We start from the raw sequence: 110,289 nt of genomic DNA on the forward strand, positions 1-110,289 counted from the left end.
CGTGCCGGGGAGTGCCTTCCAAGCGTTGGGTCCCGTGGCCCGGTCGGCCGAGTCGCTCGCCGGTTTCGTCGATCAGGTGCTGCGCGTGACCGGCGCGAGGAAAGTGGACATCGTCGGTCACAGCCAGGGCGGAATGATGCCCCGCTACTACATCAAGCACCTCGCGGGAGCTTCGAAGGTCGACAAGCTCATCGCCCTTGCCCCCTCCAATCACGGCACCACCGGCCTCGGGATCCTGGATCTCATCGGCCGGCTGCCGGGCGGTCGGCAGGTGGTCGACGTTTCGTGCCCCGCCTGCGCCGACCAGATGGCCGGATCGCCTTTTCTCAGTGAACTGAACGCCGACTTCGAGACGGTTCCCGGGGTGGCCTACACGGTGATCGTCACCAGGATGGACGAAGTGGTCACTCCGTACCGGTCCGGCTTTCTGTCGGCATCGCCCGGAACGAGCGTCGTCAACGCGACGGTGCAGGACTTCTGCCCGCTGGACATCACCGGACACCTGGGAATCTCGTACGACGTGACCGCTCACCGCATGGTGCGCAACGCGCTCGATCCCGGCAGGGCCGTGCGTCCGACCTGCCTCGGCTGAGGGCCGTCCCGGTGCCGTCCGCGCCGGCTAGGTCACCGCGTCGGGCTCCGCTGCCCGCAGATCCGCGAGGCACCGTGTCCAGAGGGCGGGGAGATCCTGGGCGCCGGGGAGCCCGCCGTTGTGGACGATGGCGAGGCGGGCGGTGGAGGCGACGCGGGTCAGCCCGACGTAGCAGTGGACCCCTGGGCCCAGCACGGGCAGCCGTGCGGCGGCGGTGACCGGGGAGCCGAAGCAGTGGAAGGGCGACGGCAGCCGGACGTGGCTGACGATCAGCGGAGTGTCCTCCCAGGTCTGCCGCAGACGGCGTCCGACCAGGCGCGACGTCGGCGGGGTCGAGTAGAGGACCTGGGCGTTGTCGCGGTAGTTGCTGTGGCTCATCCACCGGGTTTGGCGCAGGACGGCGCGCATGGCCTGGGCAGGGTCGTCGGTGGAGGTGGGGAGCCTCAGGTGGGAGAAGACGGTCCTATTGCCGGGCAGGTTCTCCTCGCCCTCGCGACGTACCGACATCGGCATGGTGGTGAGGAGGTCGCCCGGCGGAGTCGGGGCGCGGAGCGTCGCCTTCGCCTGGGCCTGTGCCCAGGCCCGGAAGGTACCCGCGACGGCGGCGAGGAAGACGTCGTTGACCGTGGAACCCCAGCGGTCGGCGAGAGCACGCAGGTCGGCTTCGGGAACGTCGGCATGGCACCAGCGTTTGCCCGTCCGGTGGCTCGGCGCGCTCAGGTCCCGCCAATTCCCCATCGGCAGCCGGGACTTCTTGGCGACGAGATGGAGCAGCCCGGCCAGGCCCGGGCTGCCGGGGCGATGGGGGTTGGGTCCGCGGACGGGCTGGTCGGCCACGAGCGCCAGGGCGTTGTGCGCGATTCCCACGCCGTCCAGCAGTCCATGGTGGGCCCTGAAGCACAGCCGGAAGAACCGGCGGTGCGCCGCGGGCAGGAGCCACAGGTCCCACATCGGCGCTTCCGGCGGGAGACACGGGTACTGCATCAGGTGTTCGGTGGCCCGGTCGATGTCGTCGGTGGCCGGGGCGGCGAACACGTGAGCGTCGGTGTCGCAGCGGAGCGACTGCCACTGGTTGCCCCGACGTGGGGCTCTCAGGTGGAGGGCCGGAAGATGGGCGGCCCTGCTGCGCACGCGGGCGCGCAGCAGGGCGAGATCCGGCGGCTCTCCCGGGAAGTCGAGGTAGAGGCCGGTGATCCGCTCCGTACGGCCGGTGTCGGCCAGGTAGGCCCGGTCGACGCTGGTGATGCGGTGCCCTGCCCGCATGCGCACAACTCTCCTTCAGGAAACCGTTCTTCGGTGGCTTCGCGCGTCCTGCGGTCAGGAGGCGGTCAGGGGGCGGTCAGTGCCAGCACGACATTGTGACCGCCGAAGCCGAAGGAGTGGCTGACCGCGGCCTTCACGATCTGGTGCCGGGCCTCTTTGGTGACGCAGTCGATGTCGAACTCGGGTGCGGGGGCGTCCAGGTTGGCGATCGGCGGCACACGCCGGTGCTCGATGGACAGCACGGTCAACGCCGCCTCGATCGCACCGGCGGCCCCCAGGGTGTGACCGAGGACGCCCTTGGGCGCGGTGACGGACGGCCGATGCGGAAGGAGCCGCGCGATCAGGCCCGCTTCGGTGACGTCGTTGAGCGGGGTGGACGTGCCGTGGGCGTTGACATGGTCGATGTCGCCCAGGGAAAGGCCCGCATCGCGCAGCGCGGCACGCAGCGCGGCCTCGGCACCGTGGGCGTCGGGGGGCGGTGCGGTGGGATGGTAGGCGTCACTGGTGTTCCCGCAGCCCGCGAGCAGGGCCCGGGGGCCGCGTCCACGAGCCCTGGCGTCGTCGGCGCGCTCCAGAACGAGCACACCGGCCCCTTCGGCCATGACGAAGCCGTCGCGGTCGGCCGCGAACGGGCGTGAGGCACCGGCCGGGTCGTCCCTGCGGGTCGAGAGGGCGCCCATGCGGTAGAAGCTGGTGGTCCCCAACCGGCTGATGGCGGCTTCGCTGCCGCCGGCGACAGCCACGTCACAGGCGCCGGCGGTGAGCATGTCGCGGGCCACCGCGATGGCGCTGGCCCCTGAGGCGCAGGCGGTGGCGGTCGCCAGGCTGGCGCCGTGGGCTCGCAGCGCGATGGAGACCTCTCCCGCCGCCATGTTGGGGATGACTTGGGGCATGCCGATCGGGGAGACCTTGTCCGGTCCGTGGCTCTCGAAGCGGGCGCACTGTTCCTCCCAGCGTTCGATTCCGCCCATTCCGGAGCCGATGACCACGGCGGTTCTCGCGCCGTCCCAGGTCGAGGGGTCGAGGCCCGCGTCCCGCACGGCCTCACGTGCGGCCAGCAGGGCCAGTTTGACGAACCTTCCCATGCGCCATGACGCGCGCCCGACGGCCCGTTCGAGTTCCGGGAAGTCCTGCACCCGGCAGGAGAAGTCGACGGGCAGTCCCGTCAGTCCGGGGTCGGACGCGGCCGTGGGAGTGCCCGCGCACACGCGTTGCCATGTCTCGTCGACTCCGTGGCCGGCCGGAGTGATCAGCCCCAGGCCGGTGATGGCGATGGAGGGGCGCTTCACGGCCCGACCTGGACGTACGTGTTCGTGAGAGCGGAAACGAGGTCGGCGATGGAGGCGTCCTTCGTGATGTCCGCATCGCCGATCTTGACACCCAGGCGGTCTTCCAGGATGAGCGCGAACTCGGCCAGGGCGAGCGAGTCCATCTCCAGATCCGTGAGCGTGGCCTCGGGCGTGATCATGTCAGCGGGAATGTTGAAAGCCATCAGGCTCTCACGGATGATGCCGTACACGTCGGACACAGTTGTTTCCTTTCCGGGGTGGACGCTTCGTGGGCGTTGAGGAGCGGCGGGGGCGACCGGCTCACCAGCGGAGCAGGACCAGCCCCCCGCTCGCTCCGCTGGCGAGGCCGAACAGCGCGACAAGGCCACCGGGGCGAAGCCGCCCCTGCTCCGAGGCCTCGGCGAGTTGGAGGGGCAGGCTGGCGGTAGTGGCGTTGCCGTAGCGGGAGAAGGTTCGGACGATCTTGTCCTCTGGGATGCCCAGAGCCCGGCAGAAGGTGTTCGTGAAAGCGGCGGACGCCTGGTGGACACAGGCCAGGTCCAGGTCGTCGATCTTGTATCCCAGGTCGTGCAGCGCCCGTTCGGCTTGGGAGGTCATACCGGCGAACGAGTCGACCAGTGCGGCGGAGTCGATCTGCGGCCGCGCGGGTTCAGCAGGGGCGAAGTAGGGGTTGGGGAGTGTCGCGGCGCGCCAGCCAGAGGAATTGGCCGTGAATTTCGAACCCATGACGCCCGGCCGAGGACTTGCCTCCAGAAGGACTGCCGCACCGATATCGCACGTGGTGAAGGCGGGCAGGCGAAGGTTTAATTCGCGACGATCTGAAATGCCCTCCACGGAGGTCCTGGTGCCGAGCTCTCCGCTGACCAGCAAGACGCGATCGTACTGCCCGTCGCGCACCAATGCGTCCGCAATATGAATGGAATTAAGCATGCCGTTACATGCATTCTTCACATCAAATACCGGGGCGGTGACGCCGAGCTTCTCGGCCACGATGTGCGAGGTGGCGGGCTCCTCCATGTCCTCGCTGACGGCGGCGAAAACAAGGAGGTCGACCTCGTCGGCGGAGATCTCCCCTTGATCCAGCGCGCGGAGCCCGGCCGCCGCGGCCAGGTCCGAGGGGAGCGTGTCGGCGGAGGCCATGGGGCGCTGTTCAAATCCATACATCCGCTCCAGCAGGCCCGGCATGATGGTCAGATTTGAATTGCTTGCCCGCAGAAGGTCTTCAATGTGAGCACCCGATTGCCGTGCACTTGGAATATGAACGGCGACCTGGCTGATGCGACTAAATCTTGCCAACGCTGATCTCCCCGCGAAACGACTTCGAATGAAGCCACATTAGCGACTTCCTCGCGCTATTTCTTTAGAGTGATGTCGCGTGTTGTGGATGTCCCTCGCCGAAAGGCCGAAACCCACGGAGGTGCCTATGACGGCACGACCTGAACAGCCCGCTCTCGCCCCCTCCGAACCGCATGCCCCGCCGGCGACCGCGGCCGGCGGCGAGACCCGCGAGCGCGCCGCGAGCCGGCTGTTGGAGGCATCGAGGCGGCACACGCTCGATCCCGACCGGGAAGTGGACTGGGACGCACCGTGGGAACAGGACGGGTGGTTCCTCCCCGCCCCGCTGGTCTCCCTCTACGGGACGCCGCTGTGGGAAGACATGACCCCCGAACAGCGCGTGGAACTCTCACGCCATGAGGCGGGCTGTCACGCCTGGACCCTGCTGCGTGGCGAGAGCATGCTGATCCAGCTCCTGGCGCAGCATGTCGCCCACAGCGACGACCCCGCCTCTCTGCACGTGCGATACGCGCTGACGGAGATGGAGGACGAATGCCGGCACTCACGGATGTTCGCCCGTCTCATCGGCAAGCTGGGCACCTCGGTCTACCCCCGGGGGTGGCTGGACCGTTACCGGACAGCCCTGTGGGGCGTGTCGATCGGTCCCATCCGGGTGTTCACCGCCGCGCTCATCATCGAGGAGGTCCTCGACCGGTTCCAGCGCGAGACGATGACGGAGGACTCGGTGCAGCCGGTGGTGCGAGCCGTGAGCCGCGTGCACGTGATCGAGGAAGCCAGGCACGTGAGCTACGCGCGCGCGGAACTGCGGCGGCAGATGGCCACCTGTTCCCCCTTGAAGCGGTACGCCACCCAGATCGTCTGCGCGGGCGGCGCCATGCTCGTGGCTCGCCGCCTCGTGCCACGCGAGGTCTACGCCGAAGTGGGCCTGGACCCCCGCGAGGCCGCCCGGCAGGCACGGGCGAGTGTCCATCGCCGGACCACACTCGTGTGGTCCGCACAGCGACTCACCGACTTCTTTCACGAGATCGGCGTCATCGGGCCGTGGGGGAGGTGGGGCTGGCGACGCGCGCGCTTCCTGTGAACGACCGGCTTGTCGGCGTGCGGTTCCGCGTGCGGTTCCGCGTGCGCGGCGGCTCCGTCGGTGGCGGCACGAGCCAGGGTGCCGTTGCCCGGGACGCCACCCGCGCGTTGAGAGGACATGACCCTTCTGCCCCAGGCCGCGGCGCCGGGTGTGGCCGAGACGGCCGCCGAACTGGCCGCCCGGGCCGCCGAGCTCTACGACCTCACCGCTGTCCCCGAGAGCTGGAGCGCGGCAGCGGTCGAGGACGCGATCGACGCCGTCGAGACGGTCCTCATCGCGCTCCAGAGCTCCCACCGGCACGCCGGACCCCACGTCATGTGGATGGGTTTCAGCCTCACCGACCTCCGGTCCGCTCTCGGCCTCCCGCCTCGCGTCAAGGTCCTTCTGCCGGGGACCGGGTTCACGAAGGGGCCGTCGAAGGCGGGGTCGGACATCCTCGGCGCGGGTGACCCGGCGGGGGGCGCTGTGTCATCGTGAGGGCCCGGATTGGTCTCGACCAGTTGAGGGAGGCCGCACGATGCGCGGGACCGCCGCGTCGCCCGACACCCCCTGCGCCGGGTCCCGGCGCGGAGCCCTGCCCGTGCACCGCCTGGAGGTCCGCCTCCCCGACGACGTCCCGTTCGCCGTCGGCAGCTTCGACTCCATCGGCCCGATGTCCCGGGCCGCCTTCCCGCACCGGCACACCTTCTACGAGTTCGTCCACGTCACCCGGGGCACCGGCACCCATGTCGTCGACCTCGCCCGCTGGGAGCTGCGCCCGCCGCATCTGGGCCTGATCCTGCCGGGCCAGGTGCACCACTGGGAGAACGCCCGCGACCTCGACGGCACCGTCGTCCTGTTCACCCCCGAGTTCCTGCTCGACCACCCCGGCGACCGGGAGCTCCTCCGCCGCCTCGGCGACCACCCCTGGCTCCGCCTCGACCCGGCCGAACACGCCCGCACCGCGCGCCTGATGGCCGAACTCGCCGAGGAGTACGGGCAGGGGGACGCGGGCTTCGCCACCGTGCTCCGGTCGCTGCTGCACGTCCTGCTCGTCCGCACGGCACGCCTCGGCGACCGTACGGCGGGGCGGCGCGGGCGGCCGCCGGGCGGGCGGCACGCGGCCGTCGCCGAGGAGTTCGCCCGGCTCGCCGCCCGTACCGGAGCGGACGGCGCCCGGTCCGTACGGGAGTGCGCGGAGCTGATCGGGGTCACCCCCGGCTATCTCACCGAGGCCGTCCGGGCCGCGCTCGGCCGCACCCCGGCCGGCCTGCTGCGGGAGGCCCGCACCCAGGAGGCCCAACGCCTGCTCGCCCGTACCGACTTGTCCGTCCGGCAGGTCGCCGCCAGGACGGGCTTCGGCGACCCGGCGTACTTCTGCCGCTTCTTCCGCCGGGAGACCGGGATGAGCCCGGGGGACTTCCGAAAGCACCACGACCGCCGGGTTCCGTCCATCGAAGCGGGCCCCGGGGCGCCCTAGGTTTCTGGTCGATCGTTCGGCTCGGCCCCCCACACGAGGAGCAGGCATGGACAGCGAGACCAGCCCGACCAGCCAGACCAGTACCGGGCACGTCACCCGCAAGGCCGTGCTGCGCGCGGCGATAGCGGCCGGAATGGCCGTCCCCACGGTGCTCATGGGCGTCCCCGCGCTCGCCCGCACCCTCACCGACGGGCCCGTGGAGCCCGCGCTCACGCCGGAGTGCGACGACGGCGACCACCCCACCGTGGAGCAGATCGAGGGCCCGTACTTCAAGCCCAACTCGCCTTTGCGGTCGAGCCTGTTGGAGTCCGGGACCACCGGGGTGCGGCTCACCGTGAGCGGTTACGTCTTCGGGCGCGCCTGCCTGCCCATCGCGGGGGCGCTGCTCGACTTCTGGCAGGCCGACACCAATGGCGCGTACGACAACACGGGCTTCCGCTTCCGGGGCCACCAGTTCACGGGCACGGACGGCTCCTTCAAGCTGACCACGATCGTGCCGGGGCTCTACCCGGGCCGCACCCGGCACCTGCACGTCAAGGTGCAGGCCCCGGGGCGGCCGATCCTGACCACGCAGCTGTACTTCCCGGGGGAGCCGCGCAACAACACCGACTCGATCTTCGACGCGCGGCTGCTGATGACGGTGCGGGACGCGGGCGGGGCCAAGGAGGCGGCGTTCGACTTCGTCCTCGACGTGCCGCAGACCCCGGGGCCGACACCCACCCCGACGCCGACCCCCACCGCGACCTCGACGCCCGGGGGCACCTGGGCGGTGGGGACCGCGTACCGGGTGGGGGACGCGGTCACCTACGCCGGGCGGGGCTATGTGTGCCTCCAGGCGCACACGGCCCAGCCCGGCTGGGAGCCGCCGGTGGTGCCGGCGCTGTGGCGGGCGGTGTGAGCGACTGACCCGGTTCAGCCCGCGTTCGGGGCGATCCGGCCCGTGACCTCGCCGAGCGCGATGCGGGTGCCGTCCTGGCCGGGCGCCCAGGCGGTCAGCGTGACCTCGTCGCCGTCCTCAAGGAACGTCCGCTTGCCGTCGGCCAGTTCGAGGGCGTCGCGGCCGTTCCAGGTGAGTTCGAGCAGCGAGCCGCGCTGGCCGACCTCGGGGCCGGAGACCGTACCGGAGCCGTAGAGGTCGCCGGTGCGCAGGGAGGCGCCGTTCACCGTCATGTGGGCCAGCTGCTGGGCGGCGGTCCAGTACATGGTGGAGAACGGCGGCTCCGCGACGACCTCGCCGTTGATCGTCACGGTGATCCGCAGGTCGAAGCCGCCGGGCTCCTCCTCGGCGGCGTCGTCCAGGTACGGCAGCAGGCCGAAGTCGCGGGCGGGCGGCGCGACCCGGGCGGCGTCCAGGGCCTCCAGGGGGGTCACCCAGGCGGAGACGGAGGTCTGGAAGGACTTGCCGAGGAAGGGGCCCAGCGGCACGTACTCCCAGGCCTGGATGTCCCGGGCCGACCAGTCGTTGAGCAGGGTCAGGCCGAAGACGTGCTCGCGGAAGTCGCCGAGGGCGACCGGGCGGCCCATCGCGGACGGGGTGCCGACGAGGAAGCCGACCTCCGCCTCGATGTCCAGCTTCACGGAGGGCCCGAAGACCGGCGCCGGGTCGGCGGGCGTCTTGCGCTGCCCGGCCGGACGGATCACGTCCGTACCGGAGACCACGACGGTGCCGGAGCGCCCGTGGTAGCCGATCGGGAGGTGCTTCCAGTTCGGGGTGAGCGGCTCGCCGTCGGGGCGGAAGATGTGGCCGACGTTGGTGGCGTGATGCTCGCTCGCGTAGAAGTCGACGTAGTCGGCGACCTCGTACGGCAGGTGCAGGGTGACCGCGTCCAGCGGGTGAAGCAGCGGCTCGACGACCGGGCGGTGCGCGGGCACGGTCAGCCAGCCGGTGAGCGCGCGGCGCACGTCGCGCCAGGCGGTGCGGCCGGCGGCGAGCAGCGGGTTCAGGCTCGGCTGCGCGAGCAGCGCGGCGTACGGCGAGCCGAGCGCGTGCGCAGCGGCCCCCGCGTCGAGCACGTGCCCGCCGATCCTGACTCCGAGGCGGCGCCGGTCGGGCTCGTCGGCGGTGGTGAAGACGCCGTACGGAAGGTTGTGCGGGCCGAAGGGGTCGCCCTCGGCCAGATCGAGCGGGCTCTGCTCGGGCATCGGTGCTTGCCTCGCTTTCCAGGTGTGTGGGGGACACGTTACGGGGCGGGCGCCGAGGCGCGGATGACATGTGTCACACGGAAAGTGAGGCCTCCGTGGGCAACTGTCCTGGTTCGGGTGGTTTGCCGGTGCTGTGGTTTCCCTGTGCGGAGATGAACGCGTTCAGACCCCCTGTTCCCGGGGCTGTTTCCAGCCATACGATCACCAGGATGTCGCCCCGCGTGAGTTCCCCGCGGGCGTGGCCCCCACCACTCGTTTCACTGACGTCCGACCAGTAGGAATAAGGTCCATCTTGAAGATCCGTCGCATTCTCGCGACCGCCGTGGCCGCCGCCGTGACCACCCCGGTCGTATTCCTCTCCGCCGCCCCCGCCTTCGCGGACACCAAGCCCGCCACGGGCGCCGAGCAGCGGGACAAGCAGCCCACGCTCGCCGAGCTCCGCCTCGCGGTCACCAAGGCGCAGGCCGTGTACGAGGCGGCCGTCGTCGCCGACTCGGACGCCCAGCGCGCCATGGACGAGTTCGTCAAGCCGAGCAACCCGCTGGCCATCGCCGCCGCCGACGCGAAGAAGGCCTCCACCGAGGCCGCCGCGGCCAAGACCGCCGCCGACGAGGCGCTGACGAAGGCGAAGGACGCGCTCGCCGCGCTGCCCGCCGAGGCGCCCCAGGCGGACAAGGACGCGGCCCAGAAGGCCGTGGACGACGCCCAGAAGCTGGCCGACGAGGCGAAGGCCACGGCCACGGCCAAGGCCGAGGCCTACACCGCCGCGGACGAGGCCTACGACGACGCCGCCGTCGAGCTCGCCCGCGAGATCAACAAGGCCCAGAAGGCCAAGGCCGCCGCGCTGAAGGCGCTGAACGCGGCCAAGGAGGAGCTGGAGGCGGCCGAGGCGGAGGAGCCGGGCGAGGACGACTGCGCGGTCGCCAAGAACCTCGCCACTACCCTCACGGGCCCGACGAAGATCAAGGCCGGCACCAGTGCCGTCTTCACTCTGCGGGTGACCAACAAGAACAAGCCCGGCGGCCTCACCTTCGACCAGGTGGGCGGCTTCGTCTCGGCGTTCTCCATGGAGTACCCCGTGAATGACGACTTCCGCACGGAGTGGTCCTCCGCCGAGAGTCCGAAGTGGCAGCTGCTCAACGACCCTGTGGAGTCGGGCTTCTACAGCCACTCCGCGGTCAAGCCGGGTGGCTCCTACGACTTCAAGCTGAAGGTGACCGTCGACGCCAAGGCCAAGGCCGGCGACGCGGCGATCGCGGGCCCCGTCGGCTACGAGAACGAGGGCGGTGCCTGCGGCATCAGCGACCAGGCGGCCATCGCCGAGTTCGCGGTCGTCAAGGCCGCCAAGCCCGCCCCCGGCAAGGACTCCGACAAGGGCGGCTCCACCGGTGGCAACGGCAACACCACCGAGCAGGGCGGCTCGTCGAAGACGCCGGTGACCAACGGCTCCGGCTCGACCGGCGGCACCCTCGCCAAGACCGGTTCGAGCAACTCGACCCTGCCGATCGCCCTCACGGGCGGCGCGGCGGTCGTGCTCGGTGCGGGCGCGATGGTGCTTGTGCGTCGCCGTAAGGCCGGCGCCGACGCGTAAGCGTCGTATGCCCCGGTCCCGCGAACTCCGTTTCGTGGGGCCGGGGCCCCTTTTTTCTTTTTGAAAGGCGTTTTATGAAGTTCCGTCGCATTCTCACCGCCGCCGTCGTCGTCGCGGGCCTGACCGCGCCCGTCGCGGTCCTCTCCGCCGCGCCCGCCGCCTTCGCGGACGTACGGCAGGAGGCGAAGCCGACGATCGAGGAGCTGCGGGCCGCGGTCACCAAGGCGCAGGCGGTGTACGACGCGGCCGTCCTGAGCAACGACGAGAACCAGAAGCGGATCGTCACTACCATCATGACGCTGGGCAACGGCGGTACCCACCCCCTCTCCGTGGCCGCCGACGAGGCCGACAAGGCCGCCGCCGTCGCGGCCACCGCCAAGTCCGAGGCGGACGCCAGGCTGGAGAAGGTGCTGGCCGACCAGGACGCGGCGCAGGAGCTGGTGGACGAGGCGCGGAAGGCCGTCGACGAGGCCGCCGCCGCGAAGACCGCCGCCGACGAGAAGGCCAAGAAGGCGAACAACGAGATGGTGGACGCGCAGGTGGCCCTCGCGAAGGAGGCGTCCGCGTCCCGTGCGGTCGTGGACGACGCCCGCGAGGCCCTCGACGCCGCCAAGAAGGCACTCGCCGACGCTCAGAAGGAGGCGAGCGAGAAGCCCGCCGAGCCGGAGGCGCCGGAGGAGAGCGGCTCGTCGAAGACGCCCGCGCCCGACGCGACCAGCGCAGGTACGTCCGGCGGCACGGCCACCCCCACCGCCACCGCCACGGCCACCACCGCCCCCACCACCGGCTCCGCCCCCACCACCGGCACCCTCGCCGCGACCGGCTCCAGCGACGCCACGATGCCCATCGCCCTCACCGGCGGCGCGGCCGTCGTCCTCGGCGCGGGCGCGATGGTGCTCGTGCGTCGGCGTAAGGCCGGTGTCGACGCCTAGGGCGTCACGTCCACAGCTGGCCCTTCATCAGCAAGTGACCGTGGAGGAGGGCCAGTTGTGGGTGGGAGAGTTCGCCCTGGCGGACGGCCAGGTAGAAGGTGTTGATCGGGGGGACCTCCGGCTGGAGGAGCGGGACGACGTCGCCGGAGGCCATCTCCTCCGCGCAGAGGTACGTGGGGAGGATGGAGATGCCCGCCGATGAGCGCACCGCCGCCAGCGCGCCGCGCAGGTCGGGGACGACGACGGCGGGCGTGACCACGGGGACGGTGTCGAAGACCGTGCGCCAGTAGCGGCGGATGATCGGCAGCGACTCGGCGTAGCTGATGAGCGGGATGTCGGCGAGGGCCGCCGGGCCCTCGGCGGCGAGCCGGTCGCGGGGGATGCGCGCGGCCAGTTCGGCGGAGGCGAGCAGGACGAACTCCTCGTCCACCAGCGGCGTCGCGCTGATGCCGCGCGAGCGCGGGCGGATGGTGGAGAGGACGAGGTCCAGTTCCCCGGCGCCCAGGTCGGTGAGGAGCTCCTCGGCGAGGCCGAAGCGGAACCGGAACTGCATGCCCTCCGCGACGAGGTCGCTGACCGACGGGATGAGGCGGGTGGTGCTGAGCTCGACCGGGCCGCCGATGTACAGCGGGCGGTGGGCCACCTCGTTGCCCATGGAGCGCTGGACCGCCTGGCCGAGGGCGTCGACCGGGCCCTGCACCTCGCGGAGCAGACCGTCGGCGGCGGGCGTGGGCTGGGTGCCGTGCGGCAGCCGCTCGAAGAGCGGGCGGCCCATCTCCTTCTCCAGATTGCGGATCTGGTGGGTGACCGCGGGCTGTGAGATGCCGAGCCGGTGTGCCGCCTTCGTGAACGAACCCAGTCGGTAGACCGTCACGAAGGTGCGCAGCCAGTTGAGTTGTACGGACAAGGCATCCCCCGATGCTTCCCGAACTGACAGATCTGGTCACAGATCATCGTTTTCCGGGCCCCCGTGCAGCCGCGAAGGCCCGATTATGTCAGGAGTGTCGTGTCGCGCGGCCTGATGGTTCCAGCGGTGAGACGCCGGACAGCCCGACGGACCCGGTCCCGCGTGCCGCGGCGGGGGTGGAACGGCACGGAGAGCGGGTCGCGTCGGACGGCGCGCGCTCAGGCGTCGAGCGCGGCGACGGCGAGCTCGGCGACCTTGGCGGCGGAGGCCGGGTTCTGGCCGGTCACCAGGCGGGAGTCGGCGACCGCGTGCTCGGCGAAGTTCGGCGCCTTGGTGAACTTGGCGCCGCGCTCCTCCAGCTTGCTCTGGAGCAGGAACGGCACCACGCCGGTGAGGCCCACGGCCTCCTCCTCCTCGTCGGTGAACGAGGAGACCTGCTTGCCGTCGACGAGGTACGAGCCGTCGGACAGCTTCAGGTTCACCAGGCCGGCCGGGCCGTGGCAGACGGCCGCGACGACGCCGCCGCGCTCGTAGACACCGGCGGCGAGCTCGGCGAGCTCCACGGACTCCGGGAAGTCCCACATGGTGCCGTGGCCGCCGGCGAAGTAGACGACGTCGAAGTCCTCGGCGGAGAGCTCGGCCGGGGTGGGCGTGGCGGCCAGGGCCTCGGCGTTGACCTGGTCGTCGAGGAAGGCGGCGACGACGGCGTCGTCACGGTTCACGCCGTCCTGCGGGGCGGCGCCGCCCTGGACGGAGACGTACGCGATGTCGTAGCCCGCCTTGCGGAAGACCTCGGCGGGGTGGGCGACCTCGGGGACGTAGAAGCCGGTGTTGCGGCCGGTGTCACCGAGTCGGTCGTGGCTGGTCAGGGCGAAGAGGACCTTCTTGGCCATGGTGGCTCTCCAGAATGCGAGGAAACGCCGGCCGGGGGTGCCCCGGACCGCTGCTGATATCGAGGAATCTACGGACGGATAGCGGCGCCATTCAAATAATCAAGCGCATGGCCCCCATGAATTAATTTATGGGGGGCGATAAGTGGGGGCATGCTTTAATGGTCAAGAAACCCTCGGTAATGGGAAAGTGAGGCAACGATGCCTGCGCCGGTGCCCGTGAGAGAGCGAGGGCTGATCGTCCTCACCAGCGTCGAGCGGCTGCCGGGGGGACGCTCGGCCGGCTTCTGGCTGCCGGAGGCCGCCTATCCCTGGCTGGCCCTCGTCACCGCGGGCTGGGACTACGCCTTCGCCAGCACGCGCGCGGGCACGCCCCCGATGGGCGGAGTGGACCGCTCCGACCCGCCGCAGCGCATGTTCCTGGAGGACGGCCTCGTACGGGAGCGGCTCGCGTCGACGGTGACGCCCGCCCTCCTCGACCCGGCCGACTTCGGCGTCGTCTTCGTCGCCGGCGGCCACGGGGCCATCCTCGACCTCCCGGGCGACGAGCAACTCATCGCGTTCCTGGGCGAGTTCGCCGCGTCCGGCGGTGTTGTCGCGGCCGTCTGCCACGGCGTCGGCGCCCTGCTCGACGTCACCGGGCCCGACGGGCGCCCGCTCGTCGAAGGGCGCCGGGTCACCGCCTTCACGCAGGCGGAGGAGCGCGCGGTCGGCCTCGACGGCGTGGTCCCCTACTTCCTCGACGAGGCCCTGGAGCGGCGCGGCGCCCGCTACCAGGCGGGCGAGCCCTTCCGTAGCCACGTCGTCGTGGACGGACACCTGATCACCGGCCAGAACCCGGCCTCGGCCGTCACCGTCGCCGCCCGCGCGATGGAGCTCCTCCTCGGCGCGCCGCTCCCCGAGGGCTGGTCGCGCAGAGCGCCCGTCGCCCACCCCGCCTCGATGCGTCCATAAACGGCCGAATATGCCATCCCGTATACCCGTCATAAATTTCCCGATGCACGCGGACGGTTAATGTTCGAGGCGTCAGGAAAGAAATGCGGAGAAGTGGAGACGGCTGACATGGCTGACATGGCTGTTTATGTGGTGGCGCACTGGCTCGCCAAGGCCGGCGCGGACGCGCGTGTCGCGGAACTGCTGCCGGAGATCGCGGCGGCCAGCAGGGCCGAGCCCGGCTGTCTGGAGTACCGGGCGGTGCGGGCGCGGGAGAACCCGCGCGAGTTCGTCCTCTTCGAGGGGTACGCGGACGAGGCCGCGCTCGCCGCGCACCGGGAGTCCGCGCACTTCAAGGCCCTGGTGACCGGCACGGTCGTGCCGCTCCTCGAAGAGCGGCGGGTGACGCTCTACGGCGCCGTCTGAGCGGGGCTCGGACGGCGCCGTAGCGGCTCGCGACGGACTCAGACGGTGGCCAGCAGCTCCGCCATCCGCCGCCCGAGCCCGTCGGCCGACTGCGGGTTCTGCCCGGTGACGAGCCGCCCGCTCACCACGACGTGCGGGTGCCGGTCGGGCGCGCAGGTGTAGACGGCGCCGTCCTTCTCCAGGGCGTGCTGGAGGGAGAAAGGCACCACCGTGTCGAGGTGGCGGGCGGTCTCGCCCTCGTGCGAGAACGAGGTCACCGCCTGCCCGTCGAGCAGCGGCCCGCCCCCGGCGAGCCGCACGCCCACCAGGGCCGCCGGGCCGTGGCAGAGGGCGGCGACCACGCCGCCGTTCTCCTCGTACACGGCCCGGACGATCCGGTGCAGCGCCGGGTGCTCGTGGAAGTCCCACATCGTGCCGTGGCCCCCCACGAAGTACACGCCCCGGTACGCGGCCGGGTCCACGTCCTCGGGGCGCGGGGCGGTGTCGACGAGCCCGCCGCCCGCCGGGTCGGCGAGGAAGGCCGTGTGGGCGGGGTCCGCCGGGTCGTGGCCGATCATGGGCGGCCGGCCGCCGCGTACGGAGGTGAACTCCACGGTGTGCCCGGCGTCGCGCAGGATGCGCCAGGGCTCGATCGTCTCCCCGAGGTGGAAGCCGGTCCGCTGACCGCTGTCACCGAGCTCCCCGTGGCTGGTGAGGACGAAGAGGACCTTGTGGCCGGAGGGGTTCGTTTGAGTAGTGGGCATGGCGGCTCATCTCGTTTCTTCTTCCGAGGGTATGACGACAGGGGTGGCGGGGCTCAGGGCCGCCGCCAGCGGCGCCCGTCCCGGGCGAGCAGCTCGTCCGCGGCGGCCGGGCCCCAGCTGCCCGCCGCGTACGGCGCGGGCGCGTCCCGCCGCTCCACCCAGTGCCGCTCGACCGGATCGAGGATCCGCCAGGACAGTTCGACCTCCTCGGCGCGCGGGAAGAGCAGGTGGTCGCCGAGCAGGACGTCGAGCAGCAGGCGTTCGTACGCCTCCGGGCTCGACTCCTCGAAGCTGTCCCCGTACGCGAAGTCCATGGTCACGTCCCGGATCCGCATCGAGCTGCCCGGGACCTTGGAGCCGAGCCGCACCGAGACGCCCTCGTCGGGCTGCACCCGGAAGACCACCGTGTTCGGGCCGAGGCCGCGCGTCGAGGCGGCGGCGAAGGGCGAGCGCGGCACCGACTGGAAGGCCACCGCGATCTCGGTGACCCGGCGGGCCAGCCGCTTCCCGGTGCGCAGGTAGAACGGCACCCCCGCCCACCGCCGGCTCTCGACCTCAAGCCGGACCGCCGCGTAGGTGTCGGTGCGGGAGTACGGGTCGACCCCCGGCTCCTGGAGGAAGCCCGCCGCCGCCCGCCCGCCGCTCCGGCCCGCGGTGTACTGGCCCCGGACCGTGGCCCGCGCCAGGTCGCCCGGCAGCCGCACGGCCCGCAGGACCTTCGCCTTCTCGGAGGCGATGGCGTCGGCGGCGAAGGAGGCGGGCTCGTCCATCGCGGTCAGCGCCAGGAGTTGCAGGAGGTGGTTCTGGAGGACGTCGCGGGCGGCGCCGACCCCGTCGTAGTACCCCGCGCGCCCGCCGATGCCGATGTCCTCGGCCATGGTGATCTGCACGTGGTCCACGTACGAGCGGTTCCAGACCGGCTCGAACAGGGCGTTGGCGAAGCGGAACGCCAGCAGGTTCTGGACGGTCTCCTTGCCCAGGTAGTGGTCGATGCGGAAGACCTGCTCCGGCGCGAAGGCGGCGCCCAGGACGGACTCCAGCTCCCGCGCCGAGGCCAGGTCGTGCCCGAACGGCTTCTCGACCACCGCCCGCCGCCAGCCGCCGCACCGCGCCCCGCCCCGCTCCCCGGACAGGCCGTGGCGGCCCAACTGGCGTACTGCCAGGGGGAAGAAGCGGGGCGGCACGGAGAGGTAGAACGCCACGTTGCCGCCGAACTCAGCTTGCGCCGGGAGAGGTCCCCGGTCATCCCGAACAGGACGAGGGCGGACGGCCCCGCCGGTGTGGACGTCACCACTGGTGTCAGCCTCCGTCATAGGTCGGACGAGCGGGTCGGATCAGCGGGCGAGCCGCACACTGAGGACGTTGGGGTCCTTCTGCGTGAAGTAGGCGGCGCTGGTGACGACCGCGCGGCCGTCCTCGACGGCGACGGCCGTCGGGTTCGAGAGCCCGTCCGCCTCGGACAGCACCCGCGTCACGCCCCGGCCCGGGACGAGCCGCAGCACCACGTTCTCCTTGATGCCGGTCGCGAGCAGCTCGTCGCCGCGCCCGGTGAACGCGAAGTCGTCCACCGCGCCCAGGCCGGACGCGACCGTGCGCGCGGTGCCCGCGGTGCCGGTCCAGCGGACCGGCACGCGCAGCAGCGTGCCGGCGTCCAGGTTCGACACCCACACCGAACCGTCGTGCAGCTTCAGGCCGTTGGCGCCGAGGAAGCCCTGCGTGGCGGCGAGCGCGGGGGAGCGGTACCAGGCGGTGGCGGGGCCCTCGCCGTCCAGCGGGGCCCGCCAGATCGTGGCGCCCACGGAGTCGGCCACGTAGATCCAGCCGTTGTCGGCGTCCACCGCGAGCCCGTTGAGCAGCGCGGTCGCGGGCAGCGCGGCCACCCGCACCGGCGCCCGGCCCTTGGTGACCCGCCAGATGCCGGTCTCCTCCTCCGTGCCGGTGCTGAGGGCCACGTACAGGCTCCGGCCGACCTGGTCGATGCCGGCGGCGAAGGTGCGGCTGCCGAGGACGGGCGTGCGGCCATCGGCGGGGACCGGCAGCTGGGCGAGGACGCTCACCCGGCCGTCCCGGGAGACCTCCGCGACCTGGCCGGTGAGGGCGAAGGTCACGGCGGCGGAGCCGTCGGGGCGCAGGACCAGGTTCTCCGGCTGCTGCCCGCCCGCCAGGTCGAGATGGGTGACCGTACGGGCCCGGTGGTGGGCCTCGGCGGGGACGGCGGTGGCCACGACGGTGGCGGCGAGTGCGGCGGCGGTGGCGAGGCCGAGGAGACGGCGGGGGGCGTGCACGGGAAGACCTCCGAGAGGAAAGGGTGGGAATTTCAAGGGAATTGAGAGGGAGAGCGGGGGGAGTTCAGCTCCCCGCCGCCAGCCGCCCCGTCGCCGCCACCGCGCCCGCCGCGCACAGCAGCGCCGCCCCCGCCACGGCGCCGACCTCGTGGTACGAGGCGGACGCGGCGAAGGTCTGGCCCAGGGAGGCGCCGAGGAAGAGGACGGCCGTGTTGACGGAGACGGCGGCGCCCCGGGCGTGCGGCGCGAGCTGGTGCAGCAGGCCGACCAGGCCGGGGACGACGAGGCCGATGCCGGCGACGAAGACCACGCTTCCGGCGATCGGCAGCGCGGGGCCCGTCGTCGCCTGGGCGAGCAGCAGTCCGCCGAGCGCGGTCAGGAAGCCGGTGACGGCGAGGAAGCGCGGGCCGCGCGCCCCCGCGTACCGGCTGACCAGCGGCGCGACGACCAGGCCGAGCGCGCCGAGCGCCTCGACGCCGAGGAGGGCGGCGCTGGAGTAGCCGTGGGCGGCGGCGAGCTGCCGGCCGAGGACCGCGTACAGGGCGACGAAGCTGCCGAAGACCGTCGGCGCCGCGCAGAAGACGGCGACCACGGCGGGGGTGCGCAGCAGCCGGGCCATCGAGCGGAGCGCCGTGCCGATCCCGGCGGACGGGTCCGTGGTGCCCGCGCCGAGCAGGCGCCGGAAGAGCAGGGCCGCCGCCAGGTAGAGGACGGCGGCGGGCCAGAAGGCGGCGCGCCAGGCGTCCGCACCGGCCACCGCCTGCCCGAGGGCCTGCCCTGCCGGACCCGCGCCGAGCAGCCCGGTCGTGAGCAGGGACAGCGCGAGCGGGCGGCGGGCGGCAGGGGCGTGCTCGGCGACGTACGCGAGCGCGACCGGGGCGAAGGTGGCGGCGGCCAGGCCCTGGAGCGCGCGCAGGGCGAGGAACCAGCTGTACGAGGGGGCGAGCGGGACCAGCGCGGTGACGGCGGCGAGGGCGAGCGCGCCGGAGACGAGGACCGGGCGGCGCCCGTAGCGGTCGGAGAGCGGCCCGAAGAGCAGGAAGCCGAGGGCGTACGCGAGGGAGAACGCGCTGCCGGTCCAGGCGGCCGATCCGGGGCTCGTCCCGTAGTACGCGCCGACCGGGGCGGCCAGCGGGATGGCCAGGTAGAGCTGGGCGGGGATCGCGACGGCCATGACGGCGAGCAGCGCCAGTTGGGCGCCGAAGCCGCGGCGGGGCGCGGGGGCGGCGGACACGGGGGCGGGGGCGGTCGGCTGCGGTCGGAGCGCGGGCATGGAGGTCGCCTCCCTGGGGCGGACACGGGTGTTCTCGGGCAGGCCGGTGCGCGGCCCGGGACGCGAAGGGGACGCGTCCCGGGCCGCGCTGCGAGGGGGGTGCCTCAGACGGCGGCGGTGACCGCGGTGACCGCCGGGGCCGCCGGGGTCAGCGACGCGACCTCGGCGAGCTCCAGCGGGACCACCGCGAGGCGCGCGGCCTCGGCCCGGTGCTCCGGGGTCTGGTAGCCCCACTGGGCCCACCGGGAGTGGGCGCCGGTGGCGCCGACCCGGACGGCGTTGGTGAGGTTGTCGTCGATGAACGTGAAGCGGTCGAGGGGGACTCCCCAGCGGGTGCTCACGTCCTGGACGGCCTCGGCCTTGGCGCCGGTCTCGCCGAAGATCTCGGCGACGGTGTCACCGAGCCCGTGCCGGCCGAGGATGGCCCGTACGGAGTCGGCGTCCTTCGCGGTGACGACGACCACCGAGCCGCCGAAGCGGCGCAGGAGCGCGTCGATGCCGGGGTAGAGCGTGTGCAGATCGAGCCAGAAGTCGGACTCCTGGGTACGCAGCCGGTCGCGGGCGGCGGTGGCCGTCTGCGTGAACTTCCGTACGTACGAGGGGTCCAGCGCCTCGTACAGCCGGTCGAAGTCGGCCTGCGAGGCGACGGTGGCGGCCTCCGGGAGGTGCGCGACGACGAAGTGGTCGAGCAGCCGGGAGTAGTCCCGGATCCTGCGGAAGCGCTCCAGGAACTCCGGGGGTACGGCGGCGAGTTGGGTCGGTCCGGGGATCGAGGTGTCGTACGGGTGGATGCCCAGCCAGGTGACGAGCGCGCACTCCTCCAGGGCGTCGGCGATGACACCGTCGAAGTCGAGCGCGAGCACCGCGGGGTGGTTCCCGTTCCGCTCGCCCATCACGCGGCCTGGGGCTCGGCGGCCTGGGCCGCCAGCTTGTCGGCGGTCTCGAAGACCGAGCGCATGAAGGCGCCCATGTAGCCGTAGTACGAGCAGGTGATGATGTTGCCGTCGACGATGACGTCGCTGTCCACGACGTCCGCTCCGGCGTTGATGACGTCGTCGCGCAGGCCGATGTAGGCACAGGCCTTGCGGCCCTTGAGGACACCGGCGGACACCATGATCCAGGGGCCGTGGCACAGACCGGCGACGATCTTTCCGGCCTTGTCCATGCCGGCGACGAAGTCGAGGACGTTGCGGTCCTGGCGGACCCGGTCCGGGGCCTCGTGGCCGCCGGTGAGGATGACGACGTCGTACTGGTCGACCGTGAGCTCCTCGAAGGAGATGAGCGGGCGGGCCGTCTTGTCCATGGGGAGCGGGATGCCGTACTTGCCGTTCACGGCGTCGCCGTTCTTGGTGGCGACGTCGACGTTCCAGCCCTCTTCGAGCAGCCGGTAGTAGGTGAAGACGACGTCGTGGTCCTGGAAACCGGGGCCGGTGATGATGACGGCGCTACGGGACATGGCTCTGCCTCTTTCCTGTTCTGTGCGGGAATGTTTTCCGGCGCGTAATTCGGAGTACGCGCCGGTGTTCAGCTGCCCGGATTGCTGCCGGTTTCTCAGTGGTTCCTGCTGATGCAGAGGTACTGCTTGTCCGTCTGCGGCCGCCGGTTGTCGGCGCGGCTCCCGGTGAGGATCTCGACATCCCGCGCGATGACCCCGGAGATGTGGAGCGGAATGTAGAAGATGTCGTTGTCGCTCGGGCGGTAGAAGATGTCCATGCCCGTGCGCAGGTCGAAGCGGAACCGGCCGTCCGGGGTCTGCGCGCGCATCTTCGTGTTCGGGTACGCGGGCACCTTCCGCATGGGGTGCCGGGGCTCCTCCAGGGCGGTGGTCTCGTACGCGGTGCCGGCCCGGTTGTAGTCGTCGCGCAGCCGGATCAGGTCGAACTTGTTCCGGGGGACCTCGACCTCGATGAGTTCGAGGGGCTCGTCGCCGGTGTTGCGGGTGCCGTGGAAGGCGCCCGCCCCGATGCGCAGGATCGTGCCGGCCCGGACGGGGATGTCGGCCCGGCCGAGGCCGGTGGTCACGCCGGTTCCGCCGAGGCAGATCAGGTAGGTGAGCTTGCGCGGGTGGACGTGCACGGAGGTGCCGGCGCCCGGCTCGATGTGCAGCGCCCACAGGTCGAAGAAGTCGTCGACGAAGGCGCGGTACTCGTAGCCCCACGGCTTCGGAATGACGTCGTTCAGGTGCGCGTCCTCGTCGAACTGCTCGTTGAACGCGCGCGCCCCGTCCTGGAGCAGGCGGTGCAGCTTGGCGATGTCCGCCCGGCCCGGGTCGACCCGTACCGGCTGATGGGAAGGTGCCTCGGTCGCTGTGGCGACCGGGGCCTCCTGAGTGATGGTCATTATTCCCCCGTTTTCTTCGTTTGGCGATTTCCTGCCGGTTCCCCCCGGCGGCATGTACAGCCAACCAGGTGCCCGGCTCGTCGCTCAAATAAGAAAACTTGGGTGGGGCATAACCGCACTCCACCTGGAATTACCCGCTCCGCGCCGGGAAATCCGGCATTAAACATTCCGCAATGAGGGACGCCTTTCGCGCCGTCAGCCCGCGGTGCGCGGAATGGCGCGTTCCCATGTGCGGTGGAACACGACCTCGCCGCCCTCCTTGCAGACGACCTCGTTCGAGGTCAGGAAGGAGTCCGCGTCGCAGCGGATCTCGGAGCGGGTGTCGATGGTGACGTCCCAGGCGAGCTCCGGGCGGTGCAGCCGGATCGACCAGTCGGAGCGGGTGCGGGCGGTCAGGGGCCCGGACTCGGCGATCGTGTACGTCTCCAGGGCGTCCTCGGTGAACTCCAGGCCGTCGGGGTAGACGCGGGTGCCGCCGTAGCGCGGGTCGACCTCCAGGCGCCATTCGCCGCGCGCGACGTCCCGGACCACCAGCCGCTCGGGCCGTGGCTCCTCCAGGGTGGCCGGGTAGCTGACGCCAAGCGGCGCGGACTGCTCGGGCTCCTCGAAGGAGACGGCGTCCTCGGTGCGGGCCCGTACCGGCAGGGTCAGGGAGGAGCCGGCCGGGTCGAGGGTGAAGCCCGCGGCGTCGGGCTGGGGCCAGATCCAGGGCCAGTACGTGGAGGAGACGGCCAGCCGGACCCGGTGGCCGGGCGGGAAGGTGTGGCCGATGCCGTTGAGCTCGAAGCCGACGCTCTCCCACTCGCCGATCTGCGCCTCCACCGCCCGGTCGCGGCCGTAGCGGGCGGAGAGGTTGAGCACGCCCCGGGTGACCAGGGTGGAGGAGCCGTCCGGGGCGACGTCGCAGAGCCGGGCGATCACCTGGCCGGTGGGCGCGGGCGTCATGAGGTGGAGGCTGACGGAGGGGCGGCCGAGGATCTCGATGGGCTCCCCGTCGGCCGGCACGGCGAAGTCGAAGCAGGCCGAGTGGGCGTCCTCGCCGCGCTGGTCCGGCGGCAGGTCGGCGTCGTTGCCGAAGGGGAAGAAGCGGCCCGCGTCGAGCCCGGTCTGCTGGGGCGAGAGGACCGGCAGCGGTGCGCCCTGGAAGGCGTACGTGACGGGCGTGACATGCGGGGAGGGCCAGGAGGGGTCGGTGACCCAGCGGCCCGGCAGCTCCTCGTACACGGTGGCCGGCGGGTGCGACTCGCTGATCCAGGAGCGCAGCAGCGGCTCGGCCATCACGTCGTTGTCGGCGCCCTTGAGGTGGTGGTCCCACCAGCGCAGGGTCTCCTGGAGAAAGCCGATCGCGGGGCCCGGCGGCAGCCCGCGGTCCGGGTACTGGTGCGACCAGGGCCCGATGATGCCGCGCACCCGGTCCTGGGGGAGGTGCTCGACGAGCCGGAGCACGGTGTCGCGGTACGGGTCGTGCCAGCCGCCGACGGCGAGGACGGCGGCCCGCACCGCGGAGTAGTCCTCGCAGACGCTGCCGTGCCGCCAGTAGGCGTCGCGGGTCTGGTGGGCGAGCCAGGTGTGGATGAAGGGCTCCACGGCTTCGAGCCGCTTCAGCCACATCGCCTTCCACTCCTCGCCGACGTACTGCGGGTCCGGCGGGCGGGCGACGAAGGCGAGCATGGTGGCCGCCCAGGCGTGCATGTCGACGGCGAGGACGGAGCCGCCCATGTAGTGCACGTCGTTGTCGTAGCGGTCGTCGGTCGAGCAGACGGTGACGACCGCCTTCAGCGGCTCGGGGGCGAGCGCGGCGATCTGGAGCGAGTTGAAGCCGCCCCAGGAGATGCCGAACATGCCGACCTTCCCGGTGCACCAGGGCTGCTCGGCGAGCCAGTTCACGACGGCCACCCCGTCGGCGAGCTCCAGGGCGTCGTACTCGTCGCCGGGCAGCCCCTCGCTGTTGCCGTGACCGCGCACGTCGACCCGTACCGAGGCGTAGCCGTGGCCCGCGTACCAGGGGTGGCGCTGCCAGTCGCGGGGCGCGGTCCAGTCGGTCAGCCGGTACGGCAGGTACTCCAGGAGGGCCGGTACGGGCTCGTCGGTGAGCGGGCGCCACACGCGGGCGTAGAGCCGTGTCCCGTCCGGCATCGGGATGCGGATGTCCTCGTGGCGGGTCTCGTACGGGAAGTCGGTGCGGATGTGCATGACGGACCTCGGCGCAATCCTCAGTGGACGGGGTGCATGGTGCGGCGCAGCCAGGGCGCCAGGGCGATCACGGCGAGGCCGACGGCGACCGCGATGGCACCGTTCACGCCGAAGTACGCGGGCTTGGAGACGTCGTCGTAGAGCTTCACGGTCTGGGCCTGGATGCCGTTGGCGAGGGCCAGGGAGAGGAACCAGAGCGACATCGTCTGGCTGCCGAAGGCCTTGGGCGCCAGCTTGCTGGTGGCGGACATCCCGGAGGTCTCCAGGAGCACGTCGCCGAGGCCGAGCAGCAGGTACGAGCCGACGATCCACCAGGCGGCCATCTGGTACGTGTCGTCGGCGTGCCCGGAGGTCGGCAGGACCATCAGGAGGAACGAGAGGCCGCCCAGGATCACCCCGAAGGCGATCTTGTTGGAGGCGTGCGGCTGCCGGGGGCCCATCCGCGCCCAGACGGCGGCCACCACGGGCGCCAGGAGCACCTCGAAGGCGCCGAGGGCGGAGGCGTACCAGCTGGCCGGGAAGTCGAAGCCGAGGATGGTCGTGCGGGCGTTGGTGGAGGCCAGCAGGATCATCGTCGAGTACGCCTGGAAGAGGATGAAGTTGAACGCCACCGAGGCCAGGAAGAGCACGACGTACGGCTTGAGGCGGCCCCGCTCCTCGGCGGTCACCCGGGGGCTGGTGAACATCACCCAGAAGTAGACGACCGGCGCGATCACCGAGATCAGGGTGAGCAGGTCGACGAAGCGGTCCATGGTCAGCCAGCCGGCCATCGCGAGGGCGGCGGCGACGAGGGCGGTGGCCAGCGCGCCGACGATCATGATCCTGACCGCGCGGCGCAGGGCCTCCGGGGCGAGGGCGTATTCGGCGGAGTGCTTGCGCCCGGCCAGGTGACGGCGGCCCGCCACGTACTGGATCAGGCCGAAGGTCATGCCGATCGCGGCGGCGGAGAAGCCCCAGTGCCAGCCCTTGTGGTCGCCGAGCCAGCCGGTGATCAGCGGGCCCGCGAAGGCGCCGATGTTGATCGCCATGTAGTAGAGCGCGAAACCGGCGTCGCGGCGCTCGTCGTCGGTGCGGTAGAGCTTCCCGACCATGGTGGCCACATTGGGCTTCAGCAGCCCCGTACCGGCACTGATGAGCCCGAGCCCGACCCAGGTCATGGCGGGGGTGGGCACGGCCATCGCGTAGTGGCCGCAGGCGATCAGGATGCCGCCGTAGAGCACCGCGCGGTACGAGCCGAGGATCCGGTCGGCCAGCCAGCCGCCGGCCACCGAGACCAGATAGACGAGGGTGCCGTACGCGGCGGAGACCGAGGCGGCGGTGCCCGGGTCCATGCCCATGCCGCCGTGGGCGACGGTGTCGGCGAAGTAGAGGACGAGGATCGCCTGCATCCCGAGGAACGAGAAGCGCTCCCAGACCTCCAGGCCGGAGAGGGTGAGCAGCCCTCTCGGCTGCCCGAAGAACGCGTGGTCGTCCTCGGGCGGCGGCTGCTCGCCGTTCGTGTCGGTGTCGATCGCTGTTCGGGACAAAACGCCTACTCCTGGTCGTATGAGCTGATCACGAACATACCGGGGGTGACGGGAAGGCGCCCACGGTGATCGAAACGTGACCGGATACGCTGGCTTGAGCGAATCGACCGACACATCGACAATCCGAGTGGTCGGAACAGCGTCAGCAGGCGTCAGCAGACAGGAGACCCCCTCGTGACCGTCGTCGGGCCGTTCGGTCTTAGCGTGCGGGACCAGGCTCTCGAAGCCGATGTCCAGACCGGCTTGGCGGCGGTGGAGGCCGGCCTCCTCGACGCCACCAAGAGCGACGTGCCGTTCATCACGGAGGCCGCCCAGCACCTGGTGCTGGCGGGCGGCAAGCGGTTCCGGCCGCTGCTCGTGATGCTCGCCGCCCAGTTCGGCGACCCCTACGCGCCGGGTGTCGTGCCCTCGGCCGTCGTCGTCGAGCTCACCCACCTCGCCACGCTCTACCACGACGACGTCATGGACGAGGCGGACGTGCGCCGGGGCGTGCCCAGCGCGAACACCCGCTGGGGCAACTCCATCGCCGTCCTCACGGGTGACTTCCTCTTCGCCCGCGCCTCGCACACGCTCGCGGACCTCGGACCCGAGGCCGTACGCATCCAGTCCGAGGCGTTCGAACGGCTCGTCACCGGCCAGATCCTGGAGACCGCGGGCCCGCAGGACGGCCGCGACCCCGTCGACCACTACCTCGACGTGCTCTCCGGCAAGACCGGCTCGCTCGTCGCCGTCTCCTGCCGCTTCGGCGCCATGATGTCCGGCGCCGACGCCGGCGTCGTCGACATCCTCACCCAGTACGGGGAGCGGCTCGGCGTCGCCTTCCAGCTCGCCGACGACGTCCTCGACATCGCGTCCGACTCCCACGAGTCCGGCAAGACCCCCGGCACCGACCTCCGCGAGGGCATCCCGACCCTCCCCGTCCTCCGCCTCCGCGCCGCCGCGGCCGCCCACGGCCGCCCCGAGGACCTGGAGCTCGTCGCCCTCATCGACGGCGACCTCACCGACGACACCCGCCACGCCGAAGCCCTCCGCCGCCTCCGCGCCCACCCCTCCCTCGACCAGGCCCGCCACGACACGATCCGCTACGCCCAGGAGGCCCGCGCGATGCTGGCCCCACTGCCGGAGGGGTACGCGAAGTCGGCCCTTGAGGAGATGTGCGACGCGGTGGTGCATCGGGCGGGGTAGGGGTTCTCGGGGTGGGGTCATCCTGGAGAGGTACGGCAGGTTGATCCCGGGGGCTGACGTTTTCGGGGCGTCGGGTTGGTGTGATGGATCCATCGACCAAGGTGCCCACGGAGGTAGCGCAGACCATGGCAACGAACGAAAACCGTCAGCGTAAGGCGAGCCGTTACGTCGTCCCGGTCGCCGTGGCGGGGGTGGCGGCGGCCACGATCGGTCTCGTCCCCGCGCTCGCGGCGTCCGGCGACCCGGACCTGCCCCAGATCACCGCGCAGCAGCTGATCGAGAAGATCGCCGCTTCGGACACGCAGACCCTGTCCGGCACGTTCAAGATCAGCACCGACCTGGGCCTGCCGTCCTTCGCGGGCCTGCTCCCGGCCGCCCCGGCCGGCTCCTCGTCCGCCGACCCCGCCGACAGGCTGACCCAGCTCGTCTCCGGCTCGCACACCCTGCGCCTCGCGGCGGACGGGCCCGACCGGCAGAAGCTGACCCTGCTGGACGGCTCCGACGAGTACAGCCTGATCCACAACGGGAACGACGTCTGGGCGTACGACAGCAAGTCCAACGAGGTCTTCCACGAGAAGGCCGAGGGCGGCAAGGGCGCGAAGGCCGAGAAGGAGCTGCCCGGGACGCCCAAGGAGCTCGCCGACGAGGTCCTGAAGGCGGCCGGTGACACCACCTCGATCACCGTCGGCGGCACCGCGAAGGTGGCCGGCCGGGACGCGTACCAGCTGGTGATCAAGCCCAAGCAGTCCGGCTCGACCGTCGAGTCGGTCAAGATCTCGGTGGACGCCAAGACCGGCACCCCGCTGAAGTTCACGCTGGCCTCGGTCAGCGGTGGCAAGCCGGTCGTCGACGCGGGCTTCACCAAGGTCGACTTCGCCAAGCCGGACGCCTCCACCTTCGCCTTCAAGGCGCCGAAGGGCGCGAAGGTCACGGAGGGCGCGGCCGAGAAGGGCGCCCACGAGGGCGCGGACAAGCCCTTCGGTGGTCTGGCCGACCTGGGCGGCTTCGGTGGCCTCGACGGGAAGGACGGCTCGGTCAACGTCATCGGCGAGGGCTGGACCACCATCGCCAAGCTGGACTCCGGCGCCCCCGCGCCCAAGACCGACGAGGCGCCGAAGGAGGTCCAGGGCTTCCTGGACGCCCTCGGCGACAAGGTCAGCGGGAAGTTCGGCTCCGGCACCGTCTTCAAGACGAAGATCGTCAACGCCCTGATGACGGACGACGGCAAGGTCTACGTCGGCGCGGTCACGCCGCAGACCCTCGTGGACGCCGCGAACTCCGGTAAGTAAGCACTGAGTTGGGACCCCGGGTGGGTCGGGGCTGTGGTCACCGACCCACCCGGGAGTTCTTGTTGCGTGTGACTTACGGGAACGTCAGCTTGAACTGGTTGATGTAGCCCGTGTCCGCCGCGGCCTTGTCCTGGACGCGCAGCTGCCAGACACCGTTGGCGACCTCGGAGGAGGCGTTCACGGTGTACGTCTGGTTGATGTTGTCCGCGCTGCCGCCGGCCCGGTTGCTCAGGTTGTAGACCGAGCCGTCCGGGGCGATCAGGTCGACGATCAGGTCACCGATGTAGGTGTGGACGATGTTCACGCCGACCGCCAGGTTCGCCGGGGCGTTGCCCGTCACCCCGGAGACCGTCACCGAGGACGTCACCGCGGCGCCGTTGTCCGGGACCGTCACATCCGTGTCGTTGGTGAAGACCGTGCCCGTCGGCGGGGTCGTCGTACCGCTCGAAAGGTTCCACACGGCGTACGCGATGGCGTCGGAATTGCGGTCCAGCGCCGTGTCGTTGATGTTCGCGGACGTGTCGCACGACGCGTGGTAGCAGCGGTCGAACGCGAGGCCCGAGGTGCCGCCCCACTTCTGCGCCTGGGCGGCGGTCTTGATGTAGTCGGCGCCCGAGAAGAGCCCGCCGACCGGGATGCCGACGTTCTTGAACGGCGCGTGGTCCGAGCGGCCGTCGCCCTCGGTCTCGATCTCCGTCGGGATGCCGACGCCGGCGAAGTAGTTCTTGAAGGTCTGCTCGATCGTCGGGTCGTCGTCGTAGACGAAGTAGCCCGGGTTGGGCGAGCCGATCATGTCGAAGTTCAGATAGCCCGTGATCTTCGAACGCTCCGCCGCGGGCAGGTTGTTGACGTAGTACTTCGAGCCGATCATCCCGTACTCCTCGGCGCCCCACCAGCCGAAGCGGATGTGCTTCGTGGGCTGGAGCTGGGCGCGGGAGACGGCGAGCGCGGTCTCCAGGATGGCCGCGGAGCCGGAGCCGTTGTCGTTGATGCCGGGCCCGGCGGTCACCGAGTCGAGGTGCGAGCCGGACATGACGACCTGGTTCGGGTCGCCGCCCGGCCAGTCGGCTATCAGGTTGTAGCCGGTGGCGCCGTTGTACGTGAACGGCTGGAGCGTGGTGGTGTACCCGGCGGCGTCCAGCTTGGCCTTCACGAAGTCGACCGAGGCCTTGTAGCCGGTACGGCCATGGGCCCGGTTGCCGCCGTTGGCGGTGGCTATCGACTGGAGGTCGGCGAGGTGCTGCTTGACGTTGGCCACGGGTATGTCGGGCGGGGTCACGGCCTGCGTCGTGGCGGTGGCGGCCGGGGCCGCACCGGCGAGGGCGCCGAGCACGAGCGCCGAGGCTCCGACGACGGCGGAAAGTCTCGCGGAGATTTTCATGTGGGGGCTCCGGATTCCGAACTGGGGATGGGACGGAACGTACGAGCGCCTCGGGCCAGGGGAGGCACGAGGCGTTGGAGCTGTGCGGTTGCGCTGTGTGTGACGAATGTTCAGTGAGAGTTTGACATCGCGTCAAGGGCGGAATCCGGTCAGGGGTGTTCGCTGTACGGACACCTCCTGTCGGCGGTCGGGCTCAGCTCTGCCGGCGGCGGCGCAGGCGGACGCCCACGAGGCACGCGGCGCCCAGCGCGACCGCGATGCCGCCGATCCCGAGCGCCCGGGGTGGGGACTGGGCGGCGCCGGTCTGGGCTAGGGCGCCGGAGGGGGTAGGGGTAGGGGTGGGGGTGGGGATCGGAGTGGGGGTGGGGCGGGGAGTGGGCTCCTGGCTGGGGGAGTGGCTCGGCTCTCGGCTCGGCTCGCGGCTGGGGTCCTGACTCGGGCCCTTGCTGGGCTCCCGGCTCGGCTCGTGGCTCGGCTCCTTGCTGGGGCCCTCGCTCGGCTCCCCGCTCGGCTTCTCCTCAGGGTCGCTCGGGGCCACGATCTCCGACGCCTCCCAGTAGTCCTCCGGGCCGATGTTGACGTCGGTGCTCGGTCGCGGGCCGAGGAGGAACTCGGTGAGCGGCGCGTCCTTGGTGAACTTGAGCCGCATCGGATAGGTGGTCTTCCCCGGGGCCACCACCGTGCCCCCGATCGGCAGGATCGCGGTGACGTCGCGCTGTCCTCCCAGCGCCCGCAGATCGGCATCGCGCCACGTGCCGCCGACACGCATCTGCAGGCTCATGAGCGACGGGGCGAGATCCGGATCGGGATAGATAGTGCTCACCTCCATACCGAGGACGAACGTGTCCGCGTCCATCACCTCCCCCGTGGTGTTCTCCAGCACGAGGTCGAACTCCCCCCCAGTCGCCGCCCGGGACGAACTCGGCAGGGACCCCGGTCAGCACCGCCGCCAGGCCGGTCGCCGGGACGCGGGAGGCGGAGGCGGCTGAGGCGGCGGGGCGCGCCACCTCCGCCGCGTCGGCGGGTGCCACCGCCAGGAGCATCGGGGTGGCCGCGAGGGCGACGACCGGGACCGTCATGCGTATGCGCTTCAAGGGAATGCCGTTTTCTTCGGGGACGTACGGACAACGCCCCCACCCTCGTCACGAAACTGACGCCTCGGCAGCCCCTGCCCCCCTATGGGCCCATAAGTCCGCTGTATGGCCACAAGCGCACGAATCCGCACCGAAAGTCGCTATCTTTGCCCCGAATGTCCCGTTCATTCCATCCATCCATCCATCCATCCCGATCCGGAGGTCCCCATGGCTTCGCGCCTCAACCCCTACATCAGCTTCGACGGCGACGCCCGTCAGGCGATGGAGTTCTACCAGCAGGTTCTCGGTGGGGAGCTGGTCGTGCGGACCTTCGGTGAGTACGGCGGGCCCGACCCGTCGATCGCCGACAAGGTCATGCACGGCATGCTGGAGACCCCGAGCGGCTTCACGCTGATGGCCAGCGACACCCCGCCGGGGATGACGTACAACCCCGGCACCAACATCACCATCAGCCTCAGCGGCGACAACGCCGACGAACTGCGCGGGTACTGGGAGCAGTTGTCCGTCGGCGGGACTGTGAGCGTGCCGCTGGCGAAGCAGATGTGGGGCGACGAGTTCGGCGCGTGCGTGGACCGGTTCGGCATCTCCTGGATGGTCAACATCACCCAGGCGTGATGCCGAACGGCCCGTCGTCGGCGCGGGTGCGTCAGGGCTGGGACGTCACCGGGCGCATCGCGATACCCTCCGTGCCCGCCCAGTACGTGACGAACTGCCCGTCGTCCGCCGGGAACGACGCCACCGGCATCCGCAGCGCCACCGGCTTCTCCGGCTCGGCCTCGCCGCCGGGGCTGCCGAGGCCGATGGTCATGGACTTCACGTCGTACGTGTCCCTGTGGCCGCCGGTCGCGAGCAGACCCGCGTACGCCTTGCCGCCGGGGGCGAGCGTGAGTACCTCGCCCGGGTCGGTCGCCCGCTTGGCCGGGGTCGGGCCCTTCGCGTTGCCGAGCGTGACCTCGGGGGCGCCCTGGAGGTCGCACTTCCGGCCGCTGGTGTTGGTGGCGACGAGCATGATGTGGCGGACCGGCTCGCCCGGCACGTCGTAGCTCTTCGCGGAGAACGACAGGTCCCGGTGCGTGCAGAGCCCGACCTCGGAGCTCTGCGAGCCGCCACCGCCGCCGCCACTGCTGGGGCTGGCCTTCGGCGGCGCGCTCGAACGCGACGGGCTCGGCGCGGTCGTCGCACTGGTCGACTCCGAGGGACCGGCCGAGTCCGTGGGGCTGGCCGAGTCCGTGGCTGTCGCCCGGTCCGACGCCTTGCCCCCGGCGGCGGCACCGTCAGAGCCGGGCCCGCAGGCGGCGGTCGCGAGGAGCGCGGCGACGGTCACGGCGCCGAGGGCGAAGGTCCGCCGAAGGGCGGGACGTCTGGAGCTGGTGCGGACGACGGCGTTCATGGTTTCCCCCTGGTGATGCACGGTGTACGCCCTGATCGGGCAGGGTGATTGTGCATCACAGGGCGCCCCCAACTCGCAGCCGTTGCCGTTCTGTTGATGTTCTGTGGCCTAGCCCGCCGGTTGCGGCGGCTTTCGGGTGCGCGTGGTGAGCGGGTTGATGATCATGTTCTGGCCGCCGCCGTACTGCTGCTCATGGAAGGACTGGCCCTGATCGGTCCCGTACATGCGGAAGAACCAGCGGGTCGGCGCCTGGACGTCCTTGGAGAGCCGGGTGTACTCCGACTTCGCGTCGAGCCCCGCTTTCTTCGCTTCCCTCTCCACCAGCTCTTGCAGGAGCCGCATGAAATCGATGCCCTCGGGGTTCTGCGGGTAGTCCGGCTTGCCGAAGAGTTTGTTGATCTTCGCCGTGAAGGTTTCCTCGTAGTTGACGACCAGCTCGTTGTAGAGCATGCGCTGGGCGTCGCTGAAGTTGTCGCCCCTGGTGTAGTTCTCCAGGGTCACGCGGTCGCCGCCGGCCTGGGCGACCACGCCCGCGAAGTGGAGGTTCCACGTCAGGCCCCCCGGTACCTGGGGGCCGCCGGGGGCTGCGTAGTCCATCTGGTCGAACCTGCCGTTCTCGCCGATGGAATAGATGCCGAAGGCCTCGCCGATCGACGGGGCCGCGTGCTCGTTGGCGCCGAGCTCCTGGGCACCCTGCAACCCTCCGGCCGCGTGCGCCAGGCCGTAGCGCTCGCCGAGAGTTGTCGGGTCGCCCGCCTGGCCGTTCGGGCCGTAGAGCAGCCTGCCGGCGAGCTCCTTCGCCGAAAGGACCGTTCCGTCAGGTGTGGTGTGTTTCTGGGGCGCCGGTGCGAGGTGGGGATCGCCCTCGCGGCTGACCCAGCTCCCCATCCCGATGACCCCGCCCGCGACGCGGACGCACTGGTGCTCCACGAGGTTCGCGAACTGCTCGGCGCGGAAGGCGCCGCCGCGTCTGATCGCGGTCACCTTCTGAAGGGTCCTGGGCGTGCCGTCGTCGTCGACGGTGATCGTGGTGTTCCCGACCCGTATGAGCTCGATCGCGCTCCCGGCGTTCGCCAGGGCCTCGTTGGCCTCGGTGAGGCGGGCCGCGGTGGCGTAGAACTCCTTCGGCTCCTCCTCGCTCTCCATCACGGCGAGTGAGAAGTCCTGTGAGACGCGCACCTGCGTGGCGGCGGTGGCCGCGTGGGCGGTGACCACGTGGTCGATCGCGTACGGCAGCTGGCCGGCGGTGTCGTTGTCGTCCAGCACTCCGCTCAGGGCCTGCGTCTGGAAGTGCGGGCCGTCTCCGCCGCCGGTCGTGACCGGCCGCGTGGTGTAGCGCTGCACGGCCGGCATGGCCTCGGGTACGGGGCCGGCCGTCTCGCTCCCGGCGCGCTGGACGGTGTCGGGTGCGGGGCCCGCAAGGGCCCGTGCGGCGTTGGTCTCGGCTTCGCGCTCGAACCGGTCGGAGGGGTCGGAGACCCTGAGGCCGGATCCGTTGTCGGTCCCGGCGACGGGGCCCTGCCGCTGCTGGATGACGTGGGTCAGTTCGTGCGCGAGGGTGTGCCGGTCCGCGCCGCCGTCGCCGATGACGACGTGGCTGCCGGAGGTGTAGGCGCGGGCGCCGACCTCGGCCGCGGATGCCTTCGCGGCGCTGTCGGTGTGGATACGTACGTCGGAGAAGTCCGCGCCCAGTCGGGACTCCATGTCGGTACGGGTGGCCTCGTCCAGCGGCCGCCCCGGCGCGCGCAGGACGCCGTGTACGGCGGAACGCCGCACCGAGGCGGCCGCGGGGTGCCCGGCCAGCCGCAGCATCTGGACGACGGCGGCGTTGCCGGCGGTGGCCTGGAGGCCCATGAGGCCCTGCGGTTCCACGGCGCGGGTCGGTGGCTGCTTCCCGACGGGCGTACGTTCGCGGTCGGCCCGATCGGCCCGGTCGGCCTTGTCGCGCCTGACGTTCTCGGGACCGTTCAAGGGACACCGCCTCCACGGGAGTTCAATGCCTGGCACCTCAGGCTAGGGTCTGCGTCCACGACCGAGACGAAGACCGACGCGGCTTGGCCGGAACCGCCACTCGGCGCGCGCGGTCGAGGCCGACCCGGCTCCCTCAGGAGAGCAACTTGCTGACGCACATCGCGGTCAGCGCTCCGCTGCACGACGCGGCCAGCAGAGCCATGAAGATGCTCTCCTGGGGATATCCGTCGACCTGCACTCTGGTCGGCCGGGCTGGGTCGTAGACGACACCGACCTTTTGCCGGGGGCCCTGTCGTTCGGGCGGGTGGGGCTTGCCCGTAAGGGATTCGGCTTCGACTCGGGCACCCCCCGGCGGAGTGAAGGCGACGACGAGGAAGTATCGGGGATCCCCGTCGGTGTCCTTCTCCTCACGAACACCGACCACCTCGGCCTTGATCCGCTTGCCGCGGACCATGAGGCGAAAGCCGACCCACGCGCTGGCGAGGCAGGCGACGGCGACGAAGCCGCACATCAACGCGCCCAGCCCTGCGACGATGTCTATGGAGGTCACGCCCACAACGTAGCTGGCCACCTGCGCGGCTGTCGCGGGCGTCACCGGAGCGCCTGGCTGCCCCCCCCCAGCAACTCCGCACCCCCTGCGCCGTATCCTCCTCGACCTCGTCGAGGTGGCGCCGTAATCCACTCGGCGATCAGCACCGACCATGGTCTACTTCTGGCCACCGTATCGATCGACGACGAGACGCCCGAGGTCATGACCAACCACTGCTGCGAGACGATGAACCGGCAGGTGAACGTGGCCTGCGACCAGCACGCCGACCCCTTCTCCTGCCCGGACGCGCTGGTCGCGTTCAGCGCCAAGTTCCAGGAGTACGGGCTGATCATCCACGACGGCGGCACGGCGACGAGCACCATCGAGTTCTGCCCCTGGTGCGGACGGCGTCTCCCCGAGTCGCAGCGGGACCGGTGGTTCGACGAACTGGAGCGCCGCGGGATCGATCCGTGGGAGGACGAGGTCCCCGCCGAGTTCGAGGACGCCCGCTGGCTCGCCTCCACGGAGCCCGCCCAGGGCGCGTGACGGCTCACCGGGCGGGGCCCGAGTGGACATGGCGGGCCAGGCTCCACGTCGCGACCGGGAGGATCGGGGTCACGACGGTGGGCACGAGGGCGCCGGCGACCAGCGCGGCCACGTCGAGCGCCCCCGCGCGTTCGCACGTGCCCCCGGTGGTGCCGCAGCGCGTGTCGAACGAGTCCCCGGGCGCCATGCTGTCCGCGCCCGCCGCCGCCAGCCGCCCGCTCACGACCGTACGCCCGTCGTTGGACGTGAACGTGCCGGTGCACGCGGTAAGCGGCCCTCCCTTGCCGCCGCTCTCCACCTCGCAGGCCGTCGCGACGAACCGCCCCCGCTCACTGCCGATCCCCATCCCCGTCCCGACCGCGCTCCACGCCCGCGCGCACATCCACACCATGAACACCGTGACGAACGCCCCGCCCAGCACGACCAGCCCCCGGGCCGCCCATGTCCCGGCCGCCGTCAGTTCCCCGTTCGCCATGCGCCGCACGCTCCCACCCGCCCGGGCTCCCCGTCATCGCCGCTCTTCGGCAGCGAAGGCGCCCGTTCCTTGCCGGGGCTCCGACCGGTCAGGCCGCCGCCGTACCCGCACCCGTACGGGCCTGATCCTCGCGGCAGTCGGCGCACAGGCCGTCCGGGCCCGGCGTGCCCCGGAAGGGGCGCCCGCAGTCGTCGCACTCCGGGAATGGCGAGCGGGGGGACGTGATCGTCATCCACCCGCCATGGCGTGCCGGTGCGGGGGTCGGGGGCAGGGGTGGGGGCAGGAGGGTGGTGAGGCGGTGGGCGAGGAGGGCGGCCGGGTGGGCCAGGTTGGCCGGGAGTGCCGCCGTCAGCGTGCGGAGCACCGCTTCCGGGTGGGCGCCTCTGTCCAGCCAGACCGTTACGTCCGGGGCCAGGCGTGCGATGTCGCGTTCGCCGAGGAGGAGGCGGGGGTCGTGGACGCGGAGGCTTGCGAGGAGGGTGGCGGCGGGGTGGTCGCGTTCCGCGAGCGGCGGGGGCGGCGGCGGGAGCGGGTGCGGCCTGGCCGGGGGGTCCGACGGCTCCGGGGGCTCCGAGCGCGGCGGGGGCTCGGGCTTGTCCTTGGGGTTCCGAGCCCCTACGGGCTTCCCCGTCTTCCGTACGGGGTCGGGCTCAGCCCCCGGGCGGTTGTACGAGATCGTGCGCGGCACGAAGCGGCCGTCGGGGAGGCGCTCCCTGGTCCGCTTCAGGCAGCCGGCCGCCTCCAACTGCCGCAGGGCCGCCGCCACCCGCAGCTCGCTCTCCGCGTGGACGGCCGCGATGGCCTTGATCCCGACGGAGGCGCCCGGAGGGAGTGCCTGGAGGTAGGCGTGCAGGCCCTTCGCCGTCAGGGACAGCGTGCGGTGCAGGGCGACGTCGTTGCTGATGACCGTGTAGCGGGTCGTCAGGCGGACATTGACGTGTACGAGCCCGGAAGCGGGCGCGGGCGCGCTAGTCTTCTTCGTATCCATCGGGAAGGTTTCGCTTCCTCGGTGGTCAGGCCCTCGATCGGGATTCGCAGTCCCGGCCGGGGGCCGACGTATGTGTGGGGTTGTCGGCGTGAGCATATGCCAGGCAACCGGGCAGAAATCCAGCCCAGTTGGCGCAAGTCACTCGACCGAGTGACGGGCCGCCTCGGGGAGGCTGGAGGGGTTGGGAGGGTATTTCCCCCGGTTCTTTAAAGCCTTTACGTCGTGGCCCTCCGCGTCGTGGACGCCCGCGACGCGGGCCGTTACGGCAGGGCCAGTTCCGCCCAGACGGTCTTCCTGGGCGGGGGCCCCACCCGAACGCCCCAACTCCCCGCGAACGCCGCCACGAGCAGCAGCCCGCGCCCCGATTCCGCCTCGCCGGGGCTGCCGACGCGCGGGAGGCGGTCACCCCTCGTGTCCGTGACCTCGATACGGAGCGTGTGCGCGGCGGCGTACAGCCCGAGCCGGAAGTCCCGGCCCGGCACCCGCCCGTGCGTCACGGCGTTGGCCGCCAGCTCCGCCACGATCTGCGCGGCCGTCTCCGCGACGGGCTCCAGCTCCCACGAGCGCAGCTGCTCGACGGCGAGGAGGCGGGCGAGGCGGGCGCCTCGGCGGGTGGCGGAGAGCTGGATTCCGAATTGGCGTACGGACGCCAAGAGTTGGGTTGGTTCCTGATTCATGTCACCCAGGGTGGCGGGGTGTGCTTACGCTGCCCATCGAACAGGTCATTACGTACGGTCACTGTCCCGAGACTGTCCGGCGCTGTCTTGCCTGTCTCGGACGTCGCACCGGGTAGGGGCCGCCACAAGGAGGTGGGCGCGAATGAGCGTGGACGAAGCGGACGGCGTCGTCGTGAAGCAAGGCTGGGAGGTCGACCCGGACGACGAAGCGGGGAAGGCCATCCTGGCCGGGGTCGGCCGCGCGCTGAAGGCGTGGCGAGAGGCGAAGGGGCTGCGGGCTGCCGAGATGGGCGGCCTGACCGGCTACGGCGAGGACATGATTCGGAAACTGGAGCGGGGCGATCGGATCCCGCGCCCGGAGTTCCTGGACAAGTTCGACGCGGTCCTGGGGGCGAACGGGCTTGTCGCCGAGATGAAGAAGGACATCGAGGAGGTCCGCTATCCGAAACGGATCCGGAATCTCGTGAAGCTGGAGCGGCGAGCGGTCGAGTTCTGCATGTACAGCAGCTACAACATCCACGGTCTGCTTCAGACCGAGGAGTTCTCGCGGGCGATCATGCGTACCTGGCGTCCGGCGTACGGTCCGGACGAACTGGAGCGGTACGTGGCGGCGCGGGTTGCCCGCAGTTCGGTACTGAAGAAGAGTCCGGCGCCGGAGTTCAGCTTCATCCAGGAAGAGGTGTCGCTGCGGAGGCCTGTTGGCGGGAGGGGGGTACTGCGTCGGCAGCTCGAACATCTGCTTGCGGTAGGCGAGATGCCGCACGTGGAGATCCAGGTGATGCCGACCGAACGTGCCGACCATCCCGCTACCGGAGGACCCATCGCAGTCCTGAAATTCGCTGACGGCACGGCCGTCGGGCGCATGGACGGCGACTTCCACGGCCGCCCGGTCACCGACCTCAAACGGCTCAGGCTCCTGGAACTTCGCTATGGCATCATCCGGTCCAAAGCCCTCACTCCTGCGGAGTCGCGGGACTTCATCGAGCAACTGCTGGGAGAGACATGAGCGCCACTTCCGCACGGCATTGGTTCAAGAGCAGCTACAGCGACAGCAGCGATGGCAACGACTGCATCGAGGTCGCCGTCACCCCCGGCACCGTGCACATCCGCGACTCCAAGGACACCGAGGGCCCGCGCCTCGCGCTCGGTCGCGACTCCTGGGCCGGTTTCGTGGCGTACGCCTCGGGGGAGTAGCGGACCGTGGACTGGTTCAAGAGCAGCTACAGCAGCAGCAGCGAGGGTGACGACTGCGTCGAAGTCGCCCTCGACTGGCTCAAGAGCAGCCACAGCAGCAACAGCAGCGGTGAAGACTGCGTCGAAGTCGCTGCCACCCCCGGCACCGTCCACGTCCGTGACTCGAAGGACCGGGCCCGCGCCGCCCTCGGCTTCGGGCCCGGGGCCTGGACCGCGTTCCTGAGCTCCGCGTCCGAATAGCGCCAGCGTCCAGGCCGCGTGCGCGTGACTCTGGACGCATGGCAACCACCTACACCGCACAGCCCATCCCGCCCACCGCCCTCGCCGAGCTGCGCCGCAGCGACGACGCCGGGCGGGACTGTGTCCCCTACACCGTGACCGACGACGACGGCGTCGGCAGCCCCCTGCGGTGCTGCCTGCGCGGCGCGGTGGCGGGCGATCGGATCGCGCTCGTCTCGTACGCCCCGCTGCGCCGGTGGGCCGCCGGGGCGGGGGTCGACCCGGGGGCGTACAGCGAGCAGGGGCCCGTGTTCATCCACGCCGAGGAGTGCGGCGCGCCGGACGAGGACCCCAAGGCGTACCCCTTCGACCGCAGCGGCGCGCTGCGCACCCTGCGGCGGTACGACGCCCAGGGGCGGATCGCCGGCGGGCGGCTCCTGGAGATCCCCGAGGAGCCCGCCGAGGGCTTCGACCGGGGCTTCGACGACGCCTTCGCGGACCCGGACGTCGCCTTCGTGCACGTGAGGGCTGTGGAGTACGGCTGCTTCCTGTTCACCGTGCCGCGCCCCTGACGCGTCCTCCCGCATCTGTTCGGCCGGGTGGTCGGGCCCGTACGCTCGGTGGCCTTGAAGCTGGGGTTCTGAGGGGGAGTTCACGGTGCTCGGGAGCGAACTGGCACGGCTCGCGTTACTGCTGCTGACGGAGGGCGGGGACGGCGTCGGCCCGGCCAGGGTTCGGCTGCTCGTCGAGGACCGGCTGCGGACCAGCGAGCTCGGGGCCGCCGCCCTCGCCCGGTTCCGGGCGGAGCCCGGGGAGGGGAGCCTCGGGATCGTGGTGTCCGTCCTGGGCGACGAGATCGACCGGGACGGGACCTTCGCCCACTTTCTGGCGGAGGCCGTGGCCGAGGCGCGGGGTGGTCCGGCGGAGCCGGTGGGGCCGGTTCCGCCCGCGCCGCCGGTGCCGCCGGTGATGCCCGTGGTGTCGCCGACGTACCCGAAGCCGGACGGCCGGGGCCCGCTCCCCGCCGAGCTCGCCGGACGGAGGGTGTGGGTCTGGCTGCTCGGGATGCCCTCGATGGTCGCCGCCGCCGCTCTGGGAGTGCTGATCAGCAGCATCGGGCTCTTCGGCGCCGGCGCCGTGCTCGGCGTCGTCCTCACGTTCGGCGGCCCCGTCGCCTCCATCGTCCTCGCGGCCCGGACCCTGCGCCGCTACCGCGACGGATCCGTGCTCGCCGCGCTGATCGTGAGCTCCGTGCTCCTGCTGTGGATCCTGGGCGTCTTCCTCTCCCGCGTCGTCTGACGCTTCCGGGTCCAAAGGCCTTCCAAGTGGGGCTGGAGGCCCCGTAAGGGGAGGTCGAACGCGGGAACGGGGGGCCGGATGGTCGCCCTAGGCTCCTTTGATTATGCGTAGGAAAAATCTGAGGGCCGGGCTGGGCGGGCTCACCGCGATATCCCTGCTCGTGCTGCCCGTGGCCTCCGTGGGAGCGATCACGGGCACGGCGGCCGCCGCCGACCCGTCGCCGACCGCGTGCGACGGGACCGTCTCCCTCACCAACGGCGGTTTCGAGCAGCCGGCCATTCCGGACAACACGTTCCGCTTCGTGGCCGACAGCACCGTCCCTGGCTGGGAGACCAGTGAGACGGACCGCAAGATCGAACTCTGGTCGAGCGGCTACAAGGGCGTCCCGGCGGCGGAGGGGCGTCAGTTCGCCGAGCTGAACGCCAACGAGGACTCCACCCTCTACCAGGAGGTCGCGACCACCCCCGGCGAGGTACTGCGCTGGCGGCTCGACCACCGGGGCCGCACCGGCCAGGACACCATGGAGGTGCTCATCGGCGCGCCCGGCGGGAGCCTCGCCTCCCAGGGGCAGCTCACCGACGGCAAGGACGCGTGGGGCGAGCACTCGGGGACGTACAAGGTGCCCGAGGGGCAGACCACGACCCGGTTCGGATTCCGCGCGGTCTCCACCGCGAACGGCGACCCCACCACCGGCAACTTCCTCGACGGCATCAGCTTCGGCACCGGGCCGTGCCTCGTCACCACCAAGTCGGTCACGAATACGGACGACCACTCGCCCGCGCAGGTCGGTGACGTGCTCGAATACACCCTCGACGTACGCAACGGCGGCGGCGACCGGGCCGTGGACGTGGTCCTGGACGACGTGGTGCCCAAGGGAAGCGCCTACGTGCCGGGCTCGCTGAAGGTCGTCCAGGGCGCCGGCGCCGGGCAGCGTACCGACGCGGCCGGTGACGACAGCGCCGAACTGCGCGGGGACGCCGTACGGTTCCGGCTCGGCGCGGGCGCCACGGCGGAGAGCGGTGGCAGCCTCCAGCCCGAGGAGCGGGCGGTCGTGTCGTTCCGCGTGAAGGTCCTGACGGAGGCCGTCGGCGGCACCGTCGACAACACCGCCACCACCGGCTACGCCGACCCGCTCCACGAGGGGACGCTCACCGTCACCTCCAACACCACGGTGACGCCCGTCGGCCCCGCCGCCGACCTGGCGGTCACCAAGACCGCCGTGGACGAGCAGGTCGCGCCGGGCGAGACCGCCCGCTTCACCGTGACGCTGAAGAACAACGGCCCCTCGGACGCCGAGGGTGTCACGGTCACCGACACGGTCCCGGCGGGGCTCGAACTCGTCTCCGGGACGACCAGTACGGGTTCCTTCGACGCCGCCACCGGCATCTGGGCGGTGGGCAAGCTGGCCGCCGGAGCCACGGCCGAACTCACCGTCGAGACGCGGGTGAACGCGACGGGCGAGCTGACCAACCACGTGGTCGCCCGATCCGAGGACACCCCGGACCCGGATCTGTCGAACAATGAGGACGACGCGACGGTGACGTCGGTGACGGAGCCGGAGCCGACGCCGGATCCGACGGTGGATCCGACGCCGGATCCGACGGTGGACCCGACTCCGGACCCGACGGTGGACCCGACTCCGGACCCGACCGTGGATCCGACTCCGGACCCGACGGTCGACCCGACCCCGGATCCGACGGTGGACCCGACCCCGGATCCGACCGTGGATCCGACTCCGGACCCCACGGTAGACCCGACGCCGGACCCGACGGTGGATCCGACTCCGGACCCGACCGTGGACCCGACCCCGGACCCCACGGTGGATCCGACGGTCGACCCGACCGTGGACCCGACGCCGGATCCCACGACGGACCCGACCACGGACCCGACCACGGATCCGACTACCGACCCGACCACGGACCCCACCACCGACCCCACCCCGCACCCCACCACCGACCCGACCGGCTCGCCGGATCCCACCCCCACGTCGGATCCGACCCACACGCCCGGTCCCACCCACAGCCCGGCTCCCGCGCCCAGCGACGGTGGCGGCGGCGGTGGACTGGCCAGTACCGGTACGACGGCCCTCGTGGCGGGAGTCGCCGCCGTGGGCTGCATCGCGGCGGGAGTGCTGCTGCGTAGGAGCGGCCGCAGGTCACGGCGTTCGTAGCGTCGGGACGACGACGGTTCGAGGCCCGGCCCCGCTCAAGGGGCCGGGCCTCGGGCGTGCCGGCGACTCGGCGCCTCAGCCGAAGAGGACCGAGCCGAGCCCCCGCCGTACCCCCGTCGTGTCGCCCACACGGCGGACGGCGAGCAACGTGCCCGCCGTGTACGGGTCGGGGGTCGGGCCTGCGTCGTGGCGCAGGGCGAGGCGCTCGCCGTCGCCGCCGAAGACGACCTCCGTGCTGACCACGAAACTGGGGAGCCGCACCGAGTGCACCCTGCTGCCCGCCACGTCCGCGCCCCTCGCCTCGACCGGGCCGTGCAACTCGGCCAGCGGGACGCCCTGTTCGGGGGTACGGGTGGAGCCCAGGGTCTCGGCGAGTTCGCGGGCGGTGCCGCTCGGTACGTCGGGCTTGGTGGCGCTCGCGTAGTCGATGATCTCCCAGTGGTCCAGGTGCTCCGCCGCCAGCTCGGCGGCGCGGGCGAGGACCGCCGCCATGACGGAGAAGTTGCCCGCCGCGATCACCCCGACGCCCCGCGCGCGGGCCAGGGTGTCGAGTTCGGCGTAGTCCTCGGCGGTGAGGCCGCTGGAGCCGACGACGACGTGGACGCCCGCCTCAACAGCCGCCCAGACATTGGCCCGTACCGCCGAGGCGCTCGTGTAGTCGATCAGCACGTCGGCCGGTTCGGCCGCGAGCGCCTCGGCGACCGAGCCGTACACCGTGCCCTCGGAGCGGACCCCCGCCACCTCGGTCAGCGGGCGGCCCGCCGCCGAGCGGGAGACCCCGGAGACCAGCTCCAGGTCGGTGGCGTGGGCGATGCCCGCGAGGATGGGCGGGGCGGTCCAGCCGGTGATGCCGGCGAAGCAGATGCGGATCATTCGGTCACTGTAGGTCGGGAGTCCGGCCGATCGCGGTAACACGGCGTCCACGGCGGGCCGTTGATGCCCGGTGGCCCCCTCGGCCCTTGCCCGGCCCGCGCGCCCATCGGCTACGCTCGCCCGGCCCCGTCGGAAGGAACCCGTATGCAGGTCACTGCCGAGCGCGCCCGGACCGGCTCCCGCCGATGGGCGCTGCTCCCCGTCGGCGGCGCGCTCCTCGTCGGGGCCGCCGTCTACGAGCGCCTGCCCTTCGAGGTGGCGCCCCCGCGCACCTACGCCCTCTGCCACGACCAAGGCTCGCTGACCGTCATCCTCGCCGTCGTCGCCCTCGTCCTGCTCGGCGCCCTCCTGGCCTGCGCGATCGGCGTGCTCCACCTCGTCGTCGACCCGCCCGCCCGGCTGACCGCGCCCCTGGTCTACGCGGCGGTCGCGTTGATCGCGGTCGTGGGCGCCGACGGCCTGGACCACGTCGGCGCGGGCATCGCCGCCCGTACCGAGGCCCGTTACGCGCACGTCGCCGCCGACGCCTGCCAGTACCCGAACCCCGCGTACCAGGAGACCCCCGGCTGGTTCTTCTGACGGGTGCCGTCGGCCGGGCTCAGTGCACGCAGTACTCGTTCCCCTCGGGGTCGGCCATCACCGTCCAGCTCCCGCCCTGCTCCGCCATCTCCCGCAGCACCGTGGCGCCGAGGGCCGTCAGCCGGGCCACCTCCGTCTCCCGGGTGCCCGGTGCGGGGTGGAGGTCCAGGTGGAGGCGGTTCTTGACGGTCTTCGGCTCCGGGACGCGCTGGAAGAGGACGCGGCGGCCCAGGCCGGTGTCCGAGGCCGGGTCGAAGGGGTCGTCCGGGTGCCGGACGGCGGCCAGGTCCCGCCAGGCGGCGCGGCCTCGGACGGTGAGCGTGGCCTCGGCCGGGGCGGCTCCGGCGGCCAGCAGCCGGGCGATCAGCGCGCTGTGGTCCTCCTCCCGGTAGCCGAGCGCGGCGGCCCAGAAGGCGGCCTGCGCGTGCGGGTCGGCGCAGTCGACGACCAGCTTCCAGTGCACGGGAGTTGGCGGTGTCGGAGGTGGCGGTGGCGGTGGCGTTGTCATGGGGCCGTTTATACGGGAGGCGTCTGACAGTCGGCGGGAGGCCGCGACCGGCGCGCCCGCCGGGGGGCGGTCAGCCCGGCGGCGTTCCGCAGAACGCCTGCGCCAGGTTCGCGGCCGCCCACACGTCCGCTTCCGCGCTGTGCCGGAGGATCTGCTCGGCGGGCGCGGGCACGAGGCCGCCCGCCTTCCGTACCCACGCGTCGCGCGCGTTCTCGGCGGCGTGTCCGAGGGCGGGCAGGTCGACGTCGACGAGACGGCCCGCTCGCTTGAGGACGCGGCCCGCGACCATCACGAGGTCCACGTCGGCCGGTCCCGCCTGAAGGACGACCGCCTCGGGGCGGGTCGGCCGCGGCAGCAGGTTCGGGTGGGCGCCGCCGACCACGATGACGTCCGCCTGCTTGCCGGGCTCCAGGGTTCCGACGCGGTCGCCCAGGTTGAGCGCTTCGGCGCCTCCCCGGGTCGCCCACGTCAGCGCGTCCCGGACGCTGTAGGTGAGGTTCACCGGCATCTCGCCCCGCCGGTTGTAGGCGTCGTTGTCGACGCAGCGCTGGAACTGGAGCGCGAGCCGCATCTGCGCGAAGAGGTCGCCGGAGCCGGCCGTGGCGACGTCGGTGCTCAGGGAGGGCAGGAAGCCGTGCTCGATGCTCCTGCGGATCGGCGGGTGGCCCATGCCCATCTGGAGCTCGGTCTCGGGCGCGATCGACACCTTGGCGCCCGCCTCGGCCAGGGCGCGCCATTCGCCGTCGGTGAGGTTGGTGCAGTGGATGTGCAGTTGCCCGGGGCGCAGCAGGCCGCGGTGGCGCAGCTCGCGTACCCCCGTGGTGAAGACGGTGCCCCACAGGGCATGGCTGTGCGAGGCGGTGTGGAGCGCGAGGGCGTCGCCCAGGGCGACCTCCGCCTCGGTCAGCGGGAAGGGCACGGCGCCGAGCAGGCTCAGGGCCAGCGCCATCGTGACCCGGCCGGCGTCGCCCGACAGGGTCTCCTCGCGCAGGCGCCGGGCGTCGTCGAGGCGCTCGCCGTGGTCCTTGAACGTGGCGACGCCCTCGTCGTACGCGTGCATCCCGTACGCGTGGACCGCGCGGACCCCGGAGGCGGCGAGGGCGTCGACGGCGGCGCGGGCGTGGTCCGGCGAGTTGACCGCGTCGCAGTAGTCGAGCACGGTCGTCACGCCGGCGTTGACGGCCTCGATGGCGCTCACGCGGGTGGACAGCGCCAGGGTCTCGGCGTCGACTACCTTGCCGCACCGGTCGTGCAGCGTGTCGAGGAACGTGAGCAGCGACATGTCGGCCGACTCGCCGCGCAGCAGCGCCATCCACATGTGCCGGTGCGTGTCGATCATCCCGGGCATGATGACGCCGCCGCCCGCGTCCAGGACCTCGGCGTCGACGGAGGCGAACTCCTCGGCCGGGCCGACCCCCACGATCTCGTCGCCCTCGACGAGCACGGCGCCGTCGGGGATGTCGAGCGCGCCGGGCGCCATGGTCACGACGGTGCCGCCTCGAATCACGGTGCGACCTGCGGGCGTGCTGCTCATCATCGGTCTCCTCGCGTACGTCCGATTCCGCTGCCCGGTCCCCGGCGTCCCGGTCCCCGGCGTACGGGGCGGACCCTCGGCAGGCGGCGGCTCGATCACCCTGGACGGCACGGCGCGCCAGGTCGGGCTGACCAAGCCGGGGCTGATGTACCACTTCCCGACCGAGGAAGCCCTGATGCTCGCCGTCGTCGACCATGTCGCCGACCCGATGGGAGCAGGGCGGCATGCTCGACCGCCTGGGCATGCCGAGACCTGGGTACGGCGCTTCACGCCGTGGCTGACGCTGCCCGACGACCTTCCCGGGCCCGAGCGGGCCCGAGCGGGCCCGGCTCACGGCGGCCCGCCCGCTGGCCGACGGGTACTGGACCGCCGCCGCCACCGATGTCTTCACCACCCCCGCGCGGGAGCCGCGGACTCCCTGACCCGTGGGGCCGGGGGCCCTACGCGCGTTCGGCGGCCGGCTGGGGCGCGGGGGCATGGGGCGAGGCCGTCGCCTCCCGGGTCGCCTCCCGCGTCGCCGCCTCCACCGCCGCCCGGCTGCGCCGGGCCGTGCGCAGGGCGTCCCAGGTCAGGATCGTCAGCGCCAGCCACACCAGCGAGAAGCCAGCCCAGCGCTCCGGCGGCATCGCCTCGTGGAAGTAGAGGACGCCGAGCGAGAACTGGAAGACCGGGGCCAGGTACTGGAGCAGGCCCAGGGTGGAGAGCGGGACGCGGATCGCGGCGGCGCCGAAGCAGATCAGGGGGACGGCGGTCACCACGCCGGTGGAGGCGAGCAGGGCCGCGTGGCCGGTGCCGTGGGCGCCGAAGGTGAGCGTGCCCTGGGCGCCGAGCCAGACCAGATAGCCGAGCGCGGGCAGGAACAGGACGGCCGTCTCGGCGGCGAGCGACTCCACGCCGCCGAGGTTGACCTTCTTCTTCACCAGGCCGTAGATCGCGAAGGAGAAGGCGAGGGTGAGGGAGATCCACGGCAGCCGGCCGTAGCCGACGGACAGGACGACGACGGCGGCGAAGCCGACGCCGACCGCCGCCCACTGGGCGGGCCGCAGGCGTTCCTTCAGGACGAGGACGCCGAGCGCGATGGTGACGAGCGGGTTGATGAAGTAGCCGAGTGAGGCCTCGACGACCTGCCCGTTGTTCACGGACCAGATGTAGAGGCCCCAGTTCACGCTGATCACGGCCGCGGCGACGGCGATCAGGCCCAGCTTGCGCGGGCTGCGTATCAGCTCGGGCAGCCAGCTCCAGCGCCGCAGCGCCAGCAGCGCGAGGGCGACGACCACGAGCGACCAGACCATCCGGTGGGCCAGGATCTCGACCGCGCCCGAGGGCTTGAGGAGTGGCCAGAAGAGCGGGACCAGACCCCACATCCCGTAGGCGCCGATCCCGTACATGAGCCCTGCCCGGGCCTCGCTGTCGTCCTTCACCGAACCTCCCCGCCCTGCGCCGCGCTGTCCCGTCGAAGGTAGCGCCGCGCGGGGCGAGCTGTCATGCCCGTATCGCCATACGGTCCTGACGGATCTTGTGGGGCGCCCGGGAGCGTGACGACACTGTGCGCGGGGCGTCCCAATGACGCGGTAGGGCGCGCGAGTTGATCCCCCGAGCCGTACGATCTCCTTCACCGACCGGGGGATCGTGTGAGCGACCGTGGGGGAATCGTGAGGGACACAGGCGGACGAGGGTTACGCGCCGGAGCCGTGCTGGCGGCGGCGGGCGTGCTGCTCCTGGCGGGCTGCTCCTCGGGCGGCGGAGGCGGCGACGGGAAACCCTCCCGGACCGCCACCCCGGGCGCGAGCGCCTCGGCGACGCGCACCCCCGCCCCCACGCCCACCCCCACCGGACCCGACTTCACCCCCGACCCCGCGAAGGCGCCCCGCGACACCGCCGCCGCGCAGCGGCTGGCCCTCGCGACGGTCGCCGGGCCGGACGACTGGGGGCCCGAGTACGTCAAGCGGGCCCGGTTCCTCAGCGACCCCGGCGCCTGGCCGGTCCTCGACGGGGACTGCACCTGGGAGGAGCGCGCCCTGCCCCGCGACGTCCTCTACAGCGTCACCGCCTACAGCGAGATCCCGGCCGCGGGACGCAAGGGGCCGCTGCGGGTGGCCGCCACGGTCACCGTGCACCGCACCGAGTCCGACGCCGACTGGGAGATGGCCGGGACCCTGGAGGAGGCGCTGCGCTGCCCGGAGCAGCAACTGCGCCAGGGCGAGCGCATCTCCGGCCTCATCTCCCTCGCCGTCCCCTATGGCGTCAGCAACAACACGTACGCCGTCGACACCCTCCTGGAGCGCGGCTCGTACCTCAACGACGCCTTCAAGGGACCGCAGTTCTACACCTGGATGCAGAGCCGCGTCGGGCAGGCCACCGTCGCCGTCGTCGTCAAGGGCGGCCCCGGCTACACCGAGGCGGACGTCACCACCGCCCAGGCCCGGGCCAGCATCGTCATGCAGGACCGCGTCAAGAAGCAGTTGGGAGTCCAGTCGTGAGCCCCACGGCCCAGCCCGGCCCCCAGCCCGGCCCCCAGCCCGGCCCCCAGCCCGGCCCCCAGCCCGGCCCCCAGCCCGGCCCCCAGCCCGGCCCCCAGCCCGGTCCTCAGCCCGGTCCTCAGCCCGGCCCCCAGCCCGGCCCCGCCCCCCGGCCCGGCGCGCTCCAGCCGCTCCTCCCCGCCGACCCGTCCACGATCGCCGGCTACCGCCTCCTCGGGCGGCTCGGCGCCGGCGGCATGGGCGTCGTCTACCTCGGCCGCACCGACAGCGGCGAGCTCGCCGCCGTCAAGGTCACCCACGCCGACCAGGCGGACCAGCCCGACTTCCGCACCCGCTTCCGCCGCGAGGTCGAGGCCGCCCGCCGGGTCGTCAGCCCCTGGGCCGTCCCCGTCACCGGCGCCGACCCCGACGCGCCCGAGCCGTGGATGGCGACCGCCTTCGTCCCAGGACCCTCCCTCGGCGAGGCCGTCCGCGCGCACGGGCCGCTGCCCGAGCGGAGCGTACGGATCCTCGGCGGGACCGTCGCCCGCGCGCTCACCGCCGTCCACGCGGCCGGGATCGTCCACCGGGACGTCAAGCCCGGCAACGTCCTGCTCGCCATCGACGGCCCCCGGCTGATCGACTTCGGCATCGCCCGCGCCACCGGCGAGACCGGGCTGACCTCGGCCGACATGGTCGTCGGCACCCCGGGCTTCCTCGCCCCCGAGCAGGCCGAGGCCCGCGCCGAGGCCATCGGCCCGCCCGCCGACGTCTTCGCGCTCGGCTGCCTCCTCGGGTACGCGGCGACCGGCCGCCCGCCCTTCGGCGGCGGCGCCCCGGACGCCCTGCTCTACCGGACCGTCCACGACGAGCCCGACCTCGACGGCGTACCGGAAGACCTGCTCCCGCTCCTGACGGCCTGCCTCGCCAAGGACCCCGCCGACCGGCCCACCGCCGCCGAGGTCGCCGCCCGGCTCACCGAGGACGCCCCCGGCAGCGCCGCCGACTGGCTGCCCGCGCCCGTCGTCACCACCATCGCCGAACGCTCGGCGGCCATGCTCGCGCTGCCCGACATCGACCCGACCGCCCCCGGCACCGACCCGCAGCCCCCGGCCAAGCCCGGCCGCCGCGCCTTCCTGGCGCTCGGGGCGGGCGCCGCCGTGCTCGCGGCGGGCGGCGGCGCGTACGCCCTGTGGAACTCCCGCGGCGACGCCAAGCCCCCCGCGCCGCAGCGCCGCGACACCTGGGCCATCGGCGTCCTCGCCGACCTGTCAGGACCCGCCCAGGAGATCGGCCGCGCCCAGGAACGCGGCGCCCGGCTCGCCGTCGAGCGGTTCAACGCCGCCCACCAGGGCAAGCCCTTCACCCTCGAACTCAAGGTCTCCGACGACCGGGGGGACCGCACCGGGGCCCTCGCCGCCGCCCGGCGGCTCACCTCCGACCGCTCCGTGCTCGCCGTCCTCGGCCCCACCTCCGACGACACCGGCCAGGCGGCCCTCCCCGCCTTCGAGGAGGCCGGTATCCCGCTCCTCACCACCTCGGCGGGCTACCACCTGCTCACCCTGCGGGGCGACGGCCCGCCCAACACGACCGTGCTCCGCGCCATCCCGAACCACGTCGTGGCCGGCACCTACCTCGCCTGGTCGACCACGCTGCTGCCGAAGGTCCGGCGCCCCGGCGTCCTCCAGGAACGCACCGACGACCAGTACAGCTGGCAGTACACCGGCGGCGTCCGCTTCGGCTACAAGCAGGCGGGCATCACGCCGCACTTCCGGGTGATCCCGGGCCGGGTCACCGACTACCGCCCGGTCCTGGAGGAGATGATCGGCGCCGGCATGGACGCGTACGTCCACTGCGGCGTGCGCTCCACGGCCGTGCTCGCCGCCCGCGCCCTGAAGCAACTCGGCTTCACCGGGCCCCGGTTCACCGGCCAGAACGTCTTCGGGTCCCGCTTCCTGAAGGAGGCCGGGGCCGACGCCGAGGGCTGGTTCGTCTGCGCCCCGGTCGTCGACCCCGTCCGACGGGCCGTCGACCCCAAGGAGAAGGCGGAGGACCGCAAGCTCACCCAGGACTTCCTGGACGCCCACCGCAAGCGCTACGGCACCACCCCCGCCTACTACACCGGCGAGTCCTTCGACGTGGTCGACCTGGTCCTGGACCGGCTCACCAAACGTGCCGCCAAGGGCCCGCTCACCCGCAAGGGCCTGTGGGACGAGCTGCGCGCGCAGACGTACATCGGAGCCATGGGCCGATACGCGTTCGCCGGCACCGGCGAGCTCACGGGCGGCGGCACCTTCGTGTACGCGGTGCGGAACGGGGCCTACGCGTACATCGGCTCCGCGCCCGGCGCGCCCATCAAGCCCGACACGAAGAAGAAGACCTGACCGTGCAGCCGCTCAAGAGGGCCGACCCCTCCTCGATCGCCGGGTTCCGGCTGCTCGGCCGGCTCGGCGCGGGCGGCATGGGCGTGGTCTACCTCGCCCGGTCCGGGGGCGGCGCGCTCGCCGCGCTCAAGCTGATCCGGGCCGAGCACGCCGCCGACCCCGGCTTCCGCGAACGCTTCCGCCGCGAGGCGCGGGCCGCCGAGCGGATCACCGGGCGCTGGGTCGTCCGGGTCCTGGGCTCCGACCCGGAGGCCCAGGAGCCGTGGCTGGCCACCGAGTTCGTGCCCGGGCCCTCGCTCGCCGAGGCCGTCGCCCTGCACGGCGCCCTGCCCGAGCCGACCGTACGGGCCCTCGGCGCGCGGCTCGCCGACGCCCTCGACGGCATGCACACCGCCGGTCTCGTCCACCGGGACGTCAAGCCCGGCAACGTCCTGCTCGCCCTCGACGGGCCCCGGCTCATCGACTTCGGCATCGCCCGGGTCAGCGGCGCCACCGCGCTCACCGCCACCGACGCGATGATCGGCACGCCCGGCTTCCTCGCCCCCGAACAGGCCCGCGTCCAGGGCGCGGGAGAGGTCGGACCGGCCAGCGACGTCTTCTCGCTCGGCTGTGTCCTCGCGTACGCGCTGACCGGCCGCCGCCCCTTCGGTACGGGCGGGGTGGCCGCCGTCGTCTACCGCACCGTCCACGAGGAGCCCGACCTCGACGACGTACCGGACACCCTGCTCCCGCTGGTCACCGCCTGCCTCGCCAAGGACCCGGCGGCGCGGCCCACCGCCCCGGAGGTACGGGCCCGGCTCGGCGCCGCCGACGGACCCGCCCGCGACTGGCTCCCGGCCGGACTGCCCGCCCTGATCGCCCACAGCTCCGCCCGCGTCCTCGACCTGCCCGTCGCCGACCCGACCCTGCTCGTGCCGGGCGGGGAAGCGGCGGGACCCTCCCGCCGCCGCCTCCTGATCGCCGGTTCCGCCGCCGCCGTCGCCAGCGCGGGCGGGCTCACCGCCTGGCTGCTCGGCCGCGACCCCTCCGGTACGGGCTCCGGCGCGGGCTCCGGCGGAGGCGCGGCCGGCGTGCGCTCGGCGTACACGCTCGGCGTCCTGACCGACCTGAGCGGCCCCACGCAGGCTGACGGGCGCGCCCAGGAGCGCGGTCTGCGGCTCGCCGCCGAGACCTTCAACGCCCGCGCCGACCGGCCCTTCGACCTGGTCCTCAAGGTGACCGACGACGGGGGAGACCCCAAGCGGGCCGCCGCCGGGGCGCGCGCCCTGCTCAAGGACGCCTCCCTGGCCGCCGTGTTCGGCCCGACGACCACCGGGACGGCCAAGGAGGCGGCGGGTGTGCTCGTCGACGCGAAGGTGCCGGTGATGAGCGTGGTGGCGTCGGTCCCGGACGGGGAGATCCGGGGCCAGTCACCGGAACTGCGCACGTACTTCGAGGCGTTGCCCTATCCCGACCTGATGGCCGTGGCCTTCAAGCGCTATCTCCAGGAGCACGGCCTCGGCCGCACCGCCGCCATCCAGGACCGGGCGGCCGGCACGTACAGCTGGTTCGCCGTCCGGACCCTCTCGATGCAGCCGCCCGCCGGAGGCACGGTCACCGCGTACCCGGTCGAGGCGGACAGCGAGGACTTCGACTCGGCGGTCCGGGCCGCGCTCGCCGCCTCCCCGACGGGCGTGATGTACCTGGGGACCTCGCCGCGCCGGGCCGCCCTGTGCGCCCAGGCCCTGGAGCGGCGGGGGTACCGGGGCCCGATCGGCAGCGTCCAGGCCGTGCTCCGGCCGGAGTTCCTCGCCGCCGCGGGTCCGGCCGCCGAGGGCTGGTTCTTCGGGGCCGGGTTCACCGACCCCGACACGGTCCCGTCCGCGAAGGAGTTCGCCGCCGCGTACCGCAGGCGCTGGCGGCTCGCGGCCACGGATCCGGTCGACCGGTACGCGGTGGAGTCGTACGACGTCCTGCACTGGACGGCGAAGGCACTGGGGACCGCCCTCGGCCGCAACGCCCCCGTCCTGGGCGCCGGGGTGTCCAACGCGTTCCTGAAGGACGACAAGGCCTACCGGGGGGTGGCCCGGTCCTACGACTCACGGTCCGGCGACAAGGTGGCGACCGTGACCGAGGGCCTGACCCTCTGGCGGATCAGGTCGGGGAAGCCGCGCTGCCTCGGCCCGTTCGCCGAGGCGGCGAAACGCGACTGACCGCGGACCCGTAAGAGCCCGCGGTCAGCTGGTGCGACGGCCTGTCAGCCGACGACCGTCCAGGTGTCGTTGCCCGCGAGGAGCTGGCCGAGATCGCCCTTGCCCTGCTGCTCCACGGCCTTCTCCAGCTGGTCCGCCATCAGCGTGTCGTACACCGGCCGCTCCACCGACCGGAACACGCCGATGGGCGTCCGGTGCAGCGTGTCGGGGTCGGCGAGCCGGGAGAGCGCGAAGGCGGTGGTGGGGGAGGCGGAGTGGGCGTCGTGGACCAGGATCCGCCCCTCGTTCTCCGGCGTCACGGCGACGACCTGGAGGTCGCCGGTGGCCGGGTCGCGGACGACGCCCTTGTCGAGCTCGGCGCCGAAGCGGATCGGCTGCCCGTGCTCCAGGCGGATCACCGCCTCCTTGGCCTGCTCGTTGTCCTTCAGGACCTCGAAGGCGCCGTCGTTGAAGATGTTGCAGTTCTGGTAGATCTCCACCAGGGCCGTGCCGTTGTGGTCGGCGGCCTGCCGCAGCACCTCGGTGAGGTGCTTGCGGTCCGAGTCCACGGTCCGGGCCACGAAGCTGGCCTCGGCGCCGAGCGCCAGCGACACCGGGTTGAAGGGCGCGTCCAGGGAGCCCATCGGCGTCGACTTGGTGATCTTGCCGAGCTCGGAGGTGGGGCTGTACTGGCCCTTGGTCAGCCCGTAGATCCGGTTGTTGAAGAGCAGGATCTTCAGGTTGACGTTGCGCCGCAGCGCGTGGATCAGGTGGTTGCCGCCGATGGACAGCGCGTCGCCGTCACCCGTGACGACCCACACCGACAGGTCGCGGCGCGAGGTCGCGAGGCCGGTCGCGATGGCCGGGGCGCGGCCGTGGATCGAGTGCATCCCGTACGTGTTCATGTAGTACGGGAAGCGGGACGAGCAGCCGATGCCGGAGACGAAGACGATGTTCTCGCGCGCGAGGCCGAGCTCGGGCATGAAGCCCTGGACGGCGGCGAGCACGGCGTAGTCACCGCAGCCGGGGCACCAGCGGACCTCCTGGTCGGACTTGAAGTCCTTCATCGACTGGGCGGCCTCGGCCTTCGGCACCAGGTGCAGCAGCGACTCACTCATCGATGACCTCCTTGAGAGCGGCGGCGAGCTGCTCGGCCTTGAACGGCATGCCGTTGACCTGGGTGTGGCTGCGGGCGTCCACCAGGTAGCGGGCCCGTACGAGGGTGGCGAGCTGGCCCAGGTTCATCTCGGGCACCACCACCTTCTCGTACCGCTTCAGCACCTCGCCGAGGTTCTTCGGGAAGGGGTTGAGGTGCCGCAGATGGGCCTGCGCGATGGGACGGCCCGCCACCCGGAGCCGCCGCACGGCCGCGGTGATCGGGCCGTACGTGGAGCCCCAGCCGAGGACCAGGGTGCTCGCGCCGTCCGGGTCGTCGACCTCGATGTCCGGCACCGCGATGCCGTCGACCTTGGCCTGCCGGGTGCGCACCATGAACTCGTGGTTGGCGGGGTCGTAGCTGATGTTGCCGGTGCCGTCCTGCTTCTCGATGCCGCCGATGCGGTGTTCGAGACCGGGGGTGCCGGGCACGGCCCAGGGGCGGGCCAGGGTCTCCGGGTCGCGCTTGTACGGCCAGAAGACCTCGGTGCCGTCGGCCAGGGTGTGGTTCGGGCCGGTGGCGAAGGCGGTGGTCAGGTCGGGGAGTTCCTCGACCTCCGGGATGCGCCAGGGCTCGGAGCCGTTGGCCAGGTAGCCGTCGGAGAGCAGGAAGACCGGGGTGCGGTAGGTGAGCGCGATCCGGGCCGCGTCGACCGCCGCGTCGAAGCAGTCGGCGGGCGTCTTCGGGGCGACGATCGGGACCGGGGCCTCGCCGTTGCGCCCGTACATGGCCTGGAGGAGGTCGGCCTGCTCGGTCTTGGTGGGCAGGCCGGTGGACGGGCCGCCGCGCTGGATGTCGACGATGAGCAGCGGCAGTTCGAGCGAGACGGCCAGGCCGATGGTCTCGGACTTGAGCGCCACGCCGGGTCCTGAGGTGGTGGTCACGGCCAGCGAGCCGCCGAAGGCGGCGCCGAGCGCGGCGCCGATGCCGGCGATCTCGTCCTCGGCCTGGAAGGTGCGCACGCCGAAGTTCTTGTGCTTGGACAGCTCGTGGAGGATGTCCGAGGCCGGGGTGATCGGGTACGAGCCGAGGTAGAGCGGCAGGTCCGCCTGGCGGGCGGCGGCGATCAGACCGTACGAGAGGGCCAGGTTCCCCGAGATGTTGCGGTACGTGCCGGTGGGGAAGGCGCGGGTCGCGGGGGCGACCTCGTAGGAGACGGCGAAGTCCTCGGTGGTCTCGCCGAAGTTCCAGCCGGCCCGGAACGCGGCCACGTTGGCCTCGGCGATCTGCGGCTTCTTCGCGAACTTCTGGCGCAGGAAGGTCTCGGTGCCCTCGGTGGGGCGGTGGTACATCCAGGAGAGCAGCCCGAGCGCGAACATGTTCTTGGAGCGCTCGGCCTCCTTCCGGGAGAGGCCGAAGTCCTTGAGCGCCTCCACCGTCAGGGTGGTCAGCGGCACCGGGTGGACCCGGTAGGCGTCCAGCGAGCCGTCCTCCAGGGGGGAGGTCGCGTACCCCACCTTGGCCATCGCGCGCTTGGCGAACTCGTCGGTGTTGACGATGATCTCGCCGCCGCGCGGCACGTCCCCGACGTTGGCCTTCAGCGCGGCCGGATTCATCGCGACCAGGACGTTCGGAGCGTCGCCCGGGGTCAGGATGTCGTGGTCGGCGAAGTGCAGCTGGAACGAGGAGACGCCCGGCAGGGTGCCGGCGGGGGCCCGGATCTCCGCGGGGAAGTTCGGCAGCGTGGAGAGGTCGTTCCCGAAGGACGCGGTCTCCGAGGTGAAACGGTCACCCGTGAGCTGCATGCCGTCACCCGAGTCACCCGCGAAGCGGATGATCACCCGGTCGAGCCGGCGGACTTCCTTCGCGGAGCCGTGGTCGGCCGTCGTCGGGGCGCTGCGCTGCTCCCCGACCAGGGCCTCACCGGCCTCGCTACTGACCTGGCTGGTCACTGAACTGGACCTCCCTCGCGGCAGGGGTTCTCTACTCCGCAGGGGCGGAGAAGGCTCGGAGGACGACCGGCCGACCGGTCGTCCCGTGGCCCACCCTACGTCCGGGAGGGGGGCCCTCCCGGCACTTCTCGCATGGTGGACCTCTTTTTGAGACGCCCGGAGCGCCCTTTTCTCCTCAATTGTCGCGCTCCGTGATCCCTCGGGTCCACCGAGGGTCACGGTCCGTCCATTGTCCGTCACGGAGCGCGGTTCTCGCGTCCACTCCACGGACCGACCGGCGATTCCCGGCCGATCCTGCTACCCGATCTACCCGATCTACCCGATCCGCTCGCCCCTCGATATCTGACAGGGTGTCAGATCGCTAGGAATTCAGATAGGTCAGCACCGCGAGCACCCGGCGGTGATCCCCGTCACTCGGCGACAGGCCCAGCTTCATGAAGATGTTGCTGATGTGCTTCTCCACCGCGCCGTCGCTCACCACCAGCTGCCGCGCGATGGCCGAATTCGTACGCCCCTCCGCCATCAGGCCCAGCACCTCGCGCTCCCGGGGGGTCAGCGCGGCCAGCACGTCCTGCTTACGGCTCCGGCCCAGCAGCTGCGCCACCACCTCCGGGTCCAGGGCCGTGCCGCCCCGGGCCACCCGCACCACCGCGTCCACGAACTCCCGGACCTCCGCGACCCGGTCCTTCAGCAGATAGCCGACCCCGACGCTGGAACCGGCCAGCAGCTCGGTGGCGTACTGCTCCTCCACGTACTGCGACAGCACCAGCACCCCGATCCCCGGGTGCTCCTTGCGCAGCCGCACCGCGGCCCGCACGCCCTCGTCCGTGTGCGTCGGGGGCATCCGCACATCGGCCACGACCACGTCCGGCAGCGCCCCTTCGCCCGCCAGATCGGACACGGTCTTCACCAGCGCCTCGCCGTCCCCCACCCCGGCCACGACCTCGTGCCCGAGATCGGTGAGAAGACGGGTCAGCCCTTCACGGAGCAGCACCGAATCCTCGGCGATGACCACCCGCACGCGCTCCGCGCCCTTGTCCGCCACGGCCCTGCCTTTCTGCCTGAGCTGAGATCACCCCAGCATCGCAGCAGAAGGGACGCGAGAGGCGGGGCGGGGGTTCAACTCGGCCAGGGCGGGGGGCCTTGGGGTGGTCGGGGCCGGGGGCGTGTGGCGGTCGCGTCCGCCAGGCCGCCGGGCCTTCCGGTGGTCACTCGCGCCAGGGCAGCTCCGCCGTGATCGTCGTCGGGCCGCCCGTGGGGGAGTCCACCGCGAGGACGCCGTCGACCGCGTCGAGGCGCTCCGCCAGGCCCGCGAGCCCCCGGCCCTCCGCCGGCGCCGCGCCGCCCACGCCGTCGTCGCGGACCTGGAGCATCAGCCGGTCGTCCGTCCGCCAGACGTCCACCCAGGCCCGCCGGGCCCGGGCGTGCTTGGAGACGTTCTGGAGGAGTTCGGAGACGGTGAAGTACGCGATGCCCTCGATCGCCGCGGCCGGCCGGGCCGACAGCTCGACGTCCACGGTGACCGGGACGGTGCAGCGGGCGGCGACGGCGGAGAGCGCCGCGTCCAGGCCACGGTCGGTGAGGACGGCCGGGTGGATGCCCCGGGCCAGGTCGCGCAGCTCCTGGAGGGCCAGCTTCACCTCGCCGTGCGCCTCGTCGACCATCGCGGCGGCGGCCAGCGGATCGTCCGCCAGCTTCTCCTTCGCCAGGCCCAGGTCCATCGCCAGGGACACCAGCCGGGCCTGCGCGCCGTCGTGCAGGTCCCGCTCGATGCGGCGCAGATCGGCGGCGGCCGTGTCCACCATCACGCCCCGGTCCGACTCCAGCTCCGACACGCGCGAGGCCAGCCGGGACGGCGCGAGCAGCCCCGACAGCATGAGCCGGTCCACCGCGACCAGACCCCGCAGGACCCACGGCCCGACCAGCACGAAGAGCAGGCCCACCAGGCTGGTGAAGGCGATCTCGAAGCCCGAGTCCAGATAGAAGGAGTGCGTGTCGTCCCCGTACAGCTGGAGCCCCGCCTGACCCACGTACATCGGGAAGACCCACTGCCACAGCGGATACGTGAACAGGCCCCAGCCCCAGCTCCACAGCGCGACCGCCAGGGAGAAGGAGAAGACGGCCCACGGCAGGTGCAGCAGCGCGTAGAGCAGATGCCGCCAGGACGCCCCGCTCTTCAGCATCGCGCCCATCCAGGACAGCGCCCCACCGGTCCGGCCCCGCACCGGCTCCGGCGCCCCCACGTCCAGCCGCAGCAGCCCGCGCGCCCGCGCCCGCTCCACCGCGCCGAAGCCCCGGCACATCGCGAGCGTGCCGGCCAGCACCGGGATGCCCAGGAAGGTGATGAGCAGCCCGGCACCGGCGGAGAAGAAGGAGACGGCGAAGCAGAAGTAGACGACGCTCAGCGGCAGCCCGAGCAGGACGTAGCCGAGCTCACGCCAGGTGCGCCCTTCGAACGGCGCGCGGACGGCGGCGGGCAGACGGGGGGAGGCCATCGGAGGGGTCCGTTTCTCACGCGGTCGGTGGTCGCTTCCAGCCTCCCGGGAGGGAGGGGCGGGGACCATGAGGAGGGTCGGCGTCTATGGAGGGGGGTTTTCCCTACCGGGCGGACAAGGTGGGGGGCCTACCGCCCGCCCCCCGCCCCCCGATCCCGCCACGGAAGCTCCGCCGTCACCACCGTCGGGCCGCCCTCCGGCGAGTCCACGACGAAGACCCCGTCGACCGCGCCGAGCCGCTCCGCGAGCCCCGCCATGCCCGTACCGCCGCCGTCCAGGCGGGCCCCGCCCACGCCGTCGTCGCGGACCTGGATCATCAGGCGGTCCTCGGAGCGCCACAGCTCCACCGAGGCCGAACGGGCCCGGGCGTGCTTGGAGACGTTCTGGAGGAGTTCGGAGACGGTGAAGTACGCGATGCCCTCGATGGCCTCGGCCGGCCGGGCCGGCAGGTCGACGCCCACCTTCACGGGGACCGTGCAGCGCGCCGCGATGGCGGAGAGCGCCGCATCGAGGCCTCGGTCCGTCAGGACCGCCGGATGGATGCCCCGGGCCAGGTCGCGCAGTTCCTGAAGCGCCAGCTTCACCTCGCCGTGCGCCTCGTCGACCATCGCCGCCGCCCCGTCCGGGTCGTCCAGCAGCTTCTCCTTCGCCAGGCCGAGCCCCATCGCGAGCGCCACGAGCCGCGCCTGCGCGCCGTCGTGCAGATCGCGCTCGATCCGGCGCAGATCGGCGGCGGCCGTGTCCACGACGACCCCCCGGTCCGACTCCAGCTCCGCGATCCGCCGCTCCAGCTCGTCCGAGGGCGAGAGCAGCCCCCGCACCATGGCCCGGTCGACGTTCGCCAGCCCCCGCGCCAGGAACGACAGCACCGGCCACAGCAAGAACAGCGACACCACCGTCACCACGAACGTCACGATGCCCCACGGCAGCCGGACGAAGCCGTACAGCTGGCTCCGCCACGCCACCGGGTCCTTCAGCTGCGCCCACAGCCACCCGAAGAAGCCGCCCCGCCGCGGCAGCCGGCTCGGCTCCTCGACCCGCACGCCCAGCAGCTTCCGGGCCCGCGCCCGCTCCGCCCGCGCCATGCCGCGCGCCCCGGCGAGACCGAGCGCGAGCAGCGGCAGCCCGATCACGGTGACGGCGAGCCCGACACCCAGCGCGATCGTCACGACGGAGTAGGCGAAACCGGCCACCGCGCACGGCAGATCGGCGAGGAGGTGCGCCACCTCCTTCCAGGTGGACCGGCCGTACGCGAGGCGCGCGGGCGGCGGAGGGGCGTCGGTGCCGGTGGCGGTGTGGTCACTCATGGGGACAAGGCTGCCGCGCGGAGCCCCGGACACGCCATGGGGGAGGTCGGTGAAGAGGAGGGGGGATAACCCCACCGGAGCCCCCGCTCCGGCTGCTTACGGTCCCTTTAGCAGGGCCTAGACTCGCGTGCGTAAGCGAAATCTGGTGAGACACCGAGACCGAGGGGCGGACGTGCGGGAACCGACCGTTGTCGCGGCGGACTACTTTCAGACGTACTCCGTCGTCGGGCTGCTGGCCGTGGTCGGCGTGCTCTTCGTCGCCGTCGCGTTCGGCGCGGGCCGGCTGCTCCGGCCCGTCGTGCCGACGCCCGAGAAGCTGCTGACGTACGAGTGCGGCGTCGACCCGGTGGGCGAGGGCTGGGCCCACACCCAGGTCCGCTACTACGTCTACGCCTTCCTCTACGTCATCTTCGCGGTGGACTCGATCTTCCTCTTCCCCTGGGCCACGGTCTTCGCCGCCCCCGGCTACGGCGCGACGACGCTGGTCGAGATGTTCATCTTCCTCGGCTTCCTGGCCGTGGGACTGCTCTACGCGTACAAGAAGGGCGTCCTGGCATGGACGTAACACCCCTGCCGGCTCCCACGCTGGGCCCGCTCGCCCGGCTGGCCCCCGAGCCGATGAAGGTGGTCCTGAACTGGGGCCGCCGCTACAGCCTGTGGGTCTTCAACTTCGGCCTCGCCTGCTGCGCGATCGAGTTCATCGCCGCGTCGATGGCCCGCCACGACTTCATCCGGCTCGGCGTGATCCCCTTCGCGCCGGGCCCGCGCCAGGCCGACCTGATGATCGTCTCCGGCACCGTCACGGACAAGATGGCGCCCGCCGTCAAGCGCCTGTACGAGCAGATGCCGGAGCCGAAGTACGTCATCTCCTTCGGCGCCTGCTCGAACTGCGGCGGCCCGTACTGGGACTCGTACTCGGTCACCAAGGGCGTCGACCAGATCATCCCGGTCGACGTCTACGTACCGGGCTGCCCGCCGCGCCCGGAAGCCCTCCTCCAGGGGATCCTGAAGCTCCAGGAGAAGATCGCCCGCGAGAACCTCGGCGAGCGCTACGGCGCGGGCGAGCCCTCGGTCGGGCAGCTCACGAGCGGCCTGGTGCGGCCCCCGAAGCCGGGAGCCACGGCATGACGACCGCCGACCGGAACGCCTACGACACCCTCCCGGACGCGGTCACCGACCTCTTCGGCGAGGAGGCGACGGCGGAGCGGGCCTACGACCTGCTGACCGTCGACGTCCCGACCGGCTCGTGGATCGCCGCGCTGGAGATCGCCCGCGACAAGCTGGGCTGCACCTACTTCGACTGGCTCAGCGCGGTGGACGAGCCCGGCACGGGCTTCCGGATCTGCGCCCATGTCGCGTCCGTCGGCCCCGGCCACGTCCGCCGCCTCCTCCTCCGTACGACGGTCCCGCACGCGTCCCCGTCGCTCCCGTCCGCCGTCGCGGTGTACGCGGGAGCGGGCTGGCACGAGCGCGAGACGTACGAGATGTTCGGCGTGACCTTCACGGACCACCCGCACCTGGTCCACCTGCTCCTCCCGGAGAACTTCGAGGGCCACCCCCTGCGCAAGGACTTCGTCCTGGCCGCCCGCGTGGCCAAGGCCTGGCCCGGCGCCAAGGAACCGGGCGAGTCGCACGACCCCAACGCGCCCAAGCGCCGCCAGATGCTCCCCCCGGGCGTCCCCGACCCCAACGAATGGGGCCCCCTGAAGGGCCAACTCCCCCCGGCCCCCACCCGCCCCTCCCGCGCCGCCGCAGCCGACCGCCCGCCCCGCCGCACCCGCACGACCACCGAGGGCTCGGCCACCCAGCCACCCCCGGAGAGCTCACCGGACCCGTCGGCCCCGGTACGCCGTTCCCGCTCGGTCTCGGAGGGCTCAGCGAGCCAGGCAGCGGACCCGTCGGCTCCGGTACGCCGTTCCCGCTCGGCGTCGGAGGGCTCGGCGAGCCAGGCGGCGGACCCGTCGGCTCCCGTACGCCGTTCCCGCACGTCATCGGAGGGCTCGGCGAGCCAGGCAGCGGACCCGTCGGCTCCGGTCCGCCGGTCCCGCACGGCATCGGAAGGCTCGGCGAGCCAGACGCCGGACCCGTCCGCTCCGGTACGCCGTTCCCGCAGCGCGAGCGCGGGCTCGGCCAGCCAGCGCGCGGAGGCCCCGGCCGCCGCCGAGGCGGACACCGCCCCGGCCCCCGAGACACCGGCCGCGCCCCGCACCCGCAGCACGGACGCCCCGTGGCACCACGCCCGCCCGGCCTTCGACGAGACGCCCGAGGCGGACCAGGCCCCGGAGGACCAGGACCCGCCCGCCCAGGGCCCCGCCCCCGAGGGCGACCCCCACGACAACCCCGACAACCCCGACACCCCCGCCGGAGGCGATCCCGCGTGAACGACGTACTCGACGTCGCCCTCCGGCTGCTCGTCGTCTTCGCCGTCTTCCTCGTGCTGCCGCTCGTCGTCGGGCAGACCGAGCACAAGGTCATGGCGCACATGCAGGGCCGCCTCGGCCCCATGTACGCCGGCGGCTTCCACGGCTGGGCGCAGCTCGTCGCGGACGGCGTGAAGTTCGCGCAGAAGGAGGACGTCGTGCCGGCCGCCGCCGACCGGCGGATCTTCCAGCTCGCGCCGGCCGTCGCCCTCCTCCCGTACCTCCTGGTGCTCGTCGCGATCCCCATCGGACCGAGCGAGGGCGCCGTCGGCCAGGTCGTCGACGCGGGCATCTTCTTCGTGCTCGCGGTGATGGGCGTCGGCGTGCTCGGCAGCCTGATGGCGGGCTGGGCCTCGGCCAACAAGTTCTCGCTGCTCGGCGGCCTCCGCACCGCCGCCCAGCTGCTCGCGTACGAGCTGCCGATGCTGCTCGCCGCCGCGTCCGTCGCGATGGCGGCCGGCACCGTCTCGCTGCCCGGCATCCTGAACGCCTTCGAGTGGTGGTGGGTGCCCTGGCAGATCGTCGGCGCGCTCGTCTTCTTCACCGCGGGCCTCGCCGAACTCCAGCGCCCGCCGTTCGACATGCCCGTCGCCGACTCGGAGATCATCTTCGGCGCGTACACGGAGTACACCGGCCTCCGCTTCGCGCTGTTCCTGCTCGCCGAGTACGCGGGCATCGTCGTCCTGTGCGGTCTGACCACCGTCCTCTTCCTCGGCGGCTGGCACGGCCCGTGGGGCGCCGACGGCCTGGGCTGGGTCTGGACCCTGCTCAAGACCGCCGTCCTGGCCTTCGTCGTGATCTGGCTGCGCGTCTCGTACCCCCGGCTCCGCGAGGACCAGCTCCAGAAGCTGGCCTGGACCACCCTCGTACCCCTCGCTCTCGCGCAGATCGCGCTCACCGGCATCGTGAAGGTGGCGATCAGCTGATGTCCCCGATCCCCGGCTCCGGCCTCGCCAAGGGCCTCGCAGTCACCCTCCGCACGATGACCCGCAAGAGCGTCACCGCGCAGTACCCGGACGCCCAGCCCGAGCTGCCGCCCCGCACCCGCGGGGTCATCGGGCTGTTCGAGGAGAACTGCACGGTCTGCATGCTGTGCGCCCGCGAGTGCCCCGACTGGTGCATCTACATCGACTCCCACAAGGAGACGGTCCCCGCCGCCGCCCCGGGCGGCCGCGAGCGCAGCCGCAATGTCCTGGACCGCTTCGCGATCGACTTCTCCCTCTGCATGTACTGCGGTATCTGCATCGAGGTGTGCCCGTTCGACGCGCTGTTCTGGTCGCCCGAGTTCGAGTACGCGGAGACCGACATCCACGAGCTGACCCACGAGCGCGACAAGCTGCGCGAGTGGATGTGGACCGTCCCGGAGCCGCCCGCGCTCGACCCGCGCGCGGAGGAGCCGAAGGAGATCGCCGCGGCTCGCAAGGCGGCCGAGAAGGCGGCGGCACAGGCCGCGGCCGCCCAGGCCGCCGAGGGGGAGCAGCAGTGATCCTCGCCGTCCAGCACGCCCAGAACACCCATGGCTTCCTGTCGCCCACCGGCGTCGAGATCGCCTTCCTCCTCGTCGGCCTCGTCACCCTCGGCGCGGCCCTCGTCACCGTCACGACCAAGCAGCTCGTGCACGCCGCCCTGTGGCTGGTCGTGGCGCTCGGCGGCATCGCCGTCGAGTACCTGCTGCTGACCGCCGAGTTCATCGCCTGGGTCCAGGTGCTGATCTACGTCGGCTCGGTCGTCGTCCTCCTCCTCTTCGGGCTCATGCTCACCAAGGCCCCCATCGGCCGCTCCCCGGACTCCGACTCGGGCAACCGCTGGGTCGCCCTCGCCGTCGCGGTCACCGCCGCGACCGCCCTGGTCTGGGTGGTCGTCGACGCCTTCCGCACCACCTGGATCGAGCTCGACGGACCCGCGCAGGGCTCCACGGCCGTCACCGGCGAGTTCCTCTTCCGGCACTGGGTGCTGCCCTTCGAGGCGCTGTCGGTACTGCTGCTCGCCGCCCTGGTGGGCGCGATCGTCCTGTCGAAGCGCACGAGCGCCGACGAGAACGAGAACGGGACCGAGACCGAGACCGAGACCGAGACCGAGAACGAGGGGGAGCGGCACTGATGCACCTCGCCTACCCGGCCGTCCTGGCCGTCCTCCTCTTCTCCATCGGTCTGTACGGCGTGCTCGCCCGCCGCAACGCGATCCTGGTCCTGATGTCCGTCGAGCTCATGCTCAACGCCGTCAACCTCAACCTCGTCGCCTTCGACGTCTGGCTCCGGGACGCCCTGCACGCGGGGCAGGCCCTCACCCTCTTCACCATCGCCATCGCCGCCGCCGAGATCGGCATCGGTCTCGCCATCGTCCTGATGGTCTACCGCAACCGCGGCACCTCGGACGTCGACCGGCTCCGCGACACCAAGGAAACGCCGTCCGAGGACGAGCGGCCCGAAGACGAGAAGGCCGAGGCCATCGCGTGACCACCACGACCCTCGCCGTCCTGGTCCCCCTCCTCCCCTTCCTCGGCGCGGTCGCCGGCCTGTTCCTCGGCCGCGCCGCCCCCGGCTTCGTGCGCCCGCTCGCCGTGCTGCCGACGCTGGCCGCCGCCGTCCTCGCCGTCGTCGTGGCGTCCCGCCAGGGCGGCGGCAAGGCCATCGACGCCGCCACCCAGCTGACGCCCACCGGCTCGGTCCCGATCGACCTGGCCCTGCACATCGACGGCTTCGCCGCCCTCGTCGCCGTCCTGGTCGGCACCGTCGCCACCTGCGTGCAGGTCTACTCGACCGGCTACCTCCGCCACGACCCGCGCTACCCCTCGTACGCGGCACTGGTCTCCCTCTTCACCTCCGCGATGCTGCTCGTCGTCTACTCCGGCGACCTGATGGTGCTCCTGGTCGGCTGGGAGATCATGGGCATCTGCTCGTACTTCCTGGTCGGGCACTACTGGGAGACCCCGGAGGCCCGCTCGGCCTCCCTGAAGGCCTTCCTCGTCACCAAGCTGGGCGACGTCCCCTTCCTGTTCGGTCTCTTCGCCCTGGCCGCCGACGCGGGGACCTTCCGCATCACCGGCGTCCTCGGCGCGGTCGCGAGCGGCGGCCTCGACCACCCCACGCTGATCGCGCTGCTGCTCCTCGCGGGCGTGGCCGGCAAGTCCGCCCAGTTCCCGCTGCACACCTGGCTGCCCGACGCGATGGCCGGCCCCACCCCCGTCTCCGCGCTCATCCACGCGGCGACGATGGTCGCCGCCGGCATCTACTTCGTGGCCCGGCTCCTTCCCGTCTTCGCCGAGTCGGCCGCCGCGCTCGTCGTGCTCGCCGTGATGGCCGCCGTCACCATGGTCGGCTCGGCGCTCGCCGCGCTCGCCCAGGACGACATCAAGCGCGTCCTCGCCTACTCGACGATCGGCCAGCTCGGCTACATGTCCGGCGCCCTCGCCGTCGGCGACCGCGGGGCCGCCGTCTTCCACCTCCTGTCGCACGGCGCCTTCAAGGCGCTGCTCTTCCTCGCCGCGGGCGCGGTCATCCACGCCGCCGGCACCAACTCGCTCTCGGCCATGTCCCGGATGAGCGGGCTGACGAAGCGCATCCCGGACGCCTACTGGACGATGACCATCGGCCTGCTCGCGCTCGCCGCGATCCCGCCCTTCGCCGGCTTCTTCTCCAAGGAAGCCGTCCTCGTCGCCGCCGAGCACACCGCCACCGGCGAGTCGCCGATCGCCCCCGCCGGGGCCGGCTGGATCGTCCTCGTCGCCGGACTGCTCACCGCGCTGCTCACCGCCGCGTACGCGATGCGGCTGTGGCTGCTCGCCTTCCGCGGCCGAGGCACGGAGGCCCCGGACCACGGCAGGCAGCCGATCGCCATGAGCACCGTCCTGTGGGTGCTCGCCGTCCCCTCCCTCGGCTTCGGACTCACCGCCGGCTACCTCGACGACTGGTTCGACGGGCACCCGCTGACCCCGACCGTCACCACGGCCGTCCTCGGCACCGGTCTCGCCGTCGTCGGCGCGGCCGTGATGTACGCGGTCTGGTGGGCGCTCGCCGTGAAGCGCGCGGTCCCGGCCACCCAGGCTCACGTCGCCCACCCCGACGCCGAGGCCGGCCTGGTCGAGGCGGAGGCCCTGGACCTGCCGCACCCCGCGCGGGACCCGGCCGACCCCGGCCGCGCCCTGCTCGGCCCGCTGCACGGCCCGGCCGCCGACGGCTTCCACCTGGACGCCGTCTACCGGACCGTTTTCGTCCGCCCCGTGCTCGCCGCCGCCTCCCTGGTCCGCTTCCTGGACCGCGAGGTCGTCGACACCTACGTACGCGGCGCGGCCGACAGCGCCAAGGGCCTCGGCTGGCTCGCCCGCCGCGCCCAGACCGGCAACGTGCAGACCTACCTCAGCGCCCTGCTCGCCGGCTCCGTCGTCCTGGCGATCGTCGCCGTCGTCCTCGCCAACGTCGCCGGAGCGTGAGCCGTGATCGATATCAGCGAATCCGTGATGCAGTTCCTTCTCGCGTTGATCGTCGCCGGCCCGCTCGTCGGCGCCGCCGCCGCCCTCCTGCCGGCCCCGCCCGGACTGAAGGGGAAGTCGCCCGACCAGGCCGTGCTCCGCCACGGCGTCACCGTCACCGGCGTGATCCTGCTGGCCGCGATCGTCCTCGCGCTCGGCTTCGACCACGCCCACCCGTCGAAGATGCAGGCCACGACGGACGTCAGCTGGATCCACGCGCTCGGCGTGCGCATCCACCTCGGTGTCGACGGCATCTCGCTCCCCCTCCTGCTCCTGACCGCGCTGCTGACCTTCCTCTGCGCGCTGTACAGCTACTTCAAGCCGCCCACGGGCCCGTCACCCAAGGCGTTCGTCGCGCTGCTGCTCGTCCTGGAGTCCGGCACCCTCGCGACCTTCGCCGTCCTCGACCTGGTCCTGTTCTTCCTGGCCTTCGAGATGGTCCTCATCCCGATGTACTTCCTCATCGCCCGCTGGGGCGGCGAGGGGAGGCGCGCGGCCACCTGGAAGTTCATCCTCTACACCCTGCTCGGCTCCGTCGTCATGCTGCTCGGCATCCTCCTCATCGGCATCAAGGCGGGCACGTTCGACATGGTGGCACTGGCCACTGACAACGGCCGGGGCCTGACCACGTCCGTGCAGGTCATCGCCGTTCTCGCGATCGGTCTCGGGCTCGCGGTGAAGACCCCGATGTGGCCGCTGCACAGCTGGCTCCCGGACGCCCACACCGCCGCCCCGACCGTCGGCTCGGTCCTCCTCGCCGGCGTCCTGCTGAAGATGGGCACGTACGGGTTCGTCCGGATCGTGCTGCCGATCGCCCCCGACGGCATGCGGACCTTCGCCCCGTACCTGGCCGCCTTCGCCGTCGCCGGGATCATCTACGGATCGCTCGCCTGCCTCGCCCTCGTACGGCCCGGCAACAAGGGCGACCTCAAGCGCCTGATCGCCTACTCCTCCGTCGGCCACATGGGCTTCGTCCTGCTCGGCATCGCCACCATGACCCCCACCGGGGTCAACGGCGCCCTGTTCGCCAACATCGCCCACGGCCTCATCACCGGCCTGCTCTTCTTCCTGGTCGGCGCCGTCAAGGACCGCTACGGCACCGCCGACCTCGACACCCTCGCCGGGGCCACCGGCGCCGCCCTCTACGGCCGCGCCCCCCGCCTCGGCGCCCTGGTCGCCTTCGCCGCCGTCGCCTCCCTGGGCCTGCCGGGGCTCGCCGGGTTCTGGGGCGAGATGCTCGCCCTGTTCGGCGCCTTCGACCCGGCCGAGGGCCTCAGCCGGCCCGCCTTCCTCACCTTCATGGCGATCGGCGGCTTCGGCACCCTGCTCACCGCCGCCTATCTGCTCCTCGTCGTCCGCCGCGTCTGCATGGGCGGCCCCCGCCCGGCCGGCGAGGCGCCCGTCGCCGACGTCCAGGGGTACGAGGTCGCCGCCTGGAGCCCGCTCGTCGCCCTCACCGTCCTCGCCGGACTGTGGCCCGCGGTCCTCCTCGGCCTCACCGATCCGGCCGTCCAGCAGCTCCTCGCGGGAGGCACCCGATGACGTCGCTCGTCCAGTCCGTCGACTGGCTCACGATCGCGCCGCCCACCCTCACCGCGGTGGTCGCCGTCGGCGTCCTCGTCGCCGACCTCTTCGTCCCCGCCGCCCGCAAGCAGCTGCTCGGCTGGACCGCGATCGGCGGCCTGGCCGCCGCCCTCGCGCTGCTCGTCCCGCTGCGCGCCGGCGACCGCTCGACCTTCTGCCTCACCCCGGACGCGGCCGTGCGGGCGTGCAGCTACACCGCCGACGAGTTCACCCTCGTCATCCAGTTCCTGGTGCTCGGCGGCGCGCTCGTGACGGCGCTGCTCTCGCTCCCCGACACCCGGCGGAAGCTACCCGCGGGCGAGTACTGGTTCCTGCTGCTGTCCTCCGCCGCCGGTGCCGCCCTGCTGCCCGCAGCCCGGGACCTCGCGACCCTCGTCGTCGCCCTCGAAGTGGCCTCGCTGCCCGCCTTCGCGCTGGTCGGCATGCGGCGCGGCGACCGGATGTCCAGCGAGTCGGCGCTGAAGTTCTTCCTCTCCTCGGTCACCGCGACCGCCGTGACCCTGCTCGGCGTCAGCTTCGTCTACGCGGCGACCGGCACCCTCCACCTCACCGAGATCGCCGAGCGGCTCGGCGGGGTCCCGGGCCAGCTCCAGACCCTCGCCCAGGCGGGCGTGGTCCTCACCCTGGTCGGCTTCGCGTTCAAGACCGCCGCCGTGCCCTTCCACTTCTGGGTGCCCGACACCTACGTCGGCGCCCCGCTGCCGGTCGCCGCCTATCTGTCCGTGGTCGGCAAGGCCGTCGGCTTCACCGGCCTCATCCTGGTGACCGTCGTCGCCTTCCCCTCGTACGCGGACGTCTGGGGCCCCGCGCTCGCCGTCCTGGCCGCGCTCACCATGACGGTCGGCAACGTGGCCGCCCTGCGCCAGGTCTCCACGCGCGCGTGGAGCGCGGTACGGCTGCTCGCCTGGTCCTCCGTCGCCCAGGCCGGCTACCTCCTGGTGCCGATCGCCGCCGCCGCGTACTCCACCGACGACCAGGTCGGCGCGACCGTCGCGTACGCCCTGATGTACGCCGTCGTGAACCTCGGCGCCTTCGCCGTCGTCGTGCTCGTCGCCCGCAGCCACCCGAAGGTGCGGATCTCCGACTTCCGCGGCCTGTACGCGGAGCGGCCCGCCGCCGCCCTCGCGCTCGGCTTCTTCCTCCTGAATCTGGCCGGACTGCCCCCGGGTATCATCGGCCTCTTCGCCAAGGTGACCGTCTTCTCGGCCGCCGTCGACGCCGGCCTCGGCTGGCTCGCCGTGATCATGGGCGTCAACGTCGTGATCGCCCTCTACTACTACCTGCGGTGGACGGCGCTGCTCTTCCAGGCGCCGGAGGGGGCGGTCAAGCGGCTCGGGGCCCCCATCCCCGTCACCCTGGCCATCGCGCTGACCGCCGTCGCGGGCGTCGTGCTGTCGGGTTATCCGCAGGCCGCCCTCCGCTTCGCGGCGACCAGCCTCTTCTGATCCCCCCACGGAACAAACCCAAGGAGCAGTACCCCGTGCTGAACGGTTTCAAGGACTTCATACTTCGCGGGAACATCGTCTCGATGGCCATCGGTCTGGCCGTCGGTTCGGCGTTCACCGCCGTCGTGACCGGCTTCAGCAAGGCCTTCATCACCCCGCTCATCGGTCTGGCCACCGGCTCGGTCGGCGACTTCAGCGAGGCGAAGTTCACCCTCGGCAAGACCGTCTTCCCCTACGGCCTGGCCATCGCCGCCGCCATAGCGTTCGTGATCACCGCGGCCGTGCTCTACTTCCTGATCGTCGTCCCCATGGCGAAGGTCCAGGAGAAGTTCGCCAAGGAGGAGGCGGCCGACCCGAAGTCCGCGAAGCGCGACTGCCCCCGCTGCTTCACCGAGATCCCGGCCATCGCCTCCCGCTGCGCCCACTGCACCAGCGAGGTCGAGCCCACCTCCGTGCTCGCCGAGAAGATCCCGGCCGCCCGCTAGTCACCCGTACGGCCTACACGGCGCCCCCGGTCGACCGGGGAACCCGAGCTCCCCGCCTGGCGTTGACCAGGAGGGGAGGGTCCACTGGACGGTGGACCCCCATAGAGCAAAGGGTTCCCCTGCCGCACCACTTGGAGGGCGTACCGTGCACCGCCGGCACAACGGGCTGAGGACCGCCGTACTCCTCGGAGGGCTCTCCGCCCTCATCATCGTCATCGGCAGCTTCTTCGGGCGTACGGGCCTGATCGTCGCGCTCTTCGTGGCGATCGGCACCAACGCCTACGCGTACTGGAACAGCGACAAGCTGGCGCTCCGCGCCATGCGCGCCCGTCCCGTGAGCGAGTTCGAGGCCCCGGCCCTCTACAAGATGGTCCGGGAGCTCTCCACCCAGGCCCGCCAGCCGATGCCACGGCTCTACATCTCGCCCACCCAGGCACCCAACGCCTTCGCCACCGGCCGCAACCCGCGCAACGCGGCCGTCTGCTGCACCGAGGGCATCCTCGCCATCCTCGACGAGCGCGAGCTGCGCGGGGTCATCGGCCATGAGCTCAGCCATGTCTACAACCGGGACATCCTGATCTCCTCGGTCGCCGGAGCGCTCGCCTCGGTGATCATGTTCCTGGTGAACTTCGCCTGGCTGATCCCGATCGGCCGCTCCAACGACGACGACGGCCCCGGCCTGCTCGGCATGCTGCTGATCATGATCCTGGGCCCCATCGCCGCCTCCGTCATCCAGCTCGCCATCTCCCGCTCCCGCGAGTACGAGGCGGACGCCTCCGGCGCCCAGCTCACCGGCGACCCGCTCGCCCTCGCCAGCGCCCTGCGCAAGCTGGAGGCGGGCACCAAGCAGCTCCCGCTGCCGCCCGAGCCGAGGATCGAGACCGCGAGCCACATGATGATCGCGAACCCGTTCCGCCCGGGACAGGGCCTCTCGAAGATGTTCTCCACCCACCCGCCGATGGCCGAGCGCATCGCCCGGCTCGAACAGATGGCAGGTCGACGCCCGTGAAGACAATCCTGAACGTCATCTGGCTGGTCCTCTGCGGATTCTGGATGTTCCTCGGCTACATGCTGGCCGGCGTCCTGCTCTGCATCACGATCATCGGCATCCCCTTCGGCATCGCCGCCTTCCGGATCGGCCTCTACGCCCTGTGGCCCTTCGGGCACACGGTCGTCGACCGCCACGACGCGGGCGCGCCCTCCTGCGTGGGCAACGTGCTCTGGCTGATCCTCGCCGGCTGGTGGCTGGCCCTCGGCCACATCACCACCGGCATCGCGCTGTGCATCACGATCATCGGCATCCCGCTTGGCATCGCCAACTTCAAGATGGTGCCCATCTCGCTGATGCCGCTGGGCAAGGAGATCGTCCCCACGGACCAGGCCGTCTACGGCTACCCGGTCCGCTAGTGCAGAGCCCGAGATACGCGCTGCTGGCCGGCGCGGACGTGCTCGCCCTGTGCGCCGACGTCGACGGTCTCTTCGCCGAGCCCGCGCCGCCCGCCCGCGCCCACTACGAGCTGCGCGGCTGCGAGCCGCGCGGCCCCCTCGCCCGCGCCGTCACCCAGGCCGTCGTGGAGGGCACCGCCCCCCAGGGCGAGCTCTTCGTGCGCACCGCGGACGGCACCTTCGGCCTCCGGGACGTCCGCGTCCTCGGCATCCGCGGCGACGTCGTCACCGTGGAGGCCCGCACCCCGCCCCGCCGCGAGCGGGACCGGCGGGACGCCGTCGACTGCGCCCACCTGATACGGGTCTCCCCCCGGGAGCCGGAGACGGCGACGCACACCGAGGTGACCTTCCTCGGCTGCTCCCCGCGCGGTGCGCTGCGCGCCGCCGTGGAGACCGGCGCGCGGGAGCTCGCCGCCCCCGTGACCTACCAGCGCCTCGCCTCCGTGGGCACGGCCGCCTTCGGCGCCCGGGGCGCCCGGGTGACCGGCTGGGCGCCGTCCGCGCGCGACGCCCACGCGCGCGCCGGGCTGCTGGACGTGACCGTGCTCGTCGACCGCCGCGACCTGCGCCCGCCCGCCGTGGCGGACATCTGGGAGCTGTGGTGGTGGGAGCGCCCCGAGGAGCCCGGCACCTGGGCCCGCTTCCCCTCCGGGACCCGCGGCGCGTGGCTGGAGCAGGCCAGACGCCACTCCGGGACGCCGGACCCACCGGCCGACACGTACCACCTCGACGGGGTCCACGTCATCGACGCGGACTCCTTCTGGTGCGCCCTGGGGGAGGCCTTCCTGGGCCCCGGCGGCTATCTCGCCGAGGACCTCGACCAGCTGCGCCCGCCGTTCGCGGCGGGCACCACCCTGGTCTGGCACGACGCCGAGGTCGCCCGCACCTGCCTCGGTGTCGTCCCCCGGGCGCGGAACCGGCCGCCGACCTTCGAGGAGATCGTCATCGGCCTGGCCTGCTCGGGCGTCACGGTCGAGTTCGCCTGACGGCGCCCACGACGGCGTACGCGACCGTCCCCGCCGCCAGGACGCCCACCCCGGCGAGGACGGCGCCCATGGGCAGCGCGAAGGCCAGCACGCCGCAGCCCAGCAGCCCGAGCGCGGCGAGCGGCCGCTCGCGGGGGCCGAGCGTCCAGGCAGCGGCGTTGGCGATCCCGTAGTAGACGAGGACGCCGAACGACGAGAAGCCGATCGCGCCCCGCACGTCGGCCGTCGCCGCCACCAGGGCCACCACCACGCCCACCGCGAGCTCGGCGTGGTGCGGGACCTGGAAGCGGGGGTGGACGGCCGCGAGCGGGGCCGGCAGATAGCCGTCCCTGGCCATCGCGAGGGTGGTCCGGGAGACCCCCAGGATCAGCGAGAGCAGCGAGCCGAGGGCGGCGAGCACCGCGCCCATGGTGACGGCCGGCACGAGCCACTCCGCGCCCGCCGCCCGCGCGGTGTCGGCGAGCGGGGCGGCGGAGGCCGCGAGCCGGGGCGCGCCGAGGACGGAGAGGACGCCGACGGCGACGGCCGCGTAGACGACGAGCGCGATGCCCAGGGCGAGCGGCACGGCCCGGGGGATGGTCCTGGCCGGGTCGCGGACCTCCTCGCCGAGCGTCGCGATCCGCGCGTATCCGGCGAAGGCGAAGAAGAGCAGCCCCGCGGCCTGGAGCACCCCGCCGGTCGGGACGTCCCCGTCGAGCCCGAGCCGGCCGGACTCCCCGGCTCCGGCGGAGACCGTGACGACGGCGGCGAGCACGGCCAGGACGAGGGCCACGATCACCCGGGTGACGAGCGCCGACTTCCGCACGCCCCGGTAGTTCACGGCGGTCAGCGCGACCACGGCGGCGACCGCCACCGCGTGTGCCCGCTCCGGCCACAGGTAGCTGCCCACGGTGAGCGCCATGGCCGCGCAGGAGGCCGTCTTGCCGACGACGAAGGCCCAGCCGGCCAAGTACCCCCAGAACGGCCCCAGTCGCGCGCGCCCGTACACGTAGGTGCCGCCGGAGGCCGGGTAGCGGGCGGCGAGCCTGGCCGACGCCATGGCGTTGCAGTAGGCGACGACGGCGGCCGCCGCGAGCGCCGGGAGGAGGCCCGTGCCGGCCGCGTGGGCCGCCGGGCCGAGCGCCGCGAAGATCCCGGCGCCGATCATCGAGCCGAGCCCGATGACGACCGCGTCGAACACCCCGAGCGAGCGGCGCAGTTCCTGTGTCATGGGGCGCACCCTAGCCAGCGCGGCAACCGCCGGTGCCGACAGGGCGTCCTTCCTGGCATGAGCATCATCGGTTGGATCGTTCTCGGACTCCTCGCCGGAGTCATCGCCAAGATCCTGCTGCCCGGCCGCGATCCGGGTGGTGTGATCGGCACCACGCTGATCGGCGTCGTCGGCGCGTTCCTCGGCGGCTGGCTCTCGGCCCGCTTCCTGGACCGCCCGATCACCACGGACTTCTACGACGGCGCGACCTGGCTCTCGGCCATCGGCGGCTCTCTGGTGCTGCTGATCGCCTACCGGATCCTTTTCGGCCACTCGCGACAGCGCTGAACCGGCGTCAGAGCCCGGTCTCGCGCAGGGTGATGTTCAGCCGCCCGGCGAGACCGAGGGCCGGGTCGGCCGTCCCCGCGTACACCTTGGGCACGCCGTGGTACGCGAACCTGGACGGCCCGCCGAAGACGAACAGGTCCCCGGAGGCCAGCTCCACGTCGGTGTAGGGCCGCCCGCGGTCCTCGGTGTTCCCGAGCCGGAACACGCAGGTGTCGCCGAGGCTCAGCGACACCACGGGCGCGCCGGAGCGCTCCTCCCTGTCCTGGTGCATGCCCATTCGCGCGCCGTCCGCGTAGAAGTTCACCAGCGCGGTGTCCGGAGCGAAGCCGCCGTGCGAGCCGTACGCCTCGACCAGCGCCTCCCGTCCCAGCTCGGCCAGCCAGTCCGGCAGTTCGGCGCCGACGCCGTCCAGATAGCGGTACGGCTCCCAGCGCCGCCCCAGGCAGAGCGAGCGCACCGACATCACGCCGCCGCCGGGCAGCACGGTCCGCCGGTACGTGACGGGCCCGCGCCCGAAGTCGCGGCAGGCCGCCACCAGTTCCCGCTGGCGCGCGAACGGCAGCCACCCGGGCACGTGCACCGCCCCGGGCGCCGGTGCGGCCCGCTCGCGCGGGAACAGGCCCTCGGTCACGCCAGAGCCCCCTCCAGGCCCAGCAGCCGCTCCTTGCGCTCCAGGCCCGCCGCGTAGCCGCGCAGGCTCCCGTCCGCCCCGATCACCCGGTGGCAGGGGCGCACGACGAGCAGCGGATTGCGCCCGATCGCGGTGCCCACGGCCCGTACGGCGGCGCCGGAGCAGCCGGCCAGCCGGGCGACGTCCCCATAGGAGACGGTCGTCCCGTACGGGATCTCCTCAAGAGCGGCCCACACCCGCCGCTGGAAGTCGGTGCCGCCCCGGGCGAGGAGCAGGTCGAAGGAGTCCCGCTCGCCCGCGAAGTACTCCCCGAGCTGGCGCACGGCCTCCGTGAAGGCCCCGGGGTCGTGGACCCACCCCTCCTGGACCGTCGCGCCCCCCTTCTGCCCGGGCAGCGACAGCGAGCGCAACGCGGTACGGCCCCCTTCGGCGAGCTCTCCGACCAGGAGCATCTCGCCCAGGGGGCCGTCGGTGTACGCGTACACGGTGTTGTCGTCCATGTCTCCAGTGTGCGATCCCCACCGGCCCTCGGGCTGGCGGTTTTCGGACGCCGAATGCGGGACCTACCGGTAGTTCACGAACTGCAGCGCGAAGTCGAAGTCCTTGCCCTTGAGCAGCGCGATGACGGCCTGGAGGTCGTCCCGGTTCTTCGAGCTGACCCGCAGCTCCTCGCCCTGCACCTGCGCCTTGACGCCCTTGGGGCCCTCGTCGCGGATGACCTTGGAGACCTTCTTGGCGTTCTCCTGGGAGATGCCCTCGGTGATCGTGGCGAAGAGCTTGTACTCCTTGCCCGACAGCTGGGGCTCGCCCGCCACGTCCAGCGACTTCAGCGAGATGCCCCGCTTGATCAGCTTGGTCTGGAAGATGTCGAGGATCGCGTTGACCCGCTCCTCACCGTTGGCCTGCATGAGGATCTTCTCGCCCGACCACTCGATCGAGGCGTTGGTGCCCTTGAAGTCGTAGCGCTGCTGGATCTCCTTGGCGGCCTGGTTGAGGGCGTTGTCGACCTCCTGCCGCTCGACCTTGGAGACGATGTCGAAACTGGAGTCGGCCATGAGGTGAAGCTCCTTGCTCGGATGCGTTCGGGTACGACGCAAAGCGTAGCCACCCGCACCGCCGTGAACCCGTGATCAATCGGGTGGCGAAGCACCCCTGGGGATCAGGTATCGTTTACGTCGTTGCCAAGGAGCACCGCCGAAAAGCGGCCAACCGAGGCGACGATCCCATGGCGGTGTGCCCGAGTGGCCAATGGGAGCGGACTGTAAATCCGTCGGCTTAGCCTACCCAGGTTCGAATCCTGGCGCCGCCACGCGATACAGAAGGTCCCCGGTGTTCGCACCGGGGACCTTCTCGTTTTCCTCGTCTTCCCTGAAGCCGCTCAGTTCCCCGCGATGTCCTTCACCGCGACCGGGACCGGCACCGAGCCCGAGATCAGTTCGAGGGTCAGGCCCGCCGTCGCCGGGGTCTCCAGGAGTTCGGCCAGCACCGCGGCCACGTCGTCGCGGGGGACCGGGCCGCGGCCCGTACGGGCCTCCAGGCGGACCAGGCCGATGCCCGCGTCGTCGGTGAGCATCCCCGGGCGCAGGATCGTCCAGTCGAGCGAGGAGCGGGCGCGTACGGCGTCGTCCGCGGCACCCTTGGCGCGCAGGTAGGCGTCGAAGACCGCGTCGCCCGGGTGCGCCGCGTCCGCGCCCATCGACGAGACCACGACGAACCGGCGCACGCCCGCGCGCTCGGCCGCGTCGGCGAAGAGGACCGCCGCCGCGCGGTCCACCGTGTCCTTGCGGGCCGCGCCGCTGCCCGCGCCCGCGCCCGCCGCGAAGACGGCCGCGTCCGCGCCCTGGAGGATCCCGGCCACCTCCTCCACGGAGGCCGACTCCAGGTCCATGAGCGCCGGTTCGGCGCCCGCCTCCCGCAGGGCGGCGCCCTGTTCGGGGCGGCGGATCACGCCCACCGGTTCGTGCCCGCGCGCGGCGAGCAGCCGCTCAAGTCGCAGGGCGATCTGTCCGTGTCCACCAGCGATGACTACGCGCATACTCACGACCGTACGACTCAGCGCGCCCCGTTGCCGCCCGGATCGGGCCGCTCCGGGCGTGTCTGCCTCGGCAGGTCCAGCGCCGCCGCCGAGTCGCAGTACTCCCGCACCGCGCTCGTCCGGGCCACCACCCGGCCGCGGTGCACCACGATCCGGCTGTACGCGAGGGAGAGCACCCCCGCGAGCCGCTCGCCCCGCACCGCGAGCAGCTCCGCCGGGAAGCCCGCCTCCACCCGCACCTCCGGGAGGCCCATCGCCGCCCGCGCCTCCGTGCTCACCGCCCCGTACGCCGCCCCGGCCGGCAGCCCCGCCAGCGAGGCCAGCAGATAGGCGGCCTCCAGCGGGTCCCCGCGCCCCACCGGGTTGCTGACGTCCCGCAGCGCCCCGCTGCCCGCCGCGACCCGCACCCCGGCCGCCCGCAGCAGCCGCACCGGGGCGGGACCGCGCCGCTCGGCGGCCCCGCAGCCGCCCTGGGGGAGCGTGACCACCGTCACCCCGGCCGCCGCCAGCCGGTCCGCCGCCCGCCGGGCCGCCTCCGGGGCCGCCCGGCCGAGCCCCGCGCAGGGCCCGATCGTCACCCCGGGCCGCAGCCCCCCGGCCATCGCGGCGAGCCGGGCCAGCCGGGCCGGGTCGTCGCCGTCCGTGTGCAGGTCCACCGGGCAGCCGTGCTCGGCGGCGACCTCCAGGACCGCCTCCACGTACCCGGTCGGGTCCGGGTCCAGGTCGGGGCAGCCGCCGACCACCCCGGCGCCCATCTTCACCGCGTCCCGCAGCATCGCGAGGCCGTCGGCCCCGGCCGCCCCGGTCAGCAGCCGGGGCACCGCCACCGCCGTCAGGTCGACCAGACCGCGCAGCGAGCGCCGGGCCTGGAGCACGGCCTCCAGCGGCCCCAGGCCGTGCACGTCCCCGATCCGCACCTGCGCGCGCTGCGCCGTCGCCCCGTGCCCGAGCTGGAACAGCGCGGCCTCGGTGGCCCGGCGCTGCACCTCCTCCGGGGCGTACGAGACGGGGCCGGGGGAGTCCGCGGTGAGGGCGGTGTCGGCGTGCGCGTGGGGCTCGGCCGGCGCGGGCAGCAGCAGATAGCCGGCGAGATCGACCCGGGCGCCGCCGGCCGCGAGGCTCCCGGCGGTGCCGACGGCCTCGATCCGGCCGCCGGCGAGCCGTACGTCGACGGTGCGCCCGTCGGTCAGCCGCGCGTTGCAGAGCAGCAGCGACATGGCGTCGGCGGTGGCCGCGGCCCGGTCCTCGGGCGACGGCTGGGGCTGCTTGCTGTCGGCTGACAATCGGGCTCCTCAGGGGTCCGGGCTCACCGCTGGCCAAGATCAAGATCACGCAGCGTGGCCCGAGCCTAGGGGTGCTCGCAGCCGCCTTCGAGGAGGTGGCGAATAGTCGTACTGATGAGGGCACGAGTGGCCTAGGAGGCGGCCGGGACGCGGCCGCGCGGGCGGCCGGGGAAACGGATTTGGGTGATGGGTCGAGGACCGTGTAATGTCTTCCTCGCTCGCCCCAATAGCTCAGTCGGTAGAGCGTCTCCATGGTAAGGAGAAGGTCTACGGTTCGATTCCGTATTGGGGCTCTGGTGAGAAGGGTCCCGCCTCCGGGCGGGATCCAGATCATCAAAGCGGTGTAGCTCAGTCGGTAGAGCAAGCGGCTCATAATCGCTGTGTCACCGGTTCAAGTCCGGTCACCGCTACAGAGTGTAGCCGATTGTGGGGTCGGTCCTACGATCGGCTACTCTTTTATGCGTTCATCCGTCAATCCGTCCGTCAAGGAGCACTCACGTGGCTGCCACCGACGTCCGCCCGAAGATCACGCTGGCCTGCGTGGAGTGCAAGGAGCGGAACTACATCACCAAGAAGAACCGGCGTAACAACCCGGACCGTCTTGAGATGAAGAAGCACTGCCCTCGCTGCAACTCGCACACCGCGCACCGCGAGACGCGTTAATCAGGCTCGTACACGAGGCCGTCCCCCTTGGGGACGGCCTCGTGTCGTTTGTACAGGCAACACACCAGGAGGTATCGAGGCCATGGCGCTCGACCAGTCCTTCGTGGGCCGGACCTATCCGCCCACCGCGCCGTACGAAGTCGGCCGCGAGAAGATCCGCGAGTTCGCCGAGGCGATCGGGGACGCGAATTCCGCGTACACCGACCAGGAGACCGCCAAGGCGCTCGGCCACCCGGATGTGATCGCCCCGCCGACCTTCGTCTTCGCGATCACCTTCAAGGCCGCGGGCCAGGTCATCGAGGACCCGCAGCTGGGCCTGGACTACAGCCGCGTGGTGCACGGCGACCAGAGGTTCGCCTACACCCGCCCGGTGCGCGCCGGGGACCGCCTCACGGTCACCTCGACCATCGAGGCGATCAAGTCCCTCGCGGGCAACGACATCCTGGACATCCGCGGCGAGGTCCACGACGAGAGCGGCGAGCACGTCGTGACCGCCTGGACCAAGCTGGTGTCCCGCGCCCCCGAGGAGGCCTGACCGTGACCGCGAAGATCGCTTACGACGAGGTCGAGGTCGGCACCGAGCTGCCCGCGGGGACCTTCCCCGTGACGCGCGCCACGCTCGTCCAGTACGCCGGTGCCTCCGGGGACTTCAACCCGATCCACTGGAACGAGAAGTTCGCCCGCGAGGTCGGCCTGCCCGACGTCATCGCCCACGGCATGTTCACCATGGCCGAGGCGATCCGCGTCGTCACCGACTGGGCCGGCGACCCCGCCGCCGTCGTCGAGTACGGCGTCCGCTTCACCAAGCCGGTCGTCGTCCCCAACGACGACCAGGGCGCTGTGATCGAGGTCTCCGCCAAGGTGGCGGCCAAGCTGGAGGACGGGCGGGTCCGGGTGGACCTCACCGCGACCTCGGCGGGCCAGAAGGTCCTGGGCATGTCCCGGGCCGTCGTCGAGCTCGCCTGACGCCGTCGAGCGCACGGGCCCCTTCCGTACGGGAGGGGCCCGTACTCTTGAGCGCGTGCAGCAGCTCAACGACGCCCCCCTCGCGCCCCTGACCACCTTCCGGCTCGGCGGGCCCGCCACCCGGCTCGTCACCGCCACCACGGACGACGAGGTGATCGCCGCGGTCCGCGAGGCCGACGCCTCCGGTACGCCCCTGCTCGTCATCGGCGGCGGCTCCAACCTGGTCATCGGCGACAAGGGCTTCGACGGCACCGCCCTGCACATCGCCACCCAGGGCTTCGCCCTCGACGGCACCCGCCTGGAGCTGGCGGCCGGAGAGGTGTGGACGGACGCCGTCGCGCGGACCGTCGAGGCCGGGCTCGCCGGGATCGAGTGCCTCGCCGGCATCCCCGGCTCCGCGGGCGCCACCCCCATCCAGAACGTCGGCGCCTACGGCCAGGACGTCTCCGCCACCGTCACCGAGGTCGTCGCGTACGACCGGCGGGCCGAGGAGACGGTCACCCTCACCAACGCCGAGTGCGCCTTCTCGTACCGCCACAGCCGCTTCAAGGACCAGCCCGACCGCTATGTCGTGCTCCGGGTCCGCTTCGGGCTTGAGGACGCCGACGGGATGTCCGCGCCGATCGCCTACCCGGAGACCGCCCGCGCCCTCGGGGTCGAGGCCGGCGACCGGGTGCCGCTCGCGCAGGCCCGGGAGACCGTCCTGCGGCTCCGCGCCGGCAAGGGCATGGTCCTGGACCCGGCGGACCACGACACCTGGTCGGCGGGGTCCTTCTTCACCAACCCGATCCTGACGAACGAGGAGTTCGCGGCCTTCCGGGAGCGCGTGACCGCCCGCCTGGGCGCCGACGCCAAGGCCCCGGCCTTCCCCGTGGGCGACCACTCCACCAAGACCTCGGCCGCCTGGCTGATCGACAAGGCCGGCTTCGTGAAGGGCTACGGCTCCGGGCCCGCCCGGATCTCCACCAAGCACACCCTCGCCCTCACCAACCGGGGCGAGGCCACCACCGAGGACCTGCTCGCGCTCGCCCGCGAGGTCGTCGCCGGGGTACGGGACGCCTTCGGGATCACCCTCGTCAACGAGCCGGTGACCGTCGGCGTCGCCCTCTAGGGCCCGTCAGCCCACCGGGGCCGCCAGCCAGGCGTCGATCCCCGCGAGCAGCCGCCCCCGGACGTCCTCTGGGGCGGCCGAGCCCCGCACGGACTGCCGTGCCAGCTCCGCCAGCTCCGGGTCCGTGAAGCCGTGGTGGGCGCGGGCGATCTCGTACTGCGCCGCGAGCCGCGAGCCGAACAGCAGCGGGTCGTCCGCGCCCAGCGCCATCGGCACGCCCGCGTCGAACAGGGTCCGCAGCGGCACGTCCTCCGGCTTCTCGTACACCCCGAGCGCCACATTGGACGACGGGCACACCTCGCAGGTCACCCCGCGCTCGGCCAGCTTGCGCAGCAGTCGCGGGTCCTCGGCCGCCCGGACGCCGTGCCCGACCCTGGCCGCCCGCAGGTCGTCCAGGCAGTCCCGTACGGACGCGGGGCCGGTCAGCTCGCCGCCGTGCGGGGCCGCCAGCAGGCCGCCCTCGCGCGCGATGGCGAAGGCCCGGTCGAAGTCGCGGGCCATGCCCCGCCGCTCGTCGTTGGAGAGCCCGAAGCCGACCACGCCCCGGTCCGCGTACCGGACCGCGAGGCGGGCCAGCGTGCGCGCCTCCAGGGGGTGCTTCATCCGGTTCGCGGCGACCAGCACCCGCATCCCGAGCCCGGTCTCCCGCGCGGCCGCGTCCACGGAGTCCAGGATGATCTCCATGGCGGGGATCAGACCGCCGAGCAGCGGCGCGTACGAGGTGGGGTCGACCTGGATCTCCAGCCAGCCCGAGCCGTCCCTGACGTCCTCCTGGGCCGCCTCGCGCACCAGCCGCTGGATGTCCTCCGGCTCGCGCAGGCAGGAGCGGGCGAGGTCGTAGAGCCGCTGGAAGCGGAACCAGCCGCGCTCGTCGGTGGCCCGGAGTTTGGGCGGCGTCCCGCTCTTGAGCGCCTCGGGGAGGTGCACCCCGTACTTGTCGGCCAGTTCGATCAGGGTCGAGGGGCGCATCGAACCCGTGAAGTGCAGGTGCAGATGGGCCTTGGGGAGGGTGGCGAGGTCGCGGTAAACGTGCTCCATCGACTGATCTTGCCGCACCCGAATGGACGAGGACAGTCCCTTTCCCCGATCGGGACCTTGCTAGAACGCAAAAACGGGCCCCCGGTTCAGGAGAACCGGGGGCCCGTAGCACCTAGTGACGTTCCTAGGTGGTCATGGTCAGTCGCGGGCCTCGGCCAGCAGCTTCTGGATGCGGGACACGCCCTCCGCCAGGTCCTCGTCGCCGAGCGCGTACGACAGACGCAGGTAGCCCGGGGTGCCGAAGGCCTCGCCGGGGACGACCGCGACCTCGGCCTCGTCCAGGATCAGCGCGGCCAGCTCGACCGAGCTCTGCGGGCGCTTGCCGCGGATCTCCTTGCCGAGCAGCGCCTTCACCGACGGGTACGCGTAGAACGCGCCCTCCGGCGTCGGGCAGTACACGCCCTCGATCTCGTTGAGCATCCGCACGATGGTCTGGCGGCGCCGGTCGAAGGCGGTGCGCATCTCGGCGACCGCGTCCAGGTTGCCGGAGACGGCGGCCAGCGCGGCGGCCTGCGCGACGTTGCTCACGTTGGAGGTGGCGTGCGACTGGAGGTTGGTCGCGGCCTTCACGACGTCCTTCGGGCCGATGATCCAGCCCACCCGCCAGCCCGTCATCGCGTACGTCTTGGCGACGCCGTTGACCACGATGCACTTGTCGCGCAGCTCGGGGAGGATCGCCGGCAGCGAGGTGAACTTCGCGTCGCCGTAGACCAGGTGCTCGTAGATCTCGTCGGTGAGGACCCACAGGCCGTGCTCGACGGCCCAGCGGCCGATCGCCTCGGCGTCGGCCTCGCTGTAGACCGCGCCGGTCGGGTTCGAGGGGGAGACGAAGAGGACGACCTTGGTCCGCTCCGTGCGCGCCGCCTCCAGCTGTTCCACCGAGACCCGGTAGCCGGTGGTCTCGTCGGCGACGACCTCCACCGGGACACCGCCCGCGAGGCGGATCGACTCGGGGTACGTGGTCCAGTACGGGGCCGGGACGATGACCTCGTCGCCCGGGTCGAGGATCGCGGCGAAGGCCTCGTAGATCGCCTGCTTGCCGCCGTTGGTCACCAGGACCTGGGAGGCGTCGACCTCGTAGCCGGAGTCGCGCAGCGTCTTCGCGGCGATGGCGGCCTTCAGCTCGGGCAGGCCGCCGGCCGGCGTGTAGCGGTGGAACTTGGGGTTCTTGCAGGCCTCGACGGCCGCCTCGACGATGTAGTCCGGCGTCGGGAAGTCGGGCTCACCCGCGCCGAAACCGATGACCGGGCGCCCGGCGGCCTTGAGGGCCTTGGCCTTGGCGTCGACGGCGAGGGTCGCGGACTCGGAGATCGCACCGATCCGGGCGGAGACCCGGCGCTCGGTGGGAGGGGTAGCAGCGCTCATACGGCCCATCGTCCCAGACCTGGAACGGGCCCGGCACACAGGTTTCACTGAGCGGACAGGAACGGTCAATCCCGGTCGTACTCGCCGTTCCACAAGGGATCTTGGGGCTTTCGGAGGGGTTCCGAAGGGGGGCCGGAGAGGGTCGGACGCAGGTCGGAGACGTTTCTGTTCGACGTGGGGCCCCATGACCACGTACACTCACTGCTCGTTGGACCTCACCGACCACATCTCACGATGCGGTAGGTTGGGGGACACCGCAAAGGGTCGTAGCTCAATTGGTAGAGCACCGGTCTCCAAAACCGGCGGTTGGGGGTTCAAGTCCCTCCGGCCCTGCTACACACACCGCCAGGTTGTGTGCGCATGTTGTAAGTACTTCATTGCACCGCCGTGCGGCTCAACCCATCCGGGCGCGGCACGGCCACGACCCGGAATCAGGTGAAAGCTCGTGACGGACGCCGTAGGCTCCATCGACATGCCTGATGCCGAAGACGCCGCACCGGAGTCGAAGAAGAAGGCCCGCAAGGGCGGCAAGCGCGGAAAGAAGGGCCCTCTGGGCCGCCTCGCGCTCTTCTACCGCCAGATCATCGCGGAACTCCGCAAGGTCGTCTGGCCGACCCGCAGCCAGCTGACGGCGTACACCACTGTGGTGATTGTCTTCGTTGTCATCATGATCGGCCTTGTGACCGTGATTGACTATGGCTTCCAGGAAGCAGTCAAGTACGTCTTCGGCTGACTTTTTGTTCCACCCCATCTGTATCGCAGGAAGAAGCAGCCACCGTGTCTGACGCGAACCTGAACGACGCCTTCGAGTCCGAGTCCGTCGAGGACGAGCTGGACATCGTCGAGGCGGCCGACGAGGACCAGGCCGACGCTGCTGACGCCGAGGCCGGCCAGGCCGCCGAGGAGGCCGCGCTCCACGCCGAGGCCGCCGACGAGGACGTCGACGCCGAGGAGTCCGAGGACGACGAAGAGGCGGAGGAGTCCGACGAGGACGCCGACGAGGCCGAGGCCGAGCCCGCCGCTCCGGTCGACCCGATCGCCGCGCTCCGCGAGGAGCTGCGCACCCTGCCCGGCGAGTGGTACGTCATCCACACGTACGCGGGCTACGAGAAGCGCGTCAAGGCCAACCTCGAACAGCGTGCCGTCTCGCTGAACGTCGAGGAGTTCATCTACCAGGCCGAGGTCCCCGAGGAAGAGATCGTCCAGATCAAGAACGGCGAGCGCAAGAACGTCCGGCAGAACAAGCTGCCCGGTTACGTTCTCGTCCGCATGGATCTGACGAACGAGTCCTGGGGTGTCGTGCGCAACACGCCCGGCGTCACCGGCTTCGTGGGCAACGCCTACGACCCGTACCCGCTGACCCTGGACGAGATCGTCAAGATGCTCGCCCCGGAGGCCGAGGAGAAGGCCGCCCGCGAGGCCGCCGAGGCCGAGGGCAAGCCGGCTCCGGCCCGCAAGGTCACCGTCGAGGTCCTGGACTTCGAGGTCGGCGACTCGGTCACCGTCACCGACGGCCCCTTCGCCACCCTCCAGGCCACGATCAACGAGATCAACGCCGACTCGAAGAAGGTCAAGGGCCTCGTCGAGATCTTCGGTCGCGAGACCCCGGTCGAGCTCAGCTTCGACCAGATCCAGAAGAACTGATCCTCACAGGTTTCCGACCAGGTCAGAGCGGCTCTCAGAGCGGCTCTGACCTGCTCGGTTTTTAGCCGCACGTCTATACCCGTTATCGTTGTGCGGTATGCCTCCGTCCGGACGTCCGGACGGATCGGCTGAAAACTCTCACTAGGACCCGGAGAGAGCACATGCCTCCCAAGAAGAAGAAGATCACGGGGCTTATCAAGCTCCAGATCAACGCCGGTGCGGCGAACCCGGCTCCGCCGGTCGGCCCCGCGCTCGGCCAGCACGGCGTCAACATCATGGAGTTCTGCAAGGCCTACAACGCCGCGACCGAGTCGCAGCGTGGCATGGTCGTGCCGGTGGAGATCACGGTCTACGAGGACCGTTCCTTCACCTTCATCACCAAGACTCCGCCGGCCGCGAAGCTCATCCTCAAGGCCGCGGGTGTGGACAAGGGCTCCGGCGAGCCGCACAAGACCAAGGTCGCCAAGCTGACGGCCGCCCAGGTCCGCGAGATCGCCACGGTCAAGCTGCCCGACCTGAACGCCAACGACCTGGACGCCGCGTCGAAGATCATCGCCGGCACCGCCCGTTCCATGGGCATCACGGTCGAGGGCTGATCAGCCCCGTAAGTCCCCAGTGGTAGGGCCTGCGCCGGCCCGCACCACGACTCCATACCTGAACCAACAGGAGCAGAAGTGAAGCGCAGCAAGTCTCTCCGCGCTGCGGACAGCAAGATCGACCGGGAGAAGCTCTACGCCCCGCTCGAGGCCGTCCGTATTGCCAAGGAGACCTCCACCACCAAGTTCGACGGCACCGTCGAGGTCGCCTTCCGCCTGGGTGTCGACCCGCGCAAGGCCGACCAGATGGTCCGTGGCACCGTGAACCTCCCGCACGGCACCGGCAAGACCGCCCGGGTCCTGGTCTTCGCGACCGGTGACCGTGCCGAGGCCGCGATCGCCGCGGGCGCCGACATCGTCGGCTCCGACGAGCTCATCGACGAGATCTCCAAGGGCAACCGCCTGAACGAGTTCGACGCCGTTGTGGCCACCCCGGACCTCATGGGCAAGGTCGGCCGCCTCGGCCGCGTCCTCGGCCCGCGTGGTCTGATGCCGAACCCGAAGACGGGCACCGTCACCCCCGACGTGGCGAAGGCCGTCAACGAGATCAAGGGCGGCAAGATCGAGTTCCGCGTCGACAAGCACTCGAACCTGCACTTCATCATCGGCAAGGTGTCCTTCGACGACGCCAAGCTGGTGGAGAACTACGGTGCGGCTCTGGAGGAGATCCTCCGTCTGAAGCCGTCCGCCGCCAAGGGTCGCTACATCAAGAAGGCCGCCATCGCCACCACGATGGGCCCCGGCATTCCGCTGGACCCGAACCGCACCCGCAACCTCCTCGTCGAGGAGGACCCGGCCGCGGTCTGAGTCTTCTGACTCAAGCGTCCTGAAACCGCCCCTCATGGCTCGGAAGAGCCGTGAGGGGCGGTTTTGCGTTCTCGGGCTGTCGGCGCGGTGGGTTACGGTGCTGTGGACCTCAAGTTTTGCGAACGCATTAACGATCGACGATCAAGGGGTGGGGACGCATGAGCATGTCCGCATGGAAGCGCGCGGGCGTCTCGGTGGCGGCCGTGGCGGTCATCGCCGGTGTGGCGGGCTGCCAGGACGGGGACGGCAAGGCGGCGGGCGCGAGCTCGGGCAAGCACCAGGCCGGCCAGACGCGCGACGAGATGACCAAGGTCATCCAGGCCGCCTACCGCAAGACCGCGGAGGCCAACTCCGCGAAGGTCAAGATGACCATGGACATGAAGATGTCGGGCGCCTCCGGGGAGTCCGGCACCACGGAGATGACCGGCGTCCAGTCCTGGAACCCGGCGGCCATGGACATCACCATGAAGGGCTCCACGTTCTCCGCGCTCGACCCGGAGGCGCCCAAGGAGTTCCGCGTGGTCATGCTCGACCAGGTCATGTACATGGACATGGGCACCAAGCAGGCCGCCGAGATGGACGGCAAGCGCTGGATGAAGCTGGACCTCAAGGCCGCGGCCGAGGCCTCCGGCGACCCCGCCATGCAGAAGCAGATGACCGGCGGCCTGGAGAACATGAACCAGGACCCGGCGCAGCAGCTCGCCCTGCTCCTGGAGTCCCCGAACCTGAAGCACGTCGGCTCGGAGAAGATCAACGGCGGCGACACCGAGCACTACAAGGGCACGCTCACCTTCGAGCAGATGCTGGACGCGAACAAGCAGTCCGAGACGCTCACGCCGAAGGAGCGGGACCAGCTCGTGGCCGCCATGAAGAAGGCCGACGTGAAGGGCTACGACACCGAGGTCTGGGTCAACAAGGACGGCTACCCGGCCCGGATGGTCGTCGACATCAAGATGGCCGCGGGCACCATGAAGATGCGCGCCGACTACACCGACTACGGCGCCAAGGCGACCGTCCAGGCCCCGCCGGCCAACGAGACCTTCGACCTCTTCGCGATGCTCAAGGGCCTCAAGGGCGGCGCCGCGCAGGGCTGATTTGCCCCTTGCCCGTTCCGTCACGTACTCTTCCACAGAAGCCAAAGACCGCTGGTCGTCGCTGCGCCCCTATAGGTGCGGTGGCCGAAGGATTCGCTGAGTGGCGAACGACCCGCGCAGGTGACTGTGGATGAGTTCCCGGATCTTGATCCGGTCGAGCTGAGCCCCGTGCGCCTGCGCCCGGGGCGTTCTGTTTTGTTCAGCCCCTTCCGTGCGGTCACATCACCCGGAAGGAGGCCGACGCTCTATGGCAAGGCCCGACAAGGCTGCCTCGGTGGCCGAGCTCGCGGACCAGTTCCGTGGCTCGAACGCCGCTGTGCTGACCGAGTACCGGGGTCTCACCGTGGCGCAGCTCAAGACGCTGCGTCGTTCGCTCGGTGAGAACGCCCAGTACGCCGTGGTGAAGAACACGCTGACCAAGATTGCGGCCAACGAGGCCGGGATCACCGCACTGGACGAGCACTTCGCTGGTCCGACCGCGGTCGCCTTCGTCACCGGTGACCCGGTGGAGTCGGCGAAGGCTCTGCGTGACTTCGCCAAGGAGAACCCGAACCTCATCATCAAGGCCGGTGTCCTTGACGGTAAGGCTCTCTCCGCCGACGAGATCAAGAAGCTCGCGGACCTCGAGTCCCGCGAGGTTCTGCTCAGCAAGCTGGCCGGCGCCTTCAAGGGCAAGCAGTCCCAGGCTGCTTCGCTCTTCCAGGCTCTGCCGTCGAAGTTCGTCCGCACCGCGGAAGCGCTTCGCGTCAAGCTCGCCGAGCAGGGCGGTGCCGAGTAATTCGGCTCGCGCATTGATCCGCGCCGCCTAGTGCGCGGGTCGTAGCGGGCCGTTACGCCCGCCTCTTCAGACACATCGGCACCTGCCGAATTAGTGGAAGGATCGCCCATCATGGCGAAGCTCTCTCAGGCCGACCTCCTCGCCCAGTTCGAGGAGATGACCCTCATCGAGCTCGCCGAGTTCGTCTCGGCCTTCGAGGAGAAGTTCGACGTCACCGCCGCCGCGGCCGTCGCCGTTGCCGGTCCCGCCGCGGGCGGCGCTGCCCCCGAGGCTGCCGAGGAGCAGGACGAGTTCGACGTCATCCTCGAGGGTGCCGGCGACAAGAAGATCCAGGTCATCAAGGTCGTGCGCGAGCTCACCTCCCTGGGCCTCAAGGAGGCCAAGGACCTCGTCGACGGCACCCCGAAGCCGGTCCTCGAGAAGGTCGCGAAGGAGGCCGCCGAGAAGGCTGCCGAGTCCCTCAAGGCCGCCGGCGCCTCCGTCACGGTCAAGTAAGACCGTTTCGGCTCGCTGAGCTGACTCTCGCCCCCGTGTAACGCGGAGGCACCGAAAGGCGATCATCCATCTGGGTGGTCGCCTTTCGGCGTTCCCTGGGACCGCGTGGCGGCGGTCGTGAGGCCCTCCGGATGCGGAGTATGGTGATCTTCGCCGTGCGCCGCGCACAGGCGGGGGCCTTGACGAACCGCACGCAGCGCGCAATTCTCAGGACGCGTCGTCACAACGATCCGTTTCCGAGGCATGGATCGGCGACCGAACGGGCAGTATCGAGGTGCGCCACACGGCGCGAGGTACCGCGGAGTTGAGAACAACGAGGGTTGCGAAGAACTCGCCCTGGACATCAGTGGGCCAAGTGGCTACACTGTCCCTTTGCGCTGCCTGTTAACTGCCCCCTGCCCGTCACCAGGGGCATCCCCTCGCATCCGCCTCGCTGGTCGACCCACTCTGACCTGGCCTTTCAGCCAAATCGGGAAACGTCTTCCAACGGGCTCCGCTAGGGACCGGTACGCGCGTAGTGAGTCCGAGCCCTCGGAAGGACCCCCTCTTGGCCGCCTCGCGCAACGCCTCGACCAATACGAACAACGGCGCAAGCACCGCCCCGCTGCGCATCTCCTTTGCAAAGATCAAGGAGCCCCTCGAGGTTCCGAACCTCCTCGCGCTCCAGACCGAGAGCTTCGACTGGCTGCTCGGCAACGCCGCGTGGAAGGCTCGCGTCGAGGCCGCCCTTGAGTCGGGACAGGACGTCCCCACGAAGTCCGGTCTGGAGGAGATCTTCGAGGAGATCTCCCCGATCGAGGACTTCTCCGGGTCGATGTCGCTGACCTTCCGCGACCACCGCTTCGAGCCGCCGAAGAACTCGATCGACGAGTGCAAGGACCGTGACTTCACCTACGGTGCCCCGCTCTTCGTGACCGCCGAGTTCACGAACAACGAGACCGGCGAGATCAAGTCCCAGACGGTCTTCATGGGCGACTTCCCGCTCATGACCAACAAGGGCACCTTCGTCATCAACGGCACCGAGCGTGTCGTCGTGTCGCAGCTGGTCCGTTCCCCCGGTGTCTACTTCGACTCCTCCATCGACAAGACGTCCGACAAGGACATCTTCTCGGCCAAGATCATCCCGTCCCGGGGTGCCTGGCTGGAGATGGAGATCGACAAGCGCGACATGGTCGGCGTCCGCATCGACCGCAAGCGCAAGCAGTCCGTCACCGTCCTGCTCAAGGCGCTCGGCTGGACCACCGAGCAGATCCTGCAGGAGTTCGGCGAGTACGAGTCCATGCGCGCCACCCTGGAGAAGGACCACACCCAGGGCCAGGACGACGCGCTGCTCGACATCTACCGCAAGCTGCGTCCGGGCGAGCCGCCGACCCGTGAGGCCGCTCAGACGCTGCTCGAGAACCTCTACTTCAACCCGAAGCGCTACGACCTCGCGAAGGTCGGCCGCTACAAGGTGAACAAGAAGCTCGGCGCCGACGAGCCGCTGAACGCGGGCGTCCTCACCACCGACGACGTCATCGCCACCATCAAGTACCTGGTCAAGCTCCACGCGGGCGAGACCGAGACGGTCGGCGAGTCGGGCCGCGAGATCGTCGTCGAGACCGACGACATCGACCACTTCGGCAACCGTCGTCTGCGCAACGTCGGCGAGCTCATCCAGAACCAGGTCCGCACGGGTCTGGCTCGTATGGAGCGCGTCGTGCGTGAGCGCATGACCACCCAGGACGTCGAGGCGATCACGCCGCAGACCCTGATCAACATCCGGCCGGTCGTCGCCTCCATCAAGGAGTTCTTCGGCACCAGCCAGCTGTCGCAGTTCATGGACCAGAACAACCCGCTGTCGGGTCTGACGCACAAGCGTCGTCTCTCGGCGCTGGGTCCCGGTGGTCTGTCCCGTGAGCGGGCCGGCTTCGAGGTCCGAGACGTGCACCCGTCCCACTACGGACGCATGTGCCCGATCGAGACCCCCGAAGGCCCGAACATCGGTCTGATCGGTTCGCTCGCCTCGTACGGCCGGGTCAACGCGTTCGGCTTCATCGAGACGCCGTACCGCAAGGTCGTCGACGGCCAGGTCACCGACGAGGTCGACTACGTCACGGCCGACGAGGAAGACCGCTACGTCATCGCCCAGGCGAACGCGACCCTGAACGACGAGCTCCAGTTCACGGAGCCCCGCGTCCTGGTCCGCCGCCGTGGTGGCGAGGTCGACTACGTGCCGCCGGCCGACGTCGACTACATGGACGTCTCGCCGCGCCAGATGGTGTCGGTCGCGACCGCCATGATCCCCTTCCTCGAGCACGACGACGCCAACCGTGCCCTCATGGGCGCGAACATGATGCGTCAGGCCGTTCCGCTGATTAAGTCGGAGGCCCCGCTCGTCGGCACCGGCATGGAGTACCGCTGCGCCACCGACGCCGGCGACGTGCTCAAGGCCGAGAAGGACGGTGTCGTCCAGGAGCTGTCGGCCGACTACATCACGGTCGCCAACGACGACGGCACGTACATCACGTACCGCCTGCACAAGTTCTCCCGCTCCAACCAGGGCACCTCTGTGAACCAGAAGGTCGTCGTGGACGAGGGCGACCGCGTCATCGAGGGCCAGGTCCTCGCCGACGGTCCCGCCACCGAAGACGGCGAGATGGCGCTCGGCAAGAACCTGCTCGTGGCGTTCATGCCGTGGGAGGGCCACAACTACGAGGACGCGATCATCCTGTCGCAGCGCCTCGTGCAGGACGACGTCCTCTCCTCGATCCACATCGAGGAGCACGAGGTCGACGCCCGTGACACCAAGCTGGGCCCCGAGGAGATCACCCGGGACATCCCGAACGTCTCCGAGGAGGTCCTCGCGGACCTCGACGAGCGCGGCATCATCCGGATCGGTGCCGAGGTCGTCGCCGGCGACATCCTGGTCGGCAAGGTCACCCCGAAGGGTGAGACCGAGCTGACCCCGGAGGAGCGCCTGCTCCGCGCGATCTTCGGTGAGAAGGCCCGTGAGGTCCGCGACACCTCGCTGAAGGTGCCGCACGGCGAGGTCGGCAAGATCATCGGTGTCCGCGTCTTCGACCGCGAGGAGGGCGACGAGCTTCCTCCGGGCGTGAACCAGCTGGTCCGCGTCTACGTCGCCCAGAAGCGCAAGATCACCGACGGTGACAAGCTGGCCGGCCGTCACGGCAACAAGGGTGTCATCTCCAAGATCCTTCCGATCGAGGACATGCCGTTCCTCGAGGACGGAACGCCGGTCGACATCATCCTCAACCCGCTCGGTGTGCCGTCCCGAATGAACCCGGGACAGGTCCTGGAGATCCACCTCGGCTGGCTCGCCAGCCGCGGCTGGGACGTCTCCGGTCTCGCCGACGAGTGGGCGCAGCGCCTCCAGGCCATCGGTGCCGACCAGGTCGCCCCCGGCACCAACGTCGCCACCCCGGTCTTCGACGGTGCGCGTGAGGACGAGCTCGCGGGTCTGCTCCAGCACACCATCCCGAACCGCGACGGCGAGCGCATGGTGCTCCCGACCGGTAAGGCGCGCCTGTTCGACGGCCGCTCCGGCGAGCCGTTCCCGGACCCGATCTCGGTCGGGTACATGTACATCCTCAAGCTGCACCACCTGGTCGACGACAAGCTGCACGCGCGTTCGACCGGCCCGTACTCGATGATCACCCAGCAGCCGCTGGGTGGTAAGGCCCAGTTCGGTGGCCAGCGCTTCGGTGAGATGGAGGTGTGGGCGCTGGAGGCTTATGGCGCCGCGTACGCCCTCCAGGAGCTGCTGACGATCAAGTCCGACGACGTGACCGGCCGCGTGAAGGTCTACGAGGCCATCGTCAAGGGCGAGAACATCCCTGAGCCCGGCATCCCCGAGTCCTTCAAGGTGCTCATCAAGGAGATGCAGTCCCTGTGCCTCAACGTGGAGGTGCTGTCCTCGGACGGCATGTCCATCGAGATGCGCGACACCGATGAGGACGTCTTCCGCGCAGCGGAGGAGCTCGGTATCGACCTGTCCCGGCGCGAGCCGAGCAGCGTCGAAGAGGTCTGACGGGAGTCCGGTCAGGGGCTCGGCGAAACACCGCTGAGCCCCCGGCCGGCCCCAGGACCCCCGTTTCAGACCCCAAGACTTACAACCCTGAGAGGGATTGACGCATAGTGCTCGACGTCAACTTCTTCGACGAGCTCCGGATCGGTCTGGCCACCGCTGACGACATCCGTCAGTGGAGCCACGGCGAGGTCAAGAAGCCGGAGACCATCAACTACCGCACCCTGAAGCCCGAGAAGGACGGACTCTTCTGCGAGAAGATCTTCGGTCCGACCCGGGACTGGGAGTGCTACTGCGGCAAGTACAAGCGTGTCCGCTTCAAGGGCATCATCTGTGAGCGGTGTGGCGTCGAGGTCACCCGCGCGAAGGTGCGCCGTGAGCGGATGGGCCACATCGAGCTCGCCGCTCCCGTCACCCACATCTGGTACTTCAAGGGCGTTCCGTCGCGTCTTGGCTACCTGCTCGACCTCGCCCCGAAGGACCTTGAGAAGGTCATCTACTTCGCGGCGTACATGATCACGTTCGTCGACGACGAGCGCCGTACGCGTGACCTGCCCTCCCTTGAGGCGCACGTCTCCGTCGAGCGTCAGCAGATCGAGAACCGGCGCGACTCCGACCTGGAGAACCGCGCGAAGAAGCTGGAGAACGACCTCGGCGAGCTTGAGGCCGAGGGCGCCAAGGCCGACGTGCGCCGCAAGGTGCGCGAGGGTGCCGAGCGTGAGATGAAGCAGCTGCGGGACCGTGCGCAGCGCGAGATCGACCGCCTGGACGAGGTCTGGACCCGCTTCAAGAACCTCAAGGTCCAGGACCTGGAGGGCGACGAGCTCCTCTACCGCGAGCTGCGTGACCGCTTCGGCACGTACTTCGACGGCTCGATGGGTGCCGCGGCGCTGCAGAAGCGCCTGGAGTCCTTCGACCTGGAGGAGGAGGCCGAGCGCCTCCGCGAGATCATCCGTACCGGCAAGGGCCAGAAGAAGACCCGCGCGCTCAAGCGCCTCAAGGTCGTCTCCGCGTTCCTGCAGACCAGCAACAAGCCCAACGGCATGGTGCTCGACTGCGTGCCGGTCATCCCGCCGGACCTGCGTCCGATGGTGCAGCTGGACGGTGGCCGCTTCGCGACCTCCGACCTGAACGACCTGTACCGCCGCGTGATCAACCGCAACAACCGTCTGAAGCGTCTGCTCGACCTCGGTGCCCCCGAGATCATCGTGAACAACGAGAAGCGGATGCTCCAGGAGGCGGTCGACGCCCTCTTCGACAACGGCCGTCGTGGTCGCCCGGTCACGGGCCCCGGCAACCGTCCGCTGAAGTCCCTCAGCGACATGCTGAAGGGCAAGCAGGGTCGATTCCGTCAGAACCTGCTCGGTAAGCGTGTGGACTACTCCGCGCGTTCCGTCATCGTCGTCGGCCCGCAGCTCAAGCTGCACCAGTGCGGTCTGCCGAAGGCCATGGCGCTGGAGCTCTTCAAGCCGTTCGTGATGAAGCGCCTGGTGGACCTGAACCACGCGCAGAACATCAAGTCGGCGAAGCGCATGGTCGAGCGCGGCCGCACGGTCGTGTACGACGTCCTCGAAGAGGTCATCGCCGAGCACCCGGTTCTGCTGAACCGTGCGCCCACGCTGCACCGCCTCGGCATCCAGGCCTTCGAGCCGCAGCTGGTCGAGGGCAAGGCCATCCAGATCCACCCGCTCGTCTGCACCGCGTTCAACGCGGACTTCGACGGTGACCAGATGGCCGTGCACCTGCCGCTCTCCGCGGAGGCGCAGGCCGAGGCCCGCATCCTGATGCTGTCCTCGAACAACATCCTCAAGCCCGCCGACGGCCGTCCGGTGACGATGCCGACCCAGGACATGGTCCTCGGTCTGTTCTTCCTCACCACCGACGGTGAGCTCCGTGACACCAAGGGCGAGGGCCGCGCGTTCGGCTCCACGGCCGAGGCGATCATGGCGTTCGACGCCGGCGAGCTGGCGCTCCAGTCGCCGATCGACATCCGCTTCCCGATCGGCACCGTCCCGCCGCGCGGCTGGGTTCCCCCGGTCGCCGAGGAGGGTGAGCCGGAGTGGCAGCAGGGTGACTCGTTCCGCGTCCGGACGACCCTGGGCCGCGCGCTCTTCAACGAGCTGCTGCCCGAGGACTACCCGTTCGTCGACTACTCGGTGGGCAAGAAGCAGCTCTCCGAGATCGTCAACGACCTGGCCGAGCGCTACCCCAAGGTCATCGTGGCGGCGACGCTCGACAACCTGAAGGCGGCGGGCTTCTACTGGGCGACCCGTTCCGGTGTCACCGTGGCCATCTCCGACGTCGTCGTTCCCGAGGCGAAGAAGGAGATCGTCAAGGGCTACGAGGCGCAGGACGAGAAGGTCCAGAAGCAGTACGAGCGCGGTCTGATCACCAAGGAAGAGCGCACGCAGGAGCTCATCGCGATCTGGACCAAGGCGACCAACGAGGTTGCCGAGGCGATGAACGCGAACTTCCCCAAGACGAACCCCATCTTCATGATGGTTGACTCGGGTGCCCGAGGAAACATGATGCAGATGCGACAGATCGCCGGTATGCGTGGTCTGGTGTCGAACGCGAAGAACGAGACGATCCCGCGTCCCATCAAGGCGTCGTTCCGTGAGGGCCTCACCGTCCTCGAGTACTTCATCTCGACGCACGGTGCCCGTAAGGGTCTCGCCGACACCGCCCTGCGTACCGCCGACTCGGGTTACCTGACCCGTCGTCTGGTGGACGTCTCGCAGGACGTGATCATCCGCGAGGAGGACTGTGGCACCGAGCGCGGTCTGAAGCTGAAGATCGCCGAGCGCGGTGCGGACGGCTCGCTGCGCAAGACGGACGACGTCGAGACCTCCGTGTACGCGCGGATGCTCGCCGAGGACGTCGTCGTGGACGGCAAGGTCATCGCGCCGGCCAACGTCGACCTGGGCGATGTGCTCATCGACGCGCTGGTCAACGCGGGCGTCGAGGAGGTCAAGACCCGCTCGGTCCTGACCTGTGAGTCGGCCGTCGGCACCTGTGCCTTCTGCTACGGCCGCTCGCTGGCCACCGGCAAGCTGGTCGACATCGGTGAGGCGGTCGGCATCATCGCCGCCCAGTCCATCGGTGAGCCCGGTACCCAGCTGACGATGCGTACCTTCCACACCGGTGGTGTGGCCGGTGACGACATCACCCAGGGTCTGCCCCGTGTCGTCGAGCTCTTCGAGGCCCGGCAGCCGAAGGGTGTCGCCCCGATCTCGGAGGCGGCCGGCCGCGTCCGTATCGAGGAGACCGACAAGACCAAGAAGATCGTCATCACCCCGGACGACGGCAGCGACGAGACGGCGTTCCCGATCTCGAAGCGCGCCCGTCTGCTCGTGGGCGAGGGCGACCACGTCGAGGTGGGCCAGAAGCTCACCGTGGGTGCCACCAACCCGCACGACGTGCTGCGGATCCTCGGTCAGCGCGCGGTCCAGGTCCACCTGGTCGCCGAGGTCCAGAAGGTCTACAACTCGCAGGGTGTGTCGATCCACGACAAGCACATCGAGATCATCATCCGGCAGATGCTGCGCCGCGTGACGATCATCGAGTCGGGCGACGCGGAGCTGCTGCCCGGCGAGCTGGTCGAGCGTTCGAAGTTCGAGACCGAGAACCGTCGTGTGGTCCAGGAAGGCGGCCACCCGGCCTCCGGCCGTCCGCAGCTGATGGGTATCACCAAGGCCTCGCTGGCGACGGAGTCCTGGCTGTCGGCCGCCTCTTTCCAGGAGACGACCCGAGTCCTGACGGATGCGGCGATCAACGCCAAGTCCGACAGCCTCATCGGCCTCAAGGAGAACGTCATCATCGGTAAGCTCATCCCGGCCGGTACGGGTCTGTCCCGCTACCGCAACATCCGGGTCGAGCCGACCGAGGAGGCCAAGGCCGCGATGTACTCGGCCGTCGGCTACGACGACATCGACTACTCGCCGTTCGGCACCGGCTCCGGCCAGGCCGTTCCGCTGGAGGACTACGACTACGGTCCGTACAACCAGTAAGCGAGTCGCTTGACCGAAGGGCGGTCACCCCGAGAGGGGTGGCCGCCCTTCGGCCTTTCCCGGCGCGGTGGTCAGCGCGCGGTCAGCTCCCAGGCCGTGACGGCGACCGTGGCCACCGCGGCGAGGGCGCCGATGCTGGCCAGCGGCCAGCGGGCGCGCTCCAGGGCGTCGAGCCGCGCCTCGTGGTCGGCGAGCTGCTTGTCGGTCTGGTCGCTGCGCTGGACCAGCAGGGCGAGGGAGCCGTCGACGCGGGCGAACCCGGCCTCCAGCGTGCCGCGCAGCCGTTCCAGTTCGAGGGCGACGGCGACCGGGTCGTTCGGGTCAGACTCGGTCATCGGCCGCCTCCGCCTCGTGCGGCGGGGCCGGGTCGACGCGCAGCCAGGACGGCAGCAGCACCTGGAGGGCCGGGTAGGCCATCACCCGGGTGAGGGCGCCGGCGACGGTGAGGGCCGCGGCGACCCAGGGGAGGGTCGCGGGGATGCCGGAGGCGTCGACCAGGGCCGGCAGCACCACGGCGATGCCGACGGCGGTCTGCAGCACGGTACGGGCCGTGCGCTTGGCGGCTTCGGACATGGGTGGTTCTCCTTGCGTGGGGGTACGGGTGCGGGGGCGGGGTCCACCGGACGTGGGGCGCGCCCGGGCGGGGCCTACTGGACGTACGGCACCTTGAGCGCGTTCCAGGAGGCGCGGCCCGGCCAGCCGTCGGCGTCGGTGCCGGAGAAGCCCAGCTTCCGCTGCCAGGCGGCGTACGACTGGCGGTCGGCCTCGGACCAGCGCGGGCTCGGCCCGGTCTGGTAGCGCCCGCAGCCCTCGGCCATCAGTCGGCGGCCCATCGCGGTGACGACGGGCGAGCTGGGGGTGGTCCGGAAGAAGGCGGTGCCGGGGAACGGCTGGTAGCGCGGGGCGGCCGGCTTGGGCGGGGTGGGCTTGGCGGCGGGGGCGGAGCCGAGCCGCTTCTGGACCCGCTCGCGCATCACGGGCATGCCGAAGCCGCGGGGGTCGTTCTTCCAGTCGGACCACTCGGAGTGGCCGATCACGGACCGCGCGCCCCAGCCGTGGGCCCGGCACAGGGCGGCCGACACCCGCTCGATGGCTTCGAGCTGGGCGGCCGGCCACGGGTCGGTGCCGTTGCCGAGGTTGACGCACTCGAAGCCGTAGAAGCGGGAGTTGCCGTCGACGGCGCCGGGGCTGCCCTGGTGGGCGCGCGGGGCCGGCGGGCGGTCCCCGTAGGCCTCGGTGATCACGGCCTGGAGCACGGACGGGTCGCCGCCGCCCGCGTGGTTGGCGCGCCCGTTGGCGACCAGGTGGACCGAGCCGTCCTTGGCGATGACTCCGTGGCAGATCGGTCCGGGCAAGCCGGCGTAACCGTCGTAGCAGAGCGCGACGGTGTTCTCGGTGCCGGCGGAGACGGTGTGGTGGACCATCACGCCGACCACGGGGCCCCAGGCGCCGTGGCCGTCGCGGTTGTGGGTGCGCCAGCCGTCGTGCTCGACGACGGTGACGCCTTCGGCGCGGAGCGCGGCGACCAGCCGGTCCGCGGAGAGGGGAGTGGCCATCTGTGTCCTCCGGGCGGGGATCCCGGAGGGGACCCCCGGGCATGCGAAAACCCCGGCCGGACCGGCACGGGGCGTGGGACGTACGGGGGCGGGCGGGGCGGTCCGCCGGGTCGTTACGGGGCGGGGGCCGGGGCCGGCGGCGCCCAGCCGGCGCAGAGCGCGGCGTAGGCGGTGCGGCGGTTCTCGAAGTCGGTGAGGGCGGCGGCCACGGCCCGCTGGGCGGCGGTCGGGTCGGGGACGACGGGCAGGCCGTCCTGGGCGTTGACCACGACGAGGGCGTTGCCGCGCAGGACGGCGTCGCCGGTGCCGTTCTCGGTGAAGGTGGCCGATACGTACACCGGCGGGTACTGGCCGGTCACCGGGTCCCGGTCGAGGTTGCCGCCGAAGGTGTTGTCGTAGACGCGGATGTCGAGGCTGTGGCCGTTCTCGGTCACGGTGGCGCGGCCGGCGTAGTCGATGGCCACGCCCCACGGCTGGGTGGGGTCGATGTTCATGGGGTGCTCCTCGGGCTCCTGGGCGGGCCGGTCAGGTCTGGGTGCCGTAGATGAGGACGGGCTGGGCGTAGACGGTGCCGCCGCTGGCCAGGGCCTGGATCTCGACCTTCATGGTCTGGCTGAAGCGGGTCCTGATGTCGCCGGGCAGCAGCCCGGTGTAGTCGTAGGTGGTGCCCGCCGTGACGGTGGGCCCGAACTGGACGTCGTCGACCATGACCCGCACCTGGCCGGTGGCGCCCGCGGACGCGGCGGTGCTCAGGGAGACGCGCATCTTCGGCTGCCAGATCGGGTTGAAGGACCGGGCGATGGTGGTGAAGGAGCCGCTGGTCGTCTGGGGCCAGCGGGCCGTGCTGGTGTCCTTCGGCGGCAGCAGGGCGAGCCAGGGCCGGGCGAGGCCGCCGGTCGCGATGTCGTCGGAGAAGATCTCGTGGGTGTAGCCGTCGTAGATCCGGATCACCGGCCGGGCGGGCACGGTCGCCGGGTCGGGGCGGATCTCGTTGAGCGGCGGCCGGGTGTTGACGGCGGTGGACAGTGCCTTCAGCCGGCGCTCCATCTGGTTGAGCCGGTCGATGATGTCCTCGGGCAGCTGGGGCATCAGGCCTCCTCAAGGTAGAGCTCGGCGGTGTCGGGGCGGCCCCGCTCCGGGGGCGTGATCTTGACGCCGATGATCCGGTAGCGGGCGTCGAGGCCGTTGGAGAACCACTCGTCGGTGATCCGGATGCGGGCCACCCGCCCGAGCAGCGCGGGCGGCACGATCCCGCCGAGGTGGATGCTGACCGCGGGGATCAGCACGGCGCCGCGGACCTCGGCGAGTTCGGCGGCGGCCACCTGGTTGAGGGTGAGCTGGTCGGCGATCTCGTTGTGGTCCGAGGAGAGGTCGATCCGCGGCCAGCCGTCGATGAGCAGTCCGGTGTCGACCTGCTCGCTGGAGAACAGCGGCCGGGACTCGGCGCCGGCGTTGGAGTTCACCGAGGCGCCGCGGGCCATCGAGGTGGTGCCGCCGCGGGTCGCGTCGTACGGGAAGGAGTACGACAGGATGACGCCGGGCCGGTCGAAGAGCAGGTCGGTGGCGCCGGTGCGGATCTTGGGCGAGCCGAGCCGGAGCTGCCGGACGCGCTTGCCGTCCTCCGGGTCCCGGTAGACCAGGATCTGGTACTCGAAGCCGTTCTGGAGACCGGCGAGCTGGTCGAGGGCCTCCAGGTAGACCGTCTCGTCGCCCAGGCGGTAGTTGACCGTCCGCTTGGTGTCGGAGGCCTCCTCGCCCATGGTGAGCGTGAAGCAGCCGGGGGCCTTGGTGAGCTCGCCGAACAGCTTGCGGGCGATCTCCAGCTGGTCGGTGTCGGTGTACGCGATGTCGGTACGGATGCGGCGCCGGGCCGCGTACGAGTCGAAGGTGGCGGCCTGGAGCGACAGGGTGAGCACCCCGCGTCCGCTGGACTGGAGGGTGGTGGTCCAGATGATGCCGCCCCACCACAGGTCGCCGCCGCGCTCCAGGTAGATCGCGGTGCGGCCCTCGCGGACCTTCTTGACCCGGTCGGCGATCTCCTGGTTGGGGATGGGGATGGTGCCGGACAGGGAGCCGGCCTTGCCGATGAAGTCGTCGAAGGAGACGTCGCGCAGCGGCAGGATGTCGATGGTCTGATCGGTGATCAGGTCGCAGAAGATGGCCCGGTAGGGCGTGTCGAGTGCCATCGCGGGCCTCCTTACAGGACGTAGGTGGCGGAGATGCGGATGTTGCGGTTGGCCGCCAGCTGGCCGTTGGGGGACCAGGTGCGCAGGTCGATCTGGCCGTTGGCGCCGATGTTGGCGCCGCCCGAGCCGAAGCCGTCGCAGGCCACGGCCTCGAAGCTGGCGCCGCCGGGCCGCCAGCCGGCCGGCAGGACGCACAGCGGCTCGTCGCTGATCTGGCCGGTGTTGTCGGCGGTGATCGTGGAGCCGGTGCGGGTGACGGTGACCGTCATGGTGCACAGCCCGGCCTTGGTGCGGCGGCCGTAGAAGGACACCACCGACCAGTTGGGCAGGCCGGTCGCGCCGGAGTTGGCGGTCTCGATCTCGACGGGCGGCTGGTAGATCACCCAGGAGGTGCCGTTCCAGCGCTGGAGCTGGCCGCCGCTGTAGTCGCGGTACTGGCCGCTGTAGCTGCCGGTGGTGACGGTGCCGCTGGGGGCGATGCCGCCGATCTCCTTGGGGTAGGCGACCCAGGCGGTGCCGTCCCAGCGCTGGAGGAAGTGGGCGTTGTCGTTGTCCTGGTACTGGCCCGGGTAGGAGCCGGGCACGCCGCCGTTGTTGTAGACGGGCAGGATGCCGCCGGCCGAGACGATCGTCTGGCGCAGGTCGGTGGCGGCGCCGCCGGCCCAGTCGATGCCGCCGGTGCCGGCGGAGGCACCCTTCTTGACCAGGACCGAGAAGAGGACCAGCGAGCGCGCGGGGGCGGTCGGGAGCACCGGCACGGCCGCCGGCTGGCCCTTGATGATCTCGACGCCGGCCGTGTACTTGCCGAGGGCGTCGACGTCGTTGTCGTACAGGCGCACCACGACCAGGTCGAGCCGCGGGTTGAGCGGGTCGCCGTCGCCGAAGGTGATGACGATGTCCTCGTCGAGGGCGACCGGGTAGGCGCCGTCCGTGTTGCCCCCCTGGATGACGGCCCTGCCGTGGTAGACGGTGGCCGTCATCGGGCCGCTGGAGCCCATCCACAGGCCGCCGACGCGGTACTTGCCGTCGTACGTGCCGGGCAGGATGCCGGACCGTACGCCGAGCGGGTTGACGGGGGTGGTGGCGCCGATGTCGGTGATACGGGTGTTCTGACGGGTCTGACCGGTGGGCATCAGCCAGCCGGAGCGTACGGGCATGGAACTCTCCTCGGGAGGGGGCGGGACGGCCGGCTCAGTACTGCGGGGTGACCTGGATGTACGTGTTGTCGAACCAGGCCCGGACGTTGGTGTTGGAGGTCCGGTAGTACGCGGTGAGCGTGTAGACCTGGCCCGGCGTCAGGCCGGACAGACGCTGGATGGTCCCGACCGAGGAGGCGTCGGTCGGGTCGGCGGACTTGGAGGCCATCGCGGACAGCTCGTCCTCGACCTCGCGGATCACGGTGGCGCCCTGGGTGATCCGCACGCACATGTACGCGGAGCTGGCGATGCCCGTGGTGCCGGTGGCCAGGCTCAGCTCCATCCGGGAGCCGAAGTTGAGGATCACCTGCTTGGACTCGGGCGCGACGAAGCTCACCACCAGCGGGTTCTCGGCCCGCTCGACGAGGGTGTTCACGTACGTCGTCGAGACGGTGTAGCCCGCGTCCAGCGAGTCGTTGAAGTACGGGCCGGGGTAGGCCGGCGCCCAGGCCGAACCGGTCCAGCGCTGGAGCGGGCCGTCGGCGACCGCGCGGTACTGGCCGTTGTAGGTGCCGGCGCTGGAGGAGGGCACGGAGCTCGGCACGATGCCGCCGATGGCCTGTGGGTACGCCACCCACTTGCCGCCGTCCCAGCGCTGGAGCTGGTCGTTCTGGGTGTCCTGGTACTGGCCCGGGTAGGCGCCCGGCAGCACCGCGCCCTCGACCGGGAGGATGCCGCCGGCCGCGACGACCGGGGTGCGCAGGTCCTTCAGGGCGCTGTTCCACGGGATGCCGCCGTTGCCCGCGCTGGCGCCGGCCGGGACGGTCACCTCGTACAGCGGGAGGCTGCGGGGCGGGGTGACCGGGGCCTTCGGGGTCTGCTCGGCGACGCCCTGGATGACCTCGATCTTGGCCTCGTTGCGGGTGGAGCCGTCGTAGAGGTTGTCGTAGATCCGCAGCACGACCAGGTCGATGCGGCCGTACTGGGCGTTGCCCACGGCGAAGGTGACCTGCTCGGCGGCGGGCAGGGTGACCGGGTAGGCGCCCTGGGAGATGTCGCCCTGGATGACGCCCCGGCCCTCGGAGACGGTCGCGGCCATGGCGGACGCGTTGGTCATCCAGAAGCCGGACATGCGCCACTGGCCGCTGTAGGAGCCCGGCAGGACGCCGGAGCGCACCTGCACGGGGTTGACCATCGTGGTCGGGGTCTGGGTGAGGCGGGTGTCCTCGCGGGTCTGGCCGGTTTCGAGGGTCCAGCTGCTGCGCAGGTTCATGCGGTTCTCCTATCGGGAAGCGGTGGGGGTCAGGACTTCAGCCACTCGGCGGTGAGGGTGCAGGCGTAGCCGGAGCCGCCCAGCGTCTTGATCGCCGCGGTGTGGCTGTGGAAGCCGACGAGCTGGAGCGTGTCGCCGGCGACGAGCCGCACGATGCCGGTGCCGCCGACGGAGATGGCGCCGTTGCCGGCCGGGACCAGCCAGGTCGTACGGGACTGCCCGACGCCGCTGACCGAGATCCGGGCGCCGCGCATGCCGGTCTGGCCGTCGTTGGCCCAGGTGGCCTGGCCGGAGACCCGCCACCAGCCGGTGCGCGGCACGACGTAGGTGTTGCCGGTCTTCCAGCCGGCGGCGTCGTCGATCTCGACGGTCGGCAGGGTGAGCACGGTCCAGACGTTGGGCTGGACGGTCTGCTGCTCGCCGGAGAGCCACTGGGTGACGCCGAGCAGGATCTTCGCGCTGCCCTCGGCGTACTGCCAGTTCGTGCCGTCCCAGCGCTGGAGGGTCCCGGCGTTGTCCCGGTACTGCCCGGTGTAGCTGCCGGTCGACACGAGGGTGCCGGGCGCGATGCCGCCGTTGGCCCGGGGGTACGAGACCCAGGTCGTGCCGTCCCAGCGCTGGAGCATGCCGCTGGTGTCGCGGTACTGGCCGACGTACGCGCCCTTGAAACCGCTGGTGGGCATGATGCCGCCGAGCGCGACCACGGGCCAGTGCTGGGTGGTGACGGCGCCGGTGGTCCAGGCGATGCCGCCGGTGCCGGCCGAGGTCCCCTTGGGCACCTTGACCGTGTAGAGCTGCTGGGTGCTGCCGGGGCCGCTCGGCGGGGCGACCGGCTGGGCGGCGGGCGTGCCCTTGACCAGGCGGACGACGGCGTCGGTGACGCCGGTCTTGTCGTAGGCGTCGTCGATGACGGCCAGCTCGATTAGGTCGATCCGGTCGTACTGCGGGTCGCCGTCGGGGACGGTGATCGTCTCGGGCGAGACTGCGGCGACCAGGTAGGCGCCCTGCCGGGTGTCGTCGCCCTGGATGATCGCCCGGCCGGTGCCGATGGCGCACTGCATGGCGGCGGTCGAGGTCAGGACGAAGCCGCCCGGCACGATGCCCTGGCGGGAGCGGAGCGGGGTCTCCTCGGCACTCTGGCCGTTGGGGGTGAGCAGGGCGGCGAGAGCGATACGGGTGTCCTCGCGGGTCTGGCCCGTGGGCTGGAGCCAGGCGGCCCGTACGGTCATGGTTCACCTCTTTCTGCGGGGGTGTCCTAAAAGAGACGGGGTCACCACTCGGCGCTGCGCCAGCGGACCGTCATCAGGGACTCGGGGGTCGACGCGTCGGGGCGGAAGGCCAGTTCGGTGCGGCCGGGTTCGAGGAGGAAGAGCTCCTCGGGGCTGGAGTCGGCCATCGCGGTGTGCCGGCGGGACGCGGTGTTGTTGAGCATGACCGTGCCGTTGGCGGTGTCGACGACGAGCTCGTCACCGGCGGCCAGGTCGATCGCGTACCGCAGCCGCCGCTTGCTGACCCGCTCGGTGACGGTCGGCATGGAGCACGGGCCCCGGAAGACGATCACCGGGTGGGTGGCGGCGGAGCCGGTGTTGTCGGCGACGGCGTCGCCGGTCGACTTGGCCTGGCCCCAGTTGAGCGGCCACACCAGCGGCCAGGTGATGCCGGTCTCCGGCTGCGGCGGGGTGGTGGAGGCGGACTGCTCGTTGACGGCGTAGCGGCGGGGGTCGGTCGCGAGCCACTGGATCGACATCTTGGAGCTGCCCTGGGTGGCGAAGCCCTGGTCGGCGGGGACCACGCGCTGGGCGATCCGGGCGCGTACGGCGAGGAGTTCGCCGTGCAGCCGGACGGTGAGCCAGCGCTCCTCGTCGAGCAGGGCGAGCGCCTGGCGCAGGGCGCGGATGGCGTCGCCGGCCTGGTTCCACTCCGGGATCAGCACGATCGTGCCGCTGACCTTGCGCGGCTTGGCGTACCGCGAGCCGGGCCAGGCGCCGTGCGAGGTGGGCCGGTCGGCGTCGGAGGAGTCGTACTCGGGCAGGTCCTCCCAGCCCTGGAGCCCGGACCGGTCGACGGCGAACGGCGTACCGGGCCCGATGAGCAGCCCGGCCCACTGGAGCTGCCCGTCCTGGGTGATCAGCGAGCCGGGCGCGAGGTCGGCGGTGTAGTTGCTTCCGGCGTAGGGGGCGGTGGTCTCGGCCATGGGGCCGTCACCTCACTTCTGAGGGGTGTCGGGTGGGTGGGGGCGCGTCAGGCGTGCGCGGCCATGAGGAACAGCAGGTCCTCGGCGGTCGACCGGGGTCCGGCGCCGGCGTCCTCGTGGAACTCCCGGATCCGGTACGGCTGCCGGGGCGCCTCGTCGGCCGCCGGGACGCGGCGGCTCTCCAGGACGGTGAGGGGGTCGATGCGCGGCGCCGAGTCGGCGCCGGGGAAGACGACACCGCCTTCGGCGAGCATGGGGATCTTGGGGATGTCGACGCCGAAGTGCTTGCCGAGGAAGTCGAAGCTCAGCTTGTTGAGGCCGTCGATGATCCAGTTGGCGAAGGCGATGAGGCCGTCGATGGGGCCCTTGACGACGCCGATGACGGCGGTCAGGGCGCCCTTGATCAGTTCGCCCATGCCGTGCAGGGCCTTGCCCACCGCGTCCTTGGCGTTGCGGAAGAACCCGGGGATCTTGTCGGTGAACAGGGACAGGATCGGGTGGATGACGTTCTTGATCGAGCTCATCGTGCTGGAGGCGATGCCGCGCAGCGAGTTCACCGCGGAGGTGACGATGGACCGGGTGTTGGAGAAGCCGTTGACGGCGTCACCGATGATCTTCAGGGCGGTGGTGAAGAGGGTCAGATAGGCCTTGAAGTAGTTCGAGACCAGCGTGCCCATCAGCTTCAGCACCGGCTGGAGGAACTTCAGGACGGCCTGGAAGCCCTTCAGCGCCTGCTGCATGACCTGCTTGATGATCCGCTGCCCGGTCTCGGTGTTGACCGCGTACTCGATGAGCCAGGCGGCGACCGGGACGAGGATGCCGAGGAGGAAGCCCAGCGGGTTGCCGCGCATGGCGAGGTTGACGCCGGTCATGGCGACCGAGGCGATGGTCATGACCGTGCCGTACGTGTCCATCAACTTGGTGATGGTGTCGGCGAACGGGAGCAGCGGGAGCAGGAGCGAGAGCAGGCCGCCGACGCCGGGGCTGAACCGGCCGACGGCGGAGCCGACGCGGCCCGCCGTGGTGCCGATCTTCCGGATGCCGGCGGCGCCCTTCGACTGGCGCATCCGGCCCAGGGAGCCGGCCGCGCCGGCCGCGGCCGTCCCGAAGGTCCGTACGGAGGTGCCGGCGTTCTTCAGACCGGCGGCGAACCGGTCCATGCCGCCGGCCGCGCCGCGCGCGCCCTGTTGCAGCCGCTTCAGACCGTCGCCCGCCTGACCGAGACCACTCCTGAGCGAGGACATCACCGGGGTGACGCCCTGGAACAGGCGCGGGGAGACCGCGGCGGCACTCATCCGCGTGCCTTCGCCAGGTACATCAGCGCGTCCGCCGTCGACTGCGGGTCACTGTTGCGGGCCGCGTGGTAGTGCTCGATGTGCAGCCCGGCCCCGGCGCCGCCGCCCGCCTGCATCTGCGCCGACATGCGGGCGCGGCGGGCGGTGAGGGCGAGCAGCCGGTCCAGCTTGGAGAGCGGGAGGACGGCCTCGGCCTCGCCGGCCTCGGCGATGATCGCCGGGACACCGCCGGAGCGGGGCATGACGACACCGCCGGTGGCGAGCATCGGGATGGTCGGGATGTGCACGCCGAAGGTCTTGCCGCCGACCAGCGGCACCCAGCCGGGGACGCTGACCTTGACGCCGTTGACCGCGTTGATCATGCGGTTGATCAGGCCGATGACGGCGTTGATGGGTCCGGCGACGGCGCTTCTGATGCCGTTGAAGGCGCTGGACGCGATGCCGCTGAGGGCGCCCCAGATGGAGGCCATCTTGTCCTTGACGGCCTGGAAGGCGCTGGGGATGGCGCTCTTGACCCAGTTGACGACCGGCGTGATGACGGCCTTGATGCCGTTCCAGACGGTGCTGATGACGGCCTTGATGGCCTTCATGACGGTCGTGATGACCGTCTTCCAGATGTTGACGTAGGTCTTGATGACGGTCGCGACGGCCTTGACGACGACGGAGATGGCGGTCTTGATGCCGTTCCACACCGTCTTGATCAGCTGGCCGGCCTGCTTCATGATCGGGCCGATGGCCTTCATGACCGCGCTGATCACGACCTTGATGGCGTCGAAGGCCTTCTTGATGACCTTCTGCATCGTCTTCGACTGCATGGCCATGTCGACGATCTTCTCGATCAGCGGCATGAACAGCTCGATCAGGCGGGCGAGCAGGTTGCCCTTCATCGACTTGTTGAGCTTGTCCTGACCCTTGGCGGCCTTGCCGGCGCCGGTCTCGTACTTGCCCATCTTGGTGCCGGCGGTCTCGGCGGTCCTGCCCGCCTTCGTCATGGACTTCTCGGCGTTGTCCGAGGCGGTCTTGAGGGTCTTGAGCTGGGTGCCGGAGCCCTGGGCGTTGGTCTTGAGGTTCTTGAGCTGCCCGTTGGCCGAGTTCCCGGCGTCGCCGACCTTCTTGACCGAGGTGGCGGCGCCGGTGGCCTGCGTCTTCATGTTGCGCAGGGCGTCGGACGCCTTCTTCGTGGAGCTGAGGAGAGACATGGGTTACCTCCTTTCGGGTGGGTGGGGGATCAGGTGGTGCCGAGTTCCGATGCGGTGCGCTGGGCGGCGAGACGGAGGTTGTTGAACGCCTGGGCCACGTCGCCGCCCGCCTTGGCGAGCCGCTCGGCGGCGCGCGCGGCCGAGGAGAGGCTGCCGGACTTCGGGATCTTCTTCGGATCGAAGTGGCGCTGGGCGCTGGCCAACTTCCCGGTGGCGGTGGCCATTTCCCTGATCGCGGCGGGGTTGGCCGAGGTCATGGCCAGGTTGAGCTTCTCGATCTTCTTGGGGTCCGGCACCTTCTTGGGGTCGTGGTGCTTCACGGCGCCGGTGAGCTTGCCGAGGGCCTTGGCCGTGGCGGTGACCTTGTCGGTGTCGATCGCGTCGACGGCCAGCTTGACCTTGTCGATCGCGTCCGCGGCCTTGTTGACGTCGTTCACCTTGGGCAGCTTGCGGAACTCCGAGATGAACTTCGGCGCCTCGGTGTTGAACTTCTCCAGGTGCGGGTTGAGCGTCGAGAGCTGGTTCCGCAGGCCGTCGAAGTTCGTGCCCGCCGGGATGTCGGCGAGGCTGGTGCCGCCGTTGAAGACCCTGCGCTCGCGGTTCTCGACGTCCGTGCGGTTCTGGAGTCCCCAGCCGCCGTTCTCGTTGGCGGCGAGGACCCGGCCGCCGGTGACCGCCGCCGTGATCCGCCGGACGAGATCGATCGACTTCGCGGCCAGCAGCAGGCCGATCGCGGGGATCGCGAGGCCCATGAACGCCGAGATGAAGTACGGCACGATGATGCCGAAGTTCTTGCCCTCGTAGATCTTCTCGACGCCGGCGGCGACTCCGTCAAGTCCGGCCGCTTCGAGCCACTCCGTCACGGGGGCCTTGGTGACCTCCTCGTGGATGTCGCCGATCTGCTTGATCCACGGAGCCGCGGATTCCTCGGTGATGACCTTGGGCGTTTCGCCGATGAGGGAGTTCTTGAGCCGGGAGACGAAGGTCAGCTTCTCCTCGAACTTCTTGTCGTCCTTCTCGTCCTGCTCCTTGTAGGTGAACTTCTCGGTGGTCTCCAGGAGGGAGTTCTTCAGGTCGGAGATCTCTTTCGAGAGCTCCGGGATGGTTTCTGCCATGGTTGCTCCGCATCCGGCCGGTAAGGGCCAAGCGCCGAAAAGCCCCCGCCGAAAGGGACTCGGCAGGGGCTCGTGCGGGGAGGGGCGGTCGGGCGGCTAGGCGCCGGTGTCCCGGCGGGAGCCGTGGCGCACGGTCGCGAGGGCGTCGTTCCAGCCCGCCGTGTACGCGAGGGACTCGTAACGGCTGACCTCGGCGTACAGCGTGCCGAGCAACGCTCTCTTGTCGAGGGCGACGGGTCCGTCGAGGAGCTGGCGGAGGCGGTCCTGGAGCGGGATGTGCGGTCGCGCTGCCTCGGCCTGCTGAGTCATGGACGCCTGCCTTCCGTTTGCTTGCCCGTGCGTGCGTGGCGGCGCCGCGGAGTGAGGAGCGGGGGCACCACGTGTTCGAACTACTGTGCGAACAGAGTGTGGAACACCTGTTCGGTGTTTGTCGAGCGCGAAACGCTTGACGGTGTGTCTCCCTGGGGGTTTCCCGTACGGGTTGGTCCTTGATCGGAGCTTGTGTTCGACCGGGGTACCCTGGATGGCGCGTTCCCCGGACCTGACACAGTCGGGGAGCGGCGGGGCGCGAGGGGCGCGCGGGGACCCCAGGGGGCGTGGAAGGCAGTGCTGACGCATGGACACCGAGCCGGGAGCTAGCCGGCGGGAACGGGCCGTCGACTGGCTCGAATCCCACCCGGATCTGCCCCATCTGTTCGCACGCCTCGCCGAACTGGTCCATGTCTCCGGATACGCCCCGGAGGACCTCGTCGTGCTGCCCCGGACCGAGGTCGACCGCCGCGAGACCGCCGCGTTCACCGGCGGCTGGGCGGAGGCCGTCTCCGACGAACTGCCGCGCATCCGCAGGGAGTACGAGAAGCGCGTGGCCGACGCCTACGCGCAGGGCCAGGGCGACGCCCGTGGTATACGCCGGCCCGAGCGCCGCACGGACGCCCCCCAGGACGGCGCCCGCGTCATCTCGCTGCCCTTCGCCCGGCTCCTGGAACCCCCGGCCGCCGTGGTCCAGGCCGAGGAGCGGGTCCGCAGGGAGCGCGAGCTGTTCGAACAGCGCCCCGAGCACGAGTACGTACCCGAGCCCGAGTCGCAGCCCGAGCGGGCGCCCGAACCGGAGGCCGTCGCGCAGCCCGCGCCCGCGGCCGAGCCGGACGCCGAGCTCCTGGTGACCGCCCAGGAGAGCCGCGCCCGCAGGACCGCCCAGCCGGTACGGAAGGTCGTCCGCGGCAAGGGCGGGCGCCCGATCGTGCCGCCGCTCACCAGCGTTCCGGTCCAGGCCGGGGCCGGGCCCGACCGGCGCGGCGGCGAGGCCGCCGAACCGGACGCGCGCGCGAGCGCGCGAGGGCGCCGCCTCTCCGACCGGGCCAGGGCCCTGGAGGAGGACCTGGCCGCCGAGCGAGCACAGGAAGCGCCCCCGGAGCCCGCTCCCTGAGAGGGAACGGGCCCCGAGGGCCGTGGGGGTGTGGCTTCGGAGGCGCGGCTTCGGCGGTGTGGCCTCGGCCTCGGCCTCAGCCTCAGTCTCAGCCTCAGTCTCAGCCGAAGAACCGGGCGAGCTGCCCCGGGGAGATCGCCTCGTCGGCGCCCTCCTCGCGCGGGCCGTCGCCCTGCTCCTCGCCGTCCGCGTCCGGGACGCCCGGACGCGGGACGGGCTTCGGGAACTCGGGCGCCTCGTCGTCCTCGCTGGAGTTGACGCACGAGAACATCCAGTTGGCGACGGCCAGATGGTCCACCGTCGCCGCCAGGAGGTGATCGGTGAGAGACCACTCCGCGGCCTCGCCGTGTATCTCACGCTGCACGGCACTGTCGTGCGGCAGGTGCTTGATCAGCACGGCGACCCGCCGGCTGGAGAGGTCTCCCCGGTACCAGTCGAGGAGATCGGTGGCGTAATAGCGGAGCAGGTCCGCTTCGAGTGCCTCGGCGTGTTCGTCGACGAACTCGACGAGGCTCAGCTTTCCCCCAGGCCGAGCCCGGTCTCCTTGCCGTAGGCCTCCAGGATCGCGGCGACGTCCTGCATGGTGATGTCGTGCTGCTCGAAGCGGGCGAACTGCTCCTCACCCATCAGGAGCGCGAGCAGGCCGTCCACGTCGTTGTCGTCCAGCTTGCGCAGCGCCTTCGCGGTCGCGCGGGAGAGCTCGGTGGGGAGGGTGTAGGACTCGCCGTCCAGCTCGAAGGACCAGGAACGGCCGGTGGCTTCCAGGCGCTGGGCGCGAGCGGCGTTGACGTCGAAACGGGCCATGGTGATGCGTACTCCTTGTTCGGGCGGGTGAAGAGGAGAGGGGTGGGGCGGGACGGCACTCGGCCGTCCCGCCCCGGGTGGAGAAGGATCAGACGGTCGCGGAGTACTGGCTGTCCTTCATGATGAAGGTCGCCAGCGGCTTGCCGTCGCCCTTCGACATGGCCGTGAAGGTGATACCCAGCTGGGACGCGGCCTTGCGGCCCAGCTTGATGTCGTCGGTCGCGGTGACCTGGCCGTTCGGGATGATGAAGCGGTACTTGACCAC

109 protein-coding genes, 4 tRNA genes and 1 pseudogene (2 of these 114 only partly in view) are annotated in these 110,289 nt (G+C 71.3%); 56 read left to right on the forward strand and 58 right to left on the reverse strand.

Annotated elements, in window-relative coordinates; translation table 11 throughout:
- On the forward strand, positions 1-592 hold the 3' portion of the coding sequence (locus ABTZ54_RS04800) for an esterase/lipase family protein (RefSeq protein WP_351657253.1). Its footprint begins 371 nt before the window's first position; the window shows 592 of its 963 coding nt (coding positions 372-963); its start codon lies off the left edge, out of view; its stop codon occupies positions 590-592.
- A gap of 27 nt (positions 593-619) precedes the next feature.
- Here ABTZ54_RS04800 and ABTZ54_RS04805 read toward each other — a convergent pair whose 3' ends face one another.
- From ABTZ54_RS04805 to ABTZ54_RS04820, 4 genes are all read right to left on the reverse strand, one after another.
- Complete coding sequence (locus ABTZ54_RS04805; RefSeq protein WP_351657257.1) at positions 620-1,855, reverse strand: wax ester/triacylglycerol synthase domain-containing protein; 1,236 nt, start codon at positions 1,853-1,855, stop codon at positions 620-622.
- 65 nt (positions 1,856-1,920) lie between these two features.
- The gene (locus ABTZ54_RS04810; protein ID WP_351657261.1) at positions 1,921-3,144 is read right to left on the reverse strand and encodes a beta-ketoacyl-[acyl-carrier-protein] synthase family protein; all 1,224 of its coding nucleotides are present in this window, start codon (positions 3,142-3,144) and stop codon (positions 1,921-1,923) included.
- Complete coding sequence (locus tag ABTZ54_RS04815; protein WP_351657263.1) at positions 3,141-3,383, reverse strand: acyl carrier protein; 243 nt, start codon at positions 3,381-3,383, stop codon at positions 3,141-3,143. Before ABTZ54_RS04815 ends, ABTZ54_RS04810 begins: the two co-directional genes overlap by 4 nt.
- Before the next feature lie 61 nt (positions 3,384-3,444).
- Positions 3,445-4,329 carry a 3-oxoacyl-ACP synthase III family protein gene (locus ABTZ54_RS04820; protein ID WP_351657266.1) on the reverse strand — a complete coding sequence of 295 codons (885 nt, stop codon included), beginning with the start codon at positions 4,327-4,329 and terminating at the stop codon, positions 3,445-3,447.
- 238 nt (positions 4,330-4,567) lie between these two features.
- Between ABTZ54_RS04820 and ABTZ54_RS04825 the strand changes: the two genes are divergently transcribed.
- The 4 genes from ABTZ54_RS04825 to ABTZ54_RS04840 all read left to right on the forward strand — a co-directional run bounded on the left by ABTZ54_RS04825 (position 4,568) and on the right by ABTZ54_RS04840 (position 7,878).
- A complete protein-coding gene (locus tag ABTZ54_RS04825) occupies positions 4,568-5,521 on the forward strand; it encodes an AurF N-oxygenase family protein (protein ID WP_351657270.1) in 954 nt (317 codons plus the stop codon).
- Between the two features lie 117 nt (positions 5,522-5,638).
- A complete protein-coding gene (locus ABTZ54_RS04830) occupies positions 5,639-5,998 on the forward strand; it encodes a hypothetical protein (RefSeq protein ID WP_351657273.1) in 360 nt (119 codons plus the stop codon).
- 40 nt (positions 5,999-6,038) lie between these two features.
- Positions 6,039-6,980, forward strand: coding sequence for a helix-turn-helix transcriptional regulator (locus ABTZ54_RS04835; RefSeq protein WP_351657276.1), 942 nt, complete (start codon positions 6,039-6,041; stop codon positions 6,978-6,980).
- 46 nt (positions 6,981-7,026) lie between these two features.
- The gene (locus ABTZ54_RS04840) at positions 7,027-7,878 is read left to right on the forward strand and encodes a dioxygenase family protein (protein WP_351657279.1); all 852 of its coding nucleotides are present in this window, start codon (positions 7,027-7,029) and stop codon (positions 7,876-7,878) included.
- Between the two features lie 14 nt (positions 7,879-7,892).
- On the opposite strand, the gene fahA is transcribed toward ABTZ54_RS04840, so the two are convergent.
- Positions 7,893-9,122 carry a fumarylacetoacetase gene (gene fahA, locus ABTZ54_RS04845; protein WP_351657282.1) on the reverse strand — a complete coding sequence of 410 codons (1,230 nt, stop codon included), beginning with the start codon at positions 9,120-9,122 and terminating at the stop codon, positions 7,893-7,895.
- A gap of 292 nt (positions 9,123-9,414) precedes the next feature.
- Between fahA and ABTZ54_RS04850 the strand changes: the two genes are divergently transcribed.
- Positions 9,415-10,713: an LPXTG cell wall anchor domain-containing protein gene (locus tag ABTZ54_RS04850; RefSeq protein ID WP_351657285.1), complete on the forward strand. Its 1,299-nt coding sequence runs from the start codon at positions 9,415-9,417 to the stop codon at positions 10,711-10,713.
- 74 nt (positions 10,714-10,787) lie between these two features.
- Positions 10,788-11,645, forward strand: a complete 858-nt coding sequence (locus ABTZ54_RS04855) for an LPXTG cell wall anchor domain-containing protein (RefSeq protein WP_351657288.1) — start codon at positions 10,788-10,790, stop codon at positions 11,643-11,645.
- A gap of 4 nt (positions 11,646-11,649) precedes the next feature.
- On the opposite strand, the gene ABTZ54_RS04860 is transcribed toward ABTZ54_RS04855, so the two are convergent.
- Together ABTZ54_RS04860 and ABTZ54_RS04865 are read right to left on the reverse strand one after the other, a co-directional pair.
- A complete protein-coding gene (locus ABTZ54_RS04860) occupies positions 11,650-12,552 on the reverse strand; it encodes a LysR family transcriptional regulator (protein WP_351657292.1) in 903 nt (300 codons plus the stop codon).
- 218 nt (positions 12,553-12,770) lie between these two features.
- A complete protein-coding gene (locus tag ABTZ54_RS04865; RefSeq protein ID WP_351657294.1) occupies positions 12,771-13,445 on the reverse strand; it encodes a type 1 glutamine amidotransferase domain-containing protein in 675 nt (224 codons plus the stop codon).
- Positions 13,446-13,661: 216 nt separating this feature from the next.
- On the opposite strand from ABTZ54_RS04865, the gene ABTZ54_RS04870 reads away from it, so the two are divergent.
- The gene (locus ABTZ54_RS04870; RefSeq protein ID WP_351657296.1) at positions 13,662-14,396 is read left to right on the forward strand and encodes a type 1 glutamine amidotransferase domain-containing protein; all 735 of its coding nucleotides are present in this window, start codon (positions 13,662-13,664) and stop codon (positions 14,394-14,396) included.
- A 108-nt stretch (positions 14,397-14,504) separates the two neighbouring features.
- Positions 14,505-14,801: a putative quinol monooxygenase gene (locus ABTZ54_RS04875; protein ID WP_351657298.1), complete on the forward strand. Its 297-nt coding sequence runs from the start codon at positions 14,505-14,507 to the stop codon at positions 14,799-14,801.
- Between the two features lie 38 nt (positions 14,802-14,839).
- On the opposite strand, the gene ABTZ54_RS04880 is transcribed toward ABTZ54_RS04875, so the two are convergent.
- The 9 genes and pseudogenes from ABTZ54_RS04880 to ABTZ54_RS04920 all read right to left on the reverse strand — a co-directional run bounded on the left by ABTZ54_RS04880 (position 14,840) and on the right by ABTZ54_RS04920 (position 25,161).
- Entirely contained in the window at positions 14,840-15,544 is a 705-nt protein-coding gene (locus ABTZ54_RS04880) for a type 1 glutamine amidotransferase domain-containing protein (protein WP_351657299.1), read from the reverse strand.
- Positions 15,545-15,597: 53 nt separating this feature from the next.
- Positions 15,598-16,755, reverse strand: a pseudogene (zwf, locus tag ABTZ54_RS04885) (glucose-6-phosphate dehydrogenase); the annotation flags it as partial.
- A gap of 123 nt (positions 16,756-16,878) precedes the next feature.
- Positions 16,879-17,829 carry a hypothetical protein gene (locus tag ABTZ54_RS04890; RefSeq protein WP_351657301.1) on the reverse strand — a complete coding sequence of 317 codons (951 nt, stop codon included), beginning with the start codon at positions 17,827-17,829 and terminating at the stop codon, positions 16,879-16,881.
- A gap of 64 nt (positions 17,830-17,893) precedes the next feature.
- On the reverse strand, positions 17,894-19,102 hold the full coding sequence (locus ABTZ54_RS04895) for an MFS transporter (RefSeq protein WP_351657303.1): 1,209 nt from the start codon (positions 19,100-19,102) through the stop codon (positions 17,894-17,896).
- A gap of 104 nt (positions 19,103-19,206) precedes the next feature.
- Positions 19,207-19,995: an HAD family hydrolase gene (locus ABTZ54_RS04900; protein WP_351657305.1), complete on the reverse strand. Its 789-nt coding sequence runs from the start codon at positions 19,993-19,995 to the stop codon at positions 19,207-19,209.
- Positions 19,995-20,558 (reverse strand): DJ-1/PfpI family protein, encoded by a 564-nt coding sequence (locus ABTZ54_RS04905; RefSeq protein WP_351657307.1) that lies wholly within the window; start codon positions 20,556-20,558, stop codon positions 19,995-19,997. Before ABTZ54_RS04905 ends, ABTZ54_RS04900 begins: the two co-directional genes overlap by 1 nt.
- Before the next feature lie 95 nt (positions 20,559-20,653).
- Entirely contained in the window at positions 20,654-21,442 is a 789-nt protein-coding gene (locus ABTZ54_RS04910) for a cupin domain-containing protein (protein WP_351657309.1), read from the reverse strand.
- Between the two features lie 195 nt (positions 21,443-21,637).
- Positions 21,638-23,635, reverse strand: coding sequence for a CocE/NonD family hydrolase (locus ABTZ54_RS04915; protein ID WP_351657311.1), 1,998 nt, complete (start codon positions 23,633-23,635; stop codon positions 21,638-21,640).
- Positions 23,636-23,655: 20 nt separating this feature from the next.
- Entirely contained in the window at positions 23,656-25,161 is a 1,506-nt protein-coding gene (locus tag ABTZ54_RS04920) for a peptide MFS transporter (RefSeq protein WP_351657313.1), read from the reverse strand.
- A gap of 174 nt (positions 25,162-25,335) precedes the next feature.
- Between ABTZ54_RS04920 and ABTZ54_RS04925 the strand changes: the two genes are divergently transcribed.
- The gene (locus tag ABTZ54_RS04925) at positions 25,336-26,346 is read left to right on the forward strand and encodes a polyprenyl synthetase family protein (protein WP_351657314.1); all 1,011 of its coding nucleotides are present in this window, start codon (positions 25,336-25,338) and stop codon (positions 26,344-26,346) included.
- 125 nt (positions 26,347-26,471) lie between these two features.
- Entirely contained in the window at positions 26,472-27,635 is a 1,164-nt protein-coding gene (locus ABTZ54_RS04930) for a LolA family protein (RefSeq protein WP_351657316.1), read from the forward strand.
- Positions 27,636-27,708: 73 nt separating this feature from the next.
- Here ABTZ54_RS04930 and ABTZ54_RS04935 read toward each other — a convergent pair whose 3' ends face one another.
- Positions 27,709-29,016, reverse strand: a complete 1,308-nt coding sequence (locus ABTZ54_RS04935; protein ID WP_351657318.1) for a M28 family metallopeptidase — start codon at positions 29,014-29,016, stop codon at positions 27,709-27,711.
- 193 nt (positions 29,017-29,209) lie between these two features.
- Entirely contained in the window at positions 29,210-29,899 is a 690-nt protein-coding gene (locus ABTZ54_RS04940; protein WP_351657320.1) for a hypothetical protein, read from the reverse strand.
- 418 nt (positions 29,900-30,317) lie between these two features.
- On the opposite strand from ABTZ54_RS04940, the gene ABTZ54_RS04945 reads away from it, so the two are divergent.
- Positions 30,318-30,725: a VOC family protein gene (locus tag ABTZ54_RS04945; RefSeq protein ID WP_351657322.1), complete on the forward strand. Its 408-nt coding sequence runs from the start codon at positions 30,318-30,320 to the stop codon at positions 30,723-30,725.
- 31 nt (positions 30,726-30,756) lie between these two features.
- On the opposite strand, the gene ABTZ54_RS04950 is transcribed toward ABTZ54_RS04945, so the two are convergent.
- From ABTZ54_RS04950 to ABTZ54_RS04960, 3 genes are all read right to left on the reverse strand, one after another.
- A complete protein-coding gene (locus ABTZ54_RS04950) occupies positions 30,757-31,500 on the reverse strand; it encodes a DUF4232 domain-containing protein (protein WP_351657324.1) in 744 nt (247 codons plus the stop codon).
- Between the two features lie 108 nt (positions 31,501-31,608).
- Positions 31,609-33,471, reverse strand: coding sequence for an eCIS core domain-containing protein (locus ABTZ54_RS35680; protein ID WP_502997180.1), 1,863 nt, complete (start codon positions 33,469-33,471; stop codon positions 31,609-31,611).
- A gap of 133 nt (positions 33,472-33,604) precedes the next feature.
- Complete coding sequence (locus ABTZ54_RS04960) at positions 33,605-34,021, reverse strand: DUF3592 domain-containing protein (RefSeq protein ID WP_351657326.1); 417 nt, start codon at positions 34,019-34,021, stop codon at positions 33,605-33,607.
- A gap of 201 nt (positions 34,022-34,222) precedes the next feature.
- On the opposite strand from ABTZ54_RS04960, the gene ABTZ54_RS04965 reads away from it, so the two are divergent.
- A complete protein-coding gene (locus tag ABTZ54_RS04965; RefSeq protein ID WP_351657327.1) occupies positions 34,223-34,546 on the forward strand; it encodes a DUF6980 family protein in 324 nt (107 codons plus the stop codon).
- 4 nt (positions 34,547-34,550) lie between these two features.
- On the opposite strand, the gene ABTZ54_RS04970 is transcribed toward ABTZ54_RS04965, so the two are convergent.
- The 3 genes from ABTZ54_RS04970 to ABTZ54_RS04980 form a co-directional block, all read right to left on the reverse strand.
- A complete protein-coding gene (locus tag ABTZ54_RS04970; protein WP_351657329.1) occupies positions 34,551-35,021 on the reverse strand; it encodes a hypothetical protein in 471 nt (156 codons plus the stop codon).
- A gap of 88 nt (positions 35,022-35,109) precedes the next feature.
- Entirely contained in the window at positions 35,110-36,009 is a 900-nt protein-coding gene (locus ABTZ54_RS04975; RefSeq protein ID WP_351657331.1) for a helix-turn-helix domain-containing protein, read from the reverse strand.
- 260 nt (positions 36,010-36,269) lie between these two features.
- Complete coding sequence (locus ABTZ54_RS04980) at positions 36,270-36,686, reverse strand: ATP-binding protein (RefSeq protein ID WP_351657333.1); 417 nt, start codon at positions 36,684-36,686, stop codon at positions 36,270-36,272.
- Between the two features lie 142 nt (positions 36,687-36,828).
- On the opposite strand from ABTZ54_RS04980, the gene ABTZ54_RS04985 reads away from it, so the two are divergent.
- The 6 genes from ABTZ54_RS04985 to ABTZ54_RS05010 all read left to right on the forward strand — a co-directional run bounded on the left by ABTZ54_RS04985 (position 36,829) and on the right by ABTZ54_RS05010 (position 41,568).
- Complete coding sequence (locus tag ABTZ54_RS04985; RefSeq protein WP_351657335.1) at positions 36,829-37,692, forward strand: helix-turn-helix domain-containing protein; 864 nt, start codon at positions 36,829-36,831, stop codon at positions 37,690-37,692.
- Complete coding sequence (locus ABTZ54_RS04990; RefSeq protein ID WP_351657336.1) at positions 37,689-37,880, forward strand: DUF397 domain-containing protein; 192 nt, start codon at positions 37,689-37,691, stop codon at positions 37,878-37,880. Before ABTZ54_RS04985 ends, ABTZ54_RS04990 begins: the two co-directional genes overlap by 4 nt.
- Before the next feature lie 6 nt (positions 37,881-37,886).
- A complete protein-coding gene (locus ABTZ54_RS04995; protein ID WP_351657338.1) occupies positions 37,887-38,120 on the forward strand; it encodes a DUF397 domain-containing protein in 234 nt (77 codons plus the stop codon).
- A 38-nt stretch (positions 38,121-38,158) separates the two neighbouring features.
- On the forward strand, positions 38,159-38,671 hold the full coding sequence (locus ABTZ54_RS05000) for a DUF1203 domain-containing protein (protein ID WP_351657340.1): 513 nt from the start codon (positions 38,159-38,161) through the stop codon (positions 38,669-38,671).
- Between the two features lie 85 nt (positions 38,672-38,756).
- Positions 38,757-39,398, forward strand: coding sequence for a hypothetical protein (locus ABTZ54_RS05005; protein WP_351657342.1), 642 nt, complete (start codon positions 38,757-38,759; stop codon positions 39,396-39,398).
- A 103-nt stretch (positions 39,399-39,501) separates the two neighbouring features.
- Positions 39,502-41,568 (forward strand): CARDB domain-containing protein, encoded by a 2,067-nt coding sequence (locus ABTZ54_RS05010; RefSeq protein WP_351657343.1) that lies wholly within the window; start codon positions 39,502-39,504, stop codon positions 41,566-41,568.
- A gap of 75 nt (positions 41,569-41,643) precedes the next feature.
- On the opposite strand, the gene dapB is transcribed toward ABTZ54_RS05010, so the two are convergent.
- Entirely contained in the window at positions 41,644-42,441 is a 798-nt protein-coding gene (gene dapB / locus ABTZ54_RS05015) for a 4-hydroxy-tetrahydrodipicolinate reductase (RefSeq protein ID WP_351657345.1), read from the reverse strand.
- A gap of 144 nt (positions 42,442-42,585) precedes the next feature.
- On the opposite strand from dapB, the gene ABTZ54_RS05020 reads away from it, so the two are divergent.
- Positions 42,586-43,020 (forward strand): hypothetical protein, encoded by a 435-nt coding sequence (locus tag ABTZ54_RS05020; protein WP_351657347.1) that lies wholly within the window; start codon positions 42,586-42,588, stop codon positions 43,018-43,020.
- A gap of 19 nt (positions 43,021-43,039) precedes the next feature.
- On the opposite strand, the gene ABTZ54_RS05025 is transcribed toward ABTZ54_RS05020, so the two are convergent.
- The 3 genes from ABTZ54_RS05025 to rarD form a co-directional block, all read right to left on the reverse strand.
- Positions 43,040-43,528 carry a VOC family protein gene (locus ABTZ54_RS05025; protein WP_351657349.1) on the reverse strand — a complete coding sequence of 163 codons (489 nt, stop codon included), beginning with the start codon at positions 43,526-43,528 and terminating at the stop codon, positions 43,040-43,042.
- A 70-nt stretch (positions 43,529-43,598) separates the two neighbouring features.
- Positions 43,599-45,062, reverse strand: a complete 1,464-nt coding sequence (locus ABTZ54_RS05030; RefSeq protein ID WP_351657351.1) for an amidohydrolase family protein — start codon at positions 45,060-45,062, stop codon at positions 43,599-43,601.
- A 440-nt stretch (positions 45,063-45,502) separates the two neighbouring features.
- Positions 45,503-46,450, reverse strand: a complete 948-nt coding sequence (rarD, locus tag ABTZ54_RS05035) for an EamA family transporter RarD (RefSeq protein WP_502997188.1) — start codon at positions 46,448-46,450, stop codon at positions 45,503-45,505.
- A 264-nt stretch (positions 46,451-46,714) separates the two neighbouring features.
- On the opposite strand from rarD, the gene ABTZ54_RS05040 reads away from it, so the two are divergent.
- From ABTZ54_RS05040 to ABTZ54_RS05050, 3 genes are all read left to right on the forward strand, one after another.
- Positions 46,715-47,542 (forward strand): hypothetical protein, encoded by an 828-nt coding sequence (locus tag ABTZ54_RS05040; protein WP_351657355.1) that lies wholly within the window; start codon positions 46,715-46,717, stop codon positions 47,540-47,542.
- A 194-nt stretch (positions 47,543-47,736) separates the two neighbouring features.
- Entirely contained in the window at positions 47,737-49,905 is a 2,169-nt protein-coding gene (locus ABTZ54_RS05045; protein ID WP_351657752.1) for a bifunctional serine/threonine-protein kinase/ABC transporter substrate-binding protein, read from the forward strand.
- 2 nt (positions 49,906-49,907) lie between these two features.
- Positions 49,908-52,097 carry a bifunctional serine/threonine-protein kinase/ABC transporter substrate-binding protein gene (locus ABTZ54_RS05050; RefSeq protein WP_351657357.1) on the forward strand — a complete coding sequence of 730 codons (2,190 nt, stop codon included), beginning with the start codon at positions 49,908-49,910 and terminating at the stop codon, positions 52,095-52,097.
- Positions 52,098-52,141: 44 nt separating this feature from the next.
- On the opposite strand, the gene ABTZ54_RS05055 is transcribed toward ABTZ54_RS05050, so the two are convergent.
- The 5 genes from ABTZ54_RS05055 to ABTZ54_RS05075 form a co-directional block, all read right to left on the reverse strand.
- Positions 52,142-53,194: a 2-oxoacid:ferredoxin oxidoreductase subunit beta gene (locus tag ABTZ54_RS05055; RefSeq protein WP_351657358.1), complete on the reverse strand. Its 1,053-nt coding sequence runs from the start codon at positions 53,192-53,194 to the stop codon at positions 52,142-52,144.
- Entirely contained in the window at positions 53,187-55,124 is a 1,938-nt protein-coding gene (locus tag ABTZ54_RS05060) for a 2-oxoacid:acceptor oxidoreductase subunit alpha (protein WP_351657360.1), read from the reverse strand. Before ABTZ54_RS05060 ends, ABTZ54_RS05055 begins: the two co-directional genes overlap by 8 nt.
- A gap of 361 nt (positions 55,125-55,485) precedes the next feature.
- On the reverse strand, positions 55,486-56,145 hold the full coding sequence (locus ABTZ54_RS05065; protein WP_351657755.1) for a response regulator transcription factor: 660 nt from the start codon (positions 56,143-56,145) through the stop codon (positions 55,486-55,488).
- A gap of 187 nt (positions 56,146-56,332) precedes the next feature.
- Positions 56,333-57,619: a sensor histidine kinase gene (locus ABTZ54_RS05070; protein ID WP_351657361.1), complete on the reverse strand. Its 1,287-nt coding sequence runs from the start codon at positions 57,617-57,619 to the stop codon at positions 56,333-56,335.
- A gap of 128 nt (positions 57,620-57,747) precedes the next feature.
- Positions 57,748-58,926: a sensor histidine kinase gene (locus tag ABTZ54_RS05075; RefSeq protein WP_351657362.1), complete on the reverse strand. Its 1,179-nt coding sequence runs from the start codon at positions 58,924-58,926 to the stop codon at positions 57,748-57,750.
- Positions 58,927-59,098: 172 nt separating this feature from the next.
- Here ABTZ54_RS05075 and ABTZ54_RS05080 point away from each other — a divergent pair, with 172 nt between their 5' ends.
- The 14 genes from ABTZ54_RS05080 (at position 59,099) to ABTZ54_RS05145 (ending at position 71,760) form a co-directional block, all read left to right on the forward strand.
- Positions 59,099-59,491, forward strand: coding sequence for an NADH-quinone oxidoreductase subunit A (locus ABTZ54_RS05080; protein ID WP_351657364.1), 393 nt, complete (start codon positions 59,099-59,101; stop codon positions 59,489-59,491).
- Positions 59,482-60,054, forward strand: coding sequence for an NADH-quinone oxidoreductase subunit B (locus tag ABTZ54_RS05085; RefSeq protein ID WP_351657365.1), 573 nt, complete (start codon positions 59,482-59,484; stop codon positions 60,052-60,054). Before ABTZ54_RS05080 ends, ABTZ54_RS05085 begins: the two co-directional genes overlap by 10 nt.
- Positions 60,051-61,307 carry an NADH-quinone oxidoreductase subunit C gene (locus ABTZ54_RS05090; RefSeq protein WP_351657367.1) on the forward strand — a complete coding sequence of 419 codons (1,257 nt, stop codon included), beginning with the start codon at positions 60,051-60,053 and terminating at the stop codon, positions 61,305-61,307. Before ABTZ54_RS05085 ends, ABTZ54_RS05090 begins: the two co-directional genes overlap by 4 nt.
- Positions 61,304-62,272 carry a complex I subunit 1/NuoH family protein gene (locus ABTZ54_RS05095; RefSeq protein ID WP_351657369.1) on the forward strand — a complete coding sequence of 323 codons (969 nt, stop codon included), beginning with the start codon at positions 61,304-61,306 and terminating at the stop codon, positions 62,270-62,272. Before ABTZ54_RS05090 ends, ABTZ54_RS05095 begins: the two co-directional genes overlap by 4 nt.
- A complete protein-coding gene (locus ABTZ54_RS05100) occupies positions 62,272-62,832 on the forward strand; it encodes a NuoI/complex I 23 kDa subunit family protein (RefSeq protein WP_351657371.1) in 561 nt (186 codons plus the stop codon). The genes ABTZ54_RS05095 and ABTZ54_RS05100 overlap by 1 nt, the downstream gene beginning before the upstream one ends.
- Positions 62,832-63,446, forward strand: coding sequence for an NADH-quinone oxidoreductase subunit J family protein (locus ABTZ54_RS05105; RefSeq protein ID WP_351657757.1), 615 nt, complete (start codon positions 62,832-62,834; stop codon positions 63,444-63,446). The genes ABTZ54_RS05100 and ABTZ54_RS05105 overlap by 1 nt, the downstream gene beginning before the upstream one ends.
- Complete coding sequence (nuoK, locus tag ABTZ54_RS05110; RefSeq protein ID WP_351657373.1) at positions 63,446-63,802, forward strand: NADH-quinone oxidoreductase subunit NuoK; 357 nt, start codon at positions 63,446-63,448, stop codon at positions 63,800-63,802. Before ABTZ54_RS05105 ends, nuoK begins: the two co-directional genes overlap by 1 nt.
- Positions 63,799-65,775 (forward strand): NADH-quinone oxidoreductase subunit 5 family protein, encoded by a 1,977-nt coding sequence (locus ABTZ54_RS05115; RefSeq protein ID WP_351657375.1) that lies wholly within the window; start codon positions 63,799-63,801, stop codon positions 65,773-65,775. Before nuoK ends, ABTZ54_RS05115 begins: the two co-directional genes overlap by 4 nt.
- 27 nt (positions 65,776-65,802) lie before the next feature.
- On the forward strand, positions 65,803-67,356 hold the full coding sequence (locus tag ABTZ54_RS05120) for a complex I subunit 4 family protein (RefSeq protein WP_351657759.1): 1,554 nt from the start codon (positions 65,803-65,805) through the stop codon (positions 67,354-67,356).
- Positions 67,353-68,843, forward strand: coding sequence for an NADH-quinone oxidoreductase subunit N (locus tag ABTZ54_RS05125; protein ID WP_351657377.1), 1,491 nt, complete (start codon positions 67,353-67,355; stop codon positions 68,841-68,843). The genes ABTZ54_RS05120 and ABTZ54_RS05125 overlap by 4 nt, the downstream gene beginning before the upstream one ends.
- A 35-nt stretch (positions 68,844-68,878) precedes the next feature.
- Entirely contained in the window at positions 68,879-69,328 is a 450-nt protein-coding gene (mscL, locus tag ABTZ54_RS05130; RefSeq protein WP_351657379.1) for a large conductance mechanosensitive channel protein MscL, read from the forward strand.
- A gap of 145 nt (positions 69,329-69,473) precedes the next feature.
- Complete coding sequence (htpX, locus tag ABTZ54_RS05135) at positions 69,474-70,337, forward strand: zinc metalloprotease HtpX (RefSeq protein WP_351657381.1); 864 nt, start codon at positions 69,474-69,476, stop codon at positions 70,335-70,337.
- Positions 70,334-70,735: a YccF domain-containing protein gene (locus ABTZ54_RS05140; protein WP_351657383.1), complete on the forward strand. Its 402-nt coding sequence runs from the start codon at positions 70,334-70,336 to the stop codon at positions 70,733-70,735. Before htpX ends, ABTZ54_RS05140 begins: the two co-directional genes overlap by 4 nt.
- Positions 70,735-71,760 carry a barstar family protein gene (locus ABTZ54_RS05145; RefSeq protein ID WP_351657385.1) on the forward strand — a complete coding sequence of 342 codons (1,026 nt, stop codon included), beginning with the start codon at positions 70,735-70,737 and terminating at the stop codon, positions 71,758-71,760. The genes ABTZ54_RS05140 and ABTZ54_RS05145 overlap by 1 nt, the downstream gene beginning before the upstream one ends.
- On the opposite strand, the gene ABTZ54_RS05150 is transcribed toward ABTZ54_RS05145, so the two are convergent.
- Entirely contained in the window at positions 71,741-72,970 is a 1,230-nt protein-coding gene (locus ABTZ54_RS05150; protein ID WP_351657387.1) for an APC family permease, read from the reverse strand. The two genes, ABTZ54_RS05145 and ABTZ54_RS05150, sit on opposite strands and share 20 nt — an antisense overlap.
- A gap of 57 nt (positions 72,971-73,027) precedes the next feature.
- Between ABTZ54_RS05150 and ABTZ54_RS05155 the strand changes: the two genes are divergently transcribed.
- On the forward strand, positions 73,028-73,297 hold the full coding sequence (locus ABTZ54_RS05155) for a GlsB/YeaQ/YmgE family stress response membrane protein (protein WP_351657389.1): 270 nt from the start codon (positions 73,028-73,030) through the stop codon (positions 73,295-73,297).
- A gap of 7 nt (positions 73,298-73,304) precedes the next feature.
- On the opposite strand, the gene ABTZ54_RS05160 is transcribed toward ABTZ54_RS05155, so the two are convergent.
- From ABTZ54_RS05160 to ABTZ54_RS05170, 3 genes are all read right to left on the reverse strand, one after another.
- Positions 73,305-73,928, reverse strand: coding sequence for an alpha-ketoglutarate-dependent dioxygenase AlkB family protein (locus tag ABTZ54_RS05160; protein ID WP_351657391.1), 624 nt, complete (start codon positions 73,926-73,928; stop codon positions 73,305-73,307).
- Positions 73,925-74,428, reverse strand: a complete 504-nt coding sequence (locus ABTZ54_RS05165; protein ID WP_351657393.1) for a methylated-DNA--[protein]-cysteine S-methyltransferase — start codon at positions 74,426-74,428, stop codon at positions 73,925-73,927. Before ABTZ54_RS05165 ends, ABTZ54_RS05160 begins: the two co-directional genes overlap by 4 nt.
- Positions 74,429-74,491: 63 nt before the next feature.
- Complete coding sequence (locus ABTZ54_RS05170; protein WP_351657395.1) at positions 74,492-74,983, reverse strand: YajQ family cyclic di-GMP-binding protein; 492 nt, start codon at positions 74,981-74,983, stop codon at positions 74,492-74,494.
- A 172-nt stretch (positions 74,984-75,155) separates the two neighbouring features.
- Here ABTZ54_RS05170 and ABTZ54_RS05175 point away from each other — a divergent pair.
- Positions 75,156-75,237, forward strand: a tRNA-Tyr gene (locus ABTZ54_RS05175).
- 69 nt (positions 75,238-75,306) lie between these two features.
- Here the strand turns inward: ABTZ54_RS05175 and ABTZ54_RS05180 are convergent.
- Entirely contained in the window at positions 75,307-75,963 is a 657-nt protein-coding gene (locus ABTZ54_RS05180) for an NAD(P)H-binding protein (protein WP_351657397.1), read from the reverse strand.
- Positions 75,964-75,980: 17 nt separating this feature from the next.
- Positions 75,981-77,246, reverse strand: coding sequence for an amidohydrolase family protein (locus tag ABTZ54_RS05185; RefSeq protein WP_351657399.1), 1,266 nt, complete (start codon positions 77,244-77,246; stop codon positions 75,981-75,983).
- A gap of 220 nt (positions 77,247-77,466) precedes the next feature.
- Between ABTZ54_RS05185 and ABTZ54_RS05190 the strand changes: the two genes are divergently transcribed.
- The 6 genes from ABTZ54_RS05190 to ABTZ54_RS05215 all read left to right on the forward strand — a co-directional run bounded on the left by ABTZ54_RS05190 (position 77,467) and on the right by ABTZ54_RS05215 (position 79,986).
- Positions 77,467-77,539 (forward strand) — tRNA-Thr (locus tag ABTZ54_RS05190).
- A 44-nt stretch (positions 77,540-77,583) separates the two neighbouring features.
- Positions 77,584-77,656 (forward strand) — tRNA-Met (locus ABTZ54_RS05195).
- A gap of 88 nt (positions 77,657-77,744) precedes the next feature.
- The gene (gene rpmG, locus ABTZ54_RS05200) at positions 77,745-77,909 is read left to right on the forward strand and encodes a 50S ribosomal protein L33 (RefSeq protein WP_003956487.1); all 165 of its coding nucleotides are present in this window, start codon (positions 77,745-77,747) and stop codon (positions 77,907-77,909) included.
- A gap of 82 nt (positions 77,910-77,991) precedes the next feature.
- Positions 77,992-78,444: an FAS1-like dehydratase domain-containing protein gene (locus ABTZ54_RS05205; RefSeq protein ID WP_351657401.1), complete on the forward strand. Its 453-nt coding sequence runs from the start codon at positions 77,992-77,994 to the stop codon at positions 78,442-78,444.
- Positions 78,445-78,446: 2 nt separating this feature from the next.
- A complete protein-coding gene (locus tag ABTZ54_RS05210; RefSeq protein WP_351657403.1) occupies positions 78,447-78,875 on the forward strand; it encodes a MaoC family dehydratase in 429 nt (142 codons plus the stop codon).
- 55 nt (positions 78,876-78,930) lie between these two features.
- The gene (locus ABTZ54_RS05215; RefSeq protein ID WP_351657405.1) at positions 78,931-79,986 is read left to right on the forward strand and encodes a UDP-N-acetylmuramate dehydrogenase; all 1,056 of its coding nucleotides are present in this window, start codon (positions 78,931-78,933) and stop codon (positions 79,984-79,986) included.
- 6 nt (positions 79,987-79,992) lie between these two features.
- On the opposite strand, the gene ABTZ54_RS05220 is transcribed toward ABTZ54_RS05215, so the two are convergent.
- The gene (locus ABTZ54_RS05220; RefSeq protein ID WP_351657407.1) at positions 79,993-81,024 is read right to left on the reverse strand and encodes an adenosine deaminase; all 1,032 of its coding nucleotides are present in this window, start codon (positions 81,022-81,024) and stop codon (positions 79,993-79,995) included.
- Positions 81,025-81,162: 138 nt separating this feature from the next.
- Positions 81,163-82,389 carry a pyridoxal phosphate-dependent aminotransferase gene (locus ABTZ54_RS05225; protein WP_351657409.1) on the reverse strand — a complete coding sequence of 409 codons (1,227 nt, stop codon included), beginning with the start codon at positions 82,387-82,389 and terminating at the stop codon, positions 81,163-81,165.
- A 260-nt stretch (positions 82,390-82,649) separates the two neighbouring features.
- Between ABTZ54_RS05225 and ABTZ54_RS05230 the strand changes: the two genes are divergently transcribed.
- The 10 genes from ABTZ54_RS05230 (at position 82,650) to ABTZ54_RS05275 (ending at position 95,840) form a co-directional block, all read left to right on the forward strand.
- A tRNA-Trp gene (locus tag ABTZ54_RS05230) sits at positions 82,650-82,722 on the forward strand.
- A 112-nt stretch (positions 82,723-82,834) separates the two neighbouring features.
- A complete protein-coding gene (gene secE / locus ABTZ54_RS05235; RefSeq protein WP_351657411.1) occupies positions 82,835-83,122 on the forward strand; it encodes a preprotein translocase subunit SecE in 288 nt (95 codons plus the stop codon).
- 44 nt (positions 83,123-83,166) lie between these two features.
- Positions 83,167-84,033, forward strand: coding sequence for a transcription termination/antitermination protein NusG (gene nusG / locus ABTZ54_RS05240; RefSeq protein ID WP_351657412.1), 867 nt, complete (start codon positions 83,167-83,169; stop codon positions 84,031-84,033).
- A 161-nt stretch (positions 84,034-84,194) separates the two neighbouring features.
- Entirely contained in the window at positions 84,195-84,629 is a 435-nt protein-coding gene (gene rplK / locus ABTZ54_RS05245) for a 50S ribosomal protein L11 (protein ID WP_329423173.1), read from the forward strand.
- A gap of 78 nt (positions 84,630-84,707) precedes the next feature.
- Entirely contained in the window at positions 84,708-85,436 is a 729-nt protein-coding gene (gene rplA, locus ABTZ54_RS05250) for a 50S ribosomal protein L1 (RefSeq protein WP_351657415.1), read from the forward strand.
- A gap of 158 nt (positions 85,437-85,594) precedes the next feature.
- On the forward strand, positions 85,595-86,530 hold the full coding sequence (locus ABTZ54_RS05255) for an SCO4651 family lipoprotein (protein WP_351657417.1): 936 nt from the start codon (positions 85,595-85,597) through the stop codon (positions 86,528-86,530).
- Positions 86,531-86,777: 247 nt separating this feature from the next.
- Positions 86,778-87,308 (forward strand): 50S ribosomal protein L10, encoded by a 531-nt coding sequence (gene rplJ, locus ABTZ54_RS05260; RefSeq protein ID WP_046908215.1) that lies wholly within the window; start codon positions 86,778-86,780, stop codon positions 87,306-87,308.
- A gap of 111 nt (positions 87,309-87,419) precedes the next feature.
- Positions 87,420-87,803: a 50S ribosomal protein L7/L12 gene (gene rplL, locus ABTZ54_RS05265; protein ID WP_351657420.1), complete on the forward strand. Its 384-nt coding sequence runs from the start codon at positions 87,420-87,422 to the stop codon at positions 87,801-87,803.
- Positions 87,804-88,350: 547 nt separating this feature from the next.
- Positions 88,351-91,833, forward strand: coding sequence for a DNA-directed RNA polymerase subunit beta (rpoB, locus tag ABTZ54_RS05270; RefSeq protein ID WP_351657422.1), 3,483 nt, complete (start codon positions 88,351-88,353; stop codon positions 91,831-91,833).
- 107 nt (positions 91,834-91,940) lie between these two features.
- The gene (locus ABTZ54_RS05275) at positions 91,941-95,840 is read left to right on the forward strand and encodes a DNA-directed RNA polymerase subunit beta' (RefSeq protein WP_351657424.1); all 3,900 of its coding nucleotides are present in this window, start codon (positions 91,941-91,943) and stop codon (positions 95,838-95,840) included.
- A 71-nt stretch (positions 95,841-95,911) separates the two neighbouring features.
- Here the strand turns inward: ABTZ54_RS05275 and ABTZ54_RS05280 are convergent, their stop codons facing one another.
- The 14 genes from ABTZ54_RS05280 to ABTZ54_RS05345 form a co-directional block, all read right to left on the reverse strand.
- Complete coding sequence (locus tag ABTZ54_RS05280) at positions 95,912-96,175, reverse strand: hypothetical protein (RefSeq protein WP_046908218.1); 264 nt, start codon at positions 96,173-96,175, stop codon at positions 95,912-95,914.
- Positions 96,162-96,413 carry a hypothetical protein gene (locus ABTZ54_RS05285; protein WP_351657426.1) on the reverse strand — a complete coding sequence of 84 codons (252 nt, stop codon included), beginning with the start codon at positions 96,411-96,413 and terminating at the stop codon, positions 96,162-96,164. Before ABTZ54_RS05285 ends, ABTZ54_RS05280 begins: the two co-directional genes overlap by 14 nt.
- Positions 96,414-96,487: 74 nt before the next feature.
- Complete coding sequence (locus ABTZ54_RS05290; RefSeq protein WP_351657428.1) at positions 96,488-97,396, reverse strand: peptidoglycan-binding protein; 909 nt, start codon at positions 97,394-97,396, stop codon at positions 96,488-96,490.
- Between the two features lie 113 nt (positions 97,397-97,509).
- Entirely contained in the window at positions 97,510-97,890 is a 381-nt protein-coding gene (locus tag ABTZ54_RS05295; RefSeq protein WP_351657430.1) for an ATP-binding protein, read from the reverse strand.
- A 31-nt stretch (positions 97,891-97,921) separates the two neighbouring features.
- Positions 97,922-98,485 carry a hypothetical protein gene (locus ABTZ54_RS05300; RefSeq protein WP_351657432.1) on the reverse strand — a complete coding sequence of 188 codons (564 nt, stop codon included), beginning with the start codon at positions 98,483-98,485 and terminating at the stop codon, positions 97,922-97,924.
- A complete protein-coding gene (locus ABTZ54_RS05305; RefSeq protein WP_351657434.1) occupies positions 98,485-99,582 on the reverse strand; it encodes a hypothetical protein in 1,098 nt (365 codons plus the stop codon). The genes ABTZ54_RS05300 and ABTZ54_RS05305 overlap by 1 nt, the downstream gene beginning before the upstream one ends.
- 11 nt (positions 99,583-99,593) lie before the next feature.
- The gene (locus tag ABTZ54_RS05310) at positions 99,594-100,739 is read right to left on the reverse strand and encodes a hypothetical protein (RefSeq protein ID WP_351657436.1); all 1,146 of its coding nucleotides are present in this window, start codon (positions 100,737-100,739) and stop codon (positions 99,594-99,596) included.
- 34 nt (positions 100,740-100,773) lie between these two features.
- Entirely contained in the window at positions 100,774-101,991 is a 1,218-nt protein-coding gene (locus ABTZ54_RS05315) for a hypothetical protein (protein WP_351657438.1), read from the reverse strand.
- A gap of 29 nt (positions 101,992-102,020) precedes the next feature.
- A complete protein-coding gene (locus tag ABTZ54_RS05320; RefSeq protein ID WP_351657440.1) occupies positions 102,021-103,220 on the reverse strand; it encodes a hypothetical protein in 1,200 nt (399 codons plus the stop codon).
- Positions 103,221-103,261: 41 nt separating this feature from the next.
- Positions 103,262-104,185 carry a phage distal tail protein gene (locus ABTZ54_RS05325; protein ID WP_351657442.1) on the reverse strand — a complete coding sequence of 308 codons (924 nt, stop codon included), beginning with the start codon at positions 104,183-104,185 and terminating at the stop codon, positions 103,262-103,264.
- A 47-nt stretch (positions 104,186-104,232) separates the two neighbouring features.
- Positions 104,233-105,480, reverse strand: coding sequence for a phage tail family protein (locus ABTZ54_RS05330; RefSeq protein WP_351657444.1), 1,248 nt, complete (start codon positions 105,478-105,480; stop codon positions 104,233-104,235).
- Positions 105,477-106,679 (reverse strand): phage tail protein, encoded by a 1,203-nt coding sequence (locus ABTZ54_RS05335; protein ID WP_351657446.1) that lies wholly within the window; start codon positions 106,677-106,679, stop codon positions 105,477-105,479. The genes ABTZ54_RS05330 and ABTZ54_RS05335 overlap by 4 nt, the downstream gene beginning before the upstream one ends.
- A gap of 29 nt (positions 106,680-106,708) precedes the next feature.
- A complete protein-coding gene (locus tag ABTZ54_RS05340; RefSeq protein WP_351657448.1) occupies positions 106,709-107,794 on the reverse strand; it encodes a hypothetical protein in 1,086 nt (361 codons plus the stop codon).
- 96 nt (positions 107,795-107,890) lie between these two features.
- Positions 107,891-108,103, reverse strand: coding sequence for a hypothetical protein (locus ABTZ54_RS05345; RefSeq protein WP_351657450.1), 213 nt, complete (start codon positions 108,101-108,103; stop codon positions 107,891-107,893).
- 307 nt (positions 108,104-108,410) lie between these two features.
- On the opposite strand from ABTZ54_RS05345, the gene ABTZ54_RS05350 reads away from it, so the two are divergent.
- On the forward strand, positions 108,411-109,220 hold the full coding sequence (locus tag ABTZ54_RS05350; protein ID WP_351657452.1) for a hypothetical protein: 810 nt from the start codon (positions 108,411-108,413) through the stop codon (positions 109,218-109,220).
- A 100-nt stretch (positions 109,221-109,320) separates the two neighbouring features.
- Here ABTZ54_RS05350 and ABTZ54_RS05355 read toward each other — a convergent pair whose 3' ends face one another.
- The 3 genes from ABTZ54_RS05355 to ABTZ54_RS05365 all read right to left on the reverse strand — a co-directional run.
- Positions 109,321-109,584 carry a hypothetical protein gene (locus tag ABTZ54_RS05355; protein WP_502997181.1) on the reverse strand — a complete coding sequence of 88 codons (264 nt, stop codon included), beginning with the start codon at positions 109,582-109,584 and terminating at the stop codon, positions 109,321-109,323.
- Positions 109,585-109,733: 149 nt separating this feature from the next.
- Positions 109,734-110,024: a hypothetical protein gene (locus tag ABTZ54_RS05360; RefSeq protein WP_351657454.1), complete on the reverse strand. Its 291-nt coding sequence runs from the start codon at positions 110,022-110,024 to the stop codon at positions 109,734-109,736.
- Positions 110,025-110,112: 88 nt separating this feature from the next.
- Positions 110,113-110,289: the 3' portion of a phage tail tube protein gene (locus ABTZ54_RS05365; protein WP_351657455.1), read on the reverse strand. 435 nt of this gene lie beyond the right edge of the window; the window shows 177 of its 612 coding nt (coding positions 436-612); the start codon falls outside the window, past its right edge; the stop codon is at positions 110,113-110,115.

Source organism: Streptomyces sp. NPDC094032 (assembly GCF_040303965.1).
Lineage (GTDB): Bacteria > Actinomycetota > Actinomycetes > Streptomycetales > Streptomycetaceae > Streptomyces.

Bases quoted from the DNA above. Each gene is read 5' to 3' on its own strand.
- ABTZ54_RS05345 (WP_351657450.1), bottom strand. From the start codon at position 108,103: ATGACTCAGCAGGCCGAGGCAGCGCGACCGCACATCCCGCTCCAGGAC.
- ABTZ54_RS05000 (WP_351657340.1), top strand. From the start codon at position 38,159: ATGGCAACCACCTACACCGCACAGCCCATCCCGCCCACCGCCCTCGCC.
- ABTZ54_RS05025 (WP_351657349.1), bottom strand. From the start codon at position 43,528: ATGACAACGCCACCGCCACCGCCACCTCCGACACCGCCAACTCCCGTG.
- ABTZ54_RS04900 (WP_351657305.1), bottom strand. From the start codon at position 19,995: ATGGGCGAGCGGAACGGGAACCACCCCGCGGTGCTCGCGCTCGACTTC.
- ABTZ54_RS05125 (WP_351657377.1), top strand. From the start codon at position 67,353: ATGACGTCGCTCGTCCAGTCCGTCGACTGGCTCACGATCGCGCCGCCC.
- ABTZ54_RS04880 (WP_351657299.1), bottom strand. From the start codon at position 15,544: ATGCCCACTACTCAAACGAACCCCTCCGGCCACAAGGTCCTCTTCGTC.
- dapB (WP_351657345.1), bottom strand. From the start codon at position 42,441: ATGATCCGCATCTGCTTCGCCGGCATCACCGGCTGGACCGCCCCGCCC.
- ABTZ54_RS05325 (WP_351657442.1), bottom strand. From the start codon at position 104,185: ATGGCCGAGACCACCGCCCCCTACGCCGGAAGCAACTACACCGCCGAC.
- ABTZ54_RS05335 (WP_351657446.1), bottom strand. From the start codon at position 106,679: ATGTCTCTCCTCAGCTCCACGAAGAAGGCGTCCGACGCCCTGCGCAAC.
- ABTZ54_RS04820 (WP_351657266.1), bottom strand. From the start codon at position 4,329: ATGCCGGGCCTGCTGGAGCGGATGTATGGATTTGAACAGCGCCCCATG.
- rplJ (WP_046908215.1), top strand. From the start codon at position 86,778: ATGGCAAGGCCCGACAAGGCTGCCTCGGTGGCCGAGCTCGCGGACCAG.
- ABTZ54_RS04805 (WP_351657257.1), bottom strand. From the start codon at position 1,855: ATGCGGGCAGGGCACCGCATCACCAGCGTCGACCGGGCCTACCTGGCC.
- rarD (WP_502997188.1), bottom strand. From the start codon at position 46,450: ATGTACGGGATCGGCGCCTACGGGATGTGGGGTCTGGTCCCGCTCTTC.
- ABTZ54_RS05295 (WP_351657430.1), bottom strand. From the start codon at position 97,890: ATGAACATCGACCCCACCCAGCCGTGGGGCGTGGCCATCGACTACGCC.
- ABTZ54_RS05055 (WP_351657358.1), bottom strand. From the start codon at position 53,194: ATGAGTGAGTCGCTGCTGCACCTGGTGCCGAAGGCCGAGGCCGCCCAG.
- ABTZ54_RS05070 (WP_351657361.1), bottom strand. From the start codon at position 57,619: ATGGCCTCCCCCCGTCTGCCCGCCGCCGTCCGCGCGCCGTTCGAAGGG.
- ABTZ54_RS05180 (WP_351657397.1), bottom strand. From the start codon at position 75,963: ATGCGCGTAGTCATCGCTGGTGGACACGGACAGATCGCCCTGCGACTT.
- ABTZ54_RS04930 (WP_351657316.1), top strand. From the start codon at position 26,472: ATGGCAACGAACGAAAACCGTCAGCGTAAGGCGAGCCGTTACGTCGTC.
- ABTZ54_RS05030 (WP_351657351.1), bottom strand. From the start codon at position 45,062: ATGAGCAGCACGCCCGCAGGTCGCACCGTGATTCGAGGCGGCACCGTC.
- ABTZ54_RS04985 (WP_351657335.1), top strand. From the start codon at position 36,829: ATGAGCGTGGACGAAGCGGACGGCGTCGTCGTGAAGCAAGGCTGGGAG.
- ABTZ54_RS05360 (WP_351657454.1), bottom strand. From the start codon at position 110,024: ATGGCCCGTTTCGACGTCAACGCCGCTCGCGCCCAGCGCCTGGAAGCC.
- ABTZ54_RS05010 (WP_351657343.1), top strand. From the start codon at position 39,502: ATGCGTAGGAAAAATCTGAGGGCCGGGCTGGGCGGGCTCACCGCGATA.
- rplL (WP_351657420.1), top strand. From the start codon at position 87,420: ATGGCGAAGCTCTCTCAGGCCGACCTCCTCGCCCAGTTCGAGGAGATG.
- ABTZ54_RS04970 (WP_351657329.1), bottom strand. From the start codon at position 35,021: ATGGCGAACGGGGAACTGACGGCGGCCGGGACATGGGCGGCCCGGGGG.
- ABTZ54_RS05100 (WP_351657371.1), top strand. From the start codon at position 62,272: ATGTCCCCGATCCCCGGCTCCGGCCTCGCCAAGGGCCTCGCAGTCACC.
- ABTZ54_RS05020 (WP_351657347.1), top strand. From the start codon at position 42,586: ATGCAGGTCACTGCCGAGCGCGCCCGGACCGGCTCCCGCCGATGGGCG.
- ABTZ54_RS05155 (WP_351657389.1), top strand. From the start codon at position 73,028: ATGAGCATCATCGGTTGGATCGTTCTCGGACTCCTCGCCGGAGTCATC.
- ABTZ54_RS05330 (WP_351657444.1), bottom strand. From the start codon at position 105,480: ATGAGTGCCGCCGCGGTCTCCCCGCGCCTGTTCCAGGGCGTCACCCCG.
- ABTZ54_RS04935 (WP_351657318.1), bottom strand. From the start codon at position 29,016: ATGAAAATCTCCGCGAGACTTTCCGCCGTCGTCGGAGCCTCGGCGCTC.
- ABTZ54_RS04895 (WP_351657303.1), bottom strand. From the start codon at position 19,102: ATGCCCGCGCTCCGACCGCAGCCGACCGCCCCCGCCCCCGTGTCCGCC.
- ABTZ54_RS05255 (WP_351657417.1), top strand. From the start codon at position 85,595: ATGAGCATGTCCGCATGGAAGCGCGCGGGCGTCTCGGTGGCGGCCGTG.
- ABTZ54_RS05340 (WP_351657448.1), bottom strand. From the start codon at position 107,794: ATGGCAGAAACCATCCCGGAGCTCTCGAAAGAGATCTCCGACCTGAAG.
- ABTZ54_RS05170 (WP_351657395.1), bottom strand. From the start codon at position 74,983: ATGGCCGACTCCAGTTTCGACATCGTCTCCAAGGTCGAGCGGCAGGAG.
- ABTZ54_RS05315 (WP_351657438.1), bottom strand. From the start codon at position 101,991: ATGAACCTGCGCAGCAGCTGGACCCTCGAAACCGGCCAGACCCGCGAG.
- ABTZ54_RS05085 (WP_351657365.1), top strand. From the start codon at position 59,482: ATGGACGTAACACCCCTGCCGGCTCCCACGCTGGGCCCGCTCGCCCGG.
- ABTZ54_RS05205 (WP_351657401.1), top strand. From the start codon at position 77,992: ATGGCGCTCGACCAGTCCTTCGTGGGCCGGACCTATCCGCCCACCGCG.
- ABTZ54_RS05285 (WP_351657426.1), bottom strand. From the start codon at position 96,413: ATGTCCGAAGCCGCCAAGCGCACGGCCCGTACCGTGCTGCAGACCGCC.
- ABTZ54_RS04855 (WP_351657288.1), top strand. From the start codon at position 10,788: ATGAAGTTCCGTCGCATTCTCACCGCCGCCGTCGTCGTCGCGGGCCTG.
- ABTZ54_RS05075 (WP_351657362.1), bottom strand. From the start codon at position 58,926: ATGAGTGACCACACCGCCACCGGCACCGACGCCCCTCCGCCGCCCGCG.
- ABTZ54_RS04980 (WP_351657333.1), bottom strand. From the start codon at position 36,686: ATGAATCAGGAACCAACCCAACTCTTGGCGTCCGTACGCCAATTCGGA.
- ABTZ54_RS04990 (WP_351657336.1), top strand. From the start codon at position 37,689: ATGAGCGCCACTTCCGCACGGCATTGGTTCAAGAGCAGCTACAGCGAC.
- ABTZ54_RS05280 (WP_046908218.1), bottom strand. From the start codon at position 96,175: ATGACCGAGTCTGACCCGAACGACCCGGTCGCCGTCGCCCTCGAACTG.
- ABTZ54_RS04840 (WP_351657279.1), top strand. From the start codon at position 7,027: ATGGACAGCGAGACCAGCCCGACCAGCCAGACCAGTACCGGGCACGTC.
- ABTZ54_RS05120 (WP_351657759.1), top strand. From the start codon at position 65,803: ATGCAGTTCCTTCTCGCGTTGATCGTCGCCGGCCCGCTCGTCGGCGCC.
- ABTZ54_RS05150 (WP_351657387.1), bottom strand. From the start codon at position 72,970: ATGACACAGGAACTGCGCCGCTCGCTCGGGGTGTTCGACGCGGTCGTC.
- ABTZ54_RS04910 (WP_351657309.1), bottom strand. From the start codon at position 21,442: ATGACCATCACTCAGGAGGCCCCGGTCGCCACAGCGACCGAGGCACCT.
- ABTZ54_RS04975 (WP_351657331.1), bottom strand. From the start codon at position 36,009: ATGGATACGAAGAAGACTAGCGCGCCCGCGCCCGCTTCCGGGCTCGTA.
- ABTZ54_RS04825 (WP_351657270.1), top strand. From the start codon at position 4,568: ATGACGGCACGACCTGAACAGCCCGCTCTCGCCCCCTCCGAACCGCAT.
- nuoK (WP_351657373.1), top strand. From the start codon at position 63,446: ATGCACCTCGCCTACCCGGCCGTCCTGGCCGTCCTCCTCTTCTCCATC.
- ABTZ54_RS04830 (WP_351657273.1), top strand. From the start codon at position 5,639: ATGACCCTTCTGCCCCAGGCCGCGGCGCCGGGTGTGGCCGAGACGGCC.
- ABTZ54_RS05305 (WP_351657434.1), bottom strand. From the start codon at position 99,582: ATGGCACTCGACACGCCCTACCGGGCCATCTTCTGCGACCTGATCACC.
- ABTZ54_RS04965 (WP_351657327.1), top strand. From the start codon at position 34,223: ATGACCAACCACTGCTGCGAGACGATGAACCGGCAGGTGAACGTGGCC.
- ABTZ54_RS05300 (WP_351657432.1), bottom strand. From the start codon at position 98,485: ATGCCCCAGCTGCCCGAGGACATCATCGACCGGCTCAACCAGATGGAG.
- ABTZ54_RS05310 (WP_351657436.1), bottom strand. From the start codon at position 100,739: ATGCCCGTACGCTCCGGCTGGCTGATGCCCACCGGTCAGACCCGTCAG.
- ABTZ54_RS04875 (WP_351657298.1), top strand. From the start codon at position 14,505: ATGGCTGACATGGCTGTTTATGTGGTGGCGCACTGGCTCGCCAAGGCC.
- ABTZ54_RS05225 (WP_351657409.1), bottom strand. From the start codon at position 82,389: ATGAGCGCTGCTACCCCTCCCACCGAGCGCCGGGTCTCCGCCCGGATC.
- ABTZ54_RS05090 (WP_351657367.1), top strand. From the start codon at position 60,051: ATGACGACCGCCGACCGGAACGCCTACGACACCCTCCCGGACGCGGTC.
- ABTZ54_RS05220 (WP_351657407.1), bottom strand. From the start codon at position 81,024: ATGGAGCACGTTTACCGCGACCTCGCCACCCTCCCCAAGGCCCATCTG.
- ABTZ54_RS04865 (WP_351657294.1), bottom strand. From the start codon at position 13,445: ATGGCCAAGAAGGTCCTCTTCGCCCTGACCAGCCACGACCGACTCGGT.
- rplK (WP_329423173.1), top strand. From the start codon at position 84,195: ATGCCTCCCAAGAAGAAGAAGATCACGGGGCTTATCAAGCTCCAGATC.
- ABTZ54_RS05290 (WP_351657428.1), bottom strand. From the start codon at position 97,396: ATGGCCACTCCCCTCTCCGCGGACCGGCTGGTCGCCGCGCTCCGCGCC.
- ABTZ54_RS05320 (WP_351657440.1), bottom strand. From the start codon at position 103,220: ATGACCGTACGGGCCGCCTGGCTCCAGCCCACGGGCCAGACCCGCGAG.
- ABTZ54_RS05165 (WP_351657393.1), bottom strand. From the start codon at position 74,428: ATGGACGACAACACCGTGTACGCGTACACCGACGGCCCCCTGGGCGAG.
- ABTZ54_RS04835 (WP_351657276.1), top strand. From the start codon at position 6,039: ATGCGCGGGACCGCCGCGTCGCCCGACACCCCCTGCGCCGGGTCCCGG.
- ABTZ54_RS04915 (WP_351657311.1), bottom strand. From the start codon at position 23,635: ATGCACATCCGCACCGACTTCCCGTACGAGACCCGCCACGAGGACATC.
- ABTZ54_RS04945 (WP_351657322.1), top strand. From the start codon at position 30,318: ATGGCTTCGCGCCTCAACCCCTACATCAGCTTCGACGGCGACGCCCGT.
- ABTZ54_RS04950 (WP_351657324.1), bottom strand. From the start codon at position 31,500: ATGAACGCCGTCGTCCGCACCAGCTCCAGACGTCCCGCCCTTCGGCGG.
- ABTZ54_RS05350 (WP_351657452.1), top strand. From the start codon at position 108,411: ATGGACACCGAGCCGGGAGCTAGCCGGCGGGAACGGGCCGTCGACTGG.
- ABTZ54_RS04905 (WP_351657307.1), bottom strand. From the start codon at position 20,558: ATGTCCCGTAGCGCCGTCATCATCACCGGCCCCGGTTTCCAGGACCAC.
- fahA (WP_351657282.1), bottom strand. From the start codon at position 9,122: ATGCCCGAGCAGAGCCCGCTCGATCTGGCCGAGGGCGACCCCTTCGGC.